Here is a 115,343-nt window from a genome sequence, read left to right on the forward strand (position 1 = left end):
CCAGGGTGAATTCTTCCGGAAGCTCGAGATAGGGGGCGCTCAGGGTAAGGTATTGGTAAAAATCTTCCTCGGTAATGGTTCGGTCGTTGGCCTGATAGGTGATTTTGCCTTCAGTGAGGGGAATAAGGCCTGAAAGGCACTTCAAAAAACTGGATTTTCCGGAGCCGTTGCTTCCGGTGATTGCTATTTTGCTGTGAGAAGGAAAAACCAGGCTGACATTTTTGAAAATCCAGTCGTATTGGAATCTCTTGGCAGCCTGGTCTAGCTGTATGCTGATCATATCAATTGAAATATCCCTTCATGACACCTCTCTCTGAAGTGCGGATAAAATTGACAATTTCGTCTCTTTCTTTGGTTGCCGGCAGGTTGATTTCAATTTCCTCCAGGGCCCTGCTGTTATTAAGACTGTTAAGGAAAAGATAGCGATAGACTTCCTGTATGTGGCTGATGGCCTCGCTGGAAAATCCTCTTCTTCTCAATCCTAAGGAATTTACACCCGCATAGCTAAGTGGCTCTCGGGCTGCCTTGGTAAAGGGTGGCACATCCTTTCTTACCAGTGATCCACCCGAAATCATAGAGTGCATGCCTATTTTGACAAATTGGTGTATGGCGCTGCTGCCGCCCACTATTGCCCAATCGTCAATAGTAACGTGCCCTGCCACCTGTACAGAGTTGGCGATGATCACATTGTCGCCCACAAAACAGTCATGGGCAATGTGAACATAGGCCATTATCAAGCAGTTAGAACCAACCTTGGTAGTCCTTTTGTCCAAAGTACCCCGGCTGATGGTGACGCACTCGCGAATGGTGGTGTTGTCACCAATTTCCACTGTAGAGTCCTCTCCCTGGAATTTAAGGTCTTGAGGAATGGCACAGATTACCGCGCCAGGGAAAATTTTGCAGTTTTTGCCAATCTTGGCTCCGGGGTAGATGGTTACATTTGACCCAATCCAAGTCCCTTCACCAATTTCAACATTTTCATGAATGCAGGTAAAAGGGTCTATGGTTACATTTTCTCCAATTACTGCACTTTCTTCTATATGCGCTAGCTTACTTATCATGCTTCTTTTCTTACGATACTTGCGGTCATGACGGCTTCACAGACCAATGTGTTGCCCACATATGCCTCGCCTTTCATTTTGGCTATACCTCTTCTGATCGGAGCCAAGAGCTCACATTTGAAAATCAGGGTATCACCAGGAAGTACCATCTTTCTAAATTTGCAACTTTCAATTCCTAAAAAGTAGGTCCAGTAATTTTCAGGGTCATCCACAGTGCTCAAAACAAGGATTCCCCCAGTCTGTGCCATGGCTTCCACTTGAAGTACTCCGGGCATCACCGGATTGTTTGGGAAATGCCCCATAAAGAACGGTTCGTTGATGGTCACGTTCTTCACACCGGCTACTACTGTATCGTCCAAATAAATGATTTTATCCAACAACTGGAAGGGATACCTGTGTGGCAATATATTGCTGATCTGATTGATGTCCAAAACAGGCGGAAGCTTTGGATCATAATGAGGGATGTGGCTAGGCCCGCTTTTCTCCATGGCTCTTTTCAGCTTTTTGGCAAAAGCCACATTGGCGGCATGGCCAGGTCGGGCCGCCAGAATCTGGGCCTTCAGAGGTCTTCCTACCAAAGCCAAATCCCCTACCACGTCCAAGAGTTTATGTCTGGCTGGCTCGTTTTTATAACGGAGCTCCACATTGTTCAAAATGCCTTCTTTTCGAACCTCAACCTTAGGTTTGTTAAACATTTTGGCCAAATTGGCCAATTCTGCTTCTTCCACCACGCGATCCACCACCACAATGGCATTGTTTAGATCGCCACCTTTAATCAGGTTCTGGTTATATAGCATCTCCAATTCATGCAAAAAGCAGAAAGTCCTACAAGAGGCAATCTCATTTTTGAATTGGCTGATGTCGGTAATGGAGGCGTGCTGGCTTCCCAAAACAGGGGAATTGTAATCCACCATTACGGTCACTCTATAGTCGTCGAGGGGCAGAGCTGCCATTTCCACTTCCCGCTCGGAATCTCTGTAATGGATACTTTCGGGAACTTCAAAGAATCTTCTCAAGGCATTCTGCTCTTGAAATCCTGCATCCTCCAAGATATTGATAAACTGGATGGAGCTGCCGTCCATGATAGGGGGCTCGGGGCCATCCAGCTGTATAAGTACATTGTCAATCTCAAGACCAACCAATGCTGCCAATACGTGCTCAACGGTGAAAACCCTAGCTCCGCCCTGCTCGAGGGTGGTACCGCGGGATACGTCCACTACATTGTCCACGTCCGCATCTATGATAGGCTGGCCTTCCAAGTCAGTCCTTTGGAACTTGTAGCCATGGTTTGGTGGGGCAGGGACAAAAGTCATGTTGGTGACTACTCCTGTGTGTAGGCCCACGCCTGACACGGATACTTGCTTTCCTATGGTATGCTGTTTTACTTTCATTCAGAATATTTCTTTTCGAAGGGTCGAAATTCTTTTGGAACAAGCTCCAAATTTATTGTTTTTTTTCTAGATCTTTCAATTTGTTTTGAAGCTCTGGCAATTTTCTAAAAACCGCGTAGGATTTCAGAAAGTCTTTGATGTCCATAGCCATGTAGCCCAAAAGGGTGTTGCCGGGCTTGGTGATAGACTTTGAAATCCCTGTATTTGCTCCAATTGTGGTGTTGTCGGCAATTTTCAAATGTCCAACAATCCCTGCTTTTCCGGCGATTATGCAGTTCTTTCCTATTTCGGTGGAACCAGAGATTCCAGCCTGGGCGGCAATTACCGTGTTTTCGCCGATTACCACATTATGGGCAATTTGCACAAGGTTGTCAATTTTCACGCCTTTTTTGACGATCGTTGACCCCATCGTGGCCCTGTCCAAGGTGGAGTTTGCCCCAATGCTTACATTGTCTTCCAATACCACGTTGCCGAGTTGGGGGATGTTTTTATAGGTGCCGTCAGCCTGTGGGGCAAAGCCAAAACCGTCGGCGCCAACTACCGCATTGGCGTGGACATCACAGTTGTTGCCGATCACACAGTCGTTGAGGATTCTTGCACCAGAGAAGATTTTACAGTTGTCGCCAATAGTCACATTGTCCCCAATAAATGCCTGGGGGTGGATTTTGGTGTTTTTTCCGATTTTGGTGTTTTTCCCGATATGGGAAAAAGCGCCGCGATAGCCATTTTCACCCATGGTACTGGTGGGGTCCATGTAGGAAGGTTGCTCTACGCCCAGCTTGTCTTCCTTGATCATCATTTCATAAGCTTCCAGCAATTGGGTAAAACCTATATAGGGATCTTCAACTTTGATCAGGGTGGTGTTATAATCCTTGGAAGGGCTAAAACTGTCGGCTACAATCACCGCACTTGCTTTGGTGGTATAAAGGTAGTTTTCGTATTTCAGGTTGGAAAGAAAACTGATTCCCCCGGGGCTGCCTTCTTGGATTTTGTCCAGTCTGCTTACCTTTTGAGAACCATCGCCTTCTACTTTGCCATTCAAAAGTTCAGCTACTTGACTGATGGTAAATTCCATGGATGTTAATTTTATGTTGGCTCAAAGTTAAATTTTTTTGGCTCGACAAGCGTAATACTTTTTTACAATTTTGCTCATAGCTTTGATGTTTGGTAAGTCAGCCGCTTGGGCCACATCGATCACCTGACCTTTTTTTGTGTAGATCAGGATGCTGTCTTTGGCCACATACGCATTGTTGCTGATGCTGCCATAAGAAAAGAAATAGGGGAGGTATGCTTCCGGAATGTCCAGTTTCTGGATGGTTTTCTTTTTCATTTCCTCTAGTTGCGATTTTTCAATAGGGGAGCTTACCAGGTCAACTTTGAAAAGGTTGCGTGTCAAAAACATGTTGGAAATAGTTTTGAGCACAAAGTCCTCATTGGACTTCCAAAGTTTTACAGCCCCCCAAATATCAAAATCATCAAGCTGGGTGAAAATATCAAGAAGCTCTTTGGAGTTTTGAAAATCCTCTACTGTATAATCGTATTTGAGCAAATGGATGAGTTCGTCGGTTCCATTAAGGTTAACGCCGGATTGCTGTACTTCTTTTGCCCGGCTGATTAAATTGATGAGCATTTTTTCCGCGCTCACGGTGGTTTTGTGCAGGTATACCTGCCAATACATTAGCCTTCTGGCACTTAGGAAATTTTCAATGCTGTAGATTCCTTTTTCCTCAATAACCAAGGCATCATCTTTGATGTTCATCATCTTGATAATCCTGTCCGCCCCGATGGTACCTTCGGAGACCCCAGTGAAGAAACAGTCACGTTGGAGGTAGTCCAAGCGGTCTATGTCCAGTTGGCTGGATACCAGTTGATGGAAAAACTTCCGCTCGTATCGCCCGGTAAAGATCTTGATGGCCAGTTCCAGCTGGTTGTTAAACTCCTTATTGAGCGCCTCAATGATCAGCAGGGAGAGTTTCTCATGGTGGATGTCCTTGAGCAGGCTAAATTCCAATGCATGGGAAAACGGCCCGTGGCCGATATCATGGAGCAAAATAGCAATAAGAGAAGCTTCATATTCCTCATTGCTGATTTCGTGGCCTTTATTTCGTAAATTGTCAAGAGTAATGCTCATCAGGTGCATGGCTCCCAAGGCATGGTGAAACCTGGTGTGCAGTGCCCCCGGATAAATGAAATCCGTCAAACCCAGCTGTTTGATTCTACGTAACCTTTGAAAGTAGGGGTGATCAATGATGGCGAAAATGAGCTCGCTGGGAATGGTTATAAAACCATAGACAGGATCGTTAAGTATTTTATGGCTGTTCAATGGCCTTTATTTTTTGTGAGTAATAACAAAAGTAATTATAATTTTAAAAGATATAAACCAAATAATATGCAAAAATTCAAAATCCTTTGGGCTGATGACGAAATTGATCTACTGAAACCCCATATCATGTTTTTGGAACAAAAAGGCTACGAGATTACCACCGTCAACAGCGGTGTGGATGCCGTGGAGAAAGTGGAGGAGAGCAATTTTGATGTGATCTTTTTGGACGAAATGATGCCTGGCATGACCGGTTTGGAAACCCTCCAGCAGGTCAAGATTTTGAAACCGCAAACACCCGTGGTGATGATCACCAAAAGTGAAGAGGAGCATATTATGGATGATGCCATCGGCGGAAAAATCGCCGATTACCTTATCAAACCTATTAACCCCAACCAGATCCTGCTTTCCGTCAAGAAGATCCTTCAGAATAAAAGATTGATCACTGAGAAAACAAACCTGAGTTATCAGCAGGATTTCAGGAATATCAGCATGGCTTACAATGATGCTATTGATCATGATGAGTGGGCCGATATTTATACCAAGCTGGTATATTGGGAACTGGAGATCGACAAGACGGAAAACAAGAGCATGCAGGAAGTGCTCGACACCCAAAAAACGGAGGCCAACGCCAACTTTGCCAAATTCATCAAGGAAAACTACCTTGATTGGCTCAATGAAAAAGGGATAGACAAACCCATTCTTTCCCATCAGGTGATGCGGGAAAAGGTTTTTCCGAAGCTTCAAGAAGGGAAACCCCTGTTTTTTATCGTTATTGATAACCTTCGTCTTGACCAGTGGGAGGTAATCGAACCTTTGCTTTCTACCCATTTTGTAGTGCAGAGCGATGAGACGTATTACAGTATTTTGCCCACCACTACGGCATATGCCAGAAATGCCCTATTTAGTGGTATGATGCCTATGGACATGGCAAGGTTCCATCCCGACCTGTGGGAAGGGGAGGATACCGATGAGGGCAAGAATAACCACGAAGAGGAGTTTTTGAATGAAAATATCAAGAGAAACAAGCTTAACATAAAGAGCAGTTACCATAAAATCCTACAGGCGCATCAGGGCAAGGCCGTGGTGGATGCTTTTCCCAATCTGATGAATAATGACCTGAACGTGTTGGTATACAATTTTGTGGACATGCTTTCGCACGCCCGAACGGACATGAAAATGATCCGTGAGCTGGCTCCGAACGAATCCGCATATAGGTCCCTAACGGAAAGCTGGTTTACCCATTCCTCCCTCTTTGAGCTGTTGAAGAAAATAAGCGATGCTGGAGCCGATGTAATTATTACCACTGATCACGGGACCAAAAGGGTGCACCGCCCTTACAAAATAATCGGTGATAGGACTGTAACGACCAACTTGCGATACAAGCAGGGGAAGAATCTAAATTTTGAATCCGGAAAGGTTTTCGAGATCAGAAAACCGGAAGATGCCAAGCTTCCGAAATTTAATGTTTCAACAAGTTATGTTTTTGCCGTAGAAGACTATTTCTTTGCATATCCTAATAATTACAATTATTATGTAAATTACTACAAGGACACCTTCCAGCATGGCGGCGTATCGCTTGAGGAAGTAATTGTGCCTTTGGTACATCTTTCACCGAAGAAATATTGATTTGGAAGAAATAAGTTATGATGGTCTAGAGGAACTGCCTCAGGTAGCGAAAACCTTGATGGAAACTTGCAAAGAGGATAAGATCTGGGTTTTCAAAGGTGACATGGGGGCAGGCAAGACCACCCTGATCAAGGAGCTGGCCAGGCAGCACGGGGTGGTTGACAATGTCAGCAGCCCAACCTTCTCCATTGTAAATGAATACCAGAATACAAGCGGGGATTTGTTTTATCATTTCGATTTCTACAGGCTCGATGATCCTGATGAAGCGTTGGAAATCGGGATTGATGACTATTTTTATAGCGGCAATCCATGTTGGATAGAGTGGGGTGAAAAAGTCGCCGAATATATTCCGGAGGATTTTGTGCTGATTGAAATCAACAGCGATCTTTCCGGCAAAAGAAACATTCAAATAAAGACAGTTAGGGATGGTAGCTAAAATGGCCGAGATCACTAAGGAAGCGGGTATATATCCCCAAGAGGCACTAGCCAAAGTAAAAAAGTCCAACAATTCACTGTTGATCGGATTGCCCCGTGAGGTGGCCTTTCAGGAAAAGCGTGTGGTGCTCACTCCCGAAGCCGTGGCGCTATTGGTCAACAACGGGCAGCGCGTGATGGTGGAGTCCAATGCAGGCAAACTTTCCAAATTTACCGACAAGGACTATTCTGACGCGGGGGCCAAGGTGGTCTATAGTGCCAAAGAAGCCTTTGATGCTGAAATTGTGCTAAAGGTAGAGCCCCCGAAGGAAGATGAAATAGCCATGATGAAACCCGGTGCCTGCCTCATTTCTGCTCTACAGCTAGGAAAGCAGAATGCTGACTATATACATGCCTTGAACAGGAAAAAGGTTACCGCGGTGGCCTTCGAAAACTTGGAAGACAAGGTGGGGGGTATGCCGGTGGTGCGGGCCATGAGCGAAATTGCCGGTAGCACGGTGATGCTGGTGGCGGCCGAGTATTTGAGTAGCGTAAATGATGGAAAAGGGCTGATTTTGGGGGGGATCACCGGTGTGCCGCCTACACAAGTGGTGATCATTGGTGCGGGCACGGTGGCTGAATATGCCGCCCGAACAGCCTTGGGCCTTGGTGCCACTATCCGTATCTTCGATAATCATATCTACAAGCTTCGTAGAATCAAGCAACTGCTTGGTCAGCAGGTGTATACTTCCACGATTGATAACTATACGTTGGGTCAGGCTTTGAAAGAGGCAGACGTGGTGATAGGAGCCTTAAGGGCCGAAAAGGGAAAAACTAAGGTGGTTGTTTCGGACGAAATGGTCGCCGCTATGATGCCTGGAAGTATCATCATAGATGTTAGTATCGATCAGGGAGGATGTGTGGAAACCTCCGAGATGACAACCCACAGCAATCCGACATTTACCAAATATGATGTGATTCACTATTGTGTGCCGAATATCGCATCCCGGGTGGCAAGGACAGCTTCCGTGGCCCTGAGCAATATTTTCACACCCATTCTCCTTCAAATGGCTGACCTCGGTGGAGCCGAGGAGATGATTTTCAATTACAAGTGGTTTATGAAAGGAGTATATACTTATAGAGGTAGCCTGACCAATGCTCACTTGGCCAGGAAATTCTCCATGTCTCACAAGGAATTGCAGCTATTGCTAGCTGCAAGGTATTAGGAAAGAAGGTTTTGTCTCAAAAGGAACTCTAGTTGATCATTGGCTTTTAGCAAGCTTCTGGTCAACTGGTCATTTTTTCTCCTTAAGTCAAATACTTCGTAAGCATTTTTCACGACTGTTCTCATATAATCTTCATCCCAAGGTTTGGTCAGGTAATGGTATACCTGGCCTTTGTTGATGGCGTCAATTACAGCCTGGATATCTGTATAGCCAGTCAATAGAATACGCATAGGATCAGGATAGTCCGGAATGATGGATTCCAAGAACTCCACGCCAGTTTCATTGGGCATCCTTTGGTCAGTAATGATGATTTCAACTGTTTGGTTTTCAAGGATTTTTCGGGCTTCCTCAGCTGACTCAGCGATAAAAATCTGGTAGTTTCTTCTAAAGGTAGCTTTGAATGCCTGCAGGTTGTTCACCTCATCGTCCACATAAAGGACTTTTATTTTTTCGTTTACTTCTTCCATTATCAGTAATTGATCTTCACTTGGGATTTGGTTGCTAAATTAGAGAAAATTTTGAATTTGCCTTCAGGTATTTAGCTGAACCTTTTGAAATTATTTTTGATAATATACAAAAAATGAAATTTTATTGAGGTAGAAGGCGGTAAAAATGTCCATGAAATGCATTTTTTGCCGTTTGAATAAATTATTGTGCGAAATCTATAAAAATATGACTTCTAAAATATAACTTTACTGCCATATCAGCTTACAAAAAATGCAATTCATGGAAGGTATTTTGGCCCCAACCCATAAAAAAGTAGCGTACAAGGCGGTTGTTTTGGATCCCCAGTCCCAAACTGACCAAGCCCAGATTGATGAACTTTTGGCCCAACCTTATGTCACTTTAATTGACACATCCTTGAGTCAAGTTGAGGAATTGATCAAGATCAATAATCCTACCGAAAAATTTGCTCCTGAAATTTTAACCCTAAAAGCAACTCAGTTTCTTGAAGAGATAGGAAAGGCGGCTTTATTTAATTTTGTGTTTTATCCATGGAGAAACACACTAACGGTTTTACTCAAGGAAAAGGAATTCTCCCATTTGAGGACTTCCAGAAATAAATACAAGATCACCCAAGAAGAACAGGATGTGCTGTCTACGAAAATCATCGGGGTGGTTGGGTTATCTGTAGGACAAAGTGTGGCGTTGAGTTTGGCCATGGAGCGCGGTTTTGGGGAGTTGCGGATTGCTGATTTTGACACTTTGGAGTTGAGCAACATGAACAGGATCAGGACCAGCGTAGTGAACTTGGGCGAACCAAAGACCAGAATCGTAGCCAGGGAAATTGCGGAAATAGACCCCTATCTGAAAGTAACTTTATTTGAGGATGGATTGACCGAGGATAATATGGACGCATTTTTTGAAAAAGGAGGCAAATTAGACCTATTAATAGAGGAATGTGACAATTTGCCTATAAAGCTTACCAGTAGGTTGAAAGCCAAATCTTTAGGTATTCCTGTTTTGATGGATACCAGCGATCGTGGTATGATTGACATAGAAAGATTTGATTTGGAAAGAGAAAGGCCTATATTTCATGGGAAATTAAAGGAGTTTGGGGAAGAATCTACCTTGGTCGGGGGAGCGAAAACCCACGGACAGGCATATTTTTCGGCTTTTGTTGATTTTGACCAACTCTCTGAGAGAGCAAGGGAGAGCATGGCTGAAATTGGTAAAACTATCACCACATGGCCCCAATTAGCAAGTTCGGTTTTGTTGGGAGGGGCAGCTTGTGGACATATTAGCCGGTCGATTTTGTTAGGGCAATCTCAATTCTCGGGGAGATTTTATATAGATATAGATCAATATTTATCTGGAAATAAATGAAAGTAAGAGTAAGGGTGGTAAGAGCAGTGGAAGATCTGGAGGCAACCACTAAATACATTGACGGGCACCATCGCGTGCTCGAATCCTACGGAGTGACCAAAGTGACTTCCGCAGATAGGTCATGGGCTTCCAATCCGAATGTTTATTTAATTCTTTTCGAATCTATAGAAGATTCCAGAGTCCTGGGTGGCGGTCGCGTTCAGCTTAAAAGCGAGGGGTTCCCACTTCCCTTTGAGAATGCCATCTACGAAATCGACAAAAGTATAGTTGAATATATGTCCCAATTTGGGGATTGTGAAGCGGCTGAGATCTGTGGTTTATGGAATAGTAAAGAGGTGGCAGGTTATGGCATCGGAAGCATCTACTTGGTTCGAATTGGGGTGGCCATTGCCTCACAATTAAATATCAAAAAACTTTTCGGTTTGTGCTCCCCTGTCACTGTCAAGATCTCTAAAAAAGTAGGTTACACGGTTATCAATGAACTCGGCAATGAGGGGACCTTTTTTTATCCAAAGGAAGATTTGGTGGCCACCGTTATGCATGTTGATGATGTGGAAAACATTCCTTTTGCTGAGGAAAAGGAAAGAGAATTTGTATTTAACGTAAGACAAGAAGGATTAACTCATTTGGTTGAGAAGGGACCTAAAGGGGAAATGGAAGTTTTGTTTGATCTGAAAATACCTACAGTACGCGTATGAAACAGTTTTACTACAACAACAAAAATGTTTTTATAAGTTTCGGGATTGTTTTTCTAGTGTTTATTTTACTCTTTATGTTTTTGCAGGATTTCAAGCCTGCCCATGAGCATAAGGTTAGTCAAATGAAACTCTTGACTCAGGAAGAATTTGAAGCTGATGCCTGGCGAACCCCCGTTGAATTTGATCAAATTAACAAGCTGGATGTTGGATCGAATAGGAATGGTTTTGCCATTCTTATGGATCTGTCGGATTATCCAAGTTACTCAGAGCATTCCATTTTAGAATTTAATTCCCCTGTTTTTAGGAAAGCCCATCTCTACAGAATAACTGAGGATGGGGAAAAAAGACTGATTGCGCATGCCGGTAACCTTACTAGAGATAGTAATCCTTTTAAACACCCCAATCCGATTTATGAAATCCTAACGGAAGAAGGAGACAGCCCTTACTTAGTCGCAGAGTTTCAATCTGAAGTTCCTGTAAATTTTACGGTTACTATTTCTCCCAAATTCAGCTTTTTTAAAGATTACAGCCATAGGCTATTGATCGTAAGTATATATATGGGGCTTATGCTGGCCTTATTTATGTACAACCTGATCCTTTATTTTTCAGTTAAAGATCGCGTTTACCTTTATTACTGTCTTTACATCCTCTTCATAGGCCTGGCCCAGCTTTCGATTATGGGCTATACTTATTATTTCTTCTTGGGAGAAAATGCTTATCTGTATGAAGTAAGCATTATTGGGTTTACTGTAGTAGCGAGTCTGTTTGGGATTCCTTTTGTAAGGATGTTTCTCAAAACAAAAGAGTATGTGCCCGTACTGGATAAAGTTCTATTATTCCTAATGGGTTCTTATGCCCTCACTTTGATTTTAAGGCTTGCCGGGTTGATCGAAATGAGCTATTTCCTGACGGATTTAAATGGTCTGGCGGTAGTTATTGTGTTCCTTACTATTGGTATCATTCTGGTAAAGAAAGGTTTTAGACCGGCAGTTTATTTTCTAATTGCTTGGGGCCTGTTTTTAGTGGGTTTGGTGATTTTTATCCTTCAGAATTTCGGGGTGCTCAACTTGGACGGTTATGCCAATTTTCCAATGCTGGCAGGAACAGCTTGCGAGGCTATCTTGCTTTCACTGGCTTTAGCTGACCGGATCAATATCCTCAAAAAAGAAAAAGAGCAGGAGCAATATGAGAAGCTTGCTGCGCTTAAGGAAAATGAGCGACTAGTCAAGCAGCAAAATTCCATGTTGGAAGAAAAAGTGCTCAACAGGACGGAAGAACTAGAAAAAACGCTTAAAAACCTTCAGGATACTCAGACACAATTGGTAAACCAAGAGAAAATGGCCTCTCTGGGACAATTGACCGCAGGGGTGGCACATGAAATTAATAACCCGATCAACTTTGTGAGTTCCAATGTTAACCCGCTGAAAAGGGATGTGGCAGACTTGATCGAGATCATGGAAGCCTATAGAGAAAAAGGAGCAAAAGAGTTTTCTGAAACTTCCCTGAAGGAACTGAAGAGGCTTGAGGATGAAATAGAGCTTGATTACGTAAAAGATGAAATCAACCAGCTTTTACAGGGAATGGAAGATGGAGCTAAGCGTACGGTTGAGATTGTAAAAGGCTTGAAGTTGTTCTCAAGAGTGGATGAGCAGGATGTGAAAAAAGTTGATATTCACGCTGGTATAAGCAGTACACTCGTGCTTCTCAACAGCAGCATGTCCAATAAGATACAAATCGTAAAAGACTTTGGTCAGATTCCGATGGTGGAATGCCTGGCGGGCAAGATCAACCAGGTCTTTATGAATATTGTAAATAATGCGGTTCATGCCCTCACAGAACATTTGGATAAAAACCCGAATCCCGAGATCATTATCAGGACTTCCATGGACGGGGATGATTTTGTGAAAATAGAAATCATCGACAATGGGCCGGGGATTCCCGATGAAGTAAAAGCCAGAATATTTGAACCTTTCTTTACCACCAAACCGGTAGGAAAAGGTACTGGGCTTGGACTTTCAATAGTTTTCACTATTATTGAAAAACATAGCGGGACACTTGAAGTGGAAAGCTGCCCAGATGCTGGTACCGCATTTATCATTAGGCTGCCAGTTCATCAAGAATCTGATATGATATGATAACCGAAAAGATTAAGGTTTTATATATTGACGATGAGGACAACAACTTAAACTCTTTTAAAGCGAGTTTGAGGAAGGACTTTGTCGTGCACACAGCAATCAACGCGGAAGCTGGGCTGGAAATGGTCAAACTTGAAGAATATCAAGTGGTCATAGCCGATCAGCGCATGCCTGAAATTACTGGTGTGGAGTTCTTTGAAAAACTCATTGCGATCAACCCTAATCCCATAAGAATACTGCTTACCGGTTATTCAGACATCAAATCTGTGATAGATGCCATCAACAAGGGCGAGGTATACAGGTTCATTGACAAGCCTTGGAACATCGAGCAGATCAAAAATGCGATCTATAATGCGGGAGAGATATATTTCACCCGTAAGGAACTGAAGGATAAAAATGACAAGCTCAAAAAAGTACATACTGAAATGAATCAGTTTGTATATAGCCTTTCGCATGAATTGAGAGGACCTTTGATGAGTATATCGGGCATATCCAAGCTGGCAAAGCTGGAAAATCAAAATCCTGAAGTCCTGGAGTATTTTACCATGATAGATCATGCAACCGACAAGCTTGACGATTTTATTTATAAAATGCTGGACTTTTATAGGTCCACTAAAATCGAAAACAAAATAGTAGCCATTGATTTCAACAAGGTATTGAGTCAACAATATGCTGCTTATCAGGAAAAATGGGATTTGGAAGATGTAGCAGTGGACTTCAACGTCAATCAAACGTTTGATTTTTATACCGATGATTCCAAGCTAAGGGTAATTCTGAACAACCTTTTCGGAAATGCCTTCAATTTTCAGAAGAAGGATAATCCATTTAAAAAGATTAGAATCGCTGTCGAAGTTACTGAGGATAATGCCATAATTGAGGTTTTTGACAACGGTATAGGTATTGATGAAAAACTTCAGAAAGAAGTATTTAACCTTTTTCAGCGGGCTACCCAGCAAAATGTGGGCTCAGGAATCGGTCTTTACATGGTCAAAGAATCCGTGGAACTCATGCAGGGCAAAATAACGCTCCAGTCAAAAATGGGAGAGGGGACCCATGTGAGGGTGGAATTACCCAACCTCCAACAAATCCCCGCTTCCCCAATTACTGTTTAAACCCAAATGTAACCAAGACCTTGTCGGTCAAAGTCTGCTCTTCGGGCAGCAGCACCGGCGAGGTTTTGGCGCTTTCCATACTGGCATCCATGGCCATGCGCATCATAGGGCGTGCAAAGTTTTCCTGGCTTTTATATTGCACCTTTTTGACCATTAATTCTCCCAAATTCATTGCGGACGCTATCGTATTCGCCCTTCTCTGCGCATCTTCCAGGGCCAGTTTCAAAAGTTCCTCTTCTTTGGATTTGCGCAAGTCATCAGTCAACTGAAAGCTTACCGAATAATTCAACTCCTCATACTCCCCCAGTACTTCCATTACTTTAAACAGTGACTGTTCGAGCTCATTCACTTTAATGTTCAACGTCTGGGAAGCGACGTATCCACTGTCTTTGGAGGAACCTCTTTGGTATATGCGGTTGATGTTGACGAAATAGTTGCTGGTGAAAACTTCCATGTCCTCAATTTTGGCTTTTTCGAGGTTTTTTATGATGGTGTTTGTCTTTTTATTAAGGGCCTGGGAGGCTTGGGAAGCCTGCATGGCTTTGAGCTGTAGATTGACTGATAGCAGGGCTTGGTCAGGCTTGATTTTTATTTCACTTTGCCCTTCTACCTCTATGAGGTTGTCTTGAGCCATAATTGGAGCCGACAGTGCGACTAGGAACAAAAGGGAAAGGATAGCTGCTCTCATGTTTTTGTGATTTGTAGATAAGACGGTAACGAGAAAGGTAACGCTACGGTTTTATTGAAAAATATATAACAAAATAGCAAATAATTACTTTGGAAACAGGGTAAATGGCCGTAATTTTGCGTTCTATTTGAATTTTGAAATTTAAAGTTTTTGATATGATAAATCCATGGCACGATGTGCAGATCGGTAAAGATGCACCGGAATATGTGACCGGAGTAATTGAAATCCCTAAAGGTAGCAAAGGTAAGTATGAGCTGGACAAGAAGACCGGCATGTTGCTATTGGACAGGGTGTTGTTTTCAGCTGTGCATTATCCAGCTAATTACGGTTTCATTCCGCAGACCTTTTGTGATGACCACGATCCTTTAGATATTTTGATCATTTCCCAGATTGATATTCCTTCCATGACTTTGGTAAAAGCCAAGGTGATCGGTGTAATGAGAATGATCGATGGTGGCGAGGCAGATGATAAAATCATTGCAGTGGCTGCCGATGACCAGTCTGTCAATTATATTGATGATATCGATGAATTGCCTCCTCACTTGATGAAAGAGGTGCACCGATTCTTTGAAGATTACAAGAAATTGGAAAACAAAGAGGTGAAAGTCGAGGACTTCCTGGGTAAGGAGGATGCCAAGCGTATCATTCAGGAAAGTATCGAATTGTACGACAAAAACTTCAGAACACAGAAATAATTAAATAGCCCGGTTTTTAAAGCCGGGCTAATTTGCTATTATTGGGCAGATGAAACACTTTTACCTACTGCTTTTTCTATTGATAAGCCATTTTTCCAAGGCCCAGATTATCCAACAAAATGGATGGGAGCTTTCTGGATATATGGAAGCCTATTATAGTTATGAATTTAACCGGCCAGAAAACCATCAACGGCCTGACTTCCTGTATAATTACAAAAGGCATAATGAGTTCAGCGTCAATTTAGCTTTTATCCGGGCAAAATATGAGGATGAAAATATCCGTGGCAACTTAGCCTTGATGACAGGCACCTATGCCCAATTCAACCTTGCAGATGAGCCTGCTTGGGCCCAGATGGTGTATGAGGCATCGGTGGGGGTAAGGCTTTATGATAAACTTTGGTTGGATGTGGGGATTATGCCATCCCATATTGGTTTTGAAAGTGCCGAAGGGATGGAAACCTGGCATCTCTCAAGAAGCCTTTTGGCGGAGAACTCCCCATATTTCCTCACAGGTGGCCGGTTGACGTATATGGCTCTAGAAGATTTGGAGGTTACCCTTTGGGCTGGGAATGGCTGGCAGAACGTGCAGAGACAAGAAGGCCACCAATCTCTGGCATTGGGGCTCGGGCTTAATTATCAGCCTTTGGAAGGGCTGGAAATCAATTACAGCAATTTTTTTGGAAATGAATACCCGCAAACTTTAAGGTTAAACCGGTTTTACAATAACTTTTATACCATGTATTCCTTTTCCAAGTGGGGGGTAACGGTAGGAGCTGATTATGGGGTGGAAGAAGCTATTTTTCGGCCTTTTAACGAATGGTATGCCTTTACGGCGTCGCTTCGTAGGCAGTTGGGAGAAAAATTTTATTTAGCCCTGAGAGCTGATCATTATTCCGATGTCAACGGTGTGATACTAAACTCAGGTTTGGAGGTCACTGGTTATTCGGTGAATCTTGACTACCAGGTTCACCCAAAAGCATTGGCTCGGATAGAGCTGAGGCAATTTAATAGCCCTGAACCTATTTTTGATCTTCCCGGAGGGAGAGTAAGCACTGGAAATACGGCTATTAATTCTTCCTTGGCGATAAGGTTTTAAAAAAAAAAGCCCCACAAAATTTCATTTGTGTGGCTTTTTTTTGTTTAAGGCAATCAGCCCAATTTAGCCAAGCTCTCTTCCAAAGCTTTAATTTTGGCTACCGCATCAGCCTCTTTTTTCTTTTCCACTTCCACCACTTGGGCAGGAGCGTTGTTTACAAAGCGCTCATTGCTAAGTTTTTTAGACACAGACTTGAGGAAGCCTTTGGTGTAATCCAATTCCTTTTGCAGGTTCTCCTTTTCCTGTTCCACATCAATCTGATTACCCATAGGGATGAAGAACTCATCGGATTTTACTACAAAGCTGAGAGCATTTTCTACCTTTTCTCCAAAGCTGACATCACTGATGTTTGCCAATTTTTTGATAATTGCTTCAAACTCTTGGTAGAGCTCAGGCTGCTTGGTGTTGATGGTCAGGTCAAAGCTTTCCTTTGGGGAAATTCCTTTGGATGCACGTGTATTTCTGATCTGGCTCACCACATCAAAGACTACGGCGGCTTTGTCTATTAGCTCTTTGTTAAAGTCTCCAGCTTTTGGCCATGCGGATACTATCAAAGCATCCTTCACATCACGGCCTTTGATCTGGTGCCAAAGCTCTTCAGTGATGAATGGCATGAAAGGATGGAGCAGCTTCAGGATGGATTCGAAAAACTCAATCGTTTTTTCATATGTTTCCAAATCTGCGGGCTGTTGATACGCCGGCTTGATCATCTCCAGATACCAAGAGCAGAAGTCATCCCAAACCAACTTGTAAGTAGCCATCAGGGCGTCAGAAATCCTGAACTTGCTAAAATGGTCCTCGATTTCCGTTATGGCTTGGTTTAATCTGCTTTCAAACCATTGGAAAGCCGCTTTGTTGTTGTTTTCCAAAATAGAGGAATCCACTTCCCAGCCTTTTACCAATCGGAAGGCATTCCAGATTTTGTTGGAGAAATTACGGCCCTGCTCTACCAGCTTCTCATCAAAGGGCAAATCATTTCCCGCCGGTGAGCTGAACAACATACCTGTTCTTACTCCGTCCGCACCATAGATTTTAATCAAATCCAATGGATCAGGGGAGTTGCCCAGCGATTTGGACATTTTTCTGCCCAATTTATCCCTAACTATCCCGGTCAGGTACACATTTTTGAATGGCTTCTCGCCAGTATATTCGTAACCCGCTATGATCATTCTGGCTACCCAGAAGAATAGGATCTCTGGGGCGGTCACCAGGTCATTTGTCGGATAATAGTATTTCAGATCCTCATTCTGCTCACCGGTAGTGAAAACTTCGGAGTCAAAAACAGAAATCGGCCACAGCCAGGATGAAAACCAAGTGTCCAATACATCATCTTCCTGTCTGAGGTCTGACGCATTGTAATTTTCGCCATACTGCTGATTTGCCATCTCTACCGCCTCTTCCAAGCTTCCGGCTACTACAAATTCGCCGTTTGGAAGGTAATAGGCAGGTATCCTGTGGCCCCACCAAAGCTGACGGGAAATACACCAGTCGCGCACATTTTCCATCCATGCGCGGTACATGTTTTTGAATTTAGGGGGATAAAGTTGAATTACGTCTTCCATTACTGCCTTTAAAGCAGGCTTGGTAAGCTCATCCATTTTCAAAAACCATTGCAGGGAGAGCTTGGGCTCTATTACCGCATCTGTTCTCTCAGAATGTCCAACATTGGATTTGTAATCCTCCACTTTATCCAATTGGCCAACTTCTTCAAGCTTTTTGGCGATCTTTTTTCTAGCTACAAACCTATCCTCACCTACCAGGATCTGGGCTTTTTCATTCAGTGTACCGTCGTCATTCAAAATGTCGATAGATTCCAGCTTATGTTTTAAACCCAATTCATAATCGTTCAAATCGTGGGCAGGGGTAACTTTAAGGCAACCTGTACCAAACTCCACGTCAACATATTCATCTTCTATGATCGGGATGGCCCTGTTGATCAATGGGATCAATGCCTTTTTACCTTTGAGATGGGTAAATCTAGGATCATTCGGGTTGATGCAGATGGCCACGTCAGCCATGATGGTTTCAGGGCGCGTGGTGGCAATGGTCAAGTGGTCTTCCGACCCTTCGATTTTATAATTGATGTAATAAAGCTTGGAATTGATTTCCTTGAAAATCACCTCGTCATCGGACAGTGCCGTCTTGCCCTGGGGATCCCAATTCACCATTCGGATGCCACGGTAGATTTTGCCTTTTTTGTGAAGATCCACAAACACGCTGATGACAGCCTTGCTCAAATCCTCGTCCATGGTAAATTTGGTGCGGTCCCAGTCACAGGAAGCTCCAAGTTTTTTCAACTGTTCAAGGATAATTCCACCGTATTTTTCCTTCCATTCCCAGGCATAAGACAAAAACTCTTCGCGCGTGATGGACTTCTTGTCAATGCCCCTTTCCTTGAGCATGGCCACGACTTTCGTTTCAGTGGCGATGGATGCATGGTCAGTTCCAGGAACCCAGCAAGCATTTTTTCCTTCCATTCTGGCTTTTCGTACCAAGACATCTTGAAGGGTATTGTTCAACATGTGCCCCATGTGCAAAACGCCGGTGACGTTTGGCGGAGGGATGACCACCGTGTAAGGTTCTTTATTATAATCTACTTGTGAGCTAAATAATTTGTTTTCCATCCAGAACTGGTACCATTTGGATTCCGCTTCTGAAGGATCATACTTAGTAGATAAGGACATATCAGTTGTTGCTATATAGATGTGTAAATAGAGCACAAAAATAACATAAATATCTTTTTGGGCATCAATGTGCAGGCAATTACCTCCCTTTTAAAAGTCAGTTTGTATTTTGAGTTCGGCTTTTAAGTTCTAAATTTGTCACAAACTAATTTTTGATGATGAAGAACCAAAAAGTAGCCTCAAAGACAACGTGGGTTCAGGTGCCCAAAAACTCTGATTTTACCATTTACAATTTGCCTTTTGGGATTTTTAAAAACAAACGCCTTTCCCCACGGGCCGGAATAGCCATTGGGGACAAGATCGTGGATCTGTCAGTGTTGCATGCGGAAGGTTTTTTCTCGGATATGCACCTGCCGGATGATATTTTCCTAAAAGATTCCTTAAATGACTTCATTGGCCTGGGCAAAAATGTAACCCGAAAGGTTAGAGAGAAAGTCCAGTATCTTCTGGAAGAAGAAAGTGCTGAGCTTAGGGATCATCAATGCAGGGGAAAAGCGATGGTCAATCGCCAGGAGGCCGAAATGCTGATGCCTGTAAAAGTGGGTGACTATACGGATTTTTACAGCAGCATGGAGCACGCCACTAATGTGGGTACTATGTTTAGGGATCCTGACAACGCCTTGCTGCCTAACTGGAAACATCTGCCGGTAGGTTATCATGGGCGTGCTTCTTCAATCATTCCTTCAGGAGTGCCCATACACCGTCCAAAAGGCCAGTATAAAGACCCGAATATGGACAAACCTGAGTTTGGACCATCTAGGCGACTTGATTTTGAGCTTGAGCTGGCATTCATTACAGGGAAATCCACCAAAATGGGGGATTCTGTAAGCACGAAAGATGCTGAAGATTACATCTTTGGCTTTGTGCTCTTCAACGATTGGTCGGCAAGAGACCTTCAGGCTTGGGAATATGTGCCATTGGGGCCATTCTTGGGCAAAAACTTTGCCTCCAGCATCTCTCCGTGGATCGTAACTATGGAAGCTATGGAGCCGTTCCGTACCAGCAGCCCAAAGCAGGACCCAGAGGTCTTGCCTTACCTGCAGTGTGAGGGAGACCATGGGTTTGACATTAATTTAGAGGTGTTTATCCAACCGGAAAATGGGAAGCCCTCTAAGGTCTGCTCTTCAAATTACAAATACATGTACTGGAACATTGCCCAGCAGCTTGCCCATCATACTGTGAATGGTTGTAACATCAATGTAGGTGATATGTATGCTTCGGGTACCATTTCCGGTCCTACAGAGGATAGCTTCGGTTCCATGTTGGAATTGGCCTGGAAGGGTACCAAGCCTGTAAAACTAGATTCAGGTGAGGAAAGGAAATTTATCGAAGATGGTGATTCGGTGATTATGAAAGGCCATTGCCAGAAGGATGAAATCCGTGTTGGCTTTGGGGAAGTAAGCTCCAAAGTTTTGCCGACAAAAAAATAGAATTTGACAATTAGGTTTATATTTCCAAAAGGGGATGATCATAAATTGCAAAAATAAGGCGCTTGATGAATTTCAAGCGCCTTATTTATTCCGGTGTGATGTAGACTTTGCTTTCAAGTGTTGATTTAGCAGTTCCGCCATAGGTGCCAACCACGGGTAAGGTGAGTTTGGGTATGGCGCTGCTGGCCAATGGGATGTAATGTTCGTCGGTGAATAAACCCAGACTAGGGTCTATCCCCACCCAGCCGGCTCCTGGAAGGTAAACCTCCACCCAGGCATGCAGCTCGTGTCCTTCCTCCAATTCCGGATTGTATGCATAGCCACTGACAAATTTGGCAGCAAGGCCTAAACTTCGTAGCATCTGGATGAGCATCCAGCTGAGGTCTCTGCAGCTTCCGATTTTTTCTCTCAGTGTTTTAATGGGTAGCCACAGCCCGTCATCCTCCCGAACAATATGTTCCCATTCTTGGTGGATGTAATGTAGAATGCGATTTAGAAAGGTAAGAGGGTTTTCATTTTCATGAAAGAAAATGTGCGCCAGATTCTTAATTTCTTCCTTCGGCTCGTATTGGAGGGAGGCGTAAAGGAGTTGCTTTTCCTCTGGGGTGTAGAAGGTGTTAAGATTCTGCTGAAACCTTTCTGTAAACTGGTGGTCCAAAATAAAAGCAAATGGATTGAAATGCCGAAGTTCGGCCGAGAATTCAATGACAATTTCCAACCTGTCCGTTTCTCCTTCAAACCAGGCAAGATGATGGGGGTTTCCATCAATATTAAATCTCAACTGCTGGTCTACGGGGCCGGGAGAAATTTTTAAGTCATACTCCTTAAGCTCAAAATGATCCCTTTGCAGGGGGTGCATGAATATGGCATGGGGATTTAACTGAACTTTTTCAGAATAAGCATATCGGGTATGGTGTACAATTCTGAGGGACTTCATTCCATGTCTATATTTAGTTGGGGGTCATCTTTGGTGATGGCTTTGTTGAGAGATTCTGAAGGGAGGGCATTGATAGCAGCCTTGATCCGGGTGTTCCAAAAGTCAGAGATGTGCCTCAACTCCGGTTGGGTAAAACGCTTTTCAATGGTAAAGTAGGAATCGTTTTTCAGGTAAACCGTGTCAATCGGGTAATCCACATCATTGGCCGATATTCTGGTAGCATCAAAGGCGAGGAATGCACATTTTAGGGCAAATTCCATCGAGTCCGTAAAATGCAGCGATCTGCGGAGAATCGGGGTTCCAAAGCCGCTGTTTCCTATAATGACAAAGGGTGTCCCTTCCTGGATTTCAATCCAATTACCTTCCGGGTAAAGCAGGTATAATTTGGGTTCTTTATCGTTTTCCAGTTGTCCTCCAATGATTGAGAACAGGTTGAAGGAAAGCCCGGCATCCACCAGGCTTTGTTTGTCTTCAGCGGCTACCCGCCGGATTTGGGTGCTAAATTCATTGACGGCCTTGTAGAGCTTGTCAAAAGAATCGTCCCGCTCTTCAATGATTTCCAAGAAATAAGTGATGGCCTTGTCCCTTACGGAACGAAGGCCAGAAGTCATAATGAAGAAGGAATGGTTTTCCCGATTAAGAGTAAATACTTTTCTTGAAGTAGTCGTGTCGCTCCCGGAGGTGATCCGGGTGTCGGCAAGGCCTAAAATTCCAGATTGTAATTTGATTCCAATACAAAAGGTCATGATTGCTCTTGAGTTTGAAAGATCAAGTTACTTTTAATCTGGAAATAATTCTTATCTACCTCGTTGGAAATTTTGTTGATTTTTATCTGGAGCTTGTCCAAATACTCATGCAACCCTTCTGAAATCACATCGTTCACGTCATCATACTCCAATTTGGAGCGGAGTTCGCCCATGGATTTCTCAGCGTTGTTTTTGAAACCTACTCCATCAGAACCTGAAATCTTGTTCAGACAGTTTTCGGCTTCTTTGAGACAATAGTAAACCGAGCGTGGGAAATACTTATCCAGCACCAAAAACTCCACTACACCGGAAGGGGTAATGTTGCCATAAAATCGTCTGTAGGTATTGAACGCGGTAACTGATTTCAATAAGGCAGACCATTGCAAAAAGTCCAATGGTGAACCTACTTCCTCATGGGAGGGAAGTAGGATGTGGTATTTTACATCCAAAAACCTGCTGGTCTTATCCGCTCTTTCCAGATATTGGCCCAATTGCCTAAAATACCAGCCCTCTGTTCTAGCGACGGTGTTTTCAGCCAAGCCATAAAGAAGCAAGATGCTGTCTTTTACATGCCCAAAGAATGCCCTTGGATCTTCCTTCTTCCAGATGGTTTTTTCCTTACCCGATTTTACAAAGTGGTAGGTTTCATTTAGTTTTTCCCAGGTTTCTTTGCTGAGGTTTTCTCTGATCATTCTGGCATTTTCACGGGCATTTTTCACCGAATTGAACAATGAATTGGGATTGTCCTCGTCGAAGGCCAGGAAGAAAATGACCGTCTTTCGGTCAAAATGGTTTCCGTATTTGTCGATATAGATTTGGTGGTCACCGGTGATTTTCACCAAGGGTTCCCATTGTTCTTTCATATCATGAGGCATGTCCAGCATGAGATTGAAATTGACATCTATGAAACGGGCATAATTTTCCGCCCTTTCGACATATCGCCCCAACCAGTATATGGAGTTTGCAACTCTACTAAGCATATTCGTCGTGTTTTGTTAATATAATACCCAGGTATCTTTGCTGCCCCCACCTTGGGAACTGTTTACCACCAAGGATCCTTTTTTCAGCGCAACCCTTGTGAGGGCACCAGGAACTACGTCTATTTCCTCACCGTAAAGCACATAAGGCCTCAAATCCACGTGTCGGGATTCGATTGAATCACCCACGATTGTCGGTACGGTAGAAAGCGACAAGGTAGGCTGGGCAATGTAATTGGAAGGGTTGGCCTTGATCAACTCCCTGAATTTCTCATGTTCCTCAGCGGTGGATTTTGGACCTATGAGCATCCCATAGCCACCTGCTGCATTGGTTTCTTTTACTACCAAGTCATGAATGTTGTCTAAAACATATTGCCTCTCATCTTCTTTTCGGCACAAATAAGTAGGGACATTTGAGAGGATTGGTTCTTCCTTCAAATAATACCTGATAATCTCGGGTACGTAGGCGTACACAGCCTTATCATCTGCCACCCCGGTTCCGGGAGCATTGGCCAATGCAATATTGCCGGCTTTATAAGCTTCAAAAAGGCCCGGTACACCCAGCATACTGTCAGGGTTAAATGCCATTGGGTCTATAAAAGTGTCGTCAAGCCTTCTGTAAAGTACATCAATTTGTTCTTTACCATAGGTGGTCTGCATGTATACAATATTGTCTTCTACAATTAAATCCATGCCCACCACGAGTTCGCAGCCCATCTGCTGGGCAAGGTAGGAATGTTCAAAATAGGCCGAGTTGAAGACCCCCGGGGTCAAAACACCGACCTTAGGCTTAGCTTTGTCAGACAGGAACTGGAGCATGTTCAACAGCCTGATGGGGTAATTTGAAACAGGTCTTACACCAAGGTCATTGAATAAATCTGGATAAGCCCGCTTGATTATCTCCCGGCTTTCCAGCATGTAGGAGACCCCTGATGGACATCTTAGGTTATCCTCAAGCACATAATATTGGCCATCTTTGTCCTTCACCAGGTCCGTGCCCGTGATATGGCACCAGATTCCTTTTGGGGGAGTTAGCCCAATGCAGGGTTCAAGATAATCTTTGGACCCCAAAATCAGGTCCTTTGGTACCACCCCATCGTTTAGGATGTTTTGTTCATTGTAGATGTCCTGAAGAAACAGGTTCAATGCCTTGATCCTTTGCTTTAGGCCATCTTCGATAATCTTCCATTCCTGGGAGGGGATGATGCGGGGAATGATGTCCAGGTGAAGGATTTTCTCAACCCCCTGGTCATCATGATACACATTAAACGTCATGCCCATTCCTACCTGCGCCTTATCGGCGGCAAATTGTAAGTGGTTTAGTTTTTTACGCGATACTCTTTTGATTAGGCTTTCGTACTTGCAATAATGAGGGCGGCAGAGGCCGTGCTCATCATACATTTCATCAAAAAAAGCCTTCGATGATCTGGACTCGATTAGTGGCATAATTGCAGTGATTTTACTTAAAGTCTTAATAATGTAGTGAAAATCTTGTAAAAAGTCAATTTAAAAAACGTAAATATTATATGTTGATGCATTAATTTCAATTTGTTGCTAATAATAGTTGTTTAATTTATAAAAATAAAAGCTTTGCATAAAATTATTTTTGAGCATAAAAAAGCCCGTTAAAAAACGGGCCAACTATTATGAAGAGCTATACAGCTTTACTTGCGTTTTATTTCCGTCAATACAGGGAAATGATCGGATGGATATTTTTTCCCATAATTGTCTGAAAGGGTACCGTGTCTGATAACTTCAAAATCATTAGTGATAAAAATGTAATCAATCCTGTTTTCAGGAAGCCTATCCCAATCGAAGGCATTGAAGGTGCCCTTCGGTCCAATGGAGTGGAATGGTGCCAAGTGATAGGTGTCCTTGAGCATGCCTGCCTCTTCCACAGTTTTGTATGCAGGGTTATCATCCGTCACATTCATATCCCCCATGAAGATCACGGGATGCTCAGCCGTGTTGATTTCTTGGATTTTCTCCATCACAAGCTTGCTGCTTTCCTCCCTTGCCTGCTGCCCTACGTGGTCATAGTGGACGTTGAACACATAAAATTCGCCAAATTCCTCATGCTTAAATTTACCATAGGTGCATACCCGCGGCAATTGGGCGTCCCAACCTACAGATGGCTCATCAGGAGTTTCTGATAACCAAAATGTGTCTTCTTCCAAGAGTTCGAATTTATCCGGGTTATAAAAGATGGCAGAAAACTCGCCTTCCTCGTCACCTTTGTCCCGACCCACGCCGATATAGGGAAAGCCAAGTTCAGCCTGCATTTTTTCCAACTGGTGGTGCATCCCTTCCTGGGTGCCTATGATGTCCATTTGATGAAATTTGATCAGGTTTATAAGATGGGGAGCCCGATCCTCCCACATGTTGCCCTCATCAGTGGGGCTATCAAACCTGATGTTGTATGATGCAATATTGAGAGACTGGGAAAAGCCCGAAATCGTGAGCGTAACAAATAGGACTAAAGTGGTTAAGGTTTTCATCATTATTTTTCGTTTTAATTTTTCAATTATCGGCAACACATCTGAAGCCAATATGGGAGGCTCCCGAGTAGATGTCTTGGGCTGTTCTGGCAGTTGTTCTGTAGTTAGTGCAATAATTGTCTGCACAAAGGTACGAGCCTCCTTTGATAGTCTTTTCCTGTGCTTTGGGATTGTTGGGGTTGAAACATTTTGAAACCGTGGAGTCCAATGGCATCCTTTTTCCTGAAATTCTGGACAGTGTATATTCATCATACCAATCCGAGGTGAGTTCCCAAACATTTCCAATCATATCATAAAGCCCCCATCTGTTAGCGGGAAAACTTTTAACTGGTGAAGTGCCTGTGAAGCCGTCCTCAGCACTGTCGTGGCTCGGGAAATTCCCCTGGAAAGTGTTAGCCATAAACTGCCCGTCCACTTTAAGTTCATTCCCCCAAGGATATTGGTCTGAGTTTTCAGCTTTAGCGGCGTATTCCCACTCCTTTTCGGTGGGTAGTCTTTTTCCGGCCCAATTGGCATAAGCCTGGGCATCTTCAAATGCAATATGGACTACTGGGTGATCCCATTTCCCCTCCAGATTACTGGCGGGCCCTTCAGGTTGTTTCCAGTGCGCTCCAGGTATCCATTTCCACCAAACCTGGTGGTTTCGTAAATTTACGGGATGGGAGGGAGGAGTAAAAACCAACGATCCTGCCACCAAAAGGGAGTCAGCAGGCTTTGGCGAACCCGGTGGAAGCTGTTTTTGCAGTTCTTCCCAGTTAACATCCCTTTCTGCCACGGTCACATACCCCGTTTTTCTTACAAATTCTTCGAATTGTGCATTGGTGACTTCCGTTTCGTCCATCCAAAAACTGTTTACGGTAGATTTAACGGCTGGCCTTTCCCGATGAGCTGTCCACCTATCATTCGTTCCCATGTAAAATTCCCCACCTTCAATGAAAACCATCCCTTCTGTTGAAAACCCCCAATTGAGATTTTCGCCACTTTTCCTTTCCGAACAGGAAAGAATGATTAGCAGTAACAGGCTTAAGGTGGAATGTTTCATAATAAAAAAAGCTTGGACTGGTAGTTACCTGCCAATCCAAGCTTGTTGTGTTATTCTTCCCAAGTGATCATTTTGGATTTTACATCTCTGGAGTTGCCCCCTACCATAATCTGGAATTCTCCTGGTTCCCAAATATGCTCAATTTCGTTGTTGTAAAACTTGAGGTCTTCGGTTGTTAGTTCAAAAGTAACCGTTTTGGTTTCTCCGGCTGCAAGCTGGATTTTTTCGAAGCCTTTCAACTCTTTAACCGGTCTGGTGATGGAAGCCACCATGTCACGAATATAAAGCTGGACCACCTCTGCGCCATCATACTCGCCACTATTGGTCACATCAATAGTGATTTCCAAGGTTTCATTACCTTGAAGGGAGGTTTTGCTCAGATTGATGTCCCCGTATTCAAATGTAGTGTAGCTAAGTCCAAAGCCGAATGGATAAAGTGGCTCATTGCTTACATCCAAATAATTGGAGCGGAATTTCTGAAACCATTCACCTTCTCCCAAAGGCCTGCCGGTATTTTTGTGGTTATAATAAATGGGCACTTGACCTACATTTTGTGGGAAAGTTGCGGTAAGTTTTCCAGAAGGATTCACATCTCCAAACAAGGCGTCCGAGATGGCATCGCCAGCCTCACTTCCTGCAAACCAAACGTTCAGGATGGCAGGAACATTTTCTTCTTCCCATTTGATAGCAAGTGGTCTACCTGTAAACAACACCATTACTACTGGTTTTCCGGTGCCCTTAAGGGCTTTGAGCAGCTCTCTTTGGTTTTTTTGCAGCTCAATGTTAGTCATACTGGATGCCTCACCGCTCATTTCGGCAGATTCTCCCATAGCAGCGATGATCACATCAGCGTCTTTGGAGATTTCTAGAGCTTCAGCTATCAAGTTCTCGTCAGGCCTTGGATCTCTTTCGGTATCTTTGCCAAATATGCTGATTCTGGATTCCAACAGGGAGTCCACGGCCACATTGGCTCCTCTTGCGGTCACAATTTCGGCCTGGTCACCCAAAGCGTTTTTCAAACCGTCAAGCAAGGAAACTGATTCATCGTGTCTTCCTGCTACACTCCAGGTTCCTGTCATGTTTTTGCGGTTGTTGGCCATTGGGCCCACCAAGGCGATTTTCCCTTCTTTTTTCAAAGGAAGTAGATTGTCTTCGTTTTTAAGCAAAACAAATGTTTGCGATGCCAACTCTCTGGAGATCTGTCTTTTTTCTGGGGTAAACACCTCGGATTTGGCTCTCTCAGGATCGCTGTATCGATAAGGGTCGTCAAATAATCCCAGTCTAAACTTGGCGATTAGGATCAATCGGGCAGCGTTGTCAATTTGCTCTTGGGTAACTTTTCCCTCTTCAAGTGATTTTTCCAAAGTAGTCAGGAAGCCTTCACCCACCATATCCATTTCAACTCCGGCATTGAGGGCCATCGCCGACACAGTCTGGAGGTCTCCCATGCCATGATCGATCATCTCATTGATGGCTGTATAATCGGTCACGACGAAGCCATCAAAGCCCCATTGGTTTCTTAACACCTCTGTCATGAGCCATTTGTTGCCACTTGCAGGAATACCGTCCACATCATTGAAGGCGGTCATTACCGAACCCACACCAGCTTCAATGGCTGCTTTATAAGGTGGGAAATACTCGTTGTACATCTTTTGGCGGCTCATATCCACAGAGTGATAATCTCTTCCTGCCTCGGGAGCTCCATATAGGGCAAAATGTTTAACTGTTGCCATGATGGTCTGGGGGTCGGATAGGTCATCGCCTTGATAGCCTTTGACCATGGCCTTGGCAATCTTGGACCCCAAGTACGGATCCTCGCCGCTGCCTTCCGAAACCCTGCCCCAACGTGGGTCGCGGGAGATGTCGGTCATAGGGGAAAATGTCCAGCTGATTCCATCCGCACTTGCCTCCTCTGCGGCAATCCGTGCTGTTTTTTCGATCAAACCCATATCCCAGCTACTTGAAATACCCAATGGGATTGGGAAAACTGTCTCATATCCGTGGATAACATCCATTCCAAAAAGCAATGGAATCTTCAGGCGGCTTTCTTCCATGGCGACCCGCTGCACATCCCTGATCTTTTCGGCACCCTTCAGGTTAAAAAGACCACCAACTTTCCCATCCTTGATTTTTTCGGCAATGTTGGCACTTTCAGCCTGTCCGGTGGTGATGTCCCCCGCAGCTGGAAGATTGATTTGCCCGATTTTCTCCTCAAGGGTCATCAGGGCCAGCACAGAATCAGCCTTTCGTGTGTATTCATCCTGAGCTTGCGCCGTCCCCAAGGCTACCCCCAGGGATAGCACTCCAAGGAACAGTTTTTTGTTCATTTTCATGTTAATAGATTTAATAGGTATATTAAAAATGCATACATAAAGATAATTAGTTTACCTCAATTATTTCTGTTCTTTCGGACACTCCATTCTCATTGAAGGCCTCGATGGTGAAATAATACTTTTGGTCGACTGTGAGGCTTTTCATCAACAACTCATCGTCTTCATAGATCAACCAAGAATTATAAAGCTTGTCCGGTGCTATACCCCAAAGGATATTGTAACCTTGCGCGCCATCTTTTTTGTCCCAAGTGATCATCGCGTCCCTACGGTCGTCTTGTCTCTCCACCTGAAACGACTCAACTCTTGATGGGGCTTGCCCCTCTCCAAGTCCAAATACCCTCAAGCCGGATATGGCCAGGTGGGGGGTAGGGACGTGAATGTTTTTGTAACGAATATACCTCACCTTTTCAGGCTCGGCCAACTCCACATAATCGTTTGGGACATCCCTAAAGCTATTTTTACGATCTACCAGGGTTTTCCAAGAATTGGCATCCTCTGATCCCTCTATTTCATATCGGTGGAATAGTCCTGGGATTCTGCCATACATATCAGACTCATGGTCATGAAAGTTGGCCTGAATGGCGTGGACGGTTGAAGGGCTTTTCAGGTCTATCTCCACCCATTGCTGATCGTCGGCATTTTCTGCCAACCAAAAAGTCTTTACTTCCTCATCCACAAGTTTGCAGGCATCGTGGTCATCCACCTGGCTGGAGGATTTCGTGGGCTTTTTGTAAGAAAGCAACATCCAGCCTGCAAATTCCCCTTTTTTGCCCGGTGTGGCTGGTGCAAAATGGGGGTAATCCCCGAAGTAATTATCCATGTACATCAAGCCGTCTTCGTCAAAAAACGTCGGAGACATGCTAACCCTACGTTCCCAGCCCACAGTCACGGCCACAGCCATGCTGGCAAAATGCCAATATGCCCCGCCGGGACCCACTACCGTACTGCCGTGACCGGCCCCGTTCATAAATCCACCAGGTTTATAGGAAACCGGATTGTTTGGGGCGTACTCATAGGGACCTAATGGGGAGTCAGCCACATAAACACCATCTCCATACACATTAAATTCAGTGCCTGGAGCGGCATATTGCATGTAGTATTTGCCATCATGCTTGGTCAGCCACGGCCCCTCGATATAGCCGCCAAGCTCCGTGTCAGAATGGTTTTCCCCAAATCTTTCCCAGCCGTGCTTTTCCTCATTTAGGTTAAATAATTCGTATGTCTCTTCTGAAGGGCGAAAGCGGAGATTCTTGTCAAGCGTTTTTGCGCGAATGGGATATTTATTGGAGGACCCCCAAAACACATAGGCTTGGTCGTCATCGTCAATAAAGATGTGGGGATCTTGCAGACTATTTATAATGCCAGGAACAGCCTTCCAATCACCTTTTTTAGGGTTGTCTGTATACAGTACACTCATATGTCCAGAGGGATTGCCTGCCACATATAAAACGGAATCTTTATAGTTATGGGCCGTGGGTGCGTTTGAGCCTTCAAAATACCACTTCTCAGGTTCAATGAATGTCCAGTTCTGCAAATCGGTTGAATGCCAATAACCCATCGAGCGGGTCACAAACATGTAGTATTCGCCTCTAAACTCCACTACGGCGGGGTCGGCCCCTGACCGGTAGGACATGTCTTTATGCGCATTGTAAATCATATAGGTGTAATCCAGGTTGACCGGATTACAATACGTGGCCATGTGCGTAGACTGGGCTTGGGAAATTCCAAAGCTTAGCAGCACAAGCAAAAGACTACAGATACCTTTTGATTTTAAAGTAGGTGATAGGTTAATCATGTTATTTTAAATTTATTTGCTAATAGTGGTCACCGGTGGTCCTCAGGTACCTCATATTTATCCTGAAGGGCCCTGAGTTCCTGGGTCATTTTATCAGTTATCTCCTCTGTCCCATGTAAGCCATAAATGTTATTCATTTCGGTAGGGTCTTTTTCCAGGTCAAACAATTCCCATTTATCCTCCTCATAGAAATAAATAAGTTTATGTCGTTCATCGCGAACACCGTAATGCTTTCTCACGCTATGAAAGCCGGGGAACTCATAATAATGATAGTAGAGCGTCTGGCGCCAATCCTCAGGAGTGGAGTTTTCAAGTAGCGGCCTGAAGGATTCCCCCTGCATGTCATCGGGAATCTGCAAGCCTACATAATCAAGGAATGTAGGGGCAAAATCTATATTCTGCGTCAAATTGCTGACTTGTAGGCCTTCTCCAATGTAACCGGGATAGCGGATCATCAGAGGCATCAACATTGACTCTTCGTACATGAAGCGCTTGTCAAACCAACCATGCTCGCCCAAATAGAAACCCTGATCAGAAGTGTACACCACCAAGGTATTTTCCGAGAGTCCATTTTCATCCAAATAATCCAATATCTCACCCACGCTTTCATCCACAGACTTGATCACGGCAAGATAATCCTGCATGTACCGTTGGAATTTCCATTTGGCAATTGCAACTGAATCGGCTGGGTCCAGCTCAAAATAGCTTTCGTTCTTTTTGTGGTAGGCCTTCCAGAAGGTTTCTTTTTCCTCATCCGTCATCCTGCCCATAAAAACATGTGGCCAAGGGTCATAGCGGAGACTATCCACCCCTTTTTCAGTGCTCAACTTTAAGTCATGCCCCTCGAACATGTCCCTATAAATGTTCATTTCCTGCTGAGAAGCGGCATACCTTCCCTCGTAATCATCAAAATAATTGTCTGGCATGGGAAATTCAGTGTCATCATATAAGTGATAATGCCTTTCTGCAGGCACCCAATTTCGGTGGGGCGCCTTGTGGTGCATCATGAGGTAAAATGGCTTTTCTGGATCCCGCTTATCAAGCAAATCCTTGGTCATGTCTGTAATCAAGTCGGTCACATAACCGAATTTTTGGGTAGTGTCTTGTTTAGTGATAAAATCGGGATTGTTGTATTCCCCTTGGTCATGCAATATTTCCCAATGGTCAAAACCGGTAGGCTCTGATACCAGGTGCCACTTGCCAATTATGGCCGTCTGGTACCCGTTCTTTCCCAAAATTTTGGGCAAAGTTTGTTGGGTGCCATCAAAGCCAATGTTGGTATTTCTCATAAAACCATTTTTATGGCTATGCTTTCCGGTCAAAACGGTGGCTCGGCTGGGTCCACAGATAGAATTCCCGCAAAAGTTGGAAGTAAACAGTGCTCCCGAGGAGGCAATACGGTCGATGTTAGGAGTGGGGGCAAGTTGGGAAAGTGGGTGCCCATAAGCACTGATCGCCTGCAGGGCATGGTCATCGGTCATGATGAAGAGGATGTTGGGTTTAGATTCCACCACTTTTTCATCCATGCTACAGGATGAAAAGCCCAGTGCAAACCAAAGCATCAGCAATATGAAGGAATAGCCTCGAGTCATTTCAGTATTCATTTGTCTTTAATAATTAAACTGGAGCTTGTTCAGCCCATTTCGGACTTCATTATTCTGCATGAAAAGGTCCCATAGCAAACCCGTCCTGTGATTCTCAATCATCAGCAATATCGGCCCCTGGTCAATAGCCAAATAAGAATCCGCATACCACTCTTCTGTAGGGTTAAAGGCATCATGAAACCCATATTCTCCCCAAAGCCTGTCACCCAGGGTATAGTAGAAGAATTTAAGAGCTTCCATGGATTCCTCTGGTGTATAGGGGAATGAGGATAGCGCGGCAGTTGGGGTGATTACCCCAAGGTCATTTCGGGGGGAATGTGCCGAATATCCCAAATGGTTATCACTGGCAGTCAGACCCCAGCTGTTTTCTCCATATCCCACAAATCCTGAAGGATTGTCAATGCAATAAGCTCTATTAATCAAGGTGTGGTTGACACTTTGTTCCCAATAGTTGGCGTATTGGTCCTGAAGATTTCGTGGGTCAAGACCTAGAAAGCTGTAATGGGAAAAGAACATGGGGCCACCATAATCTTCACCAAGCGGAAGAGGGATATCATAGAATGCCCCACCGTTCACCATGTTTCCGCTTCTGGCCCAGCCGTTGTCATACACACTTTTTTCTATGCTGTGGGTAGGGGAGGCAGCAGCAAGCACATAGGTGATCAGGCATTCGTTATAACCTTGAATAGGCAGGTTCATCGCCCATTGTTGATCGGGCGAGTAGTGCCAAAACAGGACGTCCTGACCACCTCGGGTGTACCAGTCCCATTCGACTTCCCGCCAGAGTTGGGTGATTTTTTCACTTATTGCCCGCTCTCTCGGCTGACTTTCATCTAAATAGGCCTGCACGGTAAGGAGGCCTTGGATCATAAATGCCGTTTCAACCAAATCTCCGCCGTTATCAGAGGTGCTGAAAGGAATGACCGATCCATCATTTCCATTAAGCCAATGGGGCCAAACGCCGTAAAATCTGTCGGCGGCACCAAGAAAATCTACAATTTTCTCCCAGCGCTCCACCGCTTCATTTCTGGTGATAAAGTTTCTTTCTACGCCAACTATTATAGCCATCACGCCAAAACCTGAGCCTCCGATTGTCACCAGGTTGCCGGAAGTGTTTCGCTCACGGGCTAACCCGCTGTTTTCATGGGCAAAATCCCAGAAATAGCGGAAGGTGTGTTCCTGCACTTTGGTCAATAATTCCTCATCCGGAATAAGCGGAAACTTCCGCGTTTCATCCACTTGGGTGAAAAATGTTCTGGATGTGCCAGCAAAGCTTTCGCCCTCCGCGCCTTGTAGGGCTTCACTTACTGAAATTTCATACCTTGCAAGGTATTCCAAACTTCCAGTGGAAGTAATGATTACTTTGGTGTCATTTTCCTCGAAGGCAAAGTTCAAGTCAGGTCCAGAACTTGATGAAAGCCGAACTGCTTGCTGGATGGATTCACGGTTGATAGGGTGGGAAAAATTCAATGTGAATTGAGGTTCCAAGGGTACATTTACAATCCTACCAGACCGCAATTCTTCAGAATTTTCAATGGTGAAACTTTGTAAAGTAAGGTCGCCAATTTGAGTTTTGAAACTCACATTCGTGGCAGAAAAAGCATTTCCTCCTGCCCCTTTGAGCTGATCGGTAATTTGGATACGGTAAACGGTGTTATTTCTTAAAGCCCCTGAGGGATAAATGATAACAGTCCTGTTTTGATTTACAAGATTGGTGTTGATGTTAATAGGGTCTTCAGTGCCAACTAAGGCAATGCCTGCTGAAATTGAAGCTGGATCCAAGGGTTGGGAAAAATCCAGGGTGATCGGGCGATCTAGTGGTAAGTTTTCGGAAATCGGTTCTGACAGACTGATTTCGTCATCCCCTACGCTTGCATTCAAAAGTTGCAATGCTGCAATGTCAGGTTCGATCTGATTGCAGGCAATGATTAATAAAAGTAGGAAATAAGGTAGGTAGGTTTTCATCTTCAAAAGGGAAAAGTAAGGGCCTGCTTTTCGGCAAGCCCTTATCATTTTCAATTATTAGGAAATCTATTAAGGCATCTCAGCCGCCATGATGGCTTGGATTTCTGCCTGGTTCAGGTATCTGCTGAACAATCTCAGTTCGTCAAACAAACTGGCATCACCCAAGTGACCCCACTCGGTAAATCGCGGCGCACCCGATCCCACCGTCATGATATCACTGCCTGTCCAATCTATACCTGGGAAGTCGCCTTGGCTGACTACCTCGCCATTGATGTAAACAGCCGCTTGGGATTGGGAGATAGTAATGGCCACGTGAACCCATTCGTTGGCGCTTGGATCCACATCAGCAGCCTCACCGCCGTCAAACCAGTTGTCAGCTTCACCGTTACCTACGTTCAGTTTGATTCTCTGCATTGGTCCAGCAGCCTCTCTGAATAGCCTGAATCCACCGGTTCTGTTATTCTGATTGTCAGGATTGTCTTCATCCGGAGGAGCGATGGTCAATAATCCCGCTCTATCTGGGTCACCGTTTACATGGTACCAGAAGACTGCGGAGAATTCATCCTGCAGCAATCCATCAGTGGGATATACCAGGTGGGCGTTTGCAGCACCTCTATAGGCCCTGTTCATGATGCCATCCCCAAATCCAGGGTTGCCGGTTACTTCAGGGGTTTGGGTAGATACCAAGTCCATAAAATCCCCGTCAAAAGGAGCATAGAAAGTCTCTCCCTCGTAAACTGGAGTATATGGCTCGATTTTCTCGAAATTGACCGTCTCAGTTGTAGTTTTTCCCGAAAGGTCAGTCGCTGTAATGGTCAGCTCATGAGCGCCATTGCCCAATTCCTCATAGCGGTGTGTTTTGATCACCCTTCTGAAATCCAAAAAATCAGAATACGTGGCAATCTCACTGCCGTTGAGCTCCAATCGAATCGTTTCAACCTCAATGTCATCTGTTACTTCAAATGAAATATCCAGAGGGGTCACATCCTCCGTAACCCGGATTTGAGTGCCTTCAGTGGGGAAATTGATAACTACTTCTGGTGGCTCGGTGTCCTCGCCCGGTGACACGGGCACTATATCATCGATATAGCTTTCGTCGCAGCCTGCCAGTAGCCAAACCAGGGCAAGTGTCCAAATTTTATACTTTTTCATAACCAAATATTTTAAATATTATTAATTAGCCCCGATTTGAGGCAAAATGGTAGTCTGCTCCAATGGATAGGGAAGGAATCTATGATTGGCAATATTGAAGTTTCTGCCCCCAAAACTGAGTTCGTTTTCAATGCCATATCGCATCAAATCATAAAACCTGATGCCTAGCTCCATACCGAATTCAGCGTATTTCTCATTGAGCACATCCTCAAGTGCCACACCGGCCAAGGGCTCCAAACCTGCGCGTGCCCTCACTGTATTGACAGCTTCATCTGCTGACAATGGACCAGCAGCGCCACCGTTCACCACTGCTTCGGCATGCATAAGCAGAATTTCTGCATAACGGATCGCGGTAAAGTTATTATTGGTACCATAACCAAACCGGCCCTCAGTCAGCTGGGTGGAAGGCAAATAGTGCTTTCCGCTCAGGAAATTGTACCTAGGGTGGTTGTTAAACTGATCCCCATCTGGCGTGATATTGGAAACCCAGTCGGGAAGGTTTTCGTAACCTGGCTCAGACTGAACCTCTGCGATGCCGTCAGGAGTAAACAATACCGTGGTTACCAACCTGGTCTGCTCACCGCGGTCAAGCATGAATCGCACATACTTGGCTGTAGGGGCGTAGAATCCCCAGCCGTTGGAGGCACCCGCTACCGCAGGGGTCCATGAGGCAGGACCATAAGTTTCAAATGGGTACTGCGTCAAGGTACCTGTGCTGGTTCCGAAATCTGAGTATTGGAATTCCAGAACATTTTCACGATTGAGTTTGCCAGGAACTTTGAAGAGCTGGTAGTAATCAGCTTCCAGTGCATAATTTCCGCTGCTAATAATCTCCCCGGTAGCTTCTGTTACTGCCGCCCAGTTATTCAGTTCTAGATTGGCCATAGCTTTCACCGCCAAGGCAGCCCCACGGGTGATTCCGCCCCTTACATCGGAGCGCTCACTTGGGTGAACATTTGGAAGGGCAGGCAATGCCTCATCCATCAAAGCGGATACGTACTGCATTACTTCCTCAAAGGTGGACACTTCCACGTTGTAAAGCTCTGCTGGTTGGGAAGATGTAGGAATAAGGATGCTTCCCCACAACTTGGCCAACTGGATCAGTTCAAGTCCCTGCATTACCTTGATTTCAGCTATATACTGTTCTGCATTTGCAGCATTGGCTCCGGCTTCCTGATAAAGTCTGATCTCTTCCATAGCTCCATGCCAATAGATTAGATCAGAGTAAAGATTGAGCCAAACAGAATTGTACATCCAGAAATTTCTGTCATATCTGAATAGGTCCGTTTCGGTTAAAGGGACTTGGTCACCTGCTGCAGTGACATCATCTCCTCTGACTCCAATGAGCGTGTGGGTTTCCCATTGGGATCTATATAATTCACCATATGCCCCATAGAGCATTTGGATCATGTTACTGGATTGGGAGTAATCCGTTTCATCAGCAATGATGGCATTTTCCAATGGCTCATCTAGTAGTCCGGTACACGAGGTAGGTATTGCCGTTACCGTAAATACCGCTAAGACCGCCGCGCCTATATTTTTATAAATTGATTTTTTCATGACTTTCTTCGCTTTTAATTAAAAGGTAACATTCAGACCCACTGTGTAAATAGCCGGGATAGGATAAACCTGTCTGTCTATACCATCTGCTACTTCAGGGTTAAAACCATTATAATTGAAAACCGTCAATGGTCTTTCTGCAGTAAAAGTCACACGCGTTCTAGGCATGTTGGCCCCAAAGATGGTTCTGTCGGTGATGTTGTAGGCCAGTTGCACGTTCTGGATTCTGAAGAAAGAACCGTCTTCAATGAAATAACTGCTCATATTTTGGTTCCAGCCTCTTCTCAAACCGGATGCTGATGGATACCTGTCTGAAGTGCCTTCACCTCTCCATAGGTTGTTGATCAGCTCCGCATCAAGGTTGGTATCATTGGTAAAGATCAACTCACCACGCTTACGGTTGAGTATGCTGTGTCCCATTTGACTTTGAAGTAAAGAGGAGAACTCAAAATTGCCATATCTGAATCCGGCATTGATACCCCATGTCAGGGTAGGCAGGAATGAACCCAACACCATTCTGTCTTCATCATTGATAACGCCGTCCCCGTTCACATCCCTAAAGATCAGGTCGCCCGGTTGCAGGTTGTTGTCGTTAATGAAATCTTGTGTATACCCACTGTTGTTGATTTGCTCCTGGTTTTGGAAGACACCATCTACCTGATAGCCATAGAAAGCCAAATAGGGAGAGCCTACAATGGATCGCTGTCTAAATTCTGCAGATCCCGCATCTAGAAACTCTGGGCCACCAAGGTCTCTCACCGTATTTTTAAGAGTAGATAAGTTACCGCCTATCCAATAGGAGAAATTGTCAGTAATTCTATCTTCCCAGTTTAGGGCAAGTTCCAAACCTTGGTTTCTGATTTCACCCACACTTCTTCTTTCAGTAGCCCTGAAAACAGGTGGGATGATGGAAACGGCCAGGTTTCTGGTGTCCCTGATGTAATAATCAGCTTCCAGTGAAAGTCTCTCTCTAAAGAATCTGGCACTGATACCGAAGTTTTGCTCAACAGTTGTTTCCCATCTGTCGATGAGGTCAAACGTTGGATTTAGTCTTCGGCCGATGATTAATACATCATCAATGGCCAAGTTATTTTCCTGAATGGTAGGACGACCAACTGCTGGGTTGATGGCATCATTACCCAACTGTCCCCAAGAAGCTCTGAATTTCAAGAAATCAATTCCGGAAACATTGAAGAAGTTTTCCTCAGACAAAACCCAACCTGCGCCGATGGTTGCAAAATTACCCCACTTGCGTTGGAATTTGTTGTTGCCATCTCTACGGATGGTACCATACAATAGGTATCGGTCATCATAGTTGTAGCTGACTCTTGCAAAATAGGACTGGAAAAACAGCCTTTCTCCGCTATCACCAATATTGTTTAGATCATAATTGGTGGCATTTGCCAGATACCAGAAATGCTGGTTATTGAAGTTAGGATTTGGATTCAAGCCTTCCCCTCTGGCAAAAAGACTTTCGAAAGTCTCACTCCTAAATGATTGTCCCAGCACAGCGGTAAACCTATGCTGCCCGAAATTCTCGTTATAGGTCAAGAAATTATCAAGAATCTGGTCGAATCGGGTAAAACTGTTTCTAGTAAGGCCTGACTGAAACTCAGTAACTCCATCATTTCTGGCAAAATTCACCGCTCTGGTATTGATCTGCTCAATATTATAGTTATAAGCCGAACGGAAAGAGAGTTTTTCCGGAATCAACTGGATGTCACCATAAAAATTACCGGTGATGGTTCCAATGTTGTTTCTGCTATCTCCAAAAAGGATACTATTGTAGGGGTTTTGAGGAGAACGGTAACCCAATTGCTGCGCGTTTGCCAATGGACGTGGTACAGGAGAGGCCGCAGTATTCAAATCATCGTAGACAGGTAAAATGGGAACTGCATTGTAAGCTGTGAACCAAGCTCCGTCATCTGCATTGTGGCGGCGTGCGGTACTTACATTCAAATTGGCACCCACAGTAAGCCAATCCTTTACATCTGTGTCAAATTTGGCTCTGAAGTTCAATCTGGTGTAGTCATTTCTTCTGTCGTTCATCAGACCGTTTTGCTCAAAGTAGCTACCCCCTATTGAGTATCGGGTTTTGTCAGTTCCCCCGTTGAATGTCAAGGAATGGTTTTGAATGCTGGCCGGGCTCATGATTTCTGAATACCAATCCGTGTTCACATTTGGCAAGCTGGGATCAATTCTGCTTCTTCCAAAACGCTGGATGGCATTGTTCAAAAAGCTGATATCCGCTGCACTTCCCGTTTCCTGCACATAGCCTGCATATTGCTGGGCATTGGCCATTTGCAGAACATTTTGCGGGTTTTGAATACCTACATAACCATCGTAAACGATTTCCGGATCACGACCGTAGTTGCCTGATTTGGTTTCAATTAGTATCACCCCGTTTGCAGCCCTAACACCATAAATGGCCGCCGCAGAAGCATCCTTCAATACCGACATGGTTTCGATATCATTGGGGTTCAAAAAGTCGATGTTGTCCATAAACATACCATCCACCACATATAATGGGGCTGCACCGCCTTCAAAGGAACCAACACCTCTCACCCTTACGGTAGGGGATTGGCCAGGTGCACCGCTACTGACAATCTGCACACCGGAAACCCGGCCCTGAAGAGACTGCATGGCGTTGGTGGAGGGGGTTTTGACGATATCTTCGGCTTTAACCCTTGCTATAGCGGATGTTCTGTCCTGCTCTCTCTGGGTGCCGTACCCGATCACGACCACCTCATCCAGGGCCGTTTCATCTTCTTCCATGTTCACGTCGATGACATTAGAAGTGCCGACTACCCTGCGTTGAGGTTCAAATCCGATAAAGGAAAAAACCAATACCTGACCTTCTTCCGCTTCGATGCTGTAATTACCATCGATATCCGTTACCGTACCACGGGTGGTGCCTTCCACCGTGATAGTTACCCCGGGGAGGGGCTCTCCAAGATTGTCCACCACGGTCCCCGTAATGGTAATGGGGTCTTGGGCCTCAATGCTGACCGCCATGGCGTCTTTTTCATAATCCATACTCCCAAGCTTGGCTGAGTTTGCCCCAAAAGCCACGTTAATGGCTATCAACTGAAGGGCAAAACCGCATGAAGAGTACTTCAACCACATTAATAGATTTTGTTTCATAGTATTTTATTTACTAATAGTTGATTGATATAAAAATTCGGGTACTTCTTCCCACGATTCTGACTACGACCCGAAAGTGCGGTATTTGGGAAAGGTTTAGGAACTGTTTAATTTGCTAATCATTTTCTTTTGGGTTTTGCTGTTTGGTTTTATAATAACATCTTTCGATTCACTTTAATCCTGATTTTCACAGGTTAATTGCCAGTTGATGAGGCTTTATATTTATCTTCAAATTCAAACCCCAGCTTCTTCAATCCTTCCTGAATTTCAGGTGCTGCCATGAACAGGTTCCAACCTAATCCCGATCGGTGGTTTTCAATCATGGCCACAATGGGGCCCTGGTCGATGGCCAAATATCTCTGCGGGTACCAGTTTTCCTCAGGGCTGAAGGCATCGTAAAAGCCATATCGTCCAAATACTTTTTCACCATAGTTGTAATACATGTTTTTAATCACCTCCATGGATTCTTCTGGAGTGTAAGGGTAGCTTGAAAGGGCAGCGGTCGGGGTGATCACGCCTAGGTCACTGCCCGGTTTGTGGGCCGAATAGCCATTCACGGAATAGCTGGCGGTAAGTCCCCATAGGTCTTCTCCATAGCCTTTGAAACCTTCAGGGTTTTCTACACACCATGCGCGGTTGATTAAGGTATGGTTTCTATTGTGCTTCCAGTAATCAGCATATTTGTCCTTCAGGCCTTTTGGATTCAATCCTATATATGAATAGTGAGCCCAAAACAAGGGTCCGCCCATTTCCTCGGCACCGTTATGCTTCAATTCCAGTTTGTAGCCAAATGGCTCCTGCTGCGTTTTGATGCCTCCATCCCTTGCCCAGCCCTTATGGTAAGCATCAGCTGAAACTGAATGGGTAGGGGAGGATGCCGCCAATACGTAGGTGATCAAGGTTTCATCATATCCAAGAAGCGGGAAATTCATGTCCCAGCCATAATTTGGCGACCAATGCCAGAATAACACATCCTGTCCTCCTTGCGTATGCCAGTCCCACTCCATTTCTTCCCAAAGCTGGTCGATCTTGGAAGCCAACTGCTTGTCCTGAATCTGGCCTTCATTTTTGTAATATTCTCTTACTGCCAAAAGCCCCTGCATCAAAAAGGCTGATTCAACCAAATCTCCGCCATCATCTTTTTGCCCAAAGGGTTTCACCTCCCCGGTTTCTCCATTCAGCCAATGTGGCCATATGCCGTGAAACCTGTCCGCTTTGGCCAAGAAATCCACAATTCTTTCAAACCTTTCTCGGCCCTGGTCCTTGGTTATCCAGCCTCTTTCGATCCCTGCCAAAAGAGCGAAAAGCCCGAACCCAGATCCTCCCGTGGTGATAATGTGGGCATCATCCTGGGGATATTCCCCATCGATGTGGATACGCTCCCTTGCCAAACCGGAGTTAGGCTCGGCACCTTCCCAGAAGTATCGGAAAGTATAATAGGACACCATTTCTAATAATTCCTCATCGGAAAAGTCCTTTGTTTTCACTTCTTTGGTGCCTATTGTCTCGGCTTGTTCTCCGGTGGTAAAGGCTTCCACCTTGTAATGAAGGGAAAGATTGTTGCCCAAGTCATTGACAAAATCCATATAAAGGGTATCCTCGATTGTGGCTCTTTCTGAGAAACTTTCACCGTCAGAACTTACCAGAATTCTGTATTGTACAGCGTTGGGATGCTTGGGCCATTGCAATTCCACGTGCCTATCATACCCAGTGGCAAGCACGGGGCTATTATCGCTGTTCTCCTCGCAGGTGAAAGCCAGGCAGGGGATTAATAGAAATAAGAGTAGGTTAAGGGAATAGGGGTACTTCATAGGTTACTGTTGTTTTGATTTGGAAAATAACCAGGGCATGAGCTCTGGTATTTCAAAGGTGGGATCCCAAGCATTGTGGTTGGCATCCGGAAATTCTGTGTAGGTGACATCAGCATCCAATTCCTGGAGCTTCTTATAAATTCTTTGGCTCAGTACTACCGGCACCACATCGTCCTGGGCACCATGGGTAATCCAAATGCTGGTATTGTCCGCATAATTTTCGGCCAGTTCCAGATTTCCGCCTCCACAAATAGCGATGGCTGCTGCATATTTTTCAGGATATCTTCCTAGGGTTTCAAATGTCCCGAATCCTCCCATGGACAAGCCCATGATATAGACCCTATCACTGTCCACGTTTTCCTTTTCCATCAGTTCATCCACCAGTTCATTCACCAAGCTGAGTTGCTCGGAGGGTTTTGAGATAGATTGGTCAAAATCGGGGTCCCCTTGGCCAAAAAGTTCATCACGGATGCTGATATCAATCCAGTATTTATCATCTGGGCATTGAGGGAAAACTACTATGGCAGGATGGTTTTTTCGGTTGTCCTCATTAAGAAACAAATCAGCGCCATGGGTAAGCTGCTTTTCATTATCATTCCCTCTTTCTCCAGCCCCATGTAAAAATACAACCAGAGGATATGCCTGAGACCCATCATAGCCTTCGGGGAGAAGAATGCGGTATCTCAGGCTGTCATTTGCTTGGTTGGTATAGACTTTTCTTTCAAACATTTCCTTAGACTGACCTTGAATTTGAAAAACTACCAGCAGGTAAAGCGCTAGCATGCTGACCATTTTTGTTGCCTTTCTATTCATATATGTAAAATTAAAGGTTCAGCTAATTGCCGGAGGCCACTGCAGCTCATCACTACAGGGCCAACATGGGGCAATTAGTCAGGTTAGGTTTGATAGGTAATATCTTGTAATCTGAATATATTGTTTGGTTTCCTCGATTCTGATTTCAATCGTTTGCGTAGAATATTAATCCAGTTCAAAATTTAGGCGAAACACAAGAGAAGACATGAAAAAATCTGATTTAACTCAATAAAATGACTAGTTTTTGGGGATAAAATGACCTCCATTTTTCACTGTTTAATATCAGTGAAGAATCGCTATAATGTATATTTAAGAAGGGTTTTTAAAATATTTTCCTATTTGAGTACTAAGCTCGGGGAGGGTCCTGAAATAATTTAAAAAAATCAGTTTTTGGCAATTTGGGGCTGTCCATTTTTAGCCACGTCTTGGTCAATGATAATGTCTTTCCAGTCCGCTTTTTCCGATGAACTGGCCGCTATCATTAATTTTACTTTTTTGCGGAAATTCCAAATAGTATTCTTTCTGACAACTAAAAGGTCAGAGAGCTGCTCTAAGGTCCAGTTCTGTCCCGAAATAATGGTGTATGCTATGAAGAAGGCCTTTTCCAAAGGAAACCTTACCCCATGAAAAGCGGTGCCAGCCGTGACGCTTTCAATATAGCCGCATTTGCTACATCTGCGGGTGAAAATTTTGGGGCCGTTAGAGCACTTATGGTTGCCGCAACTCTTACAGCTGAAGCTTTTGCCCCATTTCAATTCTTCCAGATAACGAAAGCATGCAGAGCTGTCTGGGAAAATATTGGAGAACTCCTCATATGTTAGCGTGTCATTGTCCAAGCGAGCCTGAAATGACTGTTTGATGCTGCTTTTAAGTTTCCAATTATCCCTGTCCAGAAGTGAATTTATGCGCTTGATCTCCTCATCTTTTTCTATAAGCTGGGAGTTGAATGACTCCAGCAATAGGTTTTTGGATTCAAGTTCCTTGGTGCGCTCCTGTACTTTCTGTTCTAGTTCGCGGTTTACCTTTTCTTTGAGGGCATAATTGGACTTCATCTGCTCCAAAGACCTTCTAAGGGCCAAGTCCTTGTTCTTCTTCAAAATCCGGATGCGATCCCCGAGGGCAAAGGTTAGAAGCAACATTTCTCCCAAAAACGCCAAGTGCAAGCTGTAATACACCAGCGTATAATGTTGAATCACGGCTGCATTGGAAAGGACCTTAATAGCCATTCCGATAAATAATATCCCGTAAGCCACCACAAAAAACCTGGCGACTTTGTAGCCTTTAGACCAGATATAAATACTGCTGAAAAATATCAGAAAAAAAGGAATCACATCGTAATACCGGATCTCAAACCATTTCGGGTCCCAAAACAGTCCCATCATGAATAAAACCGTTTTCAGGCCTAGCACCGTCAATAGTGCTTTATGAAGTACACTTGCCCTGGCTTTGGTGTTGAGAAATCTTATTGAAAACAGGGTGGCCCATACCACAATGGAATAGCTGAAAATCCCATTGGCGATCTGATTCCAGGAAGGGGCATTGGGCCAGAGGTATTGGAAGGCGATACCATCCACACACATGGCATAAATCCCCACGCTGATAAGGTAAAAGGTATAATACAAGTATTTAACTTCCCTTACAGCAAAATACACCAGCATGTTATAAAGGGCGATGATAATGATCATGCCGTAAAAAAGCCCGTAAATGAAGTACTCATTTAGCGCATAATAGATGAAGCGATTTAAGGATCGAACAGCTATTCTTATATCGGCCTTTTGAGAACTTTCGATTTTGATGTAATAGTGATCGATTCCGGCAGCGGTATTATCTATGATGAGTTCAAAATTTTTGTGCACAAAATCCCGGTCATGGAAAGGCAGGCCGTCACCCATTCTTACCAATTGGTAATTGCCGTTATTATCAGGCTTGTATACCTCGATAAGGTCAATCGTCTGATCATAAAACTCCATGATCCATTTTTTAGAACTATTAGGCGTCTTCTCAATGGAGAGCTTTACCCAATAGGTGCTGGAAGTCTCATAGTCGCTTTTGGAAACCCCAGGTCTGATTTTGAACTTGTCCTGAAATCTGGATGTCTTCACATCTTTCAAGGTGAGGCTTCCTGTGGTGTCTTTGAAATAGGGAAGTTTCTCAATGGAAAATATCCGTTCCTCCAGATTGTCGTCGATTTTGAGCAAAGTATTTTCTGTGGGCTTTTGGGCATAGCCCATTAAGCACATTAAGGATAGTGCACAGATTAGGATACGTTGCATCAATCTACTCATGGGTGGCTAGGTAGGATTTTTCAAAGTTAAAAATGATAAACAGAAAACCCTATATTTGAGTAGTAATTTGAAATTGATATCCAATATGATGAAGATTATAGATCCAAAAAACGTATCAACAGGTGAGTTTCACAGTTATATGCTAGGTGCAATTGCTCCAAGGCCCATTGCTTTTGCAAGCACGGTGGACAAAGAGGGCAATGTTAACCTTAGTCCATTCAGTTTTTTCAATGTTTTTGGTTCAAATCCCCCTGTTCTGGTGTTTAGCCCTGCCAGAAGAGTGCGAGATAATACTACCAAGCACACCTTGGAGAATGTGCATGAGGTAGCCGAGGTGGTGATCAATATTGTAAATTACAAAATGGTGGAGCAGATGTCTTTGGCTTCTACTGAGTACGATAAAGGTGTTAATGAGTTTACGAAGGCTGGTTTTACCGAAGTGAAATCAGAAATGGTCAAACCCCCAAGAGTAGGGGAGGCACCTGTCGCATTTGAATGTAAGGTTCTGCAGGTCTTGCCCGTAGGCGAGGGTGGAGGCGCTGCAAATCTGGTGATCTGTGAGATCCTGCTTGCCCATATAGATGAAAATATTTTGGATGCCAATGGGAAAATTGACCCCTTCAAGTTGGATCCCGTGGCCAGAATGGGGGGAAATTGGTATTGCCGGGCAAGCGGAGAATCGCTTTTTGAGATTCCAAAACCGCTCCGCACAAAAGGTATAGGAGTGGACCAAATCCCGCAGGAGATCCGAGACAGTGTGGTCTTAACAGGGAATAACTTGGGGCGCCTTGGAAATGTCGAAAAGCTACCAAGTGATGAAGAAGTGGATGCCTATGCCCACAAGCCTGAAATCCAGGAAATCCGCACCCGCTTCCAAAACGACCAAGAAAGCTATCGATTCCACCTCCATCAACTCGCCCAAGAATACATCCTGCAAGGAGATGTGGAAGGAGCCTGGAAGGTTCTATTACAGCATTAAAAGGACAAAAAAATGGCTACCTCAATCTTGAAGTAGCCATTTTTTTATCTCCCGTCTTCGGTCTTCAGTCTCCGGTCTTCCGTCTTCGGTCTTCATTCTTCTACCTAATCTCAATATCAAAAGGCAATCTTACCATCAGTCCATCGTACTTCTTGATTCGCTCTAGCTGTTGATAAAGAAAATATTGATCGCTTCCCAGTTTGAACTTCATGTATCTGCTCTGTACGTCCCTGGAAAACTCACTCAAAAACCTTTCGATAAATGTTTTTTGCTCTGGGTAATATAGCACTCTATAATCATCCGCTACCCCAGCTTTTTCAGCAGCGATTCTCACCGCATCATCCAATCCTCCGAGGATGTCCACCAAGCCGTTTTCCTTAGCCTGCAGTCCACTCCAAACCCGACCTGAGGCAACTTCCATTACCTGTTCTTTAGTCATATTTCTGCCGTCAGCCACTCTTTGGAGAAAGGTGTCATAGCCGTCTTCTACTTGGTTTTGCACAATTTGCTTTTCAGCTGGGCTGATTGAGCGTGTTGGGTTCATGAAGTCAGAGTATTCACCAGTGCCCACCTCATCGGTGGTGATGCCCAATTTGTTGTTTAATAAGCCTTGCATGTTAAACCACAAACCAAAAATCCCGATCGAACCCGTGATGGTGTTGGGCTGGGCTACGATGGTGTCGGCAGGAGCGGAAATATAATATCCTCCAGATGCGGCAAGCTCCGACATGGAAGCAATTACAGGCTTTTCTTTTTTGGCCTCGGCCATCTCCCTCCAGATCACCTCAGAAGCCAATACAGAGCCTCCAGGACTATTGACTCTCAAAACAATGGCTTTGATGTCCTTGTCTTTTCTGGCTTTTCTCAGTTCATTTGCAAATTTGCGGCTGCCAATAGCCCCTTCACTATCACCAGATACAATTTCACCTTCAGCCACGATCACGGCAATTCGGTTTTTGGAAGACCTGTTTTTAGTTTCCGCCGTTTTATTTATGTTGGTGACATTCACCGTGCGGATGTCTTCGTCTTCCTTCATTCCAAGCTTTTCCCTTAACAAGTCACCGACTTGATCGCTGTACCAAAGCCCATCCACAAGCTTAAGATCCAAGGCGTCTTGGTTTTTGCGGACAAGCATCTGATCATTGATCTCTTTCAGCCTGGCTAATTCAATGTTTCTGTTTGCTGATATTTTCTGAAGGGCAAAATCATTGAGGTCGTTTAAAAATACAGCCGTCTGAAGCCTATTCTCCTCACTCATTTTCTCCAGCATGAAAGGCTCTACTGCACTTTTGAATTCACCTACTCTGAAAATTACAGGCTCCACCTCAAGCTTTTTGAAAAGGTTGGTGAAAAATATAGAGGTGGAGGAAAGTCCGTTAAATTCCAAGGCTCCCATGGGATTGAGGTAAACCTCATCAGCTACCGAAGAAAGAAAGTAACCTCCTTCGGTAAATAATTCGCCATACGAAACGATAAACTTTCCAGATTCCTTAAAGGCCTCCAATTCATCGCGTAATTCCAACAGTAAGGCTGGTCCTCCTCCGAGCATTACGCCCGTCTGAAGGTAGATGCCTTTGATATTTTCGTTATCTTTGGCCGTTCTGATAGCCGTCTTAAGTTCGTTTAATCCTACTGAGGGTACTGAAGAGAAAGGCCCGATGGAAGGAATCGCCAATGGGTCTTCCAGCGCCCTTTCCACTAGAAGCTTGTTTTCAAGGTTGATGTGGAGAAGGGTGTTGTCTTTGATGTTTACTTTATCTTCGGAGGAAGCCACAATGCCGATGAAGCCTATGAAGATAAAGAAGGCGATAACCGTGAATAGGAGCAATCCTACAATGGTAGCCAAGACATTACTTAAAAATCGCATAAGAGAACTGATTATTAATAGAATAGTCGAAATTAATTCTTTTTTTGTGAATTCCTGCTATAAATCACACTATAAACACCAGTATGAGTCAAGTAGTTTTATTGCTCGGGGGAAATATAGGGGATAGGTTGAAATATTTGTCCCGAGCCAACTCCGAAATGCAAAAAGTTTTCTCCATCAAAAAGCTTTCCGCCGTGTATGAGACAGCCCCGTGGGGAACAGACTCCCAGCAAGCCTATCTAAATCAGGCCATGGTGGTGGATACAGATATGCCCGCACAGGAAGTGTTGGAAGTGATTTTGGGAATTGAGCAAAAGCTTGACAGGGTGAGGGAGCAAAAGTGGGGAGATCGTACCATGGATATTGATTTGATCTATTATGAAGATCTGGTGATCCAATCAGAAAACCTTACCATCCCTCATCCTTTGATGCAGGATCGACGATTTGTGCTTATTCCTTTAGTAGAGATTTTGCCGGACTTTGTCCATCCTGTTTTTGGGAAAAGTACCCGTAAGTTGCTGGAGGAATGTTTGGATAGAAGTGAGGTGAGCCAATTGGACCAATAAAAAAGACCGATCCCCATCGGTCTTTTTTTGATCATTCTGCAGTGACTGGATCAATGATTGATTTCACCTCGGTGATGACATTGGCCGGAAAACCTCCCAGCTTGGCATGCTCACGAAGAAGCTCCTCATTGGGCGAAATGTACACGCAGTAAATTTTGTCTCCAGCTACATAGCTGTGGATCCATTGTACAGCTGGACCCAATTTTTCCAACACTCCACAGGAGGTCTGTGAAATGGCCTTTAGTTCCTCGGCAGACAGCTTGCCTGCGCCTGGAACTTCCCGTTCAATTAGGTATTTAGGCATGGCTTGTTTTGGCAAAATGCCATTAAAACAGAACCTTAATTTACGAAAAAAACAGGCCTAAAAAAAGCCACCCGAAGGTGGCTTAAAGTTACTTTAAATGCTAGAAACTTCTGCCTCACGGTGGATTTTCTTCACCAAACCCTGAAGGACTTTTCCTGGTCCGCTTTCGATAAACTCCGTGGCCCCGTCAGCCACCATATTTTGGACAGACTGCGTCCACTTTACGGGAGCCGTTAGCTGGGCGATGAGGTTTTCTTTGATTCTATCCACATCGGTTACCGCAGTGGTACTTACGTTTTGGTAGATGGGGCATTTAGGCCGATTGAAAGTAGTGGCCTCAATGGCTTTCTGCAGTTTCTCTCTGGCAGGCTCCATTAGCGGAGAGTGGAAAGCACCGCCCACTGGAAGTGGGAGGGCTCTTTTTGCGCCGGCTTCCTTCATTTTCTCGCAGGCTATTTCAATGCCTTTATTACTTCCAGAAATTACCAATTGGCCTGGGCAGTTGTAATTGGCTGCCACTACCACTTCATCTTTAATGCTGGCACAAATTTCTTCCACTTTGGAATCTTCAAGCCCCAAGATTGCCGCCATTGTGCTTGGATTGATCTCGCAAGCCTCCTGCATGGCCAAAGCCCTTTGGTAAACTAACTTCAAAGCATCATCAAATGATAACACACCATTGGCAACCAAAGCTGAAAACTCACCCAATGAGTGACCTGCAACCATGTCTGGGTTGAAGTTTGGAGAGGTCTCCGCCAAAATTACGGAATGTATAAATATGGCCGGCTGGGTTACCTTGGTTTGCTTAAGGTCCTCTTCAGTGCCATTGAACATGATGTCGGTGATATTGAAGCCAAGAATTTCATTGGCATGGTCAAAAATCCTTTTTGCCTCCGGGTTGGATTCATAAAGGTCTTTTCCCATCCCTACAAACTGTGCCCCTTGTCCAGGGAAAATATATGCTTTCATAAATAGGTGGTTTGGTTTAAATGCTCGATTGGGTGCAAATATAATAAGGATGGATTAAATGAAAGAAGACCGAAGACGGAAGACCGAATTTATTCCTTCTTCGGGCTCCCGTCTTCAGTTTCCGGTCTTTTACCTTATAATCTGGATATTTCCTTTCAGCTTCTGTTCTCTGATTCCTTCATCAAGGGTGTCAAACTGGACGGTGCCGGAATAAAAATAAGTTCCTGCAGGCAGTTCTTTGCCGTTTTGGTCGTGCCCGTCCCAGTTGATGTAGATACTGCCCTCTGCGCTGGTTCTTGAGTTGTATTCAAAAACCTGGACTCCCCAGCGGTTGTAGATTTTGATTTCCACCGCCTCTACAAAGCGGGGGCATTTTTCAAAAGGATTATCAAAGGCCCTGAAGGTGTCATTCACCCCGTCGGAATTAGGCGTAAACACGTTTGGAAGCTCATAATTTGGACAATTGTCAATACAAACAATCTCACTCGGGTCACTGACATTTCCAGACCTGTCCACGGCCACAAGGTAATAGCAACCTTTCAAGCTACTCAGACCCTCAATTCGGGTTCTTAGTGTGCTGGCACTGAATGTGCCTATTTGCTCAAATGTGTTTTCCTGACCTGTCTCGGAAAAGAACAGTCTATACTGACTCAATTCATCGTCACAGTCCCCACTTACATCCGGTTCCCAGCTTAGGTCATGGTAGAAATTGCTGAAATTACAAGGCTTGTCCGCCAAGAATGAAGTACACTCAGGTCCCTCATAAGTCAATACGGGAGGGCAGGGGAGCCTGTCATCATCTGGTCTCACGCACACCACTTGCGAGCGGTTGACCAATGGGTATTCCAGGATTTCGAGGTTATACGCTCCCAGTGTTTCTACATAATAGCAGTATTCAATATTCTTGTTCAAAGGTACCCCATTGTGGCTTCCGTCATCAAAGAAGGTAAAACCTTCGGAAGTTACATTTACTTCCCCGATCAGGGTAAAGGTCTCCTCATCAGAAGAGTCCGGGTCGGTTCGGTTACGGTAAACCCTATGCGGATATTGGCTCATGGAGTTGTTCCAAGGTACCTGGAATTCCCAATTCAGCTCAATGGCTTCATTCAAAATAGTTGGCTCAAGCCTAACGGATGAGGCCCTGCTTGAGGTGTCTATTCTCTCTCCATCATTTAGCAGGATAACCCTGTAATTGTAAATCTGACCGACGGTATTTAAGCCGGTGTCGGTAAACAAGGTATCCGAAGTGGTAATTACACTTGCTTCGTTGTCATTACCCGTAAAGCTTTGCGCTCGGATCAACTCATAAGTATATGGGCCAGGGAATTCTTCGGTATCAATATCGTATGGAGGTGTCCAACGCACAATTATTTCACCGTTCTCTGTGTCCGTTTGGTCTATGTCCACATTGGTGATCACAGGCACATCCACGTCCAGGGTGATACAAAATTCCTCAGATACTATACTTTCTCCACTTCTTGGCTGCGGAAAAGTAGAAACCAGTCTGTAGCAATACGTGTTGCCTGGGCTAAGGCCTTGGCGCTCATTATCATCTAGAAAACTGAAGGTCTCCATATCGGTGGTGCCGATCAGTTCCCAACCGTCTCTAATGCCGGTTTCACATTCATCAGGTTCGTATGGGTCGCTATTTAACCTCCGCCAGACTTGCATTTCCTCGGCGGAGCCGCTACATGAGTAAGGGTCCCAACTTATCTGGGCACTCCTGCCAGGTTGCTGTTCGACCTCCTCTATGACTGGAGGTGGCCCGATGACGGTAATGTTCCATGTTCGAATATCCACTAGCGCCGGCCCCGACTCCGGCCGGTCTGTTATTCGTATTCGTACTTGATAGGTTCTTTCCCTTACGTGATTACACACGGTCTGCCAGTCGAAATTGATCACACCTGGGGAAGACTGGAATACGGCAACCGGACTATAAGTAGCAGGTGAACTGGATATTTCAATAGGGTCGCCAAAAACCTCAATTCTAATGTCATCACCATCGGGATCACTTCCCTGTATGATTTCCTCTATCCTAGTACCCGCTTCCACGCAGAGGTCGGGGGGAAGGATGAGTTCAGGCCTTCGGTTGTCCGTGTGTTCAATAATAATCTGCATATCACGCACCACATAGCCGATCATTTCATACTCCCCATTGATTCTACGCCATTCCTCTATTCTGAAAGCTATATTATATTGCCCCGCTATCCCAGGGGCATCCCAAATCAGATCACCCGTGAGGGGGTCCATCGAAATAAACGGATTGGCAGATCCATCCTCCCGCTGGAAACTGAATTCACTTGAACCAGGGCTTCTGTAGTTGTTTACCGGTCTTTGAAATTCCTGGTTGGGTACAATTACCCTTTCGTCAAAATTATAGGCCAAACTGTCCCCGTCAGGATCATAAGCTCCTGGGTTGTGAATGTACCGCACGTTTACGGCGCCATTGTCTACTGGGGGAATGGTTAAGATGGGAGAATTGTTGACTCCAAAAAACGGGTCTATTCGGATGAAGGTCTCTACATAAAAAGGCGTGTCCACCGAATTGTCCATATTGAGTGTCCCGTCATTACGGTTAAACTCCATAAAACGGATGGTGTAGTTGCCGGGACCCTGGTAGGTATGAGTGACCACAAAGGTGTTCTTTTCAATCTGGTTTCCTAAAGGCTCGGAAAAAGAGATGTCGCTTTCAGTGTTAAGCTGGACCGTGGTGCCATCTCCAAAATTAATATTTCCCGGACCAAAACGGACCTGGGAACCGGTGTCGGTGTAGCCTACTACGGTGATTCTATAGGTCAGTGATTGGGTAGAAATCCTCTCTGCAATGATTTCCCCGGCCCTTATATGGGTAGCGGATGCCTGGTACTGAATAGCAAATAGAAAACACAGCGTAAGGAAAAATAAAGATCTGAATTTCATAAAAGGTGACTTAACTACTGTTAGTATACGGATTAAAGTTAAGCAAGTACAATTATTAATGAAACGAAAACCAAAAAATTAACCGCTTGGTTGTAGAATTGATCACCAATTGCAGGGAAAACATCGCCAGAAAAGGGTTATTTAGAACGTTTTAAAATAAGATTAAAGGGTAGGGATAGATTGTTTGATAAGTTTTCCAAATGTAAATTTGGCGGTCAAGTTTAAAATTTAAAAACAATCTATACTAAAACACGAGTTTATGAGTTGGGTAACGAAGACCTTCAACAGTTCGCTGGGCCGCAAATTGATCATGGCCCTTACAGGTTTATTCCTGATAATATTTCTGATTGGGCACGTGACTGGTAACTTGCTTTTGTTCAAAGATGACGGCGGTCAGGCATTCAATGAATATGCCGATTTCATGACCACCAACCAGTTTGTACAGATCCTGTCCATCACCACCTATCTTTCGGTAATCCTACACGTGATATATTCCATTATATTGACTTCAATGAACAAGAAGGCAAGACCGATTGGATATAATCAAGTCAACCCGCCAAAGGAAAGCAGCTGGAACTCCAGAAACATGGGCATCCTGGGTACATTTATCCTGATTTTCTTGGTGGTCCACTTACAGGGCTTCTGGTATCAGATGCACTGGGGCGATATGCCAAAAGTGACCTATGACAGCGGTACTTACAAAGATCTTTTTGAAATTGTGGTTTTTGCTTTCCAGCAAGAATGGTTGGTAGCGCTTTATGTGATCTCCATGATCCTGTTGGGCTTTCACCTGTATCATGGTTTTGAGAGTGCCTTCCAAACCCTTGGCCTAAACCATAAGAAATATACGCCAGCCATCCAGTTTGTCGGCAGAGCGTTTGCAATCGTGGTACCTGCACTTTTCGCCAGCATGCCACTTTATATATACTTCACCTTGAATTAACAATAAGTAGATATGATACTCGATTCTAAAATACCTGCAGGTCCTATAGCTGAAAAGTGGACCAAGCATAAATTTAACATGAAGCTGGTCAATCCGGCCAATAAGAGGAAGTATGATGTCATCGTGGTAGGTACGGGCTTGGCAGGTGCTTCTGCGGCAGCATCCCTAGCTGAACTTGGCTACAACGTAAAAGCTTTTTGTTTTCAGGACAGCCCTCGTAGAGCGCACTCCATTGCGGCTCAAGGTGGTATCAATGCTGCCAAAAATTACCAAAATGATGGGGACTCCATTTATAGATTGTTTTATGACACCGTAAAAGGTGGCGATTATAGAGCCAGAGAAGGCAATGTGTACAGACTTGCCGAAGTATCCGTAAATATCATTGACCAATGTGTGGCCCAGGGTGTTCCTTTTGCCAGAGAATATGGAGGGCTTTTGGCCAACCGTTCATTTGGTGGGGCTCAGGTGTCCAGGACATTTTATGCCAGAGGCCAAACTGGACAGCAGTTGCTATTGGGGGCCTATTCTGCCCTTAGCCGCCAGGTAGCCAATGGTAAGGTGAAACTTTATCCTCGTACCGAGATGATGGACATTGTCAACGTCGAAGGAAAAACCAGAGGTATCATCACCAGAAACCTGATCACGGGTGCCATTGAAAAACATAGTGCTCACGCCGTATTGCTTTGTACAGGTGGTTATGGTAACGTATTCTTCCTATCTACCAATGCAATGGGCTCTAACGTGACTGCTGCTTGGAGAGCACACAAAAAAGGCGCTTTGTTCGCTAACCCTTGCTACACCCAGATTCACCCTACTTGTATCCCGGTTTCGGGTGACCACCAGTCCAAGTTGACCTTGATGTCAGAGTCATTGAGAAATGATGGTAGGGTATGGGTTCCAAAGACCGTTGAGTTGGCGCAAAAGCTACGCAAAAAAGAAATCAAGCCAAGCGATATTAAGGATGAGGACAGAGATTACTATTTGGAAAGAAGATACCCTTCTTTCGGTAACCTTGTCCCTAGAGATGTGGCTTCCCGAAATGCAAAATATGTGTGTGATGAAGGAAGAGGCGTGAATGAAACAGGGGAGGCGGTATTCTTGGATTTCCGTGATGCCATCCAGCGTGACGGGGAAGACTTGGTAAGAAGCAAATACGGTAACCTGTTTGACATGTATCAGCAGATCACCGGCGACAACCCTTACAAGCAGCCTATGATGATCTATCCAGCGGTTCACTACACTATGGGTGGCCTTTGGGTGGATTACAACCTGATGACCAACGTGCCTGGTCTTTATGCCTTGGGAGAAGCCAACTTCTCTGACCACGGTGCCAACAGACTTGGTGCTTCTGCCTTGATGCAAGGTCTTGCGGATGGTTATTTTGTTATTCCTTATACTATCGGAGACTACCTAGCGGGAATGCCTTACGACAAGGTATCTACTGATCATCCTGAGTTCCAAAAGGCTGAAAAGGAAATCAAAGACAAAATCCAGAAACTTCTTTCCATCAACGGTTCCAAAACCATTGACCACTTCCACAAGAGGTTGGGTAAGATCATGTGGGAATACTGCGGAATGGCCAGGACGGCTGAAGGTCTGCAGAAAGCTAAAGGCATGATCAAGGAATTGAAAGCTGAATTTTGGAAAGATGTTAAAGTAATAGGTACCAACGACGAACTTAACCAGTCATTGGAAAAAGCCCACAGAGTGGCTGATTTCATTGAGTTGGGTGAATTGATGGTGGACGATGCACTCCATAGAAATGAATCTTGTGGCGGTCACTTCCGTGAAGAATACCAGACCGAAGACGGTGAAGCACTTCGTGATGACGAAAACTTTGCTTATGTAGGAGCCTGGAAATTCGTTGGAGAGGGTGTGGAAGAAGAACTTCATAAAGAAGAGTTGAAGTTTGAAGAAGTGAAGTTGACGCAAAGAAGTTACAAGTAATCAATCATCGAAAAAAGAGAAATTGTGATGAATTTAACCTTAAAAATCTGGAGACAGAAAAACCACAAAGACAAAGGTGGTTTTGTAGACTATAAAGTAAGCGGCATTTCTACGGATATGTCGTTCTTGGAGATGCTGGACGTTTTGAATGAGCAGCTTTCCGAAAAAGGGGAGGACCCAGTGCATTTTGACCATGACTGTAGGGAAGGTATCTGCGGGATGTGTTCACTTTACATCAACGGCCACCCTCACGGACCTCAGCAGACGACCACTTGTCAGTTGCACATGAGATCATTTGCAGATGGAGATACCATCACCATCGAGCCTTGGAGAGCAGCCGGCTTCCCCGTGATGAAAGACTTGATCACCGACCGTTCTGCATTTGACAGAATCCAGCAGGCGGGTGGTTATGTAAGTGTAAACACTGGAGGGGTGCCTGATGCCAACGAGATTCCAATTCCTAAGTTGATTGCCGATGAGGCATTTGATGCGGCGACCTGTATTGGTTGTGGAGCTTGTGTGGCAGCTTGTAAAAATGCCTCTGCCATGCTTTTTGTGTCTGCCAAGATCTCCCAATTGGCCTTATTGCCACAGGGACAGGTAGAGAGAAAAGAAAGAGCGGAGAAAATGGTTGCCCAGATGGATGCTGAAGGCTTTGGTGCTTGTACCAACACCGGGGCATGTTCTGCCGAATGCCCTAAAGGCATATCATTGACCAACATCGCAAGAATGAACCGCGAATACTTCTCTGCCGTAGTGAGCAGCGAAAATACCTGATAGTATTAATTAAAAATTAATAATTAGGAATTAGGAATTAGGGATGGAAATCAATTTTTCATTTCAATTCTTAGTTCCTAATTTTTTTTCATTCATCCTTAAAATAGCACCATATCACCCCCTTTTTCCACGGTAATTAGGAATTCCCCTTTATTCCAATAAATTGCATGGTTTGTTTAACCAAACAGTCCAAGATGGACCTAAATAATGGCTTTGATAGACCTAATTATATTTTTTGTTTATATGATCGTAATGCTCGGGGTCGGGTATTATTTTATGCGGAGCAATACAGGGCAGGATGACTACTACGTAGGCGGCCGCTCTATCGGTCCTTGGCATATCGGCCTTTCGGTGGTGGCCACCGATGTGGGCGGCGGATTCTCCGTCGGCTTGGGAGGATTAGGATTTCTGATGGGTATTTCGGGAAGCTGGATGTTGTTTACAGGCCTCCTTGGGGCCTGGCTGGCAGCTGTTTACCTAATCCCCAAAGTCAAATCCAATCCTGCTTTTGCCAGCTTCTATACCTTTCCCCAGATTTTCAAACATCTTTACAACAACCAGGTGGCTATCGTGGCGGCCTTGATATGCTTCATCGGCTATCTCGGTTTTACTTCCAGCCAGCTTCTTGCCGGTGCAAAACTTGCCTCGGGAACCTTTGATGGACTGAGCCTCCATACAGCCTTGGTGATCATGGGGATTATTGCCGTGGTTTACACCGTTTTGGGTGGGTTGAAAGCGGTGATTTATACCGATACCATCCAGTGGATAATTTTGCTTTTGGGCTTCATTTTCATCGGCTTGCCCATCAGTTATTATCATGTGGGAGGATGGGAGTCCATCAGGGAAACACTTCCTGATGAGTTTTTCAGCCTTACCAACCTGCGCTGGCAGGATTTTGTAAACTGGGGAGTGACCATCATGCCGATCTGGTTTGTGGGAATGACGCTGTATCAACGGATTTTCGCTAGCAGGGATGTCGCTTCCGCCAAAAAGGCCTGGTTCATTGCTGGGTTCTTTGAGTGGCCCATTATGGCCTTTATGGGGGTGGCTTTGGGGTTGCTGTCACGGGTTGCCTTTGAGCAAGGTTTGATAGAGGCTGTGGGCGGAGAGATGGATCCAGAAATGGGTCTCCCGATTCTGTTGAGCACGGTACTGCCGGCGGGTATCATGGGCTTGATGATGTCAGCCTACTTCTCGGCAGTGCTATCCACGGCTGATTCCTGCCTGATGGCGGCTTCGGGTAACCTTACCACAGATTTGTTCAAGAAATTCTTTGACCGCCAATCGGATAAGAAAAACATGCGTCTCAGCCAGTTATTTACATTAATAATAGGAGCGGTGGCCTTGATGATCGCCCTGCAGATGACCAATGTGCTGGAATTGATGATCTATTCTTATGCTTTTATGGTCTCAGGCCTTTTGGTTCCACTATTGGCGGCCATATTTTGGGGCAATACCAACCCACAGGCGGCAATGTCGGCCATGGTAGGGGGTGGATTGACCACTCTTGTGCTTTCATTGGGCGATTGGCCGCTGCCATTTGGCCTTGATCCCAATTTATTTGGGGTCACTATGTCTCTAGCGCTATTTTTGCTAGTAAATAAGTTGAAAACTAAAGAAAAACGAAATTATATTATCAAAAAATAACCTATATGCTACAACTTAATACCATTACACCATCAGACCAAGCAAATTTCGAACTGAAAGATGAGATTGCAAGCTTTCTCTTCACTCATTTGGACCAATATGGTGATCCAAAAGAAGACATCATGAAGTGTCTGGATTATGCCCTAAACGCGGAACTGAACCGGGGAGGAGGATTTGTGGTAACTGCCAGGGAGGACCAAAAAATAGTGGGGGCCGTTGTGCTCAACGAAACAGGCATGTCAGGCTACATCCCGGAATATATATTGGTGTATATTGCTGTAGACGGCTCCCAAAGAGGTAAAGGAGTGGGAAAAAAGCTCATGGCTCAGGCCATTGAATCTGCCAACGGAGACATAGCCCTGCATGTGGAACCAGATAATCCCGCTAAAAAGTTATATGAGAGCCTGGGCTTTACCAACAAGTATTTAGAAATGAGACTTAAAAAGTAATGGCATTCTTAAACCTTTACAGAGATAAATTAAAAACCAATTTCGATTTCCTAAAAGAGAAATTCAATGATAGCGGGGTTGCTTGGGGAGTAGTATCCAAGCTGCTTTGCGGCAATGAACTTTATCTTAAGGAACTCATCAACCTAGGAGTGGATGAGATCCATGACTCCAGGATCAGCAATCTGGCCAAAGTCAAGGAACTCAACCCCGATGTGCAGACGGTCTACATCAAACCCGCTTCTAAGCGGAACATGGCCGATATGGTCAAGTATGCCGATGTCAGCCTGAACAGTGAACTCTCTACCATAAAATGGATCAGCGAGGAGGCTGTACGCCAAAACAAAAAACATAAAATCATTATCATGGTAGAAACCGGTGACCTCCGTGAGGGGGTGATGGGGGATTACCTGATTGATTTTTACGCCCAAATCTTCGAATTGCCCAATATTGAAGTGATTGGCCTCGGTACCAATCTTAACTGCCTGAATGGCGTGATGCCTTCCACGGATAAGCTTATTCAGCTTTGTCTTTATAAGCAGATTATTGAACTCAAATTCAATAAAGACATTCCATGGGTTTCCGCTGGCACCTCTGTTACCATTCCTTTGATGCTAAGGCATCAGCTTCCCCAAGGGGTAAACCACTTCAGAGTGGGAGAGACACTCTATTTTGGGGTTGATCTTTTTGAGGAAAAGGTAATTGATGGAATGTACGGGGATGTATTTGAGCTTTATACTGAAATCATCGAAATGCAGGAAAAGCCCTTGCTGCCTACAGGTGTACTCGCCGCCAATCCGCAAGGGGATGTGTTGGATATAGATGAAAGCCTATATGGAAAATCCAGTTTTAGGGCTATCCTGGATATAGGACTGCTGGATGTGGATCCCAAATACCTTCTTGCGGAAGATGGTGAATTTGAAATCCTTGGGGCCAGTTCTGATATGCTGATCCTGGATCTGGGAGAAAATCCCAAGAATTACAAAGTCGGAGACCTGATCAAATTTAATCTTAAATATATGGGTGCCTTGGCCATTCTGAATTCTTATTATATAGAAAAGAGGGTCAAATAATTACCTTCATTTATGCTCGTTTTCAATAGCCACCATAAGTCCTTTTTCAGCAAGGCTCTTTATGGTGGCTATTGCCATTTTTGGGCTATTGGCACAGATTTCGTAATAGTTGGGGTCTAAACCAACTATTTGAAATTATGAAAAAGCTAATTTTAGGTGTCTTGGCGGCGGTTTCGCTGTCGTTTTCTGCAAATGCCCAAATGAGAACCCCAGCAGCTGACCAAGTAGCGACTGTAGGTATAAGAGGCGGTGCTAACTTTTTCAATTGGGGTGGAAGTGATGCATCAAACAATGGCTACACCAATAGAACAGGGTTTCACGCCGGTCTATATGGTAACATGTTTGTAACCGACCGATTCTCCATTGAGCCAGGTGCCTATTACTCAGTAAAAGGAACCCAAAATGACGGGTTTGCAAACAGCAGAGCTGTCTTGGATTACATCGATGTGCCTATTCTGTTGAGATTTTATGCCACTGATGGCTTGAATTTCTTCGCCGGTCCGCAGGGTTCTATCTTGCTAAGATCGAGGTTTGAAGGAGATTTGTTTGGAAATACCTTCGTGTGGGACACCAACAATGTAAATTCTTTAGATGCTGGACTGGTTTTTGGTCTAGGGTATAACTTGCCAATGGGACTGAACCTTCAGGGAAGTTATGACCTTGGTCTTACCCCTGTGTTCCAGGACAGTAATGCCGAAATTTATAACAGAGGCTTTAAAGTTTCACTAGGTTATAGTTTCTAACATAAACCAACTTACCATACTGCAAGCTCCTTTTAGGGGCTTGCTTTTAATTTTAAGTCTATGAAAAAGTTACTATTTGCCTTTATGATGGTGTTTTCCGCCATCAGCTTCCAAAACGCCGAAGCCCAGTTTTTACAAGTGGGTGTGAGGGGAGGTTTAAATTACCCGACCATTTCCGGTATTGAAGCTGGGACTTACACAGGATTTCATGCGGGAACATATTTTAGGATGAACGCCCTAGGGCTTATCAGTGTAGAGCCAGGCGTGCAATATAGCCAAAAGGGTTTCCGTGCAGGTGAATCCTCTCCTATGGGAGCTGCAACAGATAGGCTTCATTATATCGATGTGCCTGTTTTGCTTAGAATCACCGTGTTTCCCTTGGTAAATATATTTGCCGGACCACAAGCGTCTTATCTTGTAGGCCGCAATTATAATGGTTCAACCAGCTTTACCACAACAGACAATCTAAGAGATTATGATCTCAGCGGAGTTGTGGGTATAGGCTTGAGCCTTCCACTTGGGTTTAACCTACAGGGAAGTTATGATTTTGGGTTGTCCAGCATAGAATATGATGGAATGGATACCCGACATAACGTAGTCAAGATATCTCTAGGAAAGAATTTTTAGTAAAGGTGAGAAGTGAGATGTAAAAGGTAAATTTACTTTCTCACTTTTCACTTACCACTTAAATCTTAACCCTCCTACCTTCTTCTGCTGATTTAAAGATCGCTTCTACGACTTTGATATCTTTCAGCCCCTCTTCACCGGGGACCAATACCTCCTTATTCTCTTTTATTGCCAAGGCATCATTGTCCATCTGCTTCGCCTGTTGGTTTTTGATTTTATCACTAAACTGGCTTCCATCAGAGGAAAACCCTTTTAAGCCATTGTAAGATTGGAAAGGTTCCATCCGGAAATGCCCATCCTGTGCGGTGACAATTAGTCGGTTCATGTTGATACCAAAGCTTGTGGCACAATTGGCCATCACCCCGTCTGGAAATTCAAGGATGAAATTCATGGTTTCATCCACTTCGGTAAAGATTTCAGGCCGCGTGGTGCTTTCGTAAGCCATCACCGATATCGGCTCTTGCTGAAGCACATACCGGGCGGCATTAATACTGTACACGCCCATATCGTAAAGCGCACCGCCTCCCATTTCTTTGTCCAAACGCCAGTGGCCAGTACGGGAAGAATAAAACCCTGCCATGGCCTCTATCATCTTGACTTCCCCGAATTTTCTCTCTTCCACCCATTTTTTGAAGTTTTGGGTGTTAGGTTCGTGCTGCATTCTATAGCCTATGGTAAGCTTGACGTTGTTCTTGTTGCACGCATCGATGATAGACTGGCACTCTTCTACCGTTTTGGCCATGGGTTTTTCGCACCACACATGCTTGCCGGTATTGGCAGCTTTGATGGCATATTCGGCGTGCATTCCGCTGGGGAGCACGATGTATATGACATCTATATCGTCATTATTGGCGATGTCATCCATGTTTTCATAATTGTAGACATTGCCATCGGGGATGTTGTATTTCTTTTGCCATTCCGGAATTTTTTCGGGGCTGCCTGTTACAATTCCCGCCAGATAGCAATGCTCGGTCTGCTCCAAAGCTGGGGCCAATTGGTTTTTACTATAGCCGCCCAGTCCGACCAAGGCTACGCCAACTTTGTCCTCGTTATTGTGTTTGGGGTTCTTTTTGGAGGTTGGCCAAATGAGGGGGAAGCTGGCGAGTGTCAAAGCAGAGGTGGAAAGCATGGTGTTGTGCAAAAAGTTTCTTCTTTTCATATTCGTTTTGGTTCGATAGTATTATTTAACCCATGATCTGCCTGACTGTTTGAATATCGTATTTTGGGGTGGCTCCTTTATGGCTTGCCACATAGGTGCCCAGAGCACAGGCAAAGTCGAGCATGTCCTCCAATTTTTCCCCTTCCAGATAGCCATAAATCAATGCCGCCAAAAATGCATCCCCTGACCCAACAGTGTCCACAACCTCGGTTTGGTACCCTTCATGTTCGAAAATTTCTCCTTTTTGAGAAATCATAGCCCCTTTATCTCCTCTCGTGACGCAGATCAACCGAAGGTCATATGCCTCCTCCAGTTTTTCACAAGTGATCTCTGGATCATTTCCGAACTCATGGTAATCAGCCAAAATCTGCAATTCATGTTCGTTTACTTTTAAAATATCCGTATGCACAAGAATATCTTCCAACAGCTCCAGATCATCAAAAGGTGGACGAAGGTTGATGTCAAAAACTTTAAGTGTCGAAGTATGGGATAGGTATTTTAAAAGGGATTTTCGTGAGACTTCGTTCCGAGTGGCCAAACTCCCATATACAAAAACCTCTGACTGGTCAATAGCCTCCTGGGCTTCCTCCGACCAGGTTATTTCATCATAGGCTGCTGGTTCTACGATCTCATACGTGACATTTTTGGGGTCTTGGTCATTCACCAACACCAACCCTGTGGGTAGGGACTCGTGAATTCCTATCAATGAAGTATTTAGGTTTCTTTCTTTCAAAAAACTCAAAAGCTCCTCACCTTGCCGGTCCTTCCCAACCATGGAGATCATAAGGCTCTGAAATCCAAGTTGCTGAAAATGCAATGCCACATTCATAGGAGCCCCACCCGGTATGGATTTATCCCTAAATTGATCAAAAAGAACTTCGCCAAAGCATATGGTTTGTTTCATTGGGGGTAGTGTTTAGGAAGGTGAAAGAAGTAGAAAATTAAACTTTTGGGTTCAATATGTCAATTCGAATTGACTTCATATCATTTTCTTTTTTAAATATACGATTTTTTTAACCCAACTTGTCTGGCAAAGAAAAACCGCTCCCGAGGAAGAAATCCCACGTAACAATTAACCGTGATTTTGCTTTCCGCTACACCTTGATCTCTTCTAGTGATTTGCCTTTCGTTTCCGGCATCACAAATAGCACCCAAAGGAGCTGCACGACCATCATTAAACCGAAAAAGGAAAATATTAATGTTGGGCCGAATTTTCCAGTCAGGAAGGGGAAAATGTTGGCTATCAAAGCGGCCAATATCCAATGTGTAAAGGACCCCAAAGACTGGCCTTTTGCCCTCAGCTTGTTGGGGAAGATCTCCGAGATAAATACCCAAATCACACTTCCCTGGCCTATGGCGTGGGCGCCAATAAAGATAAACACGAATATGGGCAGCCAGCCGGATGGGAAATATTCTCCCTGAAAACTCAGAGCCATCAAGGTGAGGGACACGATATATCCTGCCGATCCCACCAACATCAAAAACCTCCTTCCCATACGGTCGATCAATAACAGTCCGAGCATGGTGCAAATTAGGTTGACCACCCCAATCCCAATAGTGGAAAGTAGGGCACTTTCGGTGGCTATGCCGGCCATTTCAAAAATCCTCGGGGCAAAATAGATGATTGCGTTGATGCCAGAGACCTGGTTGAAAACGGCAATGGCAACTGCCATTAAGCTGATATTTAGGTGTTCTTTTCTGAATAGGGAAAAGAAGCTAAGCGAATTTTGTTGCTGCAGGCTCTCAGATTTGGCCCTGGATATAATTTCCTCTGCCGCTTCGGGGTCAGTCTTGGTAAGGATTTCTAAAGCTACTGCCGTATTGCCTTTTTTAAGGACCATCCATCGGGGGCTTTCAGGAACTTTAAAAACCAGCAAAGTATAAATCAAGGCGGGAATGGCTTCCACGCCAAGCATGTACCTCCAGGCATCTATGGTGATCGTAATCCCAATCAGGTAATTGCTGAAATAGGCCATTAAGATGCCGAAAACGATGTTGAATTGGTATAACGCTACCAATTTCCCACGGTCTTTGGCAGGGGCTATTTCGCTGATGTACATGGGGGCCACCACCGAGGAGGCGCCGACGCCAAGTCCTCCCAGAAAGCGGAAAAGCATGAAAGAATACACTTCCGTGGCCATCGCAGAACCCAACGCCGAAATGAAATACAGTACGCCTATCCAGAGCAGAACTTTTTTCCTGCCGTATAAATCAGATGGCAAGCCGCCAAAGAGCGCCCCCAGAACAGTTCCGTACAATGCAATGGCTACCGCCAGCCCATGATACCAGTCACTCAGGTTCCAATTGACCTGAATGGCCCGCTCGGCCCCAGATATCACCGCCGTATCAAACCCAAATAAAAATCCACCCAGAGCAGCTACTATGGAAAGGAAATAAACATATCCTCTATTTTTCATCTACAGACAAAAGTTTTTTTAAATTAGGTAAAAAAGAGAGGAAATGAAAGGGGATGGTTGTACTAGGTACAAAGAGTACTATGTACTATGAACATCCTAGGACAAATGGTTTTGCGGAGAAATTTTGAGGCTATTTGGATTTTGAGCGGTTAAGAAACCCAATCTGGGATTCAATCCGGCCGCTGAGATATGATATTCCACGAAGAAGCTTTATGAAACTTTTTTTAAACCCTGACTGCTGTCCAGGCAGGTTGGTATTCTTCGTGGCCCATTTTTTCATTTCCTCCCTACCAAAGTAAACGGAAGCATAAATAAAGCTGTGATGAAAGCGAATGAAAGATTGACCGCCCAGCCCAGCAGCCTGAAAGGCAACAGGATCAGCCAAATTAAAGGGTAGAGGAGTATAGCTACCAGCGCAATCGGCCAACACAGGATCAAAAGAATACACCAAAGTAAGAAGTTGGTCATGATTTTACATTTCCAATACCAACTCCAAGTTCTATACCAGAGCCCCTTGAAGCCATTAGAGGACGTTTTTGATGGTTTGCTGTACGGAAATGGGCAATAAAGAGTACACAGGTGGACAACTTGATTTAAGGTACCATTTGCCCTTTCACTAACTTCTCGGAGCGTTCCCATAACTTCCAGGCCAGTTTGTCGGAGATTTGGGAGTTCTTTTTGCCGGGTTTTCTTTTGTGATAATATTCTCCCGGCTTCCATTTATCAGGGTTGGTTACCATCCAGATCAGGGTGTCGGCGCCCTTCTCAGGGCTGATCATGAAGAGGTCTTTTAGGAAAGTATTGTAAAAAAGTTTCGCCAAGAAACCACCTTCCCGGGCAAATCCCGTGGATACCACCCCTGGATGGAAGGATCCTGCTTTTACATTTTCAAAACGGTTTACAATTTCCATGGCGTGCAAAATATTCATCAGTTTTGCCCGTCCGTAGGCTCTCATTGAGCTATACGGTTTTTCGTTTTGGAGGTCCTTGAGTTTGATTTTACCCATATTATTGGCCATGCTGGAGGTGTTGATGACCAGGGCAGCCGACTTTTCCAGACGATCTTTTAAAAGCAAAGTGAGTAAAAATCCACCTAGGTGGTTGATCTGGAAAGTCATTTCGTTACCATCATCGGTAAGTTGGCGGTCAGCAATTACACCGCCCACATTATTGATTAGTACATCAATCTTAGGATGGTTGGCTAACATGGTGTCAGCAAATTCATGGACAGAGCTCAGTTTCGCATAATCCACCAGATGGTATTCGCAGCCGATTTCTCCGGCAAGCTGCTTGGTCTGGTCAGACCTGCCGGTGATGATTACATTAGCTCCTCTTTTGGCAAAGTCTCTGGCTGCAGCAGCCCCGATACCCGAACTGCCTCCCGTAATGATGATGGTTTTTCCCTCTATTCTTGGCTCCATGGTTAGCTTTATAGTTTTACCTAAAAAGTCTCTGTAGAAGAAAATGTTTAAATTGGAATCCGCCGACGCCTTAAGGTATCGGTGTGAAATTGTAACTCACGGCAAACCTTGCCCCGAGCAAAAGCCGGTTTTGTGCGTTGAATTCATAATTGGCCAACGAAAAGAATGGAGGATCAAAAAGGTTGGAATCCTGCCGGTAATTGATCCAAAGGGCAGAAAGTCCAGTGGCTAACTGAATCCGTGAATTTAGGCTGTACCTCAACTGGGCGGCCAGGCTGGTTACGTTGGGATTGTTGGTTGAAATGGGGGAGATGTTTGATAACTCGGGGTTAAAGTAGAACCTGCTTTTCAAAGGGATTAGGGAGCCGAATCCGAAACCAAACGCATATTGTGAGTCATAACTGCTGTAATAGCTTCCCTGCAGAAATGAATAAAACCTTGGAACCCCCATTTTGAAAGATAAATTGAATGGGTACAGCTCATTCACCGAAGTTTCCAGTGCGCGGTAACCGCCATTTTTGACAAATGACAAAAATCCGATGGGGACGCCATTAGGTATGCTGTCAGCCACGTTGACAAACCCTATCTGGGCACCCTCTAAAGTTTTTCGGGCAATATTGACGAAACCCAACTGCAGGCCCTCGGTGTCATCGAGGGTGGTGTTTACAAAGCCGAAAGCTGCTCCTTTCGAACTGCCCAGCGTTGTGTTTACATAGCCCACCCTTAGGCCCTCCGAATTTTTCCTGGTGGTGTTTACAAAACCGATTTTTGCACCTAATGAATTCTCAAGAATGGTATTAACAAAGCCCACCTGCAGTCCCTCAAAACTTTGCATAGTCGTGTTGACAAAACCTACCTGTAACCCCCTATGGCTGCCTTGGGCAATGTTAATAAAACCGATCAGCGGAAATCTAAATTGATCTGGCACGCTGTTATAGATCACCGTGTACACTGTTTCCTGGGAATGCGGAGTTGATTGAGCATGAGCTTGGAAACTCCTCATTCCCAAAGCCAAGATTGCCAAAATATATAATGACTGCTTCATATTAGTAGAAATTCAAATTGCTAAAAAATATATTCAATTTACTTCACCAAGGTAAAATTCTCAGCCCGTCCCCTTCAATCCACCGGCCAATGCATTTACGAGCAAAAGTAGCTGTAACAAGTAGGCCTCGCTCTCCATGGGATTTGTTTTCTTTAGTTTTCTCCACTTTAACAAGTTTTTTATCTGGATTTTATGTAGCAGGTTGAGGGCATTGTTTCTAAGCTTGTGATCCTCGAGCTTAGAAATCCGACGGGATTCCATGGAGGCCCCCAAGGTTTCCTCAATCTTTTCCAAACCGGGCCTGGTTCCAGCTGAAGACCCAAGGAATGGAGCGCAGGTCTTCCAAGGATCTTTGGCCTGTTCGCCGGGCAGGTCTTGACCCGATCTTGCTTTCCTCCAACACGTCAATAGGTGTGGCCTTACCATAAAACTCTAGGAAGTTTGGATGGTCTAATAGCTCCCTATAGGTTTTTCTGGCCGAACCTACCAAGTTGTCCATGATGCCGTATAGTTTGTCTTTTGGGGTGTTATCAGCAGAGATCATAGTTTGCCTAGCCGTACCCGCTAGCAACATTTCCAAGTTGTAGGTTGCCGTGAGGCGGTTGGCAAACTGGTTGGCAATAGTTTCGCCTTGTACGGTCATTTTCATCTGGCCACTCATGGAGCCCGCCGGCATGCTGTCCAAAAATCGGTGGATCTTGCCACCGCCCCGGCTAATACTTCCACCACGCCCGTGGAAAAAGCACAGCTTGACTCCAAATTTATTGGCCGCCTCAGTCAGTCTTTCTTCCGCTTTATATATGGTCCATCTGCTTGTCAATATTCCCCCGTCCTTGTTGCTATCACTGTAGCCCAGCATGATCTCCTGGGTGAAATGATCAATTTTATTGATTTGCTTTTGGATTTGGGGATGGCTCAGGTAGGCTGAAATAATCTCAGGACCGGCTTCCAGATCATCGATAGTTTCCAATAAAGGGACTATCGGCAGTCGGGCATGCTGCAAACCCACCTCCCGCAATAGCAGATGGACCACCAACAAATCACTCAGGCTTCTGGTCATGCTCACAATAATGGACCCGATTCCATCAGCTCTATAGAGGTCCATATAGCTTTTCACTTCACGCAGATAGCCCAAAACATTATCGGCCTCCTGCCCACAGGATGTTCCGACCACCAGAAATGGGCGGTTGCTTTGTAATTCCTGATTTATAAAGGTGAGCCGCTTATCCTCATCCCAGTTTGCGTAGTCCGAATCCCCATTTCCCGATGCTTTAAGGATCTGACTGATGGCTTTCTCATGATAAGCGCTGTTCTGACGGATATCCAATTTTGCCAAATGGAACCCGAAGCACTGGACCATGCGCTCAATTGGAAAGAGCCATTGTTTTGCCACCCTAGTTGCCCCAAGGGCAATTAAGACATTCCTCAATTTTCTTAACTCTGAAGAAAGCTCTCCCGATGTGCGGAAATAAACCTTTTCATTTTTTTCAGGAGGAGATGAAAGGGTGTTTTCCAAACGTACCAAAAGCAGGTTTACAAACTGTCGGAGGGGCTCGGAGGGGTTTCTGTCAAGCGCTTGCTGACCTTTTGAGCCAAGTCTTTGTGCTGTGGCCTCAATTTCCTCCATAAATGCCTGGGGAAGCTGGTTGCGGTAACTGGAAAAGCTGAGCTTTGCCGCCAGGTTAAAGAGCTCTGCTTTGATTAGGTTAAGGCTTGACTCGCGGTGAAGCCTCAGGGTGTCGGCAGTGAATTCCGGGGTGACAAATGGGTGCCCGTCCCGGTCCCCGCCCACCCAGCTGCCAAACTGGATAGCCGGAAATTGCTCAGGCCATTCCAACAGGTTTTGGGAAAAACCCATGCTGGTCCAGGCATCCAGAAGCCGCTGATCGGATAGACGGACAGCATTTGGGAAAACGTTTAAGAAATAATGCATCAGATTGCTTCTCTCATCTTCCAATCGGGGTTTCTCCAAATAGATCTCGCCAGTTCTCCACCACCGTTCCATTAGGCTCAGGATCTCACTCTTGATCACCGACTGCTCGGCAGTGGACCAATTGGGGTTTTCCCTCTTTACCAATAGCAGATAAAGTTCGCGGTGGATGTCGAGCACGGTGAGCCTTTTGGACTCCGTGGGGTGTGCTGTCAAAACTGGCGTCACATTGATTTTTTGAAGCGCCAGGGCTATTAGTCGCTCATCTACCTTGTTGGCTTTCCATTGTTGGAGGGTCTCTCCCCATGATCCGCGGGTGGATTCGATGCCCAGCTGGGTTTCGCTTTTGCGCCTAAAAACGGCAGCGGCATTTTCTTCAGCGAGATTTAAGAGCTCAAAGCAGATTCCGATGGCTTGGGCAAGTTTTTCATCAGCTTGCAACTGCCTATTGCTGGGCTCAAAAGGCAAACCATCAGCAAGGTCTTTTTCACCAATAGACTCCAGCATTTCCTTGAATAGTTTCAGTAAATAACTGAAATCAGTTTTGATTTTTTCAATTCCGTGGAGGTGTAGGGATTCTGCGGACATGATCGAAGGGTTTTTTGATTCAAATGGATTAATGAAAAAGTTCTGCGCGATGAATAGGCTTAATTTAGCTATATCTTACTTATTTTCACAGAGAAATGGATTACAAAAATCCATTCAATCCCATATTAAACGCTTCAGAGTTGTCTTGATTTACGTACTCCTTTCCACCCCCTGGGTGAAAATAATCATCGGCGCTACCTAAGGAGCAAGGAGCTCATAATGATTATTGCCATATGCACATTTAAAAATAGCCCAGGTGATTAATTCCACTTTACAATCAAGCATCCAGCTTCTATGTTAAATATCCAGTTTAGTTACTCTGTAAGAAAAGTACTTATCGATCATCTTCATGGCCACGCTGGATGGCATGGCCTTAAATGCGAAATTTCTCAACCCAATGAGTAGGGGATTGGTTAGTTGCCCCATTTTGCCAAGTTTCAAGCTTTCTTTAACGATGCTTTTCGCTCTGGGATAATGAAGTTCTTCATATCGATCAAAAGCCATTTTGGTCAAACCGTATTTTTGCAGGGACTTTGCCAATATATAAGCGCCTTCAATAGCCATACACCCACCTTGCCCCAAATTTGGCGTGGTGGGGTGGGCGGCATCCCCGATCATAGTGACAGGGCCTTTTGTCCAGCCATTCCGGAGTTTACGGTCCATTATGCCGTTTTTTAGGATGTTATCGGTTTTGCGGATCAGGTCCGGGATGGGAGCGTGCCAACTGGAGAAAAGCCTGTTAAGTTTAGCCTTGGCCCCTTCCGGGCTGTCATCCTGCATGAAATCTTCATTGCAGGTGGCCCACCAGCCATATACTCCATCTTTAATAGGCACTATCCCCACCCTTTGGCCTTTTCCGAAAGTTTCGCTGCCGTAGCCTATGTCAAAATCGGTTTTTACCACGCCACGCCATACGTTGTAGCCTCTGAAAATTGGCTCTCCATCATTGAATACGTGTTTCCGCACTTGCGAATGAATGCCGTCGGCACCAATTACCGCATCAAACACGCCACTTTCGCCGTTATCAAACGTGAGTTTGATCTGCCCATTTTCCAATTGGGACAATTCCTTCAGAGGGCGATTATTGTGTAATTTGGCGTCGAGGTTTTTTAAAAGTATGGCGTGTAGGTCGGCTCTGTGGATGCAGATTACAGGATAGTCAGTTTTGGGCTCCGACTTGCTTAAAATATCTCCGCTATCGGTTTTGAGATACACCGTTTTGAATTCCCCACTGTTTTTGAGAATGTCGGCTAGCAGACCCAATTCATCCATTACGCAGAGTGCATTGGGAAAAACACTGATGGCAGCACCGATTTCCCCAAAATCTTCTTTCCGTTCAAATATGTTGATGTCATACTCATCGCTGCCCAAGCATCTGGCAAAGGTCAGCCCGGCAATCCCGCCGCCTATGATAGCTATTTTCTTTTTTTCGATCATGGATTTTAGAAGGACTTAATGGCCTACTCATGATCAAATATAAGCATCTATTGACAGTTCTTTTACCTATTCCATCGTTTACAGCTTCACATATTTCTCGCCGCAGCCCTCAATGCAAACGTAGGTGATGATCAGGGTAGATCCAGTATGCTCAAACGGATAAGGCCACTGAGGTTCGCAACCATCTGGGGAGATGGTGGAATCTGTGAGTGAATAACATTATCTCTTACCAACGTTATTTTAAGTTTTAGGGGTGTCCCGTTTTTCCTAATTAGTCAAAATTTGATTCTTTTGTCCAAAGCTTACTCGATTGGTAGGTTATGTGATTTCAAGAAGGATAGTTTATCCCAATAACCGCGTTGGAAAACGATTTTTCCATTTTGAATCTGAAAAAATCCGCAACCCCGAAGTCCCATTGGGTCCTTCCATTCCAAAATGGCCCATTCCCCATCTTCAAACACGTTTTCCGGTATGCAGGTCATCTCAGCATTGGTAAATTCCTCCTCAAACATTTTCTTAATCGCGGTTTTTCCTTCCACCGGTTCGTTTGCCACTTGATGGTTGATTGCGTGCTCTGCATATAGGTCTGATAAAGCCTCTACATCAGCTCTGTTAAAGGCATCAATCCATTTATGTAAGGTGTCTTTTGGGGTCATTTTGTAATATTATTTTAAGAGTAGGGGATGAGTCTGCGGGGATTTAGGGCTTTTCTTCTTTCTATGATCTGTTTATAAAATTTACGACTACATTGATCATCATTTCTTTTTCTTCAGGTTTACTTTCAACCCTTAAAGGATTGGTCTTTTTCATTTCCAAAAAGACTTGACCCACCGAATCTTTTCTTTAATTCATCCACAGCATGTTTTGCTTCCTCGTAGGATATTCTAAAAGTTGCTTGGATTGGGGTATCGGATAAACTTAATCTTTGATGGTCATAATCATCCAGAATATCCAAACCAGTCGAAAATTCAGCTAAAACTTCAAATATACCTTTTGTCTGATCGTCTGAACCAAGACTTTGGATTGTTCTATTAACAAGTTTTATTGTTTTTTGAAGTTCGAATAACCTCTTTTCGTTAAACGTATAGCCTTTTACCAGATGATCTTTAATGATCTTGTTGGCCCAAATTCTAAAGGTTGTACCCTGTTTGGAATTAACACGATAACCCACAGAAATTATCAGATCCAAATTATAGATTTTTATCTGTCTCTTTACTGTTCTTTCTCCTTCCTGTTGAACTTGTGTAATTTTTGCACAAGTTGCCTTTTCATCCAATTCAGAGGTTTTGTAAATATTTGGATTTACCGGTTTGATGGAGGGAGGATGTGGTACCGGGCCAAAACCTTGCTAGGCCTTGTGTTCATTTCAATGGGGTGAAGCAGTTTTTGTCCATAAAGAGACAAGTCTGCAGGTAAGTAGTTAAGGGTTAGTTTTTTGGATGGGAGAGGAAACATATTTTTTAATGTAAACATTCTAGTGTTTTAGTTTTCTTAACATCTCTTAGGTTTCGTTAAGTCTGATTTGGGGATGGAATCTCTACCTTTGGGCAATAGAAAATTTTAATTACATAATTATGAAGAAATATTTTACTCTTTTTTTACTTTCAACCCTGGCATTCGGCGGTGAGTTGCTGGCACAGCAAACCGTTGAATTAGAGTTGTATGGAGGTCCGGCAATATCTCATTTTAGTGCGCAGGTGAGTATGTCTCGCGAGGAGTTTTCCTTTCTTACTCCCATAAGTGGTCATTTTGGTGTCAACTTGCTCACCAAATTAAATGATAAATTTCAATTAGCTACACAAGTGGAATACATGCAGTCCACATGGGAATATGAAAGGTCTCTTGGGACTGGAGGCCCTTATACCACAGCCGCGAGGGTTAATAGGAGTTTGAATTACAGCATTGGTCTTAGATATAACCATCAAGTCAAGAATAAGATATTTTTTGCACAGGCAGGAATTGGGGGAAGTCGCTTCCTCTATAGTGATTTTTTGTCCCAGAGGATTAGCCAATCAAAGGAACACCTGACTTTCCGCGCTGAAGTGGGGGCAAGGATTTACAACAAACGCAATAATTATTTTGTGCTGGGTTTGAGGCATCAGCAAGGGGTAAACCGACACACCGTGAAAAATCTTGAACCAATGTTTAATACTCCACCGAACACCCTCCGGGACCGAGGATCTTTTACAGGGCTATTTGTAGGATATGGAATCGGGTCAAATAATAAAAAGAGCATACTAAAAAGTTTTTAGCCTTAATTTTTATTCGAAATGAGAAGTTTTATAATGTTAATTTTCGCTTTGGCTACCGGCAACGTGTGGGGGCAAGGGCAGGTAAGTGGATATGTGGAGGATAAAGGCAGCGGTGAAAAGCTTTTTGGCGCTACCATTTTGATTGAGGGAACTGGCCGCGGTGCCCATACCAATTTCTACGGCTTTTTTAGCCTTAACCTTCCCGATTCCACTGCTACTTTAAGGGTGTCGCATGTGGGGTACAAAACCCAAACGGTAAACGTGGATATGGCTGCTTCCAGCAAATTGACTGTGGGGCTACAGCCACTGGATGATCTTGACGAGGTGGTAGTGGAGGAAAACAAGGAGCTTTCCTTCGAAAGGCAGGTGCAGCTCTCCTCGATCAATATGCCGGCCCGGCAACTCAAACAGTTGCCTGCAGTAGGCGGTGAAATAGATCTGATCAGGGGGATCCAGCTCATGCCGGGGGTGCAGGGCGGAAAAGAGGGACTTACGGGCATGTATGTAAGGGGTGGCGGCCCAGACCAGAACCTGATTCTTCTTGATGGCATCCCCCTTTATAACGTAGGGCATCTGGGAGGGATATTTTCCACCTTCAATCCAGATGTGGTGGCGGATGTCAACCTGATGAAGGGTGGCTTTCCTGCCCGGTATGGGGGGAGACTGTCCTCTGTGCTGAATGTAAAAATGAGGAACGGCAACCGAAATGAAATGCGCACGGAAGGGGCAGTGGGGCTGGTCTCAGCACGGATCAGCAATGAGGGGCCGATCAATAAAGGCAAGGGTTCTTATATCGTGGCTCTTCGGAGATCTTATGTCGATATGTTTACCAGGCCTATAGCCAGAATTGCCTCGGGAGGGAGCCATGGTTTTGGTTACACTTTCTATGACTTCAATGGCAAGGCGAGTTATGACCTGTCTCCAAAAGACAAAATTCAGGTGACTGCCTACAGCGGCCACGACAGGGGAGTGGTGAATGCGAGGGATACGAGCAACATCCGGTCAAGTAATTATTTCAAATGGGGAAACCAATTGGCCACTGTAAGGTGGAATAGGGTTATTTCCGACCGGCTTTTCTCTAATACCACGGTGGGCTATACCAATTATATTTTTGATATCGCCACCGATCACAGCAATCCCGAGGAAGAGCATTTCTATCATTTTGGTTACCAATCAGGGATCAGGGACTGGAATCTGAAATATGACCTTGAATATTACCACAGCAAAAGCCACCTGTTTCGGGTAGGAGCCCAGGCCATCCATCACAAATTTACCCCTGGGGTCAATGCCATAAGGAGCACAGATCAGGGTGTCCAAATGGATACTACTTTTGGATCGCAGAATGTGAATGCCTGGGAGCTTTCCTATTATTTGGAAGATGAATGGACGCTCAGCGACCGGTTTAGTGCCAACCTCGGAGTTCATTTCAATAATTACTTCGTGGAAGGTGAACAATATTTTTCGGCACAGCCGAGAATGACTGCGCGATACCAAGTAGGCCCAAGATCGTCTTTAAAAGCCGGGTTTGCCCAGATGCAGCAAAATGTCCACCTATTAAGCAGCACCGGTGTGGGGATCCCGACGGATTTATGGGTGCCTGCCACCTCCCGCACCCGGCCGCAGCAGTCTTGGCAATACACGCTAGGATACCATAGGATGCTGGATAAAGGTTGGGAGTTTTCTGTGGAAGGTTATTACAAAAACATGACAAACCTTATCGCCTACTCCGACGGCGTCAACTGGCTGGAAGGTGCAGCGGACTGGCAGGATCAAATTGAAAGAGAAGGAGAGGGACGGGCCAGGGGCATTGAGGTGCTGCTTCAGAAAAAGGAGGGCCGGTGGAGTGGATGGCTGGGGTATACCTTGGCCCAGTCAGAACGCAGGTTTGACAACATTATGGATGGACAGTTCTTCCCTGACCGTTTTGACCGAAGGCATGATATAGGCTTTACAATGGCTTATCAGGTGAATGACAAAGTGAGCTTTTCAGCCTCTTGGACTTATGGTACAGGGGAGGCCATCACCTTGGCAGAAGGGCGCTACCAGGCCTATACTGAGCCTCCGATTGGGCTGTCAGGTGGATTGACGGGTCCTAATCGATATGTTGAGCATTATGAGGGCAGAAATAATTTTAGAATGCGGTCCTACCACAGGGCAGATTTTGGGATAAGATTCTCCAAGGATAAAAGATGGGGTGAGCGAACCTGGAATTTAGGCTTTTACAATGTATATAATCGTGCAAACCCCTTCTACTATTATTGGTCGGGAGGCACCAATTTCTTTGGCGTAAATGCGGGAGGCACCATGAGGTTGAGGCAGATGGCCCTATTGCCCATCCTTCCAGCATTCAGTTATGAATTCAAATTATATTGATGATGAAAAGATTATTTTGGGGATTGATTCCCATGGCTTTGTCGGGTTGCATGGGATGGATAAATCAGGAGGTGGAAATAGACCTGCCCGAACATGAATCAAAGATTGTGTTGAATGCCCTGCTTAAGGATGGGGATACCCAAGTGAGGTTGGGAATACATAAATCGTATGGTATGATGGATGAGGGCTCAATAAAGGATGGTTTGCCCAATGCCAATGTGCAGATGAGGGTAAATGGGGAATTGATAGAGCGGTTTAGCTTTTTTGGGGGAGAGGATGACTACACGGCTCCCTATCGCATTCACGTAGGGGATAGCGTAGAAGTGGAAATTGACGCCCCAGGATTTGCCTCAGTAAGCAGCTCCACAGTGGTGCCCGTGCCGACCGAGCTGATTTCTGCCAGGTTTGGAGGTGTAGATAGGGGATTGGGAAGTGTGCCACAAAGGGAAGTGTTTTTCAGAGTTGCCCCGCCTGTGGAGGGCAAAAGCTATTATGTGCTAAAGTTTGCCCAGCAAAGAGAGGGGCAGCCTATGAGGACGGCCATACAGTTGACCTCCAACATTCCTTTCATCACGCCCATCCATCCTTTTAATGTTGGCTTTGAGTCGACTCCCACGCAGGGGACCGAAGCTGAGATGGTGGTTTTGGTAAGTGAGCTCTATTATTCAGGGACCCAAGAGGATTTGGAAAGTTACCTGATATTGGAAACGGTGAGCAAGGAGTATTACGACTATGTGACCACCTATTATTATCACTATACCAACCAGAGCCCCGATATTTTTGGTGGCGAGCCCACCCCCATGCCCAGCAACATCACTAACGGCTACGGCATCTTCGGTGCGGCATCGAGTCATATGGTTAGGATTGAGTGATGGGGGATGTCGGATGACCGATGTCGGATGCCTGATGAAGGGTGTCGGATGTGGGATGAAACACTGCTTCGCGGAAGCAAAAGGGAGTTTTTTCTTCGCAAGAGCAAATCGTCACCTCTAGGCTTTATGTTTTGCAAACACTCCCGTTGCTATCGGGTCATGATTTCTCGCCGCGACCGCTGCAGTTTCGCTGCGGCGCAACGAGAAATTGGTCTCATAAACTTTCATATTCTTCTTTACGGTGGGAACTGTAAAGTTTATAAATGAGGCGTGGCGTTCTTGGCGCTGCTCTTTGCGCCGCTGCGTGAAAACCTTTCTAGAGTAGAATTCTTCATTCTGCCATTCCTCTTGCATTTCACGCCGAAGAATCTGAAATTGTAGTCTTTACCAACCCTAAAAACCAGTACACATGACACTGACACATGCGCTAAATAAAACCGACTTTGGATCGGAGGAGAATATTGGGAAAGTGATTTCGGAACAGGAAGCCCTTGAGCTGCTTTCCGATTGGGTGAAAAATGACAAATTGGCCTTTCACATGAAGCAGGTGGGCCATCTGATGAAAGCATATGCCTTACAGCAAGGATATGAAGATCAGACTGTCCATATGTGGTACCTAGCTGGGCTCCTTCATGACGCGGATTGGGACCAGTGGCCGGATGAGCACTGCAGCAGGATCATCGAAGAACTGGAGTACAGGGAAGTGGATCCACGGATCATTAAAGCCATTGCCTCTCATGGTCCTAGGTATTTTGGAGTGAAACCCGAGTCTGAAATGGATAAGATGCTTTATGCCTTTGATGAGCTTTCCGGTTTTGTCCACGCCTATTCCCTGATGAGACCCCAAGGTTACGAAGGTATGGAGGTGAAAGGGGTGAAGAAGCGACTTAAGGATAAAAGTTTTGCCGCCCAAGTAAGCCGCGACGACATCGCTGACGCCAGTGAAAGATCCGGAATACCGGTGGAGGAATTGATCAAATTTGTAATTGTGAATCAGCTGAGAGGGGAGTAAAAAAACCTGCCAGTTTTTTTTGAAAATTCGAAAACCTGGCAGGTTTAATCATTAAAATACGCTCTTGACAATACCCCCATCTACCCGCAGGGCGGCGCCGTTGATCCCGGAGGCTTTTGGGCTGCAGACGAAAGTCACCATGTCGGCGATCTCTTCAACTTTCAACAGACGACCCAAAATTGAGGTGGGGCGGTTTTCTTCCATGAATTTCTTCATGCCCTCCTCTATGTCCATGTCCGAAAACTGTTCCTTGATCAGTTCCCTTACACTTTCTGTGTCGGTGGAGCCGGGCATCACGGCATTTACCGTCACGTCTGTGCCGGAAGTGAGTTCTGCAAGGTTTCTGGAAATGGAAAGCATCATGGTTTTAGTGGCCCCATAATGCGCCATATTGGGATCAGGGTTGACGGCCGTTTCGGAGGATACAAAGATAACCCTGCCGTTTCCTTTGTCAATCATCTTTTTGCCATAATGCTGGCTCAGCCTTACCGCGCTCATGATATTGACATCAAAAATGGTCTGCCAGTCCTCTTCTGTTTCTTCAAAAAAAGGCTTGGCCTCATAGAAGCCCACATTGTTGATCAATATGTCTACATCTGGATATTGCTCGATAATTTTATCGCAATCTTCTTTTTTACCCAGGTCACCAATAGCTTTTTTAAATTTGGTGCTGTTGGTTTTTTCCTGCAGTTCGTTGATGGCTTCACTGACTGATTCGTCAGACCGCCCATTGATAATCACTTCTACGCCCTCTTTGGCTAGGGATTCGGCAATCGCAATTCCAATCCCTCCCGATGAGGCTGTGACAAGGGCTGTTTTGTTCTCCAATTGTAAGTCCATAATTTATAAGGTTGTGGTTTAAGTAAATAACTGCTTATATAAAAGGTTAGAGCTGGAATTGTTTAGATGGGAATAGGGCGGGAGACTGGAGACCGAAGCCTGCCTGACTCGGCAGAGGCAGGACCGAAAGCTGTACGCGGAGAGGATGGGCACCCACGCCGCCAAAAAAAAGCCACCCGAATTGGGTGGCTTGATGTTCTTTGATAATAAGTATTAAGATTGTCTTTCTTCGTTTTCGGAGTCGATAGAATCGTCGGTTACGGCTTCGAGTTCGGTTTCCTCTTCAGGGTCGTCATCTTTTTCAGCTCTTGCTTTTTCGTTTTCCGAACGCACCTGGTCGCGGCGGGCCTGCTCCTCCTTTACCTCACTCACAGGTCTCAGGTTGGAAGGAGGGGGAGGCAGAAGCTCCTCGTCATCTTTTTCGTATGGGAATACCTCTACAATCGGGCTTTCCACAATGTCAGGCACATTGAAGGAAACCAGCATGTTGCTCATGGATTCGTAGATCCTTTCATAGGCCTCTTTTACATGGTGGGCGGTGATCAGCATGTATTGGGTCACCTTTTTCTCCTTGCCGCTGTCGGCATCGGCCACCACGTAGGTGATTTTACATTTGTGCCAAATGTCGATGTCATCGTAAGGGAAAACATCCACAATATTGCTTTTGCCGATACTGGTCACCTGGAAATCCCCACGGATCACACTGCCCAACATATCGTAAATCCTGGCTTCAGCTTCGGTAAAGGATACCGCATCCACCAAATACTGTTCTGACACATTTTTGAGCAGTCCCTGCTCATTTTCCTTCGCGTATTTTACTTTACACAAAAACCAAGTTCTCATTGAATTCTATCTTAAGATTGACTGGCTAAGGTAAACATGAATTTGAGAAAGCGCAAAAAGATGCGGCGGATTAATTGGCAGAATTTTTTCTGTATAATTGAAAACATCATTTTTATTACTTTATATTAGTCAAAAAAGACACCCTACATGTGGAATAAACTTTTTTACAGTTTCCCGATACAGCTCTTGATTCTGCATCTGCGCAAAAACATCCTGCTGATCGGTATTTGGGTGCTTCTTGCGGTCATCGCACTCGAGGGGTTTGGCAAGGTATTGGGCATTCCATACCTCTTTCTGGATCCCGAATACCTCAACGAAGTCAGCTGGGTGGGTTTTTTCCTTGTGGGGATCGGTTTTGCCATCTATACGATGGCCTTCCATATGACGGTATATATCATGGATGCCTCCAAGTTCAAGTTTCTGGCCATCCTGCCCCGTCCCTTTCTACAGTTTTGTGTGAACAATGGTATCATCCCGCTGCTCTTTTATGGGGTCTATATTTTCGCAGTCATCCGGTTTCAGCTGGACAATGATCTGGAAAATAACTGGCTGATTGCCCAGTTTTTACTCGGATTTATTGGTGGTACTTTGCTGACTTATATATTGCTTTTTACCTATTTTGGGTTTACCAATAAAGATTTCTTTTTGCTTTTTGCCGATACCCTGGACAAAAAGCTCCGAAAAACTTCCATCCCCCGGGCCAATGTGATCAGCAGGTACAAGGATCGGAAGAAAACCCGTGAAAAGGTTTTGACCTATCTGGATACTTCTTTAAAACTTCGGGAAGTAAGGCAGGATTTGTTCAGGTTTGAGGGAAACCAGTTGCTGCGGGTTTTTGACCAAAACCATCTCAACTTGTTTATTCTGCAGACCTTCCTGGTGATCTTTATCTTATTCCTTGGTTTTTTCAGGGAGGAAAAGTTCTTGCAATTTCCAGCAGCGATGAGCTCCACGCTGCTCTTGGCCATCCTGACCATGGGGGTGGGGGCAATCAGCTTTTGGTTGCGGGGATGGGCCACACCTGTTGCCATAGCCTTTTTCGTGGTGATCAATATGGCATCAAAAACCCCTTTGCTCAACCGGCCCCATACGGCTTTTGGACTGGACTATACCATAGATCCCAAAAAATACAACCTGGCCACGGTAAATGAAATCCTGCACCAGGATACCGTGCAAAAAGACAGGGAAAGAACATTAGAAATCCTTAACCGCTGGAGGTCCAGTTTTCCCGAAGGGGAAAATCCCAAAATGGTGATGGTGGCCACCAGTGGAGGAGGGCAGCGGGCCGCGCTGTGGACGGTGAATGTGCTGCAACATGCGCATAAGCACACTAATGGAAAACTGTTTGAGCAAACCCGTCTAATATCCGGTGCCTCAGGCGGAATGATCGGGGCGGGATTTTTCAGGGAGCTATACCTCCGATCCTTGCAGGACCCAATGCTGGATATCACTGATTTCACATATTTGCAGCAAATTTCCTCGGATAACCTGAACCCTATTATTTTCACCTTATTGGTCAATGATCTGTTGATCAGAAACCGCTATTTTGATTATAACGGGAGAAAATATCTCCAAGACAGGGGGTATGCCTTTGAAAGCCAGCTTAACATCAACACAAATGGGATTTTGGATAAACCTATCAGGGAGTATGAAAAACCTGAAAGGGAGGCCCTAATTCCCATGATGCCTATCACCCCGCTGATTATCAATGATGCGCGCAAATTGTTTATCTCGCCGCACTCCATGAGCTACATGGGTATTTCCATGGGAAGGGCGGATGGATTTAGGGAGAAAAGCCAGGGAATTGATTTTAAAAGGTTTTTTGCAGCCCACGATGCTGATAACCTTAGGTTTATTAGTGCATTAAGGATGGGGGCCACCTTTCCCTTTATCACGCCAAATATACAGCTGCCCTCTGAACCTCAGATGGAGATCATGGATGCCGGGCTTTCTGATAATTTCGGGGTGCAGGATGCCATGAGGTTCCTGTATGTTTTCAATGACTGGATCAGTGAAAATACCTCCGGTGTGGTGCTGCTGACCATTAGGGATTCTGAAAAGTTTACCGACATCGAGCCCAAGCTTCCTCCTTCCATTTCCCAAAAGCTGGTAACCCCACTCAAAAATATTTACATCAATTGGGATAATGTGCAGACGCTTCACAACGAGGTGCTGTACAATTATATGAAGGAGATCCTCGCTGTGGAGATGGAAAGAGTTGAATTTGAGTATAGCACCCGCTCCTATTTGGAAGAGCGGGAAGGCTACCTGGACAAACCGGAGGAGCTCAAGCAGGAAGAGGTCGAAATCCAGCGGGCATCGCTCAACTGGCGATTGACCGCCAGGGAAAAGCGCTCTATAATCGAAAGCATCCACAGCCCTTTTAATCAAAAGTCACTCAGGCGACTCGAGGAAATGTTTGGGTCGGATTAATTGACCTCCAGTTCCTCTTCCAGCATTTTGATTTGCTCTGGTTTGCCTACCACATAGACGATATCGCCAAGCTTGAACCTGGTGTCTCCGGTGAGATCGGTGAAGGTTCGTCCCTTGCGTTTGATGGCTACAATATTGAGCCCCAGGTCTTCTCTGATATTCATGTCCTTCAGCTTGACACCGATGTAATCCCCGGAATCCTTTTCCACCTTGAGACTGACAAAATTGATCTCCGGCAGGTCAAAACCAAACTCTGATGAAGCCGTGCCGGTGGGGCTGCGGAACATTTCATAATTATGGCTTCGGACTTCCTTGGTGAAATCTTCCACGTCATGCCGGGGCACCAGGTACTTGTTGAGCACCCGGGTAAAGATTTCGATGCTGGTCTCAAACTCCTCCGGGATGACCTCGTCGGCGCCGAGTTTGATATTCTCGTCAATTTCATTGACATACCTAGTTCTTACCATTAGGAAGGCATTTTGGTTGAAATGGCGCACATTTGCGATGATCCCTTTGGTGGCATCACTATCCGATATAGCCACCACTACCACTCGAGCGCTATGGATGTTGACATGCTCCAAAACGGATTCATTTGCCGCGTCGCCATAAATAATGGGTTCCCCGTTGGCCGATTCTGTGCGCACGGTTTCGGGGTTCATCTCGATGATGGCATAGGGGATATTTGCCCTTTTGGCTGCGCGGGAAAGGTTCCGGCCATTGAGTCCATACCCAATGATGATCAGATGGTCTTTGAGCTCGTTGTCTTCTGCCAGACCAGGAGCTGGTTCAGAGTTTCCAGTTTTGATTTTCCTTTTCAGTTTGGCCGGCAGAGGTACCCTGCATAGCTTGTAGGCAAAATGCACCCTTTTCTTCAACACAAAAGGGGTGATGGCCATGGTGAGGATAGAAATTGCCAAGAAATACTGGTAAGTGGTATCATCCAGCAGATTGTACCTAAAGCCCTCTTTTGCCAACAAAAGGGAAAATTCCCCCACTTGAAAAAGGGAAAAGCCTACTATAAAGGCCTCCTCCAGCGAGGCACCTATGGATTTGACGGCTATGGAGGCTATGATAAACTTTACTGCAAATGTTAGCAACACGAGTCCGGCGATGATGAAAAAATGCTCATAGAGGAAGGTGACGTCAAACAACATCCCCACAGACACGAAGAAAAAGCTCAGGAAAATCTCCCTAAAAGGCAAAATTTTACCCGTGGCGTGGTGGCTGTAGTCGGATTCGCTGATGATCAAGCCAGCCAAAAATGCCCCAAGTCCTAGGGAAAGACCAAGTAGTGAAGTCAGGTAAGCTACCGCAAAACAGGTAACAATGATGGTCAAAAGGAAAAGCTCTGCATTCCTTGTTTTGGCTACCCTAAAGAGGAGGTTGGGCATCAGGTATTTGGCGCTCAGGATGGTAAGCAAAATCACCAAGGCTCCCTTGAGGGCCATGTACATCAGGGAAAGGGCGACATTGTCCGACTCTCCAGCCAGCATCGGGGTGAAGAGCATAAAAGGCACGATGGTCACATCCTGAAAAATCAGAATGGCCAAGGTGGTACGCCCCGAAATGGTATTCACCTGTCCGGCTTCTTGGAGAAGTTTGAGTACTATAGCGGTACTACTAAGTGCAAACAGGAATCCGAAAAAAACGGCAATGTTCCAGTCGAAGCCCAAAAAGTAAGTGAGTAGGGTAGTGGCAGCGATCGTCAGCCCCACCTGCAGGGCGCCACCGATGAAGACGGCTTTTTTGATGCTCAGGAGGCTCTTGAGGGAAAACTCCATCCCTATGACAAATAGCAGCAAGATGACGCCAATCTCTGAGAGCACCTCTACAGCAGTAGAGGCCGTCACCAAAGAGAGTCCATAAGGGCCCGCAATAGCCCCTGTAAGCAGAAACCCTATAATAGTCGGGATTTTAAACCTGGTAAAGAGCAGGATCACCAGCGTCGCCAATCCAAATATTACCACTATATCCGAAAGCAGTGGGAGTTCGACAGATGCTAAAATTGGAGCCATGTAGTGGTGGTCGCAAATTAGGTGAATTACAAAAATAAGCTAAAAGCTCGAAAGTGGCGGGATAAAAGAAAAAAATGGGCGGGGAGGAGGAATTCTGAAATTGGAATTGAAATGGGGCACAAAGGGCACGAAGTTTAAAAGAAGTAACGCAAAGGCTGCTTCGTGAAAACATATTAGAGGGCGAGATTTTAAGCCCTCCTTTTACTAGCCCATAATTTATTAAATGGATGTTGAATTAGAGAATACCATTCCCACTTTTTTAATCTTAGAACATAGTACTTCGTACCTAGTACAATTTTTCAATACGCAAACCCAAACCGCTTATAAATAAAATGCATCAGCCAAGCTGGACCGATCAGGAGGAACTGTACGTCTTTGATGAAGGAGGGTTTTTTGCCCTCTATTTTGTGGCCGTAGAATTGGAAAATCCAAGCCAGGATGAAGATGATCAGACTGACTGCCCACAATGGGACCGGTGAGAGGATGGATATCAGATTGGCTACTGCCAGGCAGATGGCCGAAAATAAAAACATGCCCAGTGCCAGGGGAGGCGAAAGCAGCGCATAATAGATCAGTACAATGGCCAGCACCAATGTCGCCCAGTTGGCGAAGTTGCCCAACAGGGGCTGGAGATTTTCCAATGGACCCTGGGGAATGCTGAAAACCAGACCGACAATGCTGAAAAATATAGCCGGCACACAGACCCAGTGGATAGTTTTGTTGGTAGGGTTCTGGTGGCTCACCCCGTATTCAGCCAGTAATTCATCAATTTTTCTCATATTCCCATGGGTATAAATGTAGCTTGTATTTTAATCCATCCATTAATATACTAAATTGGGCTGAATATTTTATATGATTATTCACAATGATGCCAGCAAGAGTAATTTCCTTTGATCGGCGGGACGGAAGACCGAAGACCGAAGCCTAGTGCTATTGCGGATATACATGATTTTATCACGAATAAATGTGAGTAGTTTGAAGACGGGAGAACGTTAAATCCCGAGTATAATTCCGGTCTCCGGTCTTCCGTCTTCCGTCTCTAAAAACTTCTTCTATGCTAAGCTACTGGGAAAAGAAAAACTTTATCAATTACGATTTCATTGTGGTGGGAGCCGGGATTGTGGGGCTCTCCACGGCCATTCACCTCAAGGTCAAGTTCCCCAAAAAATCGGTTCTGGTGTTGGAAAGGGGGATTTTTCCGAGTGGGGCAAGCTCCAGAAATGCAGGTTTTGCTTGCTTTGGAAGTCTTACCGAAATCTTGGACGACCTCTACCACATGGATGAGGACGAGGTACTGGAACTGGTAGCCAGAAGGTTTAGCGGCCTGTCGGAAATCAGGGAGGTTTTTGGAGACCATGAGTTGGGCTATGAGTCCTTGGGCGGTTATGAGATGTTCAGAGAAGAAGACCATCGCAGCCTGGAAAAAATTTATCTGGTCAACTCCCTGCTGAAGGATCTATTTGGGGAGGATGTTTTTCATATGGAGAAGAACGTAAAGAAATTCGGTTTTTCCCCCGCCGTGAAAGCTGTTGTGAGGAATGACCTGGAAGGGCAACTGGATTCAGGTAAGTTTCTTAAAGCCCTTTGGCGGAAATGCCATTCCTTGGATGTGCAATTACTTACAGGGGCCGAGGTGACAGGTATCGATCGGGAAAATGGGATTGTAAAAGTGGATAACCCGGTTTATAGTTCCCAAATTGAGTTTTTTGGCCAAAAAATTGCCATTTGCACAAATGCATTCACCAAACAGCTTTTGCCTGAAATCGACATGAAGCCCGGCAGGGGTACTGTGCTGGTGTCGGAACCTATACCCGGGCTGGCCTGGAAGGGGGCTTTTCACTTTGATAAGGGTTATACTTATTTCAGAAATGTGGAGGACAGACTTTTGATAGGTGGAGGGAGAAATATGGCCTTTGAAGATGAGGAGACGGATATTTTTGGTGTAAACCAGGTGATCAAAGACTACCTGGTCAAGCTGACCAACGAGGTGATTTTTCCGGGGCAGTCAGTGAAATTCGAGATGGAGTGGTCAGGCATCATGGCCTTTGGCAGCAATAAAACTCCCGTAGTACAAAAACTTGATGAATGTACAGGGGTTGCCATACGAATGGGCGGAATGGGAGTAGCAATAGGTTGGCAAGCCGCCAAAGAGTTGGTAAACCTGTTTGAAAAGGCATAAAATCCATTATTTTTTATTAATTTCAACGTTTGTAAAATACTGAAGTACACTTGATGTTGACAAAACAGAAGCAGCCAAGCTTATTAGAAGCATTATTCCCGATAGCATTTCTTATAGTTTTATTGGTCATCAATATTGGCATTTTTGGTACCGACGGGCTTTCCGGCTCCAACCAGATGGTCTTGGTGATTTCCTCTGCTGTCGCGGCACTGGTTGCGGTTTTCAGACTAAAAATACAATGGGAAACCCTGCAGGACGGGATCGTCAAAAGCATCAGTGCGGCCATGTCGTCCATCTTGATTTTGCTGCTCATAGGTTCCCTGGCAGGAACTTGGATGCTCAGTGGGATCGTGCCGGCCATGATCTATTACGGCCTTCAGATTCTAAACCCCACCATATTCCTAATTGCCGCCTGTATTGTCAGCGCCATAGTATCCATCGCTACGGGAAGTAGCTGGACGACCGTGGCCACGGTAGGGGTTGCCCTGCTCGGTATTGGAAGGGCGCTGGGTTTTGAGGAGGGCTTGATCGCGGGTGCTATTATCTCTGGCGCTTATTTTGGGGATAAGATGTCTCCCCTTTCAGATACCACCAATTTGGCCCCAGCCATGGCGGGTACGGATCTTTTCACCCACATCAGACACATGGCCAAAACCACCGTGCCTTCCATCATTATTGCCCTGATCATATTTGGAGTGATAGGCTGGATGAGCAGTGCGGAGGGGTCTGTAAAACAGGTGAAACAGATTTCTGAGGTGATCTTGGAAAGGTTTCAAATCTCTGGCTGGCTATTTATTGTACCTGGTGTGGTACTGTTGATGATATTGAAAAAAGTGCCCGCTGTGCCAGCTCTGTTGACAGGAGCTTTGCTTGGCGGGGTGTTTGCCATAATTTTCCAACCCGATATCATTGTGGCGCTTGCCGAGGAGCCTGATAAAGGCTTTGCCTACCAGGCCTTCAAGTCGGTGATGATGGCCCTGTATGGAGAAATCAGCGTGGTCACCTCCAACGAAGTGGTAAATGAACTGCTGATCACAGGAGGAATGGCCGGTATGCTCAATACCATTTGGCTAATTATCTGTGCGATGATTTTTGGGGGAATTATGGAGGAGAGCGGCATGCTAAAGGTTATTGCCGAGGCAGTGATCAGAAAAGTACATTCCTTGGGCTCCCTTATCGCTTCCACAGCCGGTACCTGTATGTTTTTCAACGTCACTACTTCCGATCAGTATCTGGCCATTTTGGTGCCGGGAAGGATGTATGCCGATATTTATAAGAAAAGAGGTCTGAAAGGAGAGAACCTCAGTAGAACTTTAGAGGACTGTGCTACTGTTACCTCTGTGCTGGTGCCCTGGAACACCTGCGGGGCGACTCAGGCGTCCGTTTTAGGCGTGGCTACCTTAACCTACCTGCCGTATTGTTTTTTCAACATAATCAGTCCGTTCATGACCATCCTGTTCGGTTACCTGAACATCGGCATCAACTATTACTCGAAAGAGGAGATGGAGGAAATCAAAGAAAAAGAAGAAGTGGCTGTATGATCCCATTAAGAATATCAAAAACAGAAGTAAATGAATTACCGTTGGGTCAGTTTGAGGGCGATATTGTCCTAGTAGACGAACCCAAGGGCTTACCCGAATTGATAAGAGAGTTGGGCCAAGAGAACAGGTTGGGTTTTGATACGGAGACCAGGCCTGCCTTTCGAAAAGGGGTGATGTACGATGTGGCCTTGCTGCAGCTTTCCACCCCAGACAAGGCTTATTTGGTCCGCTTAAACCAGGTTGGATTTTCCGATCCATTGAAAGAACTTCTGGAGGAGCCTTCCATTGTGAAAATAGGAGCCGCAGTGAGAGATGATCTCAAAGCCCTCAAAAAGCTCAACAAATCCTTCCAGCCAGAATCCTTTTTCGACCTCAACGAAGAGCTCAAGAAAATAGGGTTTCATAATGTAGGTGTGCGAAACCTCAGTGCCATGGTTCTCAATATCCGTATTTCCAAATCCGAGCAGGTATCCAATTGGGAAGCCGACCTTCTCACCGAAAAGCAAAAACGCTACGCCGCCACCGATGCCTGGGCCTGCCTGGAAATTTTCCATGAACTGGAGAGGAAGGGGTATTTGGAGGAGTTGTTTAAGAGGGGGTTTTGATGGACTATGTACTAAGTATTATGTACTAAGTACTAAGTTAGGGCACGTGGGGGTACCAAGTACCAGGTACCAGGTACCACGTATTCGCGGCGGGGGCATTGGCTGCGCCAATGGTTTGGTGTCATTTCTTGCCTTGATGTTTTATTCACTTTTTCAACTTTTTCCACGTAGAAGCTCTGTGAAACTCCATTTTAAACCCTGAGAAACTCCGTGACCCATTTCTTACCGCGAAGAGGTTTACGGTCCTGTTAGATCCTAAATTTACTTGACACTTTTTCTCTGGGTTCTCTGAGGCTCCTCTGTGGTTATTTTGCCCCTTCTTCCTTCGTACTTACAAAATCTTAACCGACCCGATATCCCCTAATTTCTCCTTGACTATCTCGTAATTGGCTTCTCTTACTCGGATGGCCATTTTGCAGGTGTTGTCGAAGTCTTGGGATTTGATGGTGAGGTCGTAATCTTTGATCAGGCGCATGACATCGTTCATGTCCAAGTAGTCAAAAGTGAATTTGATGGGGAGAGTGACAATCTCTGTGATGATCTGATTGCTTTCAATGGCTTCCGCCGCTGCAGATTTGTAGGCCGTGATCAGGCCACCCACTCCCAGTTTTGTGCCTCCAAAATAACGTACCACCACAATTAGTACATTAGTGAGGTTGTGCGAGCGGATTTGTCCAAGTATGGGGTCTCCAGCCGAATGGTTGGGCTCCCCGTCATCATTGGCCCGGTATTGATCCTGATCCTTTCCCAACATGTAGGCATAGCAGTGGTGCCGGGCATCGTAGTATTTTTTGCGAAGCGCCTCCAACCTTTCCTTGATTTCATCCTCATCACTCACTGGATAGGCAAAAGCTAAAAATTTGCTGCCCTTTTCTTTATAAAGGCTTTCTGATTCTCCGGCAAGGGTTAAGTAGGTGTCGTCCATAGAAAGTGCAAGTTACTAGATAGCTTTACAGGAATCAATTATTTCCAGCTGATCAGGACCAAAGCAATTAATGACATGGCCACGCCAAGCAGATTAATGGGCATGAGTCTGTCTTTGAACAGCGTGACGGAAACCAAGGTGCCGCTTACGATGATGCCAATATTGACCAAGGGGTAAATCAGGGCCCCGTTTCCGCCAAAGGCTTCAAGGCTTTTGAGCAGGAAGATCATCGAAAAGTAATTGGGCAAGCCCAACATCAGCCCTCCCAGAATGGCTTTTCGGGTGATTTTAAGTTTTAAATATAAGAGCCTTCCCATTCCCCAGCAAAAGGTAAGTACAAAGATTGAAGTTACGAATACCGCATCTTCGGCGGGGCTCAGGTAGCGGATGTTGGCCAAGTTGATGAGTGTGTCCAGCATGCCACCCAAGAGGAAGATGGAAATAGGCAGCAGCAAGGTCGCTCCTCTAGGAAGGTTGATGTCCCTTTTTTCCTTTTTGATGGAGGCCAGCACAATGGCCACCAATGCCAAGGCTATGCCCAGATAATTGAGTGCTGTGAAAGCCGCCTGGCCTTTGGAGAAAATCAAGAGGCTAAAGGATACTGGGATGACCAGTGATAATTTGGACGCTATCGCCCCTACGGTGACTCCGAAAAGCTGGGTCGTTCTGGCCATCAGGGTAAAAGTGAGAATAAAGGCAAAGCTCAGAAATACTGCCAGATAACCCCATGCGGGAAAAGCATTTATGTTGCTGAAATAGGTTTTCAGGTCCCCAAAGTCGAATAGAAAGCCGGTGAGCACACAGAAGAAATAATTCATGGTGATGGCCGGAAAAGTCGGGATGCCCAGCCTGGGATAAAGGCGGAAAACCACAAAGATGAGCAAGTTGGCCAGGATACAGAGTAATAAATAAATCATGGGCGGTAAATTTTGGAAGAAATAGGCAAATAAAAAAGCTATATTCGTCTCCATGGTGCCATTAGTTACTGTTATCTGTACCTGCTACAACCAGGAAGCCTATATACAGTCCGCCTTGGACAGCGTACTTGCCCAAAAAGGGGTGGAGGTGGAGCTTTTTGTTATTGATAATGGGAGCAGGGATGGAAGTAGTGCAGAAATTGAAAAATGGCTGGCCAAACATCCGTCTTTTCCTCCCAAACTGATTTTCCGCAAGGAGTCTATCAATTACTGCAAATCCTTCAATGAAGCCCTTCGGGAATGTCGAGGTGATTATCTGGTGGACCTTTCGGGAGATGACAGATTGCTTGACGGACATCTGTCCAAGTCCATCCAAAAGCTTGAATTGCATCCTACGGCTGCGGTAAGCTTTTCGGACGCCTTACTGGTGAAGGGGGATACGCGCTATAGATTTTATGATCAAAACCGGTTTGGCCCGCCCATAAAAGAGTTTGGCGACGTGTACCTCCATGTGATCCATCAGTACTGCATATCGACTGTAACTATGGTATTTCGAACGGAAATGCTAAAGAATATCGGCGGATACGATGAGGAGTTGGTGTATGAGGATTTTGATGTGCTTTGCAGACTGGCGAGGCTGCATCCGTTTGTATTCAGTGACCATGTGGGCGTTGAGAAAACCCTCCATGCCAATGCCTATTCCCAGCAGCAATACCGCTTCCGAAACTCTGAAATGCTCTGGAGTACCCTTAAGGTCTGCCATAAGATCCATACAATGAACCAAAATGATCTTGAGAACCGGAACCTGAAACGTCGAGCCCTGCATGAAGCCAAGCACGCGCTGCTGTCGGCTAATTTTAAGGTGGGGTGGGAGTTTTTTAAGTTGGCTTTTTAGATGGGTTCACCCCTTAAGAAGTGCTTTCAGCTGATCAATAAACTCATCAAAATTTTCCTCAATAATAGTCCAGACAATTCGGTAGTCTATGCCAAAATAGTTGTGTACAATTCTGTTTCTGAAGCCTCTAATTCTGTTCCAATCAATATGTGGGTTAGCCTTCCGGAAATCTGGATCAATTTGATTAGCTGCCTCTCCTATAACTTCAAAATTCCTTATTACGGCATCAGAAGTTTTATCATCATTAAGAAAATCATTGAAGGGATAGTCTTGAGTATATATCTTGATTTTATTTGCAGATTCCAGCATATCCTCAAGAAGAAGATTTGTATCCCTTTTAGACATAAATCAATTCATCTTTAATAGCCTTAAGGTATTTTTCTTTTATTCCATTTTTGGAAACCAGGTCTACCTTCATGCCTATCAGCTGCTCTATTTCATCCGCCAGATCGATAAATTTTGATCCAATCTTGCCGTTGATCTCCACTAAAAGGTCTAAATCACTGTCAGGGGATTGTTCATTTCGGGCGTAAGAGCCAAAGATCGCGATAGACTTAATTGGGTACCGCTGGGATAGCCCCTGTTTGGACTGCTTTAAAATTTTTTCTATGTCTTTTAATTCCCTCATACCTAAATATAACAAAAATAATGCTATCGGATGTGGTAATTATTTTAAACTTTTCAGATCCCTCCAAGATAATTCAATAGCCTTTTTCGAGATAAATGTAGTTTATTAACTTAATGCAGGAGCTTAGATTTAATTCACAAAAAAACTGCAGAAAATTACCCCACCACCACTTCTAAAATTCCATTTTTGTTGAAATACCGCTGTGCAACCTTCTGCACATCGTCTGCCGTGAATTGGCGGATGAAGGCGAGTTGCTCATCGTAGAAGTCGAAGGACAGGCCGGCCTGGTTGACGTTTTTGAAACGGCTGATAAGGTCGAAGGCTGAGCTGAAACTGGACAGGAAGTGGCCGATCATGTAGTTTCTCACCGTTTCCAGTTCATCGGTGCCTACATGGTGCTGTTGCAGCTTGTCAATTTCAGTGTACACCTCATCAATCACCAAGTCGGCGTTGCCTTTCTGCACGTCAGCCATCACTATCCAGTAATCGGAAAGCCTTAAGCTACCTATTGAGCTGTATATGCCATAGGTATGACCCTTGTCTTCTCGGATGTTTTTGATCAGCCTGCTGCCAAAATATCCCCCCAATATGGTGTTGAACACCGTCAGTGCATGGTAGTCGGGGTGGGTTTTGGAAATGAGGTGCTGTCCTAGGCGTAGGCTGCTCTGCACTGCCTTGTCACGATTTTCCGCAATTCGGCGCTCGGGATAAATGTCATAGTCAGGGAGGGTGCCTTCCATGTCTAGCACGGTCAGGTCCTCAAAGTTTTTGGCTATCGCTTCAACCTGGGCATCGGAAAGATTTCCGGTGATATAGATTTCCGGATTGACCATGAGGGAAGTTTGATAAAAGTCCACCAAATCCTGTCTGAATACATTTTGGACATCCACTTCCTCCCCAACAAAGCCGTAGGGGTGCTCTTTTCCGAATAAAGCCTTTCTATAAAGCTGGTTGGCCCTGGCGCCAGTTTCTTCTCTTTGGATAGAAATGGTCAATTCCTTTTGGGATTTCCGCTTGGCCAGTTCTTTTTCAGGAAATATGGCTTCGGTAAACAGGGACCTGAAAACCGGCAATACTTCCATGAAATGTTTTTTGGTAGTCAATAACGACATCCCGCTTTGCTCAAAGCCGCTGATAACATTTACCTCTGAGGCATAATGGTCAAAAAAGGAGTCGATTTCGGCCGAACCCATGGTTTTGGTTCCTTCCAGCAACATATGCAGGGTGAAAAATGGAACCAAGGCCTTGCCGGCAGGCAAAAGGTGCTTGTTGGCCTCGGTGATTACTTCCAGCTTGACCGCGTCGATGTGCGGGGTGTGGATGAAGTAAAGGTTGATGCCGTTTTTTAAAGTAAGCTTGTTTGGGTGGGTAAGGGTGATGTTTTGGGGTATCTTAAATTCGGGTGCTTTGCTCCGGTCTAATGTCATTATCTTGGAATGTTATAGGCTAGTGAGAATCTTAACGTCTCAGCTAAAGGATGGTTTTGAACCTGGGGCACTAAATAGGAGAAATCAAACCCAAAGCGCTGATAGTTGAAGCCCACACCCATGGTGAAATATTTTCTGCCACCTTTGTTGATGTTTTCGTGGAAATAGCCCGTTCTGACCATAAATTTCTGGTCATAGGCATACTCCGCGCCAAAGGAAATCATGAATTCCTGCATCTCCTCTCTGAACCCTCCTGGGGCATCAAAGAAGGATCCGAACATTCCACTGATCAAAGGCCTATTGGGGTCTCGGCCGCTTTCAATGACCAGATTTCCCTGATTATCGGTCACCAAATTCCCTTGCTCATCTCTAGCATAAATTGGAGGTGTTGGCACCATGAGTTTGTTGAGATCCAAAGCCAAAGTTAGCCTGTTCATTTCATCCAAAGGAATGTCTAAAGCTGTACCTATTCTGAAATTGGTAGGAATGTAGTCCAAGTCCTCAATGCTGTTGTAGGTCAATTTCGGGCCAATATTTGAAATATTTACACCCCAAGACCAGAAGGCTTCCTGTCCTGCGATCATTACTTCATCTCGGTAATATACACCAATGTCCGTCCCTACACTTATCCCCGGGCGTCCCTCGTTTCCTCCTCCAGCCCCCACGTTACCCGAGAGGTTGGAATGGATGAATCTGGCTGAAATACCCAGGGAAAGGGCCTCTGACAGCTTTCGTGCGTAAGTACCGCCGATGGCGATATCTCTAGGCGTAAATTCCCCAAGTTCATTTCCACGTCCATCGGTAAGCTGAATGTCTCCCATATTGAAATAGCGCAGGTCTATCCCAAACGCGGATACATCATCAATTCTTTTATAACCGGTCAGGTAATTCAGTGACATGTCGGGCACAAGTCTTCCCAGCCAAGGGCTGTAAGAAAGTGAAAAACCCATTTGATCATCAATGAAAGCAAGCTTTGCAGCATTCCAATGCGCGGAATTGGCGTCAGGCGTGGTAGCCACACCCACATCCCCCATGGCGGAATGACGGCTATCCGGGGCAAAATTCAAAAAGGGAACGGCTGTAGTAATAGGTCTACGGTTTCTGTCCTGACCGGAAAGCAAAGCTGAGTTTTGCGCTCGCAGGGAAGTTGCCGTAAGAAGAAGCAAGGATAAAAAAGTAAATCCTTTGAAAGAGATTGAATTTATTTTCATTGAATAATTAGTTTCCCGCTCTTAGAATCAGAAGTTCCGTCGGCTTCTGACCGGAGCTCTAGTTTGTAAATATAAGTCCCTTTTGCCGGATATTTTGTTTTGGTATGCAAAAAAATCCATTCTAGGTCATCAAGCTCCGCATTAGCATGAGGATAACGCTTGGAATAGGTGAAAATTTCACCACCCCATAAATTATAGACTTTCACCTCAACCGAGAGATCCTGTCCTGGGCGGTTGTGCTGCAGCCTAAATTGTGTGCTGCTGCTTGCCGGGTTGGGGTATATCATCTGACTAAGGATTTGGAGGTTCCTGCTGCCTTCTACCACAAATTCCAAGGTAGCCGTGGAGATGTTGCCATGGTTATCATATGCCGAAAATTCCAGCGTATTTACCCCCTCTATCAGGTTGTCCAGCACTGTTGCGATTACTCCAGTCTTATAGCTGTTGTTTTTGGCCCGGTATTGCTGGGCTAGGACTGTTTCCGATCCCCTGTTAAGGGTCAATCTGGGTTGCCAGGCAGGATTTTTTTCAGAGATGAAAATCCCGCTTTCGTCTTCCAAATAGATGAAAAGTGGACTTTGAGTGGAAGGGATGATACTTCTATGGGTTTCAGAATCAAACAGGCTGAAGCGGATTTTGGGCCCATCGCTGTCGGTTGAAGGAGGGCCTTGGTTTTGGATCAGCAGCTTGTCAGCACTGAAGGCGCTTTCGCCGGTTTCATCATGGGCAAAAATCTTCAATAGGATATCACCAGCCTCACCGACTTCTGGAAGCATGATTTCTGTTTTCATAACACCATTTTCAATTTTCCCCACACCCCGAAATAGGGTCTGGTTTTCATCCAAATAAGTGGTGGCAGTTTCAATATTTCCAAGGGTCTCCTTGCTCTCCGGCTGGCCGTAAATGGAGAGGATAAAGCTGCCGTTGAAATTGGTAAGATGGCTGCCGGTAAGCGGGTCGGTAATGAGTGCTTCAATGGCCGTGTTTTCAAAGGTGCTTAAAGTATCCACTTTTCTTTCAGCAATCGAGAGATCAGGTTTGGAAGCGGTGAGCTCCGGCAGGGCAATGCGCATAGAGGGATCGCCGATGAGGGAAAAGCTCTGATTATTCTGGTTGGTAGAGGCGGTATTTTTGGTTTCTTTATAAATTTCCCCCAAGGTCAGGTTTTCACCATATGGCTTAAGAAAAGCCGCTTCCAAAAACGCCCTATTAATGGCATAATTGGAGGAACTAAATACGGGTCTGCCGGTGGTGAGTAGGGCTATGGCACCTTTTCCGGGACGGGTGAGCATTTGCTCTGCCCCGGACCTCAGAAACGGACTGTCCTGCCTGCCAAATTCACAGGTGGCCGTTACTAATATGGGAAGGTTGGCCTGTGTAGGCCAGTTGTCCAGCTGGGATACATGGAAAACCTGCTCTGCCGTGAGTACTTCCTCATTACCGTGACCCACAAAGTTTATCAACAAGACACCTTCCCGGACCTTTTCAATCAGGTTTTTTGCCGCCGCGGGGTAGCGGTTGTTTTTTTGGTCCTTTTCAAAATTGTCCAGATAGAGCTTGTCCAATACAAGTTCGGGATGGTTTTCATGTAAAAAGGCCGCGTGACGCTCGGAGTCATTGAGGTGGAGGTGGTTGTCCCCGTCATCGGCAAATAGAAGGACTTTCCTCTGCCATTCACCGCTGTTTTTTTCAACATTATCATAGGCAATCAATTTGTCCACCATGTTCACCGCCTCCTGAACATTGATGGCCGGCAATCGGCCAACGCCTATTTGAAGGTTTTGGCTGGAAAAATCGAGCTGGGCAAAATAGTCATCCGTGCTATATGTCGCCAAAGGGTTGAGGCTTTCCTTGGAGGTGAAAGTGGGAATTAGATTCGGCCTCCCACCCACAACTCCTTTATAATCAAAGGTGCCTTTGCCCATTAAAAGCACATGTTGCAACTGGCCATTTTGGTGGTATTCCCTGGCTATGAAATTTCTTATGGCCGCTATGTCCCTGTTTCCGTAGCCATAGGCATCGTAAATCGCAGGCAAAACGACCACGTTGGCCTTTATTCCCTGTCTGGATCTATGCTCAGCCAATCGCCTGGCCTGGTTTTGCAAAAGTGGAACAGTTATGATCAGCAGGTTGGCATCCAAAGCTTCATTATTCAACTGCATATCCGCTGCTTGCACACTTGAGATGGCCTTGACTGAGTTCTGGTCGAAAAGGGCGATTTTGGGAGAAATGAGGGGGTGGAGGCCTGATTCCAGATTTTGGATGTTTCCATCCGCTTCAATTGACCACGTATATTTTCCCGCAGGGGCAGAAATTTGCTTGCTATTTAACAAATGGTAAATCCCGGTTGATTGATTGCTGAGCACCTCGGGGAGGCCGATGGTCACATAATCTATGTAGCCCATGCCGTTGGGGTTGGAGCTTTGATATAAGAAACTCGCTTTGACACCTGTGGAGGCATTGATAGAATGGAAACCACTCGATCTGGCTGTTCTGCCCTTGATGCCATAGGTGCTGTTGGGGATGGCCTCAAAAGTCAGCTGCTCCACTTCCTCATCGTTGAGCCTGAATGTATAGCTGCTGCTGCCCACCGATTGCCCCAGGAGGTTGAAATCGTAATAGATGGGGTGGGAGGCGGTGGAGGCGTTGAAGAATAGATTTTGCAACTGACCATTTAGACTGCGATTGCCCCACCATTGCCTGCCGGAGTTGAGCAGGTTGTGGGTTTCCTCTTTTTTTGTGAAAAGTTTGTAAGCAAGTGTATTTACTTCCCCTTGATGATTGGAACCAACCGTTTCGATTTGCCTTTCTGGTGGCAAACCGGTTTGGATCAGATAATAAAGTGTGTCGGAATAGGGGTGATGATGGTATTCAAGGTCCGGCTGGGTAAAATGCGGGCCTGATGCATAAAAATACAGTTCGCCATTGATCTCCATGGCGGGGATTTCATTCAGAGTGGCAAAGCTGCTGTCCAGTTCCGATGGCAGGCTGCCCTGATACCCGAGGATCCTGAGTTGGGAAATATCCCCGCCTAATTGGGAGGCCTGCTGGGAAGTGATTTTGTAGATGCCTTCTTCGGTGATTGGAAATTTAAAATAGCTGCTTTGGGCCATCAGGGAAAATGGCCCGGCCAGACAGGTAATGAGCAGAAATAAAAAGTGGTATGGCCTAAATTTTCCCATCGCTTTTCACGAGCCTTTCAATCATCGACAGCACAATGTAGGAAATAATTATGAAAGGTATACCTGCCAGTCCGGCGAATAAAAGACTTGCCACAGCAATAAGGATGACCAAATACCTGAAAACATTTCCTTCAAGGCCAAATGACTTGAATTTTAGGGCAATCAATGGAAGCTCGGCCACCAATAAGTAGGACATGACCAAGGTGAGTACTACCAGAAATACCGGGTTGTAGATTACATTGGACGCTGTTTCTGATTTTTCGGCAAGGAATGGCAACGTGGATAGCAATAGCGCCGTAGCCGGGGTAGGCACGCCAATAAACCTATCGGTCTGACGGGTGTCTATGTTGAATTTTGCCAGGCGGAATGCTGACATCACCCCAATAGCAAAGCCTATAAAAGGCAGATAGGGCTCAGGGGAGGAGCTTTCCAGCATTTTGAAAATGATAAAGCTTGGCAACACCCCAAAAGTGACCAAATCAGCTAGGGAATCCATCTGCTTTCCCATCTCACCGGAAACATTCAGGAGCCTGGCTGCAAAGCCATCAAAGAAATCAAAAAAGGCCGCTGCAAAGATGAAATAAGCGCCAAAGGTTATTTGCCCTTCTAGAACAAAATAAATCCCGGCCATCCCTGAAATCAGGTTCAAAGCTGTCAGGGAGTTGGGAACGTGTTTTTTGATCGTCAAAATCTGGCCCTTTCTCCTACGAATGGATTGTGGATTTTCTCCTGTCCAATGGTGGTCTCAGGGCCGTGACCCGGATATACCACTGTCTCATCAGGAAGGGTAAACATTTGGGTTCTGATCGCATTTAGGAGTGTATCGTGGTCGCCACCAGGCAAGTCGGTACGGCCAATACTTCCTTCAAATAAGGTGTCTCCTCCAATGCAGTTTCCTGATTCTTTGTGATAAAACACCACGTGTCCAGGGGCGTGACCGGGTACCCATATGACTTGTAGGTTGGTGTTTCCAAACCTGACGTCTTCGCCTTCTTTGAGATATTCATCGATGGCAGTGGGCTCAAATTGCTGGAAGCCGTAGTTGGAAGCGTATGACTCCACTGACTTTAGCACCACCTCATCGTCGGGGTGTACGTGCAAATCCACACTGTATTTCCTTTTGACAAATGCATTTCCCAGCACATGGTCAATGTGGCAGTGGGTGTTGAGCAGTTTGACCACCTTGAGTCCTTTGGAAAGAATGAAGTTATGCAGCATTTCTTTTTCCTCCTTTTCGTAGCAGCCAGGGTCTACGATGACAGCCTCCTTGGTTTCGTCATATAGGACATAGGTGTTTTCCTGAAAAGGGTTGAAGGTAAAGGTTTTTATTTCTAGCATGTTGGAATCATTTTCATTGAATGCCAAAAATAACAAAGAAAGACTTTAATTTTGGGCATGGAAGTAGATTTTTTACTCATAGGGCAGGGGCTTGCCGGTACAGTTTTGTCACACCGCCTGATTCAGGAAGGAAAAAGCGTTCACTTAATCGATGAGCCTAAAGCCAACCTAAGCACCCGCATTGCAGCTGGTCTTTACAATCCCATTACGGGAAAGAAGATGGTGAAAACGTGGCTTGCTGATTCTCTTTTTCCTGAAATAGGCCCTCTCTACCGGTCTTTGGAAAAGAAACTGGATGCCCATTTTTTCCATCCCAGAAAGATTTATAGACCTTTTTTGTCCATTGAGGAGCTCAATGAGTGGATGGGCAGAAGTGGGGATGAAAATTTTCAGGATTATATCGACCAAGTTATCAGCAAGCCACTGTATGAGGAGGTGGTGAATCCCTACGGTGGGGTGATGTTAAAAAATTCCGGTTATGTGGATCTAAACCGTATGCTGGACAGCTACCAGCAATATTTACTTGGGGAAGGTCTCTTGACCCAGGAAAGATTTGACGAGGAAAAGCTTACAGTATTGGAGGCCTATGTGGAGTACAATGGGATAAAAGCTTCCAAGGTTGTTTATTGCAATGGTCTTGGATCACTGGACAGCCGTTTTTTCAACTTTTTGCCATTCGCCCCGGTGAAAGGGGAGGTGCTGGAACTGGAAGAGGGATTCCAGCCTGAGGAGATCATCAATAGGGGTGTTTTTAGAATTACACTTCCGGACGGCAGATTGAAGGTGGGTTCTACTTATAGCAAGCATGATCTGGATACGGGGGTGACCGAAAGGGCCAAGGAGGAGATTTTGGAGAAATATGATAAGTTAATCCGTAATGGGGAGAAAAAAATAATTTCACACCGCTACGGCATCCGGCCTGCCACCAGGGATCGTAAACCATTTTTAGGTAAACATCCTGAATATGAAAGCGTTTATATCTTTAATGGATTTGGGGCAAAGGGCGTTTCGCTGGTGCCTTATTTAAGTAAAATGATGACCAATCTATTACTTTTAAATCAGGAAGTGGATAAAGATGTTAATATAAGTCGTTTTTTTAAGTATATTTAAGAGAGTGTTTACCCTACATACATGAAGCTGAGATTACTGTTAGTATTGAGTTTTGTGCTACTTTTTGGTTTTACTCCTGAAACCAAAGCGCAATTTGACCGGGAGAGGTTCGGAAAAAACCGTGTTCAACATAAGAATATGGAATGGTCGTACTATTCTTCCAATAATTTTGAAGTTTACTATTACGACGGAGGCCAAGCCAAGGCCCGGATGGCGATTGACTATCTGGAATCCCAATTTGACCGGATCACCCAGATGATTGGGTATGTGGCTTACACCAAGCCGAAGGTCTTTATTTACAATTCGCGCGAAGACCTCCTTCAGAGTAATCTCAATCTCAACAAAAATGAATACACCGTAGATGGTCAAACCTATTTCAGCAAGCTTCTGGCTGAAGTCCCCTTCACAGGCCAATATCCCGAATTTAAGGAAGAGTTAATTTATGGGGTGTCCAAGGCCATCATCGAGGAAATGCTTTACGGCTCATCCATTGCCGATGCTTTCCAGTCCAATCTGATCAATAGTTTCCCGGAGTGGTTTGTAGATGGAGCAGCGCTTTATTTGGCAAAAGGTTGGAGCAGGGAGATGGATGATTTTGTCCGCCACTACCTTCACAACAATCCCCGGCCGCGAATGCACAGATTGAGGGATGAGGAAGCTGGATTGGTGGGGCAGTCCATTTGGAACTTCATCGTGGAAAAATACGGACGTAGATATATCTCCAGCATATTAAACCTCAGTAGGATCAACAGAAATGAGGAAAACAGTATTGCCAACACCATAGGGATCAACTACCGCAACTTTTCTGATCAATGGAGAGGGTATTATGTGGGACTGAACGAGCCGGTATTGTCAACTTTTAAAAGTATCAATGAGGATAAGGTAATAACCACCACCAGCCCCAGAAGGCAGGGCAGCATAAACGATGTGAAGTTCAGCCCTGACGGGAAAAACCTTGCCTATGTTCAGAACACCAACGGTAAATACAGGGTAGTGGTGCGTGACCTGAGTTCGGGAAGGGAAAGAGCCGTTTATAGGGGGGGATACAATGTGGACGACCAGCGGCCTAACTTCACTTCCCCAGTAATTGCCTGGAAGGATACCTTGAACTTAGCCATTGCAACTTTTAGAAGGGGAACCTCCACCTTGAGACTTCGCGCTATTGACGGCAGCGGTCAAGATAAAATCTTCCTGAGAAATCTTACCCAGATCTTGGATATAGACTTTAATTCCAATGGCCGCAACATGGTGCTTTCTGCCATTTCAAATGGCAAAACTGAAATCTATACTTTGAACATGAGAGGACAGGGGAGAAGGTTGACTAATGATGTGTTTGACAACATCAGTCCGGTATTTTTAAATGACAGCACGATAGTGTTTTCTTCCAATCGTACCGATTTGCCCGACAGTCTTTTGAATGAACGGATTTTTGATATTTCTAATTTAGCGGATTATTATAACCTTTTCCGAATTGATGTTGGCGATTCGGTGGTCACCACACGACTGACGAATACCAATACCAAAAACTTTAGGCCAAGGGTACTCAATAGGAATTTTGTTTTGCATTTAAGCGACCAGAGTGGGATCATGAATGTGAGTAGGTATGGGTTGGGATCCTCGGTGTCCAGCCAGGTTTCCGCCTTCAACAAAAGCCTGATAGCATTTGACTATTCTCCCCAAACCAACCAGTGGGCCTATTCGGTACAGGATGGTATCCAAAGTAAGTTGGTGGTGGAGACATTTCCCAACCTAGACCAATTCACGCCTAGCACACCCAGGGTGCAATTGGCTCAGGCCAAGTTGCTAAACGAACGGACAGCTACCAGAAGAGATCGCAGGGAGACACCGGCCGAACGCCGAACCCAGCAAAGGGCGGTTCGACCAGATGAGGTGGTTACGGATACCATAACCCCAGCGCCTACAGTGGATATTAACCTTGACGATTTGCTGATTGGCGGCGGTGGTGTAGCTAGGGATACCGTGGCCACTACTCCACAAACTGGTACTATCAATACCGATAGGTTGCGGTTTGAAGGAAGAGGTGGGATAGATACAGATAATTATGTGTTTGATACGGTACCAGAAATCGATAGGTCAACACGCCTAGCAGGTGCAGGGAGAAGTTCAGCCTTGGATGCCTATAGGCAGCAGACCATGCAAAAAAGAGTGACCGGACCAAACACCTATGTGCCTAGATTTATTGCCAGCAGTCTGAATACCAATTTTGTTGTGGATCCGCTTCGTGGATTTGGGGTTAGCCTCAACGCCGAGATGACTGACCTTTTGGACAACCACGCCTTCAGAGGCGGAATCATGACCACCCTAGATTTCAGGTCTGGATCGGACGTGTTCTTTGAGTATGAATATCTCAAGCAGAGAATTGATGTAAGGGGAAGGTTTGATAGAAGGGCGGTATTGTGGTCTGAAGGAATTGAAACCTATCAGCGCTATGTACTGACCAAAACCGAGTTAGGATTTAGCTATCCTTTCACGGTTCACTCCAGGGTTATGTTGGCTCCTTTTGTGGCAAAAACTCAGTATTTCAATCTAAATCCGGATTCCATTATCAGGGGAGGGGAAGGAATGGAAAACAGGCTTGATATCAACTATGCGGGTGGTAGGGCTGAATTTGTGGTGGATAGAACCAACCAGCTGGGCTTGTATATGCAGCAAGGCTTCAAGGGTAAAATCGGGTTCGTCCACTACCAAGGCCTGAATGAAAGCCAGCGTTCTTTCAGCAATGCTTACCTGGACTTGAGAAATTACCAGAAGGTGTCCAAGAATATCACTTTGGCAACCCGTCTCTTTGCAGGCTCATTTTTTGGGAACAATCCGCAAACCTACATGGTGGGCGGAATGGACAACTGGCTCTTTAACCAGTTTTATGAACCTCCAGCCAATAGGCCAGAAGCCAGTCCAGTGAGGAACCCTACAGGAAGAGAAAATACCAACTTGCTGTTTGCTGAATTTGTGGATCTGAGGGGGTATGATTACGATGAGATCAGGGGGAATAATGTGATCACCTTTTCAGCTGAATTGAGAATCCCTATTTTCTCCTATTTATCAAGAGGGAATATAGCCTCTAATTTCGTGAAGAATTTCCAGCTTGTAGGTTTCTATGATGCGGGTTCATCCTGGAATGAAGCTGCGCCGTGGGAGAGAATCAACGATAGAAACACCGAGGTGATAGATACCGAAGGGTCACCTTTTAATATTACCGTCAACAATTTTAGCAATCCATGGCTGCAGAGTTATGGTGCTGGCTTAAGGACTGTTTTGCTCAATTATTATGTGAAATTTGATGTGGCCAGGCCTGTGAGGGATTATACTGTGGAGAGACCGAGATTTTATGTGACGTTGGGGTATAATTTTTAGAAGACGGAAGACGTAAGAAAAGTAGGCCACAAAGGGCAAAAAGGGCACAAAGGGCACAAAATTAAAAAGAAGTAACAAAAGGGCCTCTTCACGGAAATAATTTGCAAAAAGATTAATTGGCCACAAAAGACACTTAGTGGAAAGGAAGTACACAAAGGCTTCATTGCGTAGAATTTGCATAGTTACCATTTCGGGTATTCTTGACGGAAGACCGAATGATGAGAGAAAACATTAAATATTGAAATAAGAAAGTATGATTAAATCTATGACGGGCTATGGTGTGGCCAATCTTGAAAATGATGACTACATCATAAATGTTGAGGTCAAGACTTTGAACTCCAAGTTTTTGGATTTGTCCTTGAGGAGTCCGCGACAATTTAGCGATAAAGAATTGGAAGTAAGGAATGTCGTAAATGGCATTTTAGAAAGAGGAAAAGTGAATTTGACTATAGAATTTACGGCCAAAAAGAGCAATGAACTGCCCGTTTCAATCAATGAGGAGCTTTTTGAAGCCTATTTCGAAAAGTATGCCACCATGGCCGGAAAGGTTGGGGTGGACAGTCCTGAGCTGTTTAAAATAGCCCTTCAGTCTCCGAATGTAACCTCAGTGCTAACTGAATCTGCCAGTGGGGACGCGGATTGGGAAGTGGTGAAAAGGGTGATGGTGGAGGCTTTGGAGCACTGCGATGAGTATAGAAAGGACGAAGGAGCAGTGTTGGCCAGAAAGATGGAAGAGAACATCAGCATCATCAGGGATGGACTGAAGAAAGTGGAAGTTGAAGACCCGATCCGAAAAGATAGGATTAAAGAGCGGATTAGAAATAACTTCAAGGAATTCTTGGACGAGAATTCATTTGACGCCAACAGGTTTGAACAGGAACTTATCTATTACTTTGAGAAGATTGATATCACAGAGGAAATCGTGAGGTTGGGCACCCACCTTGATTATTTTGACAAAATCCTATCAAGCGATAAGAGCCAGGGTAAAAAACTTGGTTTTATCAGTCAAGAAATCGGTAGAGAGATTAATACCATTGGATCGAAGGCCAATGATGCTTCAATTCAAAGACATGTGATCATCATGAAGGATGAGCTTGAAAAGATAAAAGAGCAGGCTTTGAATATCTTGTAGTAGATAGCTAATAGTCCACAGTCCATAGTCGATAGCTACTTTGGATCGTGGACAAAAAAAAAGGACTCTTTTCGAGTCCTTTTTTTTTGTATGATTAGCTCAGTTTGAATCTGATCGGTAGTCTCATTTTTACCCTTACTGGTCTACCTCTCTGCTTACCAGGGGTCCATTTAGGTGCTGCTTTTACTACTCGGATAGCTTCCTCATCACAACCGCCCCCGATACCTCTTAGTACGTCAACGTCTTGGATTGATCCATCCGTGTTCACAACGAACACAACGTAAACAGTACCTTCAATACCCATTCTTCTGGCTTGGGTTGGGTATTTAAGGTTGCTGGAAAGATACTTGTTCCAACCTTCCATACCGCCCTGAGGCTGTGGTGGGTTCTCTACCACGTCAAAGATCTCATCAGCTTTCTCTTCAACTGGTGCGTCAGAGATTTCAACTTCCTTAATTACGGTCTCCTCTTTAACATCCACATCGAAGTTTACTTCGATCTTTTCTTCAATTTCAACCTCATCAGGGATCTCCTCGATGATAGGCTGCTCTACCGGTGGTGGCGGTGGAGGTGGCTGTTCCGTAATCGGAATATCTAGTAACTCCTCGAAATCATCGTCAATCGTGCCCAGATCCTTCAATGCTAGATCGTCATAAGACTTCCACTCAAAGGCTAACAGGACAAGACCAACACTGACCATAAGACCCAGATTCAGGAACATGCCCGATTTTCTGGTTAAGTCAGCCTTTTCTGTCTTTTTAGCTTCCATGTTAATTTCCTTATAAAGGTTTAAATAAGTTTACTTTAATGTTAAAGAGATAACAATTGTAACTATTTTATTTCACTTATACAAGCTTACTTTTACGCTTGTGCAAATAATAGAATAGAACGGCGCCAATTGTCACCCCGAGTATATTGAACAGGATATCCCAATAATCAAATGAGCGGCCCGGTACCAATCGCTGTATATACTCCACTAATATAGCAAAAACAACTATAACAACTAAGAAGTTCGGAATGTATTTGCTTTTTTTTATTCTTTTGTCCGTACGATCATTAAATACTCTTGACCAAAGAAAGGCCAAAACCATAAATAAACCAAGATGGACAAGCTTGTCCGCACCGGGAGGCTTGGGGACATCTGGGATAGATGAACCGGGTGTAAGCAACCCTATCAGCAATAGGATAGTCCAAGCCAGCGCCAGTAGCAGTCTGTTTTTCACTTATTGTCCCAATAGTTCTCCGTACTCCTCGGAAGAAAGTAGGTCTGACGGAAGATCGCCATCCATTTTCACTTTGATCATCCAGCCTGCACCATATGGATCTTCGTTGACCATTTCAGGGCTGTTTTCAAGTTCTTCGTTGAATTCTAGGATTTCACCAGATAGGGGCATAAATAAATCCGAAACAGTCTTTACCGCCTCTACTGTACCAAACACCTCACCGTGCTCAATAGTTTCACCGACAGTTTCAACCTCTACATATACAATATCGCCCAATTCTCTCTGCGCAAATTCGGTGATGCCAATTGTAACAGTGTCGCCTTCAATTTTTACCCACTCGTGATCTTTAGTGTACTTTAGTTCTTTTGGGAAGTTCATAAAATTTTGTTTATACCTGTCCAAAAATACAAGCTTTCGTTTAATGAAAAAACCTATTGGGATAAATTAAATCGTAATTGTCCACCAAAGGCGGTTGAACTTCTACGAAAGGCAGTGGAAACCTTTGGGTCATTGATAGTTTTGTCAAAATAGAGGGTTACCCTTAAATTTTGATTTATAAGATAACCGATTGTCGGTCTGATCTGAAAATTGAGATTTCCGTTGGTCAATGTGCTTACTTCTTCAATCTTTCGCTGTATAGTCTGGGTGTCCACGATTCTGGTAGAGAGGCGGATTTCCAAATCATTGTTCAAAACTTCTTGCTGACCGCGTATTTTAAACGGAATTCTCACCCCAGCTTTTGTGTAGCCCAAGTCAAATCTGAAATCTTTGCTGCTCTGTTCAGTCACTTGTGCGTTGGAGAAATTAAGGCCTATATTCCGCTCGGTATTGTATTCGAATCCGATATTCATCCTGTCTTTAGTCAAAAGATTGACACCTATTAGCGGTGCAAATCTTTCCGATACCACGATTTGGTTCATGATAAATACGGGAATAAACTCCCCGAATTCGTTGGTCAAGGATGCAGCTGGGAATTGATGGACCGTATTATAAAGTTCCAAACCATTTTGGTAAAGCAAGCTGTTGGAGAAATTGCTGACATCATAGCTTGATGTATAATTATGCGTCAGGTTGATGCTGGAGAAATATTCCTGCAAAGCCGGGATCCTGCCCAGTCCACGGTATTCCACTCTCCAGTTGGGTATAGGAATTTTAGGGAAAGGGGAGAGTCCGATATCGTTAACATCCTGACCAGAATAGGCGGCAAGGAAGGATGGGATCAAAACATCCTGACCGTTGAGTTGGTACTCTCCGGAAGGGTTTTGGGCTGCCAGCCTTTGCTGAATCACAGAGCGGTATTCTTCAAATCTCCTAAACAAAGGACTGTTGTTTTGCCTATCATCACTCGCAAAAGCAGTCCGAATCAAACTGTAACTTATGCTATATGCACCTATTCTGTTTGGATTGATGGATAAATATTCGTTGTCAAAGAGTTCATCCCTTCTGAAAATCTCATTGTATTCACCCATTTCTCTTTTTCTTGCGTCCAGGTTTATTCTAAAATCCCTTATGGGTTCTATTAAGGCATTCACCTGGAGGTTTATCGTTTGACTCTGCCTAAATGTCTGAGTTAACTCGGTACTAGGGGCCAAGAGTCCCTGATTGGCCAAATCATACCTTACCATCGGATTTTGGGAGCCCATCACAAAGCCAAGCCCCGGGTTCAAGAAGCTTCTGTCCATGCCGAAAAGGCCGGTGTTTTCCATGTAGCCAGGCAGGAATGTACCTTCCACGATTCCATAGCGGAAATTGACTTCTTTTACCATCATGGCAAATTTGAGCAGGCTGTTCACAGGGCTTTCCGGCGAGGAGGTTTCCTCCTGTCTTTGCCTACCTGGAATGGTAGGCCGCCTGGGTGCGGTTACTTCCCGCAGTCGCTTGTTTTTGCTGTACAGCTTCGCAAAATCCAGTTTCCCGTTGACACTTCGGTCACGGGTGTTTTGAATTACATTTCCCAAAGTATCCCTTTGTCCAATAGCTCCCGTAAACCAAGCATAAGTAGCCTCATACCTCAGATCAGCTTTTATCCAATCAGTCGCGGGCAACTTGTCCAATGGAACAGCATAATTCAGGGTTGCCTGGTGGTGGTAATTGGTCGTCCTGCCCAGTCTGAATGCATTTATGCGGACTGAATCCATCTTGGCCTGGGTATTCAAATCCCCTTCAGGTTCATCTACCACGGCATTGATGCGGCTATTGAAATCGAAGCGGAGATTGTTAGTCAAATCCCAGTTTAGACCATAAAAACGGTTGATGAAAAAGCTTTTTTGGAAGAGTGGATCTACCCCTTCAGTAGTCAGCCTATCATTTCTATACTGGGTGCGCATAAAGCTTCTATCCACATCCAACCTGGCCGTAAGCATGGAAGGGGTGAGGTTTAGATTGAAATCTCGGATGAGCTGCAGGTGCTTGCTGCTTAGAAAACCCATGTTTTTGAACGGTTCAATGACCACCGGGGTGGGCTGGAAGTTGTATAGGATGTTTCCGCGATAGGTTTCCCAGTCATAGCTTTCCGTACGGATATTGGTTTGCCTCACTGTTCCGAAAGAGTAGGAAAAAGCCAGGTTTTCCAGGTCATAGAAACGGCTTTTGGAATCCTCGTTCCGTTTGAGTTTCCTGACGTTATTGAAAGAAATGTTTCTTCGCTTGACCTGATCAAGAACCAGCTGCCTATAGGCTTCCCTTTCTTCCTCGGTTTGGAATTTGGAGAGGGCTAGTTCAAAAGGAACATCGGCATTAAGAGGATCAAATTCTGGTGTGGTGGTGGTGTTTTCCATGCTGATGTACATGGGTACACTAATACCCAAGCCTTCCGGCAGTATTTTGTCCACATTCACATTAGCTGAAATGTCATATTGGGTCGTGGATTCCCTTGCCCTTTGGGAAAGTCTAGTTTCCAAGCCGCCAAAGCCAAAAGTATTGTGGCGAATAGAGGAGCTGATCACCGCCACATCGGCAAGTTGGGCGTTCATTCTTGCATTGGCGGCCCAGCCTGAGCTTCTGTTGAAGTCCGTAACCCTCAACTCATTGGCCCAAATACAAATGGAACGGCTGGCACCCCCCGTGGAGCCAGGATTTTTGATACCTATCATCATCCCCTGTACAAAACTCAGTTCGGGACGTCCGATCACAGTCACACGGTATTGTCTTATCTGGGCAGTAAAAGGCAGGTTTTGCGGAACACGCTGTTGGTCACGTTCAGCTTTTACACCCACTATTTCATTGATGGCAATATCAATTTCATTTTCCAAAGGCCATATCTGCCTTGGATCTCTTGTTCCGCGAGGAGTGAGCATCAGCGGGACTTCAATCTCATAATAATTATCCGTGTAATCGGTGCCTAGTCTCAGAAAAGCCGTGATTTCACCGTTTTCAGCATCATCGCTGTCAGCATGAAGAAACATTTTCAACCTCCCGTACTGGACAAGGTCTTCATTTACATTTTTGAAAACCGCCCGTGCATCTCTAGCGGCAAGGTTGTCCACGCAAAGCTGCAAGGACTGCTCGTTCAGCTGCCTTTCCACCGTGGAGGTGTTGTCCCTGTCCCTTGTAAACCCAGGAGGAAGCACATAGGGGCTCATGTTTTCGCTGCCCTGACCGTTTTCCTCGATATTCACCACGCCAACTCTGAAATTGGACAAGTCCGGCTCAGGGATTTCAGCGAAGCCTCTCTGGAAAAGTGATTCTTCGAAAGTTCTCCACTGGCTGCCCACCAGTTGGAATTTTGTCATTCTCAATACCACGGGTTGCTCGAAATCGGTCAGGTAGGTTCTCATAAACCTAATGGACTTAAACCCTGAAATATCTCCCTGGGTGCGGTGCGGTTGACGAACAGGGATCCGGAAAAGGTACCAGTTTACCGACTCCCCATTTTCAATGTGGGTCACTTCATCCACGATATAATTTCGACCTGGTCGCATTTCGGATGGGCGCAGCTCCAAGCTGTACTCATAGTAGCTTTCTACCTCATTGATGGTGTTGTCATTATTCAGATCCTCATTGTCTGGCACGTTGCTTCCTGAAGGGGTATAGGGAAGGTTTACATTGGAAGTGATGGGCGTATTGCCTTCCATACCGTTGAACTTCTTGTAACGCTCAAGGATCTTGACATCATTTTGGTCAAAGTTGTTATCAAGGTAATATTGGAAGTCATCGGCAGATGGATCCTGGATGATTTCCTGCAAAGCCTCCCCGGCCACACTCAATCGGTTGATAAAACGGTCGGCAAAGAATGCGGCTTCTTCATCACTGCTAAGGCCATCCAGACCCACGTCTTGATTTTCCCGCGCTTCTGGGGAATTGTCAAACGCCGGTGTGAGGAATTGTTGTCTTGTGATCCGACCCCATTCATTTACCACTGTTTGCGATTGATCGCCATCCTCTGGAAGGCCATTTTCGAAGGCATGACGTCCATCACGGATAATGTCTTCTGACACTTCACCAAGGTTGAACACCAATCGGCCACCTGTGGTGTTGTTCTCATTAAAAATACCATCCAGCACTCTACCATTTTCACCCCCAATGAAGGGATCCATCAACCAGAACTCAATATACTCAATATTGGTCCGGTCAAAATCTACCTCTGAGGTAATGGCTCGGGTGATACCCCCATAATTCTGCCTTGGATTGGGCAATAGGCCATCAGGGGTAAGGCTTGTATTGTAATTATACATCCCTCTCTCATGGGGGAAATAGGCCATTTCAAAAAGGGGCTCCGGGGTAATGATAACATCCCTAAATCTCTCCCTAAATATCTCTTGAGGAATTACTCTTCTGACATAATGGTTTTGCCTATCCTGGCGAGTAATATTGGAAGGAACACCAGGGCCTGATTCTCTATAAAAGACGTTATCTATGGTGTACCAAGCCAAGCGGGCTCTTCTGTAGGCATTGCCAAGTCGGTCCTCAGATTGGAAGCTGAGGTCAAACCGGTTGTCGTCAGTGGCAGGAGTGGCTGCCAGGCTCCAGCTTTGGGGGTTGGCTCCCAAGCTGAATGGAGTTACTGCATTTTCAAAATCGTCAATGTATGAAGTCCCTTCACCGTTTACCTGATTGGATGTGCCAGGGAGCAGCTGGGCAAATTCCCCGCTGAATTGGAACAAGGACTTTTCCTTGGTATTAGTAAACGGTAATGCGTCAGTAAGTTTGGTCAAAAACCTAGATTCATCACTATAATTCACATCCAATCCCCACATGCTGTTACGGATAGTCTCGTTGCCGGTGGCGATCCTGGTGATGTTGGGGCGTTCGTTAAGGTATAAAAAGGTACCCCCCAAAGTTAGGTTATCATTGAAAATATAATCAAACCTTGTACCCAGCAAACTTCGTGTCTGGAAGCTTACCAGATCGGCTTTTTCAAAACTGATGGTAATCCTCTTTCCTGAAGCCAAAATGCCTTCATTGATAATGATTACCCGTCCAATATTATAATCAACGGTATAATCAACCCCTTCGGTCAATGGTATATTTCCCGCCTGCACCAATACCGACCCCTCGGAAATATTTAAGCCGGGCAGCATGATTTCAGATGCTGACCCGGCATTTAAGCTGCCGACAATGAAATATTTATTGAGTCTAGTCACCAATTCCGCATCAGCTTGAGTGGTGCGGTACAAGGTGTCAAAAACATATTTGTCAACCAGATTTGCCTCGCCTGGTTCGAAAAAACTCTCCAGCCTCTGGCCAAAAGGTTCCAAAACGGGAAAAGCCATAAGACCCCGTTCGGGCATTATGGTCAGGCCAGGCACAAAGTCAAAGTTGCCATCCGGTTGGGGGTCATTTTGGGGGTTGAGGTTATCCAGTCCGGTTAATCGGATAAGCGGTCTATCCCGCACATTTTGCCCTTCCAGTAAGCTGGGGTTATCCAGACCGGTTCGGTCATCTCGGTAGATTACCTGGAGTTGGAAACCTTCCCGCTGGATTTGGTTGGCGTTCAGGTTATAGATGTTTTTCATCATCAGATCCCACGTAGGCAATCTGGTGTTGATGCTTGCAGGGCGGAGCATCTTTAGGAATAGAACTTCGTTTTCTGGCCTGTTTTGGTAATCTTCACTCAGTTCACCCACCTTATAGGACCTGCCATTATAGGTGTATTCGTAGGATACAGCCACTACCTCATCGTTTTGAAGCTTTCTGAAAAGCGAGAGATATCCCAACTCTCTGTGGAAGGTGAATTCTGTTTGGGCAAGTTTCCTTGCCCCATTGATCTGTACAAAGTCGGTTCCTCTAGTCAACCCAAGACCGCTTTCGATTGCCTGACCGGCATTGTCAAATGAACGGTAGGCACCATTTCGGGTAAGGTTGTTGAAAAGGTTGTTGGCATCATTGGAGTTAGGGGAGGAGGAATTGCCCGTTCCGATGTTTGGATTGTCGGGACGGTGGATCCTTTGACCCTCTGCAAGGTCGGTAAAAGCTATGAAATTCCTCAACGTTTCCGTGTTGTTTGCCCGGTTCATGATGTAAACTTCCACACGGGTGATGTTTACTCCTGAAAGTACCTGAGGTAAACCTCTGAGCCACCTTTCATAATTGTCCCTAAAGAAATGCCCTAGGAAAAAGTGTCTATTTTCATCATAATCTGAAGCTCTCAGTTCAAATGGCCGCCCTTGGTTTCCCCCTTCCAATACAATCTCATCCCTTCGTCCCCTTTGGGTAGAGGCTACGGTGGTCATGAAAAGTTTACCGAACTGCAGTTGGGATTTGACGCCAAAAAGGTTCTGTGCACCTTGGATCAAGCTATTTTGAACCGGCATGCTGACATTACCGATTTCGATGGACTTCACAATGTCTTCCTCAAAGCCAGTGTATTCCACTTTCAGTTGGTTCTGAAAATCAAATGAGTTGTTGGAGTCGAAATTTGCCCCTATTCTCATCTTTTGGCCCAAGGTTCCATTGACCGCCATCTGGATCTGCTGGTCAAAGTTGAAGCCCCCGTTTCTCTGCTGCCGGATGGGGATGGCAGGGTTGTCGATTCTTCTGTAAATCCCGCCAAAGTCCAGGTTGACGTTTCCGTTGGGAACAATGTTGATCTCATTTCCCCCAAACAACCTGTCAAAAGTAGGGCTGACGGTCATAGGAGGGATAAGGCCTCTTCCACTGACGGCACTTTCCCCATCTTGGCCTCGGGAACGGTTTCTCCAATATTCCTGCCTGATCCTTAGCTCCTGCATTTTGGAATAATCATCAAAATCCAAAGTGTATCCTGGACCAACCATTGTTGAATCCACTTGATCCATAATCCGGTACCTCATGGTGGTGTCCATTTCTACCTGCACTTCTCTCTGGGTAGGGGGGGCAAGTAGAAAAGGCGATTGCCTTCTCATCAAGGGATTTTGAGGAGGAAATAGGGGATTGGTATTAAAATTGTTCCATAACAGGAATGACGGCTGTTGTTGCCGTTGAATGAGGCTGTCCAACCTTGAAGGTAAAGTATCCGTAGGAATAGTATCTTGAGGAATAATGACAGGGCCTTGTTGGGCGTGTCCGGAACTTACAGGTAAAAAAAATACGAGCAACAGCAAGATGTACCCTGCTGTTGAAAAATGGATTCGGGTTAAACTCGAAAAATAATATGAGTTATTAAAAATCAATCGTACTCTCCAAGATTATGTGGACTTTAAAGATGCCTTAATTAATTCTTCCAAAGAAATATCTGGGCCGGTTTTTTTTAAGATTTTGTCAATATTTTTTTCGGCGGTCGCTTTCGGAAAACCTAACGTTATCAATGCTTGCAACGCTTCTTTTTTGATTTTATTGCCACTATTTAGGAATCCAGTACCAGTTATTGGCGCATCCCCTAAAGCGTCTCTCTTTATCTTGTCTTTTAGTTCTAATACAATTCTTTGAGCCGTTTTGGCACCGACACCTTTAACCCGTTGGATGGTTTGATGGTCGCCATTGGCTATCGCATATTCAAGTTCTTCAGAATGAAGAGAAGACAGAATCATCAGGCCGGTATTGGGGCCGACGCCACTGATCGATATTAGCAGAAGAAACAGCTTCTTTTCTGCCTCTTCCTTAAAACCATACAGAACTTGGGCGTCCTCTTTGACATGCAAATAAGTGAGGAGCAAAATTTGCTCCTCATCTTTAATTTTTGAATATGTAGTAAGGCTAATCTTTACCTCGTAGCCGATCCCGTTGACATCTATGATGACAAACGTGGGATCCTTGTAGGCAAGTTTGCCTTTCAAATATGCAATCATGATTGATTTTGTGTTTGGGCATCCACTACTGCTATTGCCACCATGTTTACGATATCACGGATAGAGCTTCCCAGCTGAAGGATGTGTACAGGTTTGTTCATACCCAAAAGGATTGGTCCGATTGCTTCCGCATTTCCGAGTTCGGAAAGTAGCTTGTAAGCAATGTTACCAGCACTTAGGTCAGGAAACACCAGGGTGTTAGCCTTTTTCTGTGCCATTGCACTGAAGGGATAGTTTTCCTGTTGGATTTCCTCGTTGATGGCTACGTTGGCCTGCATTTCTCCCTCGATGATCAAGTCTGGGAACTGCTCCTTAGCCATTTTGGTGGCCAGTGCAGTTTTGGTAGGCACATCACCTTTGGCAGAACCAAAGTTAGAATAGGATAGCACCGCAACTCTTGGCTCGATATCGAAGAATCTAACCGCATTGGCGGTCAAACCGATGATTTCTACAAGTTCATGTGCAGATGGATTTACATTTACCGTAGTGTCAGCAAAGAAGTAAGGACCTTTGTTGGTGTTCATAATGTACATACCCGCTACCCTGTCCACGCCTTCTTTTACTCCAATTACATGAAGGGCAGGAAGGATGGTTTTTGGATAGTCTTTGGTAAGACCTGAGATCAAAGCATCAGCTTCTCCCATTTCCACCATCATGGCCCCGAAGTAATTCCTCTCCCTCATCAGCTTTTTGGCCTCATGGGGGGTGATGCCTTTTCGCTTACGTTTTTCATAAAGAATTCTGCTGAAATGGTCGATTTTGGCATCATCCTCAAATGGATCGATAATCAGGGCATTTTGTAAGTCCAGTGAATGCTCCTCAATCAGCTGCTTAATTGTTGTACTGTTACCCAAAAGTACCGGGATGGCAATATTCTCATCTTGAATAATTTGGGCAGCCTTAAGGATCTTGATGTTATCAGCTTCGGCAAATACAATGCGCTTAGGGTTTTTCCGCGCTCTAGAGATAACTCTTGACATCAATCGTTGGTCGATACCGATTCTTTCCTGAAGTTCAAGTTCGTAAGCTGTCCAATCCTTAATTGGGTTTTTGGCTACACCTGAATCCATAGCGGCTTTGGCTACGGCAGGGGCGATGGTGGTGATCAACCTTGGGTCAAGCGGCTTGGGAATGAGGTACATAGTACCAAAGCTAATCTTGCTGTCACCATAGGCCTTATTTACAATATCCGGAACAGGCTCCTTGGCTAATTTAGCGATAGCTTTAGCCGCAGCCAATTTCATTTCTTCATTGATTGCAGTGGCTCTCACGTCCAGTGCCCCACGGAAAATGTAAGGGAAGCCCAATACATTGTTCACTTGGTTAGGGTGGTCGGATCGGCCTGTAGCCATGATGATGTCCTCGCGTGCCTCGATGGCCAATTCGTAAGGAATCTCCGGGTTAGGATTGGCTAATGCAAATACAATGGGATTTGGTGCCATTTGGCGAATCTGATCTTGAGAAACAATGTTTCCGGCGGATAGACCAAGGAATACGTCCGCATCATTCAATGCATCTGTCAAAGTATTTATGTCCCTGCCAGTGCTGAATTCCTGCTTGATGGCATCCAATCCCTGACGGTCGTTACGGATCACACCTTCTTTGTCACACATGACCACGTTTTCTCTCTTCACACCCAGTGACATGTAAAAACGGGTACAAGAAACGGCGGATGCTCCTGCACCGTTTACGACCAATTTGATATCTTCGATTTTCTTGCCTACCAGTTCAAGGGCGTTCAATAAGGCTGCTCCTGAGATGATGGCTGTGCCGTGCTGGTCATCATGCATCACAGGAATCTTCATCTGCTCCTTGAGGGTTTGCTCAATCACAAAACATTCCGGGGCTTTGATGTCTTCAAGGTTTACCCCACCAAAAGTGGGCTCAAGGGACTTGATGATCTGGATAAGTTTTTGAGGATCTTTTTCGTCGATTTCAA

Annotated in this window: 89 protein-coding genes (2 of these 89 cut by a window edge); 32 read left to right on the plus strand and 57 right to left on the minus strand. The window is 45.0% G+C overall.

Annotation, left to right across the window (positions count from 1 at the left end; all coding sequences use genetic code 11):
* The 5 genes in view from KI659_RS02495 to KI659_RS02515 are tightly spaced (at most 52 nt apart) and all read right to left on the minus strand, a layout consistent with a single transcriptional unit that may run on beyond the window.
* Positions 1-280: the 5' end (the start) of an ABC transporter ATP-binding protein gene (locus KI659_RS02495; protein ID WP_213943754.1), read on the minus strand. It extends 356 nt beyond the left edge of the window; the window shows 280 of its 636 coding nt (coding positions 1-280); it begins with the start codon at positions 278-280; its stop codon lies off the left edge, out of view.
* Position 281: 1 nt separating this feature from the next.
* Positions 282-1,061 carry an acyl-ACP--UDP-N-acetylglucosamine O-acyltransferase gene (lpxA, locus tag KI659_RS02500; protein ID WP_213943755.1) on the minus strand — a complete coding sequence of 260 codons (780 nt, stop codon included), beginning with the start codon at positions 1,059-1,061 and terminating at the stop codon, positions 282-284.
* Positions 1,058-2,452 carry a bifunctional UDP-3-O-[3-hydroxymyristoyl] N-acetylglucosamine deacetylase/3-hydroxyacyl-ACP dehydratase gene (locus tag KI659_RS02505; RefSeq protein WP_213943756.1) on the minus strand — a complete coding sequence of 465 codons (1,395 nt, stop codon included), beginning with the start codon at positions 2,450-2,452 and terminating at the stop codon, positions 1,058-1,060. The genes lpxA and KI659_RS02505 overlap by 4 nt, the downstream gene beginning before the upstream one ends.
* A 52-nt stretch (positions 2,453-2,504) precedes the next feature.
* Positions 2,505-3,527: a UDP-3-O-(3-hydroxymyristoyl)glucosamine N-acyltransferase gene (lpxD, locus tag KI659_RS02510; RefSeq protein WP_213943757.1), complete on the minus strand. Its 1,023-nt coding sequence runs from the start codon at positions 3,525-3,527 to the stop codon at positions 2,505-2,507.
* A 27-nt stretch (positions 3,528-3,554) separates the two neighbouring features.
* Positions 3,555-4,775 (minus strand): HD domain-containing protein, encoded by a 1,221-nt coding sequence (locus KI659_RS02515; protein WP_213943758.1) that lies wholly within the window; start codon positions 4,773-4,775, stop codon positions 3,555-3,557.
* Positions 4,776-4,841: 66 nt separating this feature from the next.
* Here KI659_RS02515 and porX point away from each other — a divergent pair, with 66 nt between their 5' ends.
* The 3 genes from porX to KI659_RS02530 are packed head-to-tail and all read left to right on the plus strand — an operon-like array spanning position 4,842 to position 8,041.
* On the plus strand, positions 4,842-6,401 hold the full coding sequence (gene porX, locus KI659_RS02520) for a T9SS response regulator signal transducer PorX (RefSeq protein WP_213943759.1): 1,560 nt from the start codon (positions 4,842-4,844) through the stop codon (positions 6,399-6,401).
* Position 6,402: 1 nt separating this feature from the next.
* A complete protein-coding gene (tsaE, locus tag KI659_RS02525; protein ID WP_213943760.1) occupies positions 6,403-6,837 on the plus strand; it encodes a tRNA (adenosine(37)-N6)-threonylcarbamoyltransferase complex ATPase subunit type 1 TsaE in 435 nt (144 codons plus the stop codon).
* Positions 6,827-8,041, plus strand: coding sequence for an alanine dehydrogenase (locus KI659_RS02530; RefSeq protein ID WP_213943761.1), 1,215 nt, complete (start codon positions 6,827-6,829; stop codon positions 8,039-8,041). Before tsaE ends, KI659_RS02530 begins: the two co-directional genes overlap by 11 nt.
* Here KI659_RS02530 and KI659_RS02535 read toward each other — a convergent pair.
* Positions 8,038-8,508: a response regulator gene (locus KI659_RS02535; protein ID WP_213943762.1), complete on the minus strand. Its 471-nt coding sequence runs from the start codon at positions 8,506-8,508 to the stop codon at positions 8,038-8,040. The genes KI659_RS02530 and KI659_RS02535 overlap by 4 nt on opposite strands.
* A 259-nt stretch (positions 8,509-8,767) precedes the next feature.
* Between KI659_RS02535 and KI659_RS02540 the strand changes: the two genes are divergently transcribed.
* Genes KI659_RS02540 through KI659_RS02555 form a run of 4 tightly spaced genes read left to right on the plus strand, consistent with a single transcriptional unit; the run spans position 8,768 to position 13,813 of the window.
* Positions 8,768-9,868, plus strand: a complete 1,101-nt coding sequence (locus tag KI659_RS02540; protein WP_213943763.1) for a ThiF family adenylyltransferase — start codon at positions 8,768-8,770, stop codon at positions 9,866-9,868.
* A complete protein-coding gene (locus KI659_RS02545) occupies positions 9,865-10,566 on the plus strand; it encodes a hypothetical protein (RefSeq protein WP_213943764.1) in 702 nt (233 codons plus the stop codon). Before KI659_RS02540 ends, KI659_RS02545 begins: the two co-directional genes overlap by 4 nt.
* A complete protein-coding gene (locus KI659_RS02550; RefSeq protein WP_213943765.1) occupies positions 10,563-12,701 on the plus strand; it encodes a 7TM diverse intracellular signaling domain-containing protein in 2,139 nt (712 codons plus the stop codon). The genes KI659_RS02545 and KI659_RS02550 overlap by 4 nt, the downstream gene beginning before the upstream one ends.
* Positions 12,701-13,813: a hybrid sensor histidine kinase/response regulator gene (locus tag KI659_RS02555; protein WP_213944183.1), complete on the plus strand. Its 1,113-nt coding sequence runs from the start codon at positions 12,701-12,703 to the stop codon at positions 13,811-13,813. The genes KI659_RS02550 and KI659_RS02555 overlap by 1 nt, the downstream gene beginning before the upstream one ends.
* On the opposite strand, the gene KI659_RS02560 is transcribed toward KI659_RS02555, so the two are convergent.
* Complete coding sequence (locus tag KI659_RS02560; RefSeq protein WP_213943766.1) at positions 13,803-14,501, minus strand: SIMPL domain-containing protein; 699 nt, start codon at positions 14,499-14,501, stop codon at positions 13,803-13,805. The two genes, KI659_RS02555 and KI659_RS02560, sit on opposite strands and share 11 nt — an antisense overlap.
* A 155-nt stretch (positions 14,502-14,656) precedes the next feature.
* Between KI659_RS02560 and KI659_RS02565 the strand changes: the two genes are divergently transcribed.
* Together KI659_RS02565 and KI659_RS02570 are read left to right on the plus strand one after the other, a co-directional pair.
* Positions 14,657-15,196 (plus strand): inorganic diphosphatase, encoded by a 540-nt coding sequence (locus KI659_RS02565; RefSeq protein ID WP_213943767.1) that lies wholly within the window; start codon positions 14,657-14,659, stop codon positions 15,194-15,196.
* A 49-nt stretch (positions 15,197-15,245) separates the two neighbouring features.
* The gene (locus tag KI659_RS02570) at positions 15,246-16,292 is read left to right on the plus strand and encodes an outer membrane beta-barrel protein (protein ID WP_213943768.1); all 1,047 of its coding nucleotides are present in this window, start codon (positions 15,246-15,248) and stop codon (positions 16,290-16,292) included.
* Between the two features lie 53 nt (positions 16,293-16,345).
* On the opposite strand, the gene KI659_RS02575 is transcribed toward KI659_RS02570, so the two are convergent.
* On the minus strand, positions 16,346-18,976 hold the full coding sequence (locus KI659_RS02575) for a valine--tRNA ligase (protein ID WP_213943769.1): 2,631 nt from the start codon (positions 18,974-18,976) through the stop codon (positions 16,346-16,348).
* A gap of 158 nt (positions 18,977-19,134) precedes the next feature.
* Here KI659_RS02575 and fahA point away from each other — a divergent pair, with 158 nt between their 5' ends.
* Entirely contained in the window at positions 19,135-20,406 is a 1,272-nt protein-coding gene (gene fahA, locus KI659_RS02580) for a fumarylacetoacetase (RefSeq protein ID WP_213944184.1), read from the plus strand.
* An 85-nt stretch (positions 20,407-20,491) separates the two neighbouring features.
* Here the strand turns inward: fahA and KI659_RS02585 are convergent, their stop codons facing one another.
* The 16 genes from KI659_RS02585 to KI659_RS02660 all read right to left on the minus strand — a co-directional run bounded on the left by KI659_RS02585 (position 20,492) and on the right by KI659_RS02660 (position 45,068).
* Positions 20,492-21,343, minus strand: a complete 852-nt coding sequence (locus KI659_RS02585; RefSeq protein ID WP_213943770.1) for a transglutaminase family protein — start codon at positions 21,341-21,343, stop codon at positions 20,492-20,494.
* Entirely contained in the window at positions 21,340-22,089 is a 750-nt protein-coding gene (locus KI659_RS02590) for a peptidase (protein ID WP_213943771.1), read from the minus strand. The genes KI659_RS02585 and KI659_RS02590 overlap by 4 nt, the downstream gene beginning before the upstream one ends.
* Positions 22,086-23,069 carry an alpha-E domain-containing protein gene (locus tag KI659_RS02595; protein WP_213943772.1) on the minus strand — a complete coding sequence of 328 codons (984 nt, stop codon included), beginning with the start codon at positions 23,067-23,069 and terminating at the stop codon, positions 22,086-22,088. Before KI659_RS02595 ends, KI659_RS02590 begins: the two co-directional genes overlap by 4 nt.
* Positions 23,070-23,084: 15 nt before the next feature.
* Positions 23,085-24,512: a circularly permuted type 2 ATP-grasp protein gene (locus KI659_RS02600; protein WP_213943773.1), complete on the minus strand. Its 1,428-nt coding sequence runs from the start codon at positions 24,510-24,512 to the stop codon at positions 23,085-23,087.
* Positions 24,513-24,730: 218 nt separating this feature from the next.
* Entirely contained in the window at positions 24,731-25,567 is an 837-nt protein-coding gene (locus KI659_RS02605; RefSeq protein ID WP_213943774.1) for an endonuclease/exonuclease/phosphatase family protein, read from the minus strand.
* Positions 25,568-25,586: 19 nt separating this feature from the next.
* A complete protein-coding gene (locus KI659_RS02610; protein ID WP_213943775.1) occupies positions 25,587-26,606 on the minus strand; it encodes a formylglycine-generating enzyme family protein in 1,020 nt (339 codons plus the stop codon).
* A gap of 50 nt (positions 26,607-26,656) precedes the next feature.
* Positions 26,657-28,939, minus strand: a complete 2,283-nt coding sequence (gene bglX, locus KI659_RS02615; protein WP_262898482.1) for a beta-glucosidase BglX — start codon at positions 28,937-28,939, stop codon at positions 26,657-26,659.
* 46 nt (positions 28,940-28,985) lie between these two features.
* Positions 28,986-30,734, minus strand: coding sequence for a family 43 glycosylhydrolase (locus KI659_RS02620; RefSeq protein WP_213943776.1), 1,749 nt, complete (start codon positions 30,732-30,734; stop codon positions 28,986-28,988).
* Positions 30,735-30,763: 29 nt separating this feature from the next.
* The gene (locus KI659_RS02625; RefSeq protein ID WP_213943777.1) at positions 30,764-32,338 is read right to left on the minus strand and encodes a sulfatase family protein; all 1,575 of its coding nucleotides are present in this window, start codon (positions 32,336-32,338) and stop codon (positions 30,764-30,766) included.
* A gap of 6 nt (positions 32,339-32,344) precedes the next feature.
* Positions 32,345-34,303, minus strand: a complete 1,959-nt coding sequence (locus KI659_RS02630; RefSeq protein WP_213943778.1) for a glucoamylase family protein — start codon at positions 34,301-34,303, stop codon at positions 32,345-32,347.
* 69 nt (positions 34,304-34,372) lie between these two features.
* Positions 34,373-35,455, minus strand: coding sequence for a LamG domain-containing protein (locus KI659_RS02635; protein ID WP_213943779.1), 1,083 nt, complete (start codon positions 35,453-35,455; stop codon positions 34,373-34,375).
* A 21-nt stretch (positions 35,456-35,476) separates the two neighbouring features.
* Entirely contained in the window at positions 35,477-37,015 is a 1,539-nt protein-coding gene (locus KI659_RS02640; RefSeq protein WP_213943780.1) for a RagB/SusD family nutrient uptake outer membrane protein, read from the minus strand.
* Between the two features lie 18 nt (positions 37,016-37,033).
* On the minus strand, positions 37,034-40,159 hold the full coding sequence (locus tag KI659_RS02645; protein WP_317195908.1) for a SusC/RagA family TonB-linked outer membrane protein: 3,126 nt from the start codon (positions 40,157-40,159) through the stop codon (positions 37,034-37,036).
* A 194-nt stretch (positions 40,160-40,353) separates the two neighbouring features.
* Positions 40,354-41,970, minus strand: coding sequence for a glucoamylase family protein (locus KI659_RS02650; protein WP_213943781.1), 1,617 nt, complete (start codon positions 41,968-41,970; stop codon positions 40,354-40,356).
* Positions 41,971-41,973: 3 nt separating this feature from the next.
* Positions 41,974-42,783: a carboxylesterase family protein gene (locus tag KI659_RS02655; RefSeq protein ID WP_246535264.1), complete on the minus strand. Its 810-nt coding sequence runs from the start codon at positions 42,781-42,783 to the stop codon at positions 41,974-41,976.
* Between the two features lie 383 nt (positions 42,784-43,166).
* Entirely contained in the window at positions 43,167-45,068 is a 1,902-nt protein-coding gene (locus KI659_RS02660) for a 7TM diverse intracellular signaling domain-containing protein (protein WP_213943782.1), read from the minus strand.
* Positions 45,069-45,156: 88 nt separating this feature from the next.
* On the opposite strand from KI659_RS02660, the gene KI659_RS02665 reads away from it, so the two are divergent.
* Positions 45,157-46,047, plus strand: a complete 891-nt coding sequence (locus KI659_RS02665; RefSeq protein WP_213944188.1) for a flavin reductase family protein — start codon at positions 45,157-45,159, stop codon at positions 46,045-46,047.
* A gap of 100 nt (positions 46,048-46,147) precedes the next feature.
* Here KI659_RS02665 and sppA read toward each other — a convergent pair whose 3' ends face one another.
* Positions 46,148-47,914 (minus strand): signal peptide peptidase SppA, encoded by a 1,767-nt coding sequence (sppA, locus tag KI659_RS02670; RefSeq protein WP_213943783.1) that lies wholly within the window; start codon positions 47,912-47,914, stop codon positions 46,148-46,150.
* A gap of 83 nt (positions 47,915-47,997) precedes the next feature.
* On the opposite strand from sppA, the gene folK reads away from it, so the two are divergent.
* Positions 47,998-48,480, plus strand: coding sequence for a 2-amino-4-hydroxy-6-hydroxymethyldihydropteridine diphosphokinase (folK, locus tag KI659_RS02675; protein WP_213943784.1), 483 nt, complete (start codon positions 47,998-48,000; stop codon positions 48,478-48,480).
* A 31-nt stretch (positions 48,481-48,511) separates the two neighbouring features.
* Here the strand turns inward: folK and KI659_RS02680 are convergent, their stop codons facing one another.
* The 3 genes from KI659_RS02680 to KI659_RS02690 form a co-directional block, all read right to left on the minus strand.
* Positions 48,512-48,784 carry a DUF4242 domain-containing protein gene (locus KI659_RS02680; protein ID WP_213943785.1) on the minus strand — a complete coding sequence of 91 codons (273 nt, stop codon included), beginning with the start codon at positions 48,782-48,784 and terminating at the stop codon, positions 48,512-48,514.
* Between the two features lie 93 nt (positions 48,785-48,877).
* Positions 48,878-49,753 carry an ACP S-malonyltransferase gene (fabD, locus tag KI659_RS02685; RefSeq protein WP_213943786.1) on the minus strand — a complete coding sequence of 292 codons (876 nt, stop codon included), beginning with the start codon at positions 49,751-49,753 and terminating at the stop codon, positions 48,878-48,880.
* A gap of 129 nt (positions 49,754-49,882) precedes the next feature.
* The gene (locus KI659_RS02690) at positions 49,883-52,672 is read right to left on the minus strand and encodes a T9SS type B sorting domain-containing protein (protein WP_213943787.1); all 2,790 of its coding nucleotides are present in this window, start codon (positions 52,670-52,672) and stop codon (positions 49,883-49,885) included.
* 259 nt (positions 52,673-52,931) lie between these two features.
* Here KI659_RS02690 and KI659_RS02695 point away from each other — a divergent pair, with 259 nt between their 5' ends.
* The 8 genes from KI659_RS02695 (at position 52,932) to KI659_RS02730 (ending at position 60,875) form a co-directional block, all read left to right on the plus strand.
* Positions 52,932-53,615: a succinate dehydrogenase cytochrome b subunit gene (locus KI659_RS02695; protein WP_213943788.1), complete on the plus strand. Its 684-nt coding sequence runs from the start codon at positions 52,932-52,934 to the stop codon at positions 53,613-53,615.
* Positions 53,616-53,627: 12 nt separating this feature from the next.
* The gene (locus tag KI659_RS02700; RefSeq protein WP_213943789.1) at positions 53,628-55,562 is read left to right on the plus strand and encodes a fumarate reductase/succinate dehydrogenase flavoprotein subunit; all 1,935 of its coding nucleotides are present in this window, start codon (positions 53,628-53,630) and stop codon (positions 55,560-55,562) included.
* A 27-nt stretch (positions 55,563-55,589) separates the two neighbouring features.
* Positions 55,590-56,339, plus strand: coding sequence for a succinate dehydrogenase/fumarate reductase iron-sulfur subunit (locus KI659_RS02705; RefSeq protein ID WP_213943790.1), 750 nt, complete (start codon positions 55,590-55,592; stop codon positions 56,337-56,339).
* 207 nt (positions 56,340-56,546) lie between these two features.
* Positions 56,547-57,986 (plus strand): sodium:solute symporter family protein, encoded by a 1,440-nt coding sequence (locus KI659_RS02710; protein WP_213943791.1) that lies wholly within the window; start codon positions 56,547-56,549, stop codon positions 57,984-57,986.
* 5 nt (positions 57,987-57,991) lie between these two features.
* Positions 57,992-58,435: a GNAT family N-acetyltransferase gene (locus tag KI659_RS02715; protein ID WP_213943792.1), complete on the plus strand. Its 444-nt coding sequence runs from the start codon at positions 57,992-57,994 to the stop codon at positions 58,433-58,435.
* Positions 58,435-59,505, plus strand: a complete 1,071-nt coding sequence (locus KI659_RS02720; RefSeq protein WP_213943793.1) for an alanine racemase — start codon at positions 58,435-58,437, stop codon at positions 59,503-59,505. The genes KI659_RS02715 and KI659_RS02720 overlap by 1 nt, the downstream gene beginning before the upstream one ends.
* A 137-nt stretch (positions 59,506-59,642) precedes the next feature.
* Positions 59,643-60,248 (plus strand): porin family protein, encoded by a 606-nt coding sequence (locus KI659_RS02725; protein ID WP_213943794.1) that lies wholly within the window; start codon positions 59,643-59,645, stop codon positions 60,246-60,248.
* A gap of 60 nt (positions 60,249-60,308) precedes the next feature.
* A complete protein-coding gene (locus KI659_RS02730) occupies positions 60,309-60,875 on the plus strand; it encodes a porin family protein (protein WP_213943795.1) in 567 nt (188 codons plus the stop codon).
* 58 nt (positions 60,876-60,933) lie between these two features.
* On the opposite strand, the gene KI659_RS02735 is transcribed toward KI659_RS02730, so the two are convergent.
* From KI659_RS02735 to rhuM, 10 genes are all read right to left on the minus strand, one after another.
* On the minus strand, positions 60,934-62,034 hold the full coding sequence (locus KI659_RS02735) for a Gfo/Idh/MocA family protein (RefSeq protein WP_213943796.1): 1,101 nt from the start codon (positions 62,032-62,034) through the stop codon (positions 60,934-60,936).
* 25 nt (positions 62,035-62,059) lie between these two features.
* On the minus strand, positions 62,060-62,938 hold the full coding sequence (locus tag KI659_RS02740; protein ID WP_213943797.1) for a carbohydrate kinase family protein: 879 nt from the start codon (positions 62,936-62,938) through the stop codon (positions 62,060-62,062).
* Positions 62,939-63,128: 190 nt separating this feature from the next.
* Positions 63,129-64,451 carry a sugar porter family MFS transporter gene (locus KI659_RS02745; RefSeq protein WP_213943798.1) on the minus strand — a complete coding sequence of 441 codons (1,323 nt, stop codon included), beginning with the start codon at positions 64,449-64,451 and terminating at the stop codon, positions 63,129-63,131.
* Between the two features lie 593 nt (positions 64,452-65,044).
* A complete protein-coding gene (locus KI659_RS02750) occupies positions 65,045-65,872 on the minus strand; it encodes an SDR family NAD(P)-dependent oxidoreductase (protein WP_213943799.1) in 828 nt (275 codons plus the stop codon).
* Between the two features lie 70 nt (positions 65,873-65,942).
* On the minus strand, positions 65,943-66,917 hold the full coding sequence (locus KI659_RS02755) for an LA_2272 family surface repeat-containing protein (RefSeq protein WP_213943800.1): 975 nt from the start codon (positions 66,915-66,917) through the stop codon (positions 65,943-65,945).
* Positions 66,918-66,977: 60 nt separating this feature from the next.
* Positions 66,978-67,211 (minus strand): hypothetical protein, encoded by a 234-nt coding sequence (locus KI659_RS18565; protein ID WP_246535265.1) that lies wholly within the window; start codon positions 67,209-67,211, stop codon positions 66,978-66,980.
* Positions 67,198-69,435, minus strand: a complete 2,238-nt coding sequence (locus KI659_RS02760) for a phosphoenolpyruvate carboxylase (RefSeq protein WP_246535266.1) — start codon at positions 69,433-69,435, stop codon at positions 67,198-67,200. The genes KI659_RS18565 and KI659_RS02760 overlap by 14 nt, the downstream gene beginning before the upstream one ends.
* Before the next feature lie 297 nt (positions 69,436-69,732).
* Positions 69,733-70,872 (minus strand): FAD-dependent monooxygenase, encoded by a 1,140-nt coding sequence (locus KI659_RS02765; protein WP_213943801.1) that lies wholly within the window; start codon positions 70,870-70,872, stop codon positions 69,733-69,735.
* A gap of 302 nt (positions 70,873-71,174) precedes the next feature.
* A complete protein-coding gene (locus KI659_RS02770; protein WP_213943802.1) occupies positions 71,175-71,528 on the minus strand; it encodes a nuclear transport factor 2 family protein in 354 nt (117 codons plus the stop codon).
* A gap of 125 nt (positions 71,529-71,653) precedes the next feature.
* The gene (gene rhuM / locus KI659_RS02775) at positions 71,654-72,148 is read right to left on the minus strand and encodes a RhuM family protein (protein WP_246535267.1); all 495 of its coding nucleotides are present in this window, start codon (positions 72,146-72,148) and stop codon (positions 71,654-71,656) included.
* A gap of 298 nt (positions 72,149-72,446) precedes the next feature.
* Here rhuM and KI659_RS02780 point away from each other — a divergent pair, with 298 nt between their 5' ends.
* The 4 genes from KI659_RS02780 (at position 72,447) to KI659_RS02795 (ending at position 77,381) form a co-directional block, all read left to right on the plus strand.
* Complete coding sequence (locus KI659_RS02780) at positions 72,447-73,124, plus strand: hypothetical protein (RefSeq protein ID WP_213943803.1); 678 nt, start codon at positions 72,447-72,449, stop codon at positions 73,122-73,124.
* 18 nt (positions 73,125-73,142) lie between these two features.
* Positions 73,143-75,497 carry a TonB-dependent receptor gene (locus KI659_RS02785; protein ID WP_213943804.1) on the plus strand — a complete coding sequence of 785 codons (2,355 nt, stop codon included), beginning with the start codon at positions 73,143-73,145 and terminating at the stop codon, positions 75,495-75,497.
* On the plus strand, positions 75,497-76,369 hold the full coding sequence (locus KI659_RS02790) for a DUF4249 family protein (protein ID WP_213943805.1): 873 nt from the start codon (positions 75,497-75,499) through the stop codon (positions 76,367-76,369). The genes KI659_RS02785 and KI659_RS02790 overlap by 1 nt, the downstream gene beginning before the upstream one ends.
* Positions 76,370-76,778: 409 nt before the next feature.
* The gene (locus tag KI659_RS02795) at positions 76,779-77,381 is read left to right on the plus strand and encodes a hydrolase (RefSeq protein WP_213943806.1); all 603 of its coding nucleotides are present in this window, start codon (positions 76,779-76,781) and stop codon (positions 77,379-77,381) included.
* A gap of 51 nt (positions 77,382-77,432) precedes the next feature.
* Here the strand turns inward: KI659_RS02795 and KI659_RS02800 are convergent, their stop codons facing one another.
* Together KI659_RS02800 and KI659_RS02805 are read right to left on the minus strand one after the other, a co-directional pair.
* Positions 77,433-78,221: an SDR family NAD(P)-dependent oxidoreductase gene (locus KI659_RS02800; protein ID WP_213943807.1), complete on the minus strand. Its 789-nt coding sequence runs from the start codon at positions 78,219-78,221 to the stop codon at positions 77,433-77,435.
* 213 nt (positions 78,222-78,434) lie between these two features.
* Positions 78,435-79,064 carry a DUF4494 domain-containing protein gene (locus tag KI659_RS02805; protein ID WP_213943808.1) on the minus strand — a complete coding sequence of 210 codons (630 nt, stop codon included), beginning with the start codon at positions 79,062-79,064 and terminating at the stop codon, positions 78,435-78,437.
* A gap of 147 nt (positions 79,065-79,211) precedes the next feature.
* Between KI659_RS02805 and KI659_RS02810 the strand changes: the two genes are divergently transcribed.
* Positions 79,212-81,497, plus strand: coding sequence for a patatin-like phospholipase family protein (locus KI659_RS02810; protein ID WP_213943809.1), 2,286 nt, complete (start codon positions 79,212-79,214; stop codon positions 81,495-81,497).
* Here the strand turns inward: KI659_RS02810 and KI659_RS02815 are convergent.
* Complete coding sequence (locus tag KI659_RS02815; RefSeq protein WP_213943810.1) at positions 81,494-83,512, minus strand: cation:proton antiporter; 2,019 nt, start codon at positions 83,510-83,512, stop codon at positions 81,494-81,496. The genes KI659_RS02810 and KI659_RS02815 overlap by 4 nt on opposite strands.
* A 299-nt stretch (positions 83,513-83,811) precedes the next feature.
* Positions 83,812-84,291, minus strand: coding sequence for an Mpo1 family 2-hydroxy fatty acid dioxygenase (locus tag KI659_RS02820; protein ID WP_213943811.1), 480 nt, complete (start codon positions 84,289-84,291; stop codon positions 83,812-83,814).
* Between the two features lie 275 nt (positions 84,292-84,566).
* Between KI659_RS02820 and KI659_RS02825 the strand changes: the two genes are divergently transcribed.
* The 3 genes from KI659_RS02825 to KI659_RS02835 are packed head-to-tail and all read left to right on the plus strand — an operon-like array spanning position 84,567 to position 87,837.
* Positions 84,567-85,691 carry an NAD(P)/FAD-dependent oxidoreductase gene (locus KI659_RS02825; RefSeq protein ID WP_213943812.1) on the plus strand — a complete coding sequence of 375 codons (1,125 nt, stop codon included), beginning with the start codon at positions 84,567-84,569 and terminating at the stop codon, positions 85,689-85,691.
* A 53-nt stretch (positions 85,692-85,744) separates the two neighbouring features.
* Positions 85,745-87,232, plus strand: a complete 1,488-nt coding sequence (nhaC, locus tag KI659_RS02830) for a Na+/H+ antiporter NhaC (RefSeq protein ID WP_213943813.1) — start codon at positions 85,745-85,747, stop codon at positions 87,230-87,232.
* Positions 87,229-87,837 (plus strand): 3'-5' exonuclease, encoded by a 609-nt coding sequence (locus KI659_RS02835; RefSeq protein ID WP_213943814.1) that lies wholly within the window; start codon positions 87,229-87,231, stop codon positions 87,835-87,837. Before nhaC ends, KI659_RS02835 begins: the two co-directional genes overlap by 4 nt.
* A 331-nt stretch (positions 87,838-88,168) precedes the next feature.
* Here KI659_RS02835 and KI659_RS02840 read toward each other — a convergent pair whose 3' ends face one another.
* Both KI659_RS02840 and KI659_RS02845 read right to left on the minus strand, forming a co-directional pair.
* Positions 88,169-88,762 (minus strand): IMPACT family protein, encoded by a 594-nt coding sequence (locus KI659_RS02840; protein ID WP_213943815.1) that lies wholly within the window; start codon positions 88,760-88,762, stop codon positions 88,169-88,171.
* 38 nt (positions 88,763-88,800) lie between these two features.
* Positions 88,801-89,679: a hypothetical protein gene (locus tag KI659_RS02845; RefSeq protein WP_213943816.1), complete on the minus strand. Its 879-nt coding sequence runs from the start codon at positions 89,677-89,679 to the stop codon at positions 88,801-88,803.
* Between the two features lie 52 nt (positions 89,680-89,731).
* Here KI659_RS02845 and KI659_RS02850 point away from each other — a divergent pair, with 52 nt between their 5' ends.
* The gene (locus tag KI659_RS02850; protein ID WP_213943817.1) at positions 89,732-90,574 is read left to right on the plus strand and encodes a glycosyltransferase family 2 protein; all 843 of its coding nucleotides are present in this window, start codon (positions 89,732-89,734) and stop codon (positions 90,572-90,574) included.
* A gap of 6 nt (positions 90,575-90,580) precedes the next feature.
* On the opposite strand, the gene KI659_RS02855 is transcribed toward KI659_RS02850, so the two are convergent.
* The 7 genes from KI659_RS02855 to KI659_RS02885 form a co-directional block, all read right to left on the minus strand.
* Positions 90,581-90,919, minus strand: a complete 339-nt coding sequence (locus tag KI659_RS02855; protein ID WP_213943818.1) for a HepT-like ribonuclease domain-containing protein — start codon at positions 90,917-90,919, stop codon at positions 90,581-90,583.
* Entirely contained in the window at positions 90,912-91,202 is a 291-nt protein-coding gene (locus KI659_RS02860) for a nucleotidyltransferase family protein (protein ID WP_213943819.1), read from the minus strand. Before KI659_RS02860 ends, KI659_RS02855 begins: the two co-directional genes overlap by 8 nt.
* A 155-nt stretch (positions 91,203-91,357) precedes the next feature.
* Positions 91,358-92,629: a M16 family metallopeptidase gene (locus tag KI659_RS02865; protein ID WP_213943820.1), complete on the minus strand. Its 1,272-nt coding sequence runs from the start codon at positions 92,627-92,629 to the stop codon at positions 91,358-91,360.
* Positions 92,629-93,840, minus strand: a complete 1,212-nt coding sequence (gene porV / locus KI659_RS02870) for a type IX secretion system outer membrane channel protein PorV (RefSeq protein WP_213943821.1) — start codon at positions 93,838-93,840, stop codon at positions 92,629-92,631. The genes KI659_RS02865 and porV overlap by 1 nt, the downstream gene beginning before the upstream one ends.
* Positions 93,837-97,022 carry a type IX secretion system sortase PorU gene (porU, locus tag KI659_RS02875; RefSeq protein WP_213943822.1) on the minus strand — a complete coding sequence of 1,062 codons (3,186 nt, stop codon included), beginning with the start codon at positions 97,020-97,022 and terminating at the stop codon, positions 93,837-93,839. Before porU ends, porV begins: the two co-directional genes overlap by 4 nt.
* On the minus strand, positions 97,009-97,710 hold the full coding sequence (pssA, locus tag KI659_RS02880; protein WP_213943823.1) for a CDP-diacylglycerol--serine O-phosphatidyltransferase: 702 nt from the start codon (positions 97,708-97,710) through the stop codon (positions 97,009-97,011). Before pssA ends, porU begins: the two co-directional genes overlap by 14 nt.
* On the minus strand, positions 97,707-98,360 hold the full coding sequence (locus tag KI659_RS02885; RefSeq protein ID WP_213943824.1) for an MBL fold metallo-hydrolase: 654 nt from the start codon (positions 98,358-98,360) through the stop codon (positions 97,707-97,709). Before KI659_RS02885 ends, pssA begins: the two co-directional genes overlap by 4 nt.
* 57 nt (positions 98,361-98,417) lie before the next feature.
* On the opposite strand from KI659_RS02885, the gene KI659_RS02890 reads away from it, so the two are divergent.
* From KI659_RS02890 to KI659_RS02900, 3 genes are all read left to right on the plus strand, one after another.
* Complete coding sequence (locus KI659_RS02890; RefSeq protein WP_213943825.1) at positions 98,418-99,470, plus strand: NAD(P)/FAD-dependent oxidoreductase; 1,053 nt, start codon at positions 98,418-98,420, stop codon at positions 99,468-99,470.
* Between the two features lie 21 nt (positions 99,471-99,491).
* Positions 99,492-102,845, plus strand: a complete 3,354-nt coding sequence (locus KI659_RS02895; protein WP_213943826.1) for a PD40 domain-containing protein — start codon at positions 99,492-99,494, stop codon at positions 102,843-102,845.
* Positions 102,846-103,098: 253 nt separating this feature from the next.
* On the plus strand, positions 103,099-103,977 hold the full coding sequence (locus KI659_RS02900; RefSeq protein ID WP_213943827.1) for a YicC/YloC family endoribonuclease: 879 nt from the start codon (positions 103,099-103,101) through the stop codon (positions 103,975-103,977).
* 94 nt (positions 103,978-104,071) lie between these two features.
* On the opposite strand, the gene KI659_RS02905 is transcribed toward KI659_RS02900, so the two are convergent.
* The 6 genes from KI659_RS02905 to KI659_RS02930 form a co-directional block, all read right to left on the minus strand.
* Complete coding sequence (locus KI659_RS02905; RefSeq protein ID WP_213943828.1) at positions 104,072-104,746, minus strand: energy transducer TonB; 675 nt, start codon at positions 104,744-104,746, stop codon at positions 104,072-104,074.
* Positions 104,747-104,822: 76 nt separating this feature from the next.
* Positions 104,823-105,200, minus strand: coding sequence for a VanZ family protein (locus KI659_RS02910; RefSeq protein WP_317194926.1), 378 nt, complete (start codon positions 105,198-105,200; stop codon positions 104,823-104,825).
* Positions 105,201-105,578, minus strand: coding sequence for a glycine cleavage system protein GcvH (gcvH, locus tag KI659_RS02915; protein WP_213943829.1), 378 nt, complete (start codon positions 105,576-105,578; stop codon positions 105,201-105,203). It lies immediately after the preceding gene.
* Between the two features lie 53 nt (positions 105,579-105,631).
* Positions 105,632-112,522 carry a T9SS outer membrane translocon Sov/SprA gene (gene sov, locus KI659_RS02920; RefSeq protein WP_246535268.1) on the minus strand — a complete coding sequence of 2,297 codons (6,891 nt, stop codon included), beginning with the start codon at positions 112,520-112,522 and terminating at the stop codon, positions 105,632-105,634.
* 282 nt (positions 112,523-112,804) lie between these two features.
* Complete coding sequence (gene ruvA, locus KI659_RS02925; protein ID WP_213943830.1) at positions 112,805-113,404, minus strand: Holliday junction branch migration protein RuvA; 600 nt, start codon at positions 113,402-113,404, stop codon at positions 112,805-112,807.
* Positions 113,401-115,343: the 3' portion of an NADP-dependent malic enzyme gene (locus tag KI659_RS02930; protein ID WP_213943831.1), read on the minus strand. The gene runs 328 nt beyond the window's last position; 1,943 of the gene's 2,271 nt are visible here — the last part of the coding sequence; the start codon falls outside the window, past its right edge; its stop codon occupies positions 113,401-113,403. Before KI659_RS02930 ends, ruvA begins: the two co-directional genes overlap by 4 nt.

It is taken from the genome of Litoribacter ruber (assembly GCF_018449405.1).
In the GTDB taxonomy this organism is placed as follows: domain Bacteria; phylum Bacteroidota; class Bacteroidia; order Cytophagales; family Cyclobacteriaceae; genus Litoribacter; species Litoribacter ruber.

Excerpts from the sequence above, each read along its gene's own strand:
- lpxA (WP_213943755.1), bottom strand. The coding sequence starts at position 1,061 with ATGATAAGTAAGCTAGCGCATATAGAAGAAAGTGCAGTAATTGGAGAA.
- KI659_RS02505 (WP_213943756.1), bottom strand. The coding sequence starts at position 2,452 with ATGAAAGTAAAACAGCATACCATAGGAAAGCAAGTATCCGTGTCAGGC.
- lpxD (WP_213943757.1), bottom strand. The coding sequence starts at position 3,527 with ATGGAATTTACCATCAGTCAAGTAGCTGAACTTTTGAATGGCAAAGTA.
- porX (WP_213943759.1), top strand. The coding sequence starts at position 4,842 with ATGCAAAAATTCAAAATCCTTTGGGCTGATGACGAAATTGATCTACTG.
- KI659_RS02530 (WP_213943761.1), top strand. The coding sequence starts at position 6,827 with ATGGTAGCTAAAATGGCCGAGATCACTAAGGAAGCGGGTATATATCCC.
- KI659_RS02535 (WP_213943762.1), bottom strand. The coding sequence starts at position 8,508 with ATGGAAGAAGTAAACGAAAAAATAAAAGTCCTTTATGTGGACGATGAG.
- KI659_RS02540 (WP_213943763.1), top strand. The coding sequence starts at position 8,768 with ATGGAAGGTATTTTGGCCCCAACCCATAAAAAAGTAGCGTACAAGGCG.
- KI659_RS02545 (WP_213943764.1), top strand. The coding sequence starts at position 9,865 with ATGAAAGTAAGAGTAAGGGTGGTAAGAGCAGTGGAAGATCTGGAGGCA.
- KI659_RS02550 (WP_213943765.1), top strand. The coding sequence starts at position 10,563 with ATGAAACAGTTTTACTACAACAACAAAAATGTTTTTATAAGTTTCGGG.
- KI659_RS02560 (WP_213943766.1), bottom strand. The coding sequence starts at position 14,501 with ATGAGAGCAGCTATCCTTTCCCTTTTGTTCCTAGTCGCACTGTCGGCT.
- KI659_RS02565 (WP_213943767.1), top strand. The coding sequence starts at position 14,657 with ATGATAAATCCATGGCACGATGTGCAGATCGGTAAAGATGCACCGGAA.
- KI659_RS02570 (WP_213943768.1), top strand. The coding sequence starts at position 15,246 with ATGAAACACTTTTACCTACTGCTTTTTCTATTGATAAGCCATTTTTCC.
- KI659_RS02575 (WP_213943769.1), bottom strand. The coding sequence starts at position 18,976 with ATGTCCTTATCTACTAAGTATGATCCTTCAGAAGCGGAATCCAAATGG.
- fahA (WP_213944184.1), top strand. The coding sequence starts at position 19,135 with ATGAAGAACCAAAAAGTAGCCTCAAAGACAACGTGGGTTCAGGTGCCC.
- KI659_RS02585 (WP_213943770.1), bottom strand. The coding sequence starts at position 21,343 with ATGAAGTCCCTCAGAATTGTACACCATACCCGATATGCTTATTCTGAA.
- KI659_RS02590 (WP_213943771.1), bottom strand. The coding sequence starts at position 22,089 with ATGACCTTTTGTATTGGAATCAAATTACAATCTGGAATTTTAGGCCTT.
- KI659_RS02595 (WP_213943772.1), bottom strand. The coding sequence starts at position 23,069 with ATGCTTAGTAGAGTTGCAAACTCCATATACTGGTTGGGGCGATATGTC.
- KI659_RS02600 (WP_213943773.1), bottom strand. The coding sequence starts at position 24,512 with ATGCCACTAATCGAGTCCAGATCATCGAAGGCTTTTTTTGATGAAATG.
- KI659_RS02605 (WP_213943774.1), bottom strand. The coding sequence starts at position 25,567 with ATGATGAAAACCTTAACCACTTTAGTCCTATTTGTTACGCTCACGATT.
- KI659_RS02610 (WP_213943775.1), bottom strand. The coding sequence starts at position 26,606 with ATGAAACATTCCACCTTAAGCCTGTTACTGCTAATCATTCTTTCCTGT.
- bglX (WP_262898482.1), bottom strand. The coding sequence starts at position 28,939 with ATGAAAATGAACAAAAAACTGTTCCTTGGAGTGCTATCCCTGGGGGTA.
- KI659_RS02620 (WP_213943776.1), bottom strand. The coding sequence starts at position 30,734 with ATGATTAACCTATCACCTACTTTAAAATCAAAAGGTATCTGTAGTCTT.
- KI659_RS02625 (WP_213943777.1), bottom strand. The coding sequence starts at position 32,338 with ATGAATACTGAAATGACTCGAGGCTATTCCTTCATATTGCTGATGCTT.
- KI659_RS02630 (WP_213943778.1), bottom strand. The coding sequence starts at position 34,303 with ATGAAAACCTACCTACCTTATTTCCTACTTTTATTAATCATTGCCTGC.
- KI659_RS02635 (WP_213943779.1), bottom strand. The coding sequence starts at position 35,455 with ATGAAAAAGTATAAAATTTGGACACTTGCCCTGGTTTGGCTACTGGCA.
- KI659_RS02640 (WP_213943780.1), bottom strand. The coding sequence starts at position 37,015 with ATGAAAAAATCAATTTATAAAAATATAGGCGCGGCGGTCTTAGCGGTA.
- KI659_RS02645 (WP_317195908.1), bottom strand. The coding sequence starts at position 40,159 with ATGAAACAAAATCTATTAATGTGGTTGAAGTACTCTTCATGCGGTTTT.
- KI659_RS02650 (WP_213943781.1), bottom strand. The coding sequence starts at position 41,970 with ATGAAGTACCCCTATTCCCTTAACCTACTCTTATTTCTATTAATCCCC.
- KI659_RS02655 (WP_246535264.1), bottom strand. The coding sequence starts at position 42,783 with ATGAATAGAAAGGCAACAAAAATGGTCAGCATGCTAGCGCTTTACCTG.
- KI659_RS02660 (WP_213943782.1), bottom strand. The coding sequence starts at position 45,068 with ATGAGTAGATTGATGCAACGTATCCTAATCTGTGCACTATCCTTAATG.
- KI659_RS02665 (WP_213944188.1), top strand. The coding sequence starts at position 45,157 with ATGAAGATTATAGATCCAAAAAACGTATCAACAGGTGAGTTTCACAGT.
- sppA (WP_213943783.1), bottom strand. The coding sequence starts at position 47,914 with ATGCGATTTTTAAGTAATGTCTTGGCTACCATTGTAGGATTGCTCCTA.
- folK (WP_213943784.1), top strand. The coding sequence starts at position 47,998 with ATGAGTCAAGTAGTTTTATTGCTCGGGGGAAATATAGGGGATAGGTTG.
- KI659_RS02680 (WP_213943785.1), bottom strand. The coding sequence starts at position 48,784 with ATGCCTAAATACCTAATTGAACGGGAAGTTCCAGGCGCAGGCAAGCTG.
- fabD (WP_213943786.1), bottom strand. The coding sequence starts at position 49,753 with ATGAAAGCATATATTTTCCCTGGACAAGGGGCACAGTTTGTAGGGATG.
- KI659_RS02690 (WP_213943787.1), bottom strand. The coding sequence starts at position 52,672 with ATGAAATTCAGATCTTTATTTTTCCTTACGCTGTGTTTTCTATTTGCT.
- KI659_RS02695 (WP_213943788.1), top strand. The coding sequence starts at position 52,932 with ATGAGTTGGGTAACGAAGACCTTCAACAGTTCGCTGGGCCGCAAATTG.
- KI659_RS02700 (WP_213943789.1), top strand. The coding sequence starts at position 53,628 with ATGATACTCGATTCTAAAATACCTGCAGGTCCTATAGCTGAAAAGTGG.
- KI659_RS02705 (WP_213943790.1), top strand. The coding sequence starts at position 55,590 with ATGAATTTAACCTTAAAAATCTGGAGACAGAAAAACCACAAAGACAAA.
- KI659_RS02710 (WP_213943791.1), top strand. The coding sequence starts at position 56,547 with ATGGCTTTGATAGACCTAATTATATTTTTTGTTTATATGATCGTAATG.
- KI659_RS02715 (WP_213943792.1), top strand. The coding sequence starts at position 57,992 with ATGCTACAACTTAATACCATTACACCATCAGACCAAGCAAATTTCGAA.
- KI659_RS02720 (WP_213943793.1), top strand. The coding sequence starts at position 58,435 with ATGGCATTCTTAAACCTTTACAGAGATAAATTAAAAACCAATTTCGAT.
- KI659_RS02725 (WP_213943794.1), top strand. The coding sequence starts at position 59,643 with ATGAAAAAGCTAATTTTAGGTGTCTTGGCGGCGGTTTCGCTGTCGTTT.
- KI659_RS02730 (WP_213943795.1), top strand. The coding sequence starts at position 60,309 with ATGAAAAAGTTACTATTTGCCTTTATGATGGTGTTTTCCGCCATCAGC.
- KI659_RS02735 (WP_213943796.1), bottom strand. The coding sequence starts at position 62,034 with ATGAAAAGAAGAAACTTTTTGCACAACACCATGCTTTCCACCTCTGCT.
- KI659_RS02740 (WP_213943797.1), bottom strand. The coding sequence starts at position 62,938 with ATGAAACAAACCATATGCTTTGGCGAAGTTCTTTTTGATCAATTTAGG.
- KI659_RS02745 (WP_213943798.1), bottom strand. The coding sequence starts at position 64,451 with ATGAAAAATAGAGGATATGTTTATTTCCTTTCCATAGTAGCTGCTCTG.
- KI659_RS02750 (WP_213943799.1), bottom strand. The coding sequence starts at position 65,872 with ATGGAGCCAAGAATAGAGGGAAAAACCATCATCATTACGGGAGGCAGT.
- KI659_RS02755 (WP_213943800.1), bottom strand. The coding sequence starts at position 66,917 with ATGAAGCAGTCATTATATATTTTGGCAATCTTGGCTTTGGGAATGAGG.
- KI659_RS02760 (WP_246535266.1), bottom strand. The coding sequence starts at position 69,435 with ATGTCCGCAGAATCCCTACACCTCCACGGAATTGAAAAAATCAAAACT.
- KI659_RS02765 (WP_213943801.1), bottom strand. The coding sequence starts at position 70,872 with ATGATCGAAAAAAAGAAAATAGCTATCATAGGCGGCGGGATTGCCGGG.
- KI659_RS02770 (WP_213943802.1), bottom strand. The coding sequence starts at position 71,528 with ATGACCCCAAAAGACACCTTACATAAATGGATTGATGCCTTTAACAGA.
- KI659_RS02780 (WP_213943803.1), top strand. The coding sequence starts at position 72,447 with ATGAAGAAATATTTTACTCTTTTTTTACTTTCAACCCTGGCATTCGGC.
- KI659_RS02785 (WP_213943804.1), top strand. The coding sequence starts at position 73,143 with ATGAGAAGTTTTATAATGTTAATTTTCGCTTTGGCTACCGGCAACGTG.
- KI659_RS02790 (WP_213943805.1), top strand. The coding sequence starts at position 75,497 with ATGATGAAAAGATTATTTTGGGGATTGATTCCCATGGCTTTGTCGGGT.
- KI659_RS02795 (WP_213943806.1), top strand. The coding sequence starts at position 76,779 with ATGACACTGACACATGCGCTAAATAAAACCGACTTTGGATCGGAGGAG.
- KI659_RS02800 (WP_213943807.1), bottom strand. The coding sequence starts at position 78,221 with ATGGACTTACAATTGGAGAACAAAACAGCCCTTGTCACAGCCTCATCG.
- KI659_RS02805 (WP_213943808.1), bottom strand. The coding sequence starts at position 79,064 with ATGAGAACTTGGTTTTTGTGTAAAGTAAAATACGCGAAGGAAAATGAG.
- KI659_RS02810 (WP_213943809.1), top strand. The coding sequence starts at position 79,212 with ATGTGGAATAAACTTTTTTACAGTTTCCCGATACAGCTCTTGATTCTG.
- KI659_RS02815 (WP_213943810.1), bottom strand. The coding sequence starts at position 83,512 with ATGGCTCCAATTTTAGCATCTGTCGAACTCCCACTGCTTTCGGATATA.
- KI659_RS02820 (WP_213943811.1), bottom strand. The coding sequence starts at position 84,291 with ATGAGAAAAATTGATGAATTACTGGCTGAATACGGGGTGAGCCACCAG.
- KI659_RS02825 (WP_213943812.1), top strand. The coding sequence starts at position 84,567 with ATGCTAAGCTACTGGGAAAAGAAAAACTTTATCAATTACGATTTCATT.
- nhaC (WP_213943813.1), top strand. The coding sequence starts at position 85,745 with ATGTTGACAAAACAGAAGCAGCCAAGCTTATTAGAAGCATTATTCCCG.
- KI659_RS02835 (WP_213943814.1), top strand. The coding sequence starts at position 87,229 with ATGATCCCATTAAGAATATCAAAAACAGAAGTAAATGAATTACCGTTG.
- KI659_RS02840 (WP_213943815.1), bottom strand. The coding sequence starts at position 88,762 with ATGGACGACACCTACTTAACCCTTGCCGGAGAATCAGAAAGCCTTTAT.
- KI659_RS02845 (WP_213943816.1), bottom strand. The coding sequence starts at position 89,679 with ATGATTTATTTATTACTCTGTATCCTGGCCAACTTGCTCATCTTTGTG.
- KI659_RS02850 (WP_213943817.1), top strand. The coding sequence starts at position 89,732 with ATGGTGCCATTAGTTACTGTTATCTGTACCTGCTACAACCAGGAAGCC.
- KI659_RS02855 (WP_213943818.1), bottom strand. The coding sequence starts at position 90,919 with ATGTCTAAAAGGGATACAAATCTTCTTCTTGAGGATATGCTGGAATCT.
- KI659_RS02860 (WP_213943819.1), bottom strand. The coding sequence starts at position 91,202 with ATGAGGGAATTAAAAGACATAGAAAAAATTTTAAAGCAGTCCAAACAG.
- KI659_RS02865 (WP_213943820.1), bottom strand. The coding sequence starts at position 92,629 with ATGACATTAGACCGGAGCAAAGCACCCGAATTTAAGATACCCCAAAAC.
- porV (WP_213943821.1), bottom strand. The coding sequence starts at position 93,840 with ATGAAAATAAATTCAATCTCTTTCAAAGGATTTACTTTTTTATCCTTG.
- porU (WP_213943822.1), bottom strand. The coding sequence starts at position 97,022 with ATGGGAAAATTTAGGCCATACCACTTTTTATTTCTGCTCATTACCTGT.
- KI659_RS02885 (WP_213943824.1), bottom strand. The coding sequence starts at position 98,360 with ATGCTAGAAATAAAAACCTTTACCTTCAACCCTTTTCAGGAAAACACC.
- KI659_RS02890 (WP_213943825.1), top strand. The coding sequence starts at position 98,418 with ATGGAAGTAGATTTTTTACTCATAGGGCAGGGGCTTGCCGGTACAGTT.
- KI659_RS02895 (WP_213943826.1), top strand. The coding sequence starts at position 99,492 with ATGAAGCTGAGATTACTGTTAGTATTGAGTTTTGTGCTACTTTTTGGT.
- KI659_RS02900 (WP_213943827.1), top strand. The coding sequence starts at position 103,099 with ATGATTAAATCTATGACGGGCTATGGTGTGGCCAATCTTGAAAATGAT.
- KI659_RS02905 (WP_213943828.1), bottom strand. The coding sequence starts at position 104,746 with ATGGAAGCTAAAAAGACAGAAAAGGCTGACTTAACCAGAAAATCGGGC.
- gcvH (WP_213943829.1), bottom strand. The coding sequence starts at position 105,578 with ATGAACTTCCCAAAAGAACTAAAGTACACTAAAGATCACGAGTGGGTA.
- sov (WP_246535268.1), bottom strand. The coding sequence starts at position 112,522 with ATGAGAAGGCAATCGCCTTTTCTACTTGCCCCCCCTACCCAGAGAGAA.
- ruvA (WP_213943830.1), bottom strand. The coding sequence starts at position 113,404 with ATGATTGCATATTTGAAAGGCAAACTTGCCTACAAGGATCCCACGTTT.